General features: G+C 28.8%; 116 protein-coding genes, 1 tRNA gene, 1 pseudogene and 1 riboswitch (2 of these 119 cut by a window edge). Of the genes and pseudogenes, 111 read left to right on the forward strand and 7 right to left on the reverse strand.

What is annotated here, in order from left to right; genetic code table 11:
* From IC218_RS00250 to IC218_RS00345, 21 genes and pseudogenes are all read left to right on the forward strand, one after another.
* Nucleotides 1-64, forward strand: the final stretch of a protein-coding gene (locus IC218_RS00250) for a PTS sugar transporter subunit IIB (protein WP_227434042.1). Its footprint begins 212 nt before the window's first position; 64 of the gene's 276 nt are visible here — the last part of the coding sequence; its start codon lies off the left edge, out of view; it ends in the stop codon at nt 62-64.
* Between the two features lie 248 nt (nt 65-312).
* Complete coding sequence (locus tag IC218_RS00255) at nt 313-2,013, forward strand: ABC transporter ATP-binding protein (RefSeq protein ID WP_227434043.1); 1,701 nt, start codon at nt 313-315, stop codon at nt 2,011-2,013.
* Between the two features lie 336 nt (nt 2,014-2,349).
* Nucleotides 2,350-3,537 carry a hypothetical protein gene (locus tag IC218_RS00260; protein WP_227434044.1) on the forward strand — a complete coding sequence of 396 codons (1,188 nt, stop codon included), beginning with the start codon at nt 2,350-2,352 and terminating at the stop codon, nt 3,535-3,537.
* 63 nt (nt 3,538-3,600) lie between these two features.
* Nucleotides 3,601-4,764, forward strand: a complete 1,164-nt coding sequence (locus tag IC218_RS00265) for a M20 family metallopeptidase (protein WP_227434045.1) — start codon at nt 3,601-3,603, stop codon at nt 4,762-4,764.
* A gap of 162 nt (nt 4,765-4,926) precedes the next feature.
* The gene (gene zupT, locus IC218_RS00270) at nt 4,927-5,718 is read left to right on the forward strand and encodes a zinc transporter ZupT (protein ID WP_413926670.1); all 792 of its coding nucleotides are present in this window, start codon (nt 4,927-4,929) and stop codon (nt 5,716-5,718) included.
* A gap of 101 nt (nt 5,719-5,819) precedes the next feature.
* On the forward strand, nt 5,820-6,374 hold the full coding sequence (locus IC218_RS00275; protein ID WP_227823623.1) for a DUF2812 domain-containing protein: 555 nt from the start codon (nt 5,820-5,822) through the stop codon (nt 6,372-6,374).
* 416 nt (nt 6,375-6,790) lie between these two features.
* A complete protein-coding gene (locus IC218_RS00280; protein ID WP_413927317.1) occupies nt 6,791-7,225 on the forward strand; it encodes a hypothetical protein in 435 nt (144 codons plus the stop codon).
* Nucleotides 7,226-7,237: 12 nt separating this feature from the next.
* Nucleotides 7,238-7,372, forward strand: a pseudogene (locus IC218_RS22120) (zinc ribbon domain-containing protein); the annotation flags it as partial.
* 183 nt (nt 7,373-7,555) lie between these two features.
* Nucleotides 7,556-8,269: a LytR/AlgR family response regulator transcription factor gene (locus IC218_RS00285; RefSeq protein WP_227434048.1), complete on the forward strand. Its 714-nt coding sequence runs from the start codon at nt 7,556-7,558 to the stop codon at nt 8,267-8,269.
* The gene (locus IC218_RS00290) at nt 8,263-9,645 is read left to right on the forward strand and encodes a sensor histidine kinase (protein WP_227823624.1); all 1,383 of its coding nucleotides are present in this window, start codon (nt 8,263-8,265) and stop codon (nt 9,643-9,645) included. The genes IC218_RS00285 and IC218_RS00290 overlap by 7 nt, the downstream gene beginning before the upstream one ends.
* A gap of 254 nt (nt 9,646-9,899) precedes the next feature.
* The gene (locus IC218_RS00295) at nt 9,900-10,583 is read left to right on the forward strand and encodes a hypothetical protein (RefSeq protein ID WP_227434050.1); all 684 of its coding nucleotides are present in this window, start codon (nt 9,900-9,902) and stop codon (nt 10,581-10,583) included.
* A 189-nt stretch (nt 10,584-10,772) separates the two neighbouring features.
* Nucleotides 10,773-13,145: a glycyl radical protein gene (locus tag IC218_RS00300; protein WP_227823625.1), complete on the forward strand. Its 2,373-nt coding sequence runs from the start codon at nt 10,773-10,775 to the stop codon at nt 13,143-13,145.
* Nucleotides 13,146-13,159: 14 nt separating this feature from the next.
* Complete coding sequence (locus IC218_RS00305; RefSeq protein ID WP_227434052.1) at nt 13,160-14,062, forward strand: glycyl-radical enzyme activating protein; 903 nt, start codon at nt 13,160-13,162, stop codon at nt 14,060-14,062.
* A gap of 20 nt (nt 14,063-14,082) precedes the next feature.
* Nucleotides 14,083-14,634, forward strand: a complete 552-nt coding sequence (locus IC218_RS00310; RefSeq protein WP_227434053.1) for a helix-turn-helix domain-containing protein — start codon at nt 14,083-14,085, stop codon at nt 14,632-14,634.
* Between the two features lie 163 nt (nt 14,635-14,797).
* The gene (locus tag IC218_RS00315) at nt 14,798-15,670 is read left to right on the forward strand and encodes a metallophosphoesterase (RefSeq protein WP_227434054.1); all 873 of its coding nucleotides are present in this window, start codon (nt 14,798-14,800) and stop codon (nt 15,668-15,670) included.
* A 163-nt stretch (nt 15,671-15,833) separates the two neighbouring features.
* Nucleotides 15,834-16,814 carry an SPASM domain-containing protein gene (locus IC218_RS00320; RefSeq protein WP_227482177.1) on the forward strand — a complete coding sequence of 327 codons (981 nt, stop codon included), beginning with the start codon at nt 15,834-15,836 and terminating at the stop codon, nt 16,812-16,814.
* Between the two features lie 505 nt (nt 16,815-17,319).
* Nucleotides 17,320-17,541 (forward strand): hypothetical protein, encoded by a 222-nt coding sequence (locus IC218_RS00325; RefSeq protein ID WP_227434056.1) that lies wholly within the window; start codon nt 17,320-17,322, stop codon nt 17,539-17,541.
* A gap of 504 nt (nt 17,542-18,045) precedes the next feature.
* Nucleotides 18,046-18,915 (forward strand): nitroreductase family protein, encoded by an 870-nt coding sequence (locus tag IC218_RS00330; protein ID WP_227434057.1) that lies wholly within the window; start codon nt 18,046-18,048, stop codon nt 18,913-18,915.
* A gap of 340 nt (nt 18,916-19,255) precedes the next feature.
* Entirely contained in the window at nt 19,256-20,128 is an 873-nt protein-coding gene (locus IC218_RS00335) for an AraC family transcriptional regulator (protein WP_227823626.1), read from the forward strand.
* 150 nt (nt 20,129-20,278) lie between these two features.
* Complete coding sequence (locus IC218_RS00340; protein WP_227434059.1) at nt 20,279-20,476, forward strand: helix-turn-helix transcriptional regulator; 198 nt, start codon at nt 20,279-20,281, stop codon at nt 20,474-20,476.
* Between the two features lie 2 nt (nt 20,477-20,478).
* Complete coding sequence (locus IC218_RS00345; RefSeq protein ID WP_227434060.1) at nt 20,479-20,922, forward strand: hypothetical protein; 444 nt, start codon at nt 20,479-20,481, stop codon at nt 20,920-20,922.
* Nucleotides 20,923-21,122: 200 nt separating this feature from the next.
* Here IC218_RS00345 and IC218_RS00350 read toward each other — a convergent pair.
* Nucleotides 21,123-21,205, reverse strand: a tRNA-Leu gene (locus IC218_RS00350).
* A gap of 339 nt (nt 21,206-21,544) precedes the next feature.
* Between IC218_RS00350 and polA the strand changes: the two genes are divergently transcribed.
* The 26 genes from polA to IC218_RS00480 all read left to right on the forward strand — a co-directional run bounded on the left by polA (nt 21,545) and on the right by IC218_RS00480 (nt 47,146).
* The gene (gene polA, locus IC218_RS00355) at nt 21,545-24,193 is read left to right on the forward strand and encodes a DNA polymerase I (RefSeq protein WP_227434061.1); all 2,649 of its coding nucleotides are present in this window, start codon (nt 21,545-21,547) and stop codon (nt 24,191-24,193) included.
* A gap of 8 nt (nt 24,194-24,201) precedes the next feature.
* The gene (gene coaE, locus IC218_RS00360; RefSeq protein WP_227434062.1) at nt 24,202-24,804 is read left to right on the forward strand and encodes a dephospho-CoA kinase; all 603 of its coding nucleotides are present in this window, start codon (nt 24,202-24,204) and stop codon (nt 24,802-24,804) included.
* A complete protein-coding gene (locus IC218_RS00365) occupies nt 24,797-25,351 on the forward strand; it encodes a lytic transglycosylase domain-containing protein (protein ID WP_227434063.1) in 555 nt (184 codons plus the stop codon). The genes coaE and IC218_RS00365 overlap by 8 nt, the downstream gene beginning before the upstream one ends.
* A complete protein-coding gene (locus tag IC218_RS00370) occupies nt 25,351-27,069 on the forward strand; it encodes an ABC transporter substrate-binding protein (RefSeq protein ID WP_227434064.1) in 1,719 nt (572 codons plus the stop codon). The genes IC218_RS00365 and IC218_RS00370 overlap by 1 nt, the downstream gene beginning before the upstream one ends.
* A 78-nt stretch (nt 27,070-27,147) precedes the next feature.
* Nucleotides 27,148-27,360 carry a heavy-metal-associated domain-containing protein gene (locus IC218_RS00375; protein ID WP_227434065.1) on the forward strand — a complete coding sequence of 71 codons (213 nt, stop codon included), beginning with the start codon at nt 27,148-27,150 and terminating at the stop codon, nt 27,358-27,360.
* Between the two features lie 200 nt (nt 27,361-27,560).
* The gene (locus IC218_RS00380) at nt 27,561-28,160 is read left to right on the forward strand and encodes a hypothetical protein (RefSeq protein ID WP_227434066.1); all 600 of its coding nucleotides are present in this window, start codon (nt 27,561-27,563) and stop codon (nt 28,158-28,160) included.
* A gap of 232 nt (nt 28,161-28,392) precedes the next feature.
* Complete coding sequence (locus IC218_RS00385) at nt 28,393-28,764, forward strand: VOC family protein (protein WP_227434067.1); 372 nt, start codon at nt 28,393-28,395, stop codon at nt 28,762-28,764.
* Nucleotides 28,765-28,895: 131 nt separating this feature from the next.
* Nucleotides 28,896-30,176 (forward strand): C40 family peptidase, encoded by a 1,281-nt coding sequence (locus IC218_RS00390; protein WP_227482182.1) that lies wholly within the window; start codon nt 28,896-28,898, stop codon nt 30,174-30,176.
* A 109-nt stretch (nt 30,177-30,285) separates the two neighbouring features.
* Nucleotides 30,286-31,230 carry a hypothetical protein gene (locus tag IC218_RS00395; protein ID WP_227434069.1) on the forward strand — a complete coding sequence of 315 codons (945 nt, stop codon included), beginning with the start codon at nt 30,286-30,288 and terminating at the stop codon, nt 31,228-31,230.
* Between the two features lie 215 nt (nt 31,231-31,445).
* Nucleotides 31,446-32,783 (forward strand): electron transport complex subunit RsxC, encoded by a 1,338-nt coding sequence (rsxC, locus tag IC218_RS00400; protein WP_227434070.1) that lies wholly within the window; start codon nt 31,446-31,448, stop codon nt 32,781-32,783.
* 22 nt (nt 32,784-32,805) lie between these two features.
* A complete protein-coding gene (locus tag IC218_RS00405; protein ID WP_227434071.1) occupies nt 32,806-33,783 on the forward strand; it encodes an RnfABCDGE type electron transport complex subunit D in 978 nt (325 codons plus the stop codon).
* Complete coding sequence (locus IC218_RS00410) at nt 33,783-34,352, forward strand: RnfABCDGE type electron transport complex subunit G (RefSeq protein ID WP_227434072.1); 570 nt, start codon at nt 33,783-33,785, stop codon at nt 34,350-34,352. Before IC218_RS00405 ends, IC218_RS00410 begins: the two co-directional genes overlap by 1 nt.
* A gap of 12 nt (nt 34,353-34,364) precedes the next feature.
* Nucleotides 34,365-34,958, forward strand: a complete 594-nt coding sequence (gene rsxE / locus IC218_RS00415) for an electron transport complex subunit RsxE (RefSeq protein WP_227434073.1) — start codon at nt 34,365-34,367, stop codon at nt 34,956-34,958.
* Between the two features lie 14 nt (nt 34,959-34,972).
* Complete coding sequence (gene rsxA / locus IC218_RS00420; protein ID WP_054269663.1) at nt 34,973-35,548, forward strand: electron transport complex subunit RsxA; 576 nt, start codon at nt 34,973-34,975, stop codon at nt 35,546-35,548.
* Between the two features lie 15 nt (nt 35,549-35,563).
* A complete protein-coding gene (locus IC218_RS00425) occupies nt 35,564-36,535 on the forward strand; it encodes an RnfABCDGE type electron transport complex subunit B (protein WP_227434326.1) in 972 nt (323 codons plus the stop codon).
* A gap of 219 nt (nt 36,536-36,754) precedes the next feature.
* Complete coding sequence (locus tag IC218_RS00430) at nt 36,755-37,339, forward strand: Maf family protein (RefSeq protein WP_227434074.1); 585 nt, start codon at nt 36,755-36,757, stop codon at nt 37,337-37,339.
* A 44-nt stretch (nt 37,340-37,383) separates the two neighbouring features.
* Nucleotides 37,384-38,043 (forward strand): RadC family protein, encoded by a 660-nt coding sequence (gene radC / locus IC218_RS00435; RefSeq protein WP_227434327.1) that lies wholly within the window; start codon nt 37,384-37,386, stop codon nt 38,041-38,043.
* A 70-nt stretch (nt 38,044-38,113) separates the two neighbouring features.
* A complete protein-coding gene (locus IC218_RS00440) occupies nt 38,114-39,175 on the forward strand; it encodes a rod shape-determining protein (RefSeq protein ID WP_269469188.1) in 1,062 nt (353 codons plus the stop codon).
* Between the two features lie 9 nt (nt 39,176-39,184).
* Complete coding sequence (gene mreC / locus IC218_RS00445; protein WP_227434075.1) at nt 39,185-40,078, forward strand: rod shape-determining protein MreC; 894 nt, start codon at nt 39,185-39,187, stop codon at nt 40,076-40,078.
* A 15-nt stretch (nt 40,079-40,093) separates the two neighbouring features.
* A complete protein-coding gene (gene mreD, locus IC218_RS00450) occupies nt 40,094-40,582 on the forward strand; it encodes a rod shape-determining protein MreD (RefSeq protein ID WP_227434076.1) in 489 nt (162 codons plus the stop codon).
* Nucleotides 40,583-40,593: 11 nt separating this feature from the next.
* Nucleotides 40,594-43,572, forward strand: a complete 2,979-nt coding sequence (locus IC218_RS00455; protein WP_227434077.1) for a penicillin-binding transpeptidase domain-containing protein — start codon at nt 40,594-40,596, stop codon at nt 43,570-43,572.
* Between the two features lie 98 nt (nt 43,573-43,670).
* Complete coding sequence (minC, locus tag IC218_RS00460; protein WP_227434078.1) at nt 43,671-44,354, forward strand: septum site-determining protein MinC; 684 nt, start codon at nt 43,671-43,673, stop codon at nt 44,352-44,354.
* 23 nt (nt 44,355-44,377) lie between these two features.
* Nucleotides 44,378-45,175, forward strand: coding sequence for a septum site-determining protein MinD (gene minD, locus IC218_RS00465; protein ID WP_227434079.1), 798 nt, complete (start codon nt 44,378-44,380; stop codon nt 45,173-45,175).
* A 17-nt stretch (nt 45,176-45,192) separates the two neighbouring features.
* A complete protein-coding gene (gene minE, locus IC218_RS00470) occupies nt 45,193-45,477 on the forward strand; it encodes a cell division topological specificity factor MinE (RefSeq protein ID WP_054273171.1) in 285 nt (94 codons plus the stop codon).
* Between the two features lie 84 nt (nt 45,478-45,561).
* Nucleotides 45,562-46,692: a rod shape-determining protein RodA gene (rodA, locus tag IC218_RS00475; protein ID WP_227434080.1), complete on the forward strand. Its 1,131-nt coding sequence runs from the start codon at nt 45,562-45,564 to the stop codon at nt 46,690-46,692.
* A 40-nt stretch (nt 46,693-46,732) separates the two neighbouring features.
* On the forward strand, nt 46,733-47,146 hold the full coding sequence (locus IC218_RS00480) for a methylglyoxal synthase (protein WP_227434081.1): 414 nt from the start codon (nt 46,733-46,735) through the stop codon (nt 47,144-47,146).
* Nucleotides 47,147-47,291: 145 nt separating this feature from the next.
* Here IC218_RS00480 and IC218_RS00485 read toward each other — a convergent pair whose 3' ends face one another.
* On the reverse strand, nt 47,292-48,485 hold the full coding sequence (locus IC218_RS00485) for an FprA family A-type flavoprotein (RefSeq protein ID WP_227434082.1): 1,194 nt from the start codon (nt 48,483-48,485) through the stop codon (nt 47,292-47,294).
* Between the two features lie 307 nt (nt 48,486-48,792).
* Between IC218_RS00485 and IC218_RS00490 the strand changes: the two genes are divergently transcribed.
* The 9 genes from IC218_RS00490 (at nt 48,793) to IC218_RS00530 (ending at nt 57,118) form a co-directional block, all read left to right on the forward strand.
* Nucleotides 48,793-50,637, forward strand: coding sequence for a TIGR03960 family B12-binding radical SAM protein (locus IC218_RS00490; RefSeq protein ID WP_227482186.1), 1,845 nt, complete (start codon nt 48,793-48,795; stop codon nt 50,635-50,637).
* 1 nt (nt 50,638) lies between these two features.
* Nucleotides 50,639-51,337: a TIGR03936 family radical SAM-associated protein gene (locus IC218_RS00495; protein WP_227823627.1), complete on the forward strand. Its 699-nt coding sequence runs from the start codon at nt 50,639-50,641 to the stop codon at nt 51,335-51,337.
* Between the two features lie 19 nt (nt 51,338-51,356).
* Nucleotides 51,357-52,778, forward strand: coding sequence for an Rne/Rng family ribonuclease (locus IC218_RS00500; protein WP_227482188.1), 1,422 nt, complete (start codon nt 51,357-51,359; stop codon nt 52,776-52,778).
* Between the two features lie 100 nt (nt 52,779-52,878).
* Nucleotides 52,879-53,190: a 50S ribosomal protein L21 gene (gene rplU, locus IC218_RS00505; protein WP_003419082.1), complete on the forward strand. Its 312-nt coding sequence runs from the start codon at nt 52,879-52,881 to the stop codon at nt 53,188-53,190.
* Between the two features lie 14 nt (nt 53,191-53,204).
* Nucleotides 53,205-53,522: a ribosomal-processing cysteine protease Prp gene (locus tag IC218_RS00510; RefSeq protein ID WP_227434086.1), complete on the forward strand. Its 318-nt coding sequence runs from the start codon at nt 53,205-53,207 to the stop codon at nt 53,520-53,522.
* 13 nt (nt 53,523-53,535) lie between these two features.
* Nucleotides 53,536-53,826: a 50S ribosomal protein L27 gene (rpmA, locus tag IC218_RS00515; RefSeq protein WP_003419086.1), complete on the forward strand. Its 291-nt coding sequence runs from the start codon at nt 53,536-53,538 to the stop codon at nt 53,824-53,826.
* A 110-nt stretch (nt 53,827-53,936) separates the two neighbouring features.
* A complete protein-coding gene (obgE, locus tag IC218_RS00520; RefSeq protein ID WP_227434087.1) occupies nt 53,937-55,214 on the forward strand; it encodes a GTPase ObgE in 1,278 nt (425 codons plus the stop codon).
* Nucleotides 55,215-55,243: 29 nt separating this feature from the next.
* Nucleotides 55,244-55,612, forward strand: a complete 369-nt coding sequence (locus IC218_RS00525; RefSeq protein WP_227434088.1) for a YhbY family RNA-binding protein — start codon at nt 55,244-55,246, stop codon at nt 55,610-55,612.
* A 93-nt stretch (nt 55,613-55,705) separates the two neighbouring features.
* A riboswitch (SAM riboswitch) is annotated at nt 55,706-55,812 on the forward strand.
* Between the two features lie 103 nt (nt 55,813-55,915).
* On the forward strand, nt 55,916-57,118 hold the full coding sequence (locus IC218_RS00530; RefSeq protein WP_227434089.1) for a homoserine dehydrogenase: 1,203 nt from the start codon (nt 55,916-55,918) through the stop codon (nt 57,116-57,118).
* Between the two features lie 131 nt (nt 57,119-57,249).
* Here IC218_RS00530 and IC218_RS00535 read toward each other — a convergent pair whose 3' ends face one another.
* Both IC218_RS00535 and IC218_RS00540 read right to left on the reverse strand, forming a co-directional pair.
* Nucleotides 57,250-57,816 (reverse strand): tyrosine-type recombinase/integrase, encoded by a 567-nt coding sequence (locus IC218_RS00535; protein WP_227434090.1) that lies wholly within the window; start codon nt 57,814-57,816, stop codon nt 57,250-57,252.
* Between the two features lie 268 nt (nt 57,817-58,084).
* Nucleotides 58,085-59,344 carry a sporulation integral membrane protein YlbJ gene (locus IC218_RS00540; protein ID WP_227434091.1) on the reverse strand — a complete coding sequence of 420 codons (1,260 nt, stop codon included), beginning with the start codon at nt 59,342-59,344 and terminating at the stop codon, nt 58,085-58,087.
* A 124-nt stretch (nt 59,345-59,468) separates the two neighbouring features.
* Here IC218_RS00540 and IC218_RS00545 point away from each other — a divergent pair, with 124 nt between their 5' ends.
* The 5 genes from IC218_RS00545 (at nt 59,469) to IC218_RS00565 (ending at nt 65,015) form a co-directional block, all read left to right on the forward strand.
* On the forward strand, nt 59,469-60,182 hold the full coding sequence (locus IC218_RS00545) for a FadR/GntR family transcriptional regulator (protein WP_227482189.1): 714 nt from the start codon (nt 59,469-59,471) through the stop codon (nt 60,180-60,182).
* 117 nt (nt 60,183-60,299) lie between these two features.
* Nucleotides 60,300-61,574, forward strand: a complete 1,275-nt coding sequence (gene larA / locus IC218_RS00550; protein WP_227482190.1) for a nickel-dependent lactate racemase — start codon at nt 60,300-60,302, stop codon at nt 61,572-61,574.
* A gap of 16 nt (nt 61,575-61,590) precedes the next feature.
* Entirely contained in the window at nt 61,591-62,379 is a 789-nt protein-coding gene (locus IC218_RS00555; RefSeq protein WP_227434094.1) for an electron transfer flavoprotein subunit beta/FixA family protein, read from the forward strand.
* A 13-nt stretch (nt 62,380-62,392) separates the two neighbouring features.
* A complete protein-coding gene (locus IC218_RS00560) occupies nt 62,393-63,613 on the forward strand; it encodes an FAD-binding protein (RefSeq protein WP_227434095.1) in 1,221 nt (406 codons plus the stop codon).
* A gap of 10 nt (nt 63,614-63,623) precedes the next feature.
* Nucleotides 63,624-65,015, forward strand: a complete 1,392-nt coding sequence (locus IC218_RS00565) for an FAD-binding oxidoreductase (RefSeq protein WP_227482191.1) — start codon at nt 63,624-63,626, stop codon at nt 65,013-65,015.
* Between the two features lie 304 nt (nt 65,016-65,319).
* Here IC218_RS00565 and IC218_RS00570 read toward each other — a convergent pair whose 3' ends face one another.
* Nucleotides 65,320-66,600: a nucleotidyltransferase gene (locus IC218_RS00570; RefSeq protein WP_227482192.1), complete on the reverse strand. Its 1,281-nt coding sequence runs from the start codon at nt 66,598-66,600 to the stop codon at nt 65,320-65,322.
* A gap of 454 nt (nt 66,601-67,054) precedes the next feature.
* Between IC218_RS00570 and IC218_RS00575 the strand changes: the two genes are divergently transcribed.
* The 37 genes from IC218_RS00575 (at nt 67,055) to IC218_RS00755 (ending at nt 101,802) form a co-directional block, all read left to right on the forward strand.
* Nucleotides 67,055-68,251: an acetate/propionate family kinase gene (locus tag IC218_RS00575; RefSeq protein ID WP_227434098.1), complete on the forward strand. Its 1,197-nt coding sequence runs from the start codon at nt 67,055-67,057 to the stop codon at nt 68,249-68,251.
* Nucleotides 68,252-68,343: 92 nt separating this feature from the next.
* Nucleotides 68,344-68,868, forward strand: coding sequence for a YceD family protein (locus IC218_RS00580; protein WP_227482193.1), 525 nt, complete (start codon nt 68,344-68,346; stop codon nt 68,866-68,868).
* Between the two features lie 24 nt (nt 68,869-68,892).
* Nucleotides 68,893-69,069, forward strand: a complete 177-nt coding sequence (gene rpmF, locus IC218_RS00585; RefSeq protein ID WP_003419113.1) for a 50S ribosomal protein L32 — start codon at nt 68,893-68,895, stop codon at nt 69,067-69,069.
* A 201-nt stretch (nt 69,070-69,270) separates the two neighbouring features.
* Nucleotides 69,271-69,828 carry a transcription factor FapR gene (fapR, locus tag IC218_RS00590; protein ID WP_227434100.1) on the forward strand — a complete coding sequence of 186 codons (558 nt, stop codon included), beginning with the start codon at nt 69,271-69,273 and terminating at the stop codon, nt 69,826-69,828.
* Between the two features lie 10 nt (nt 69,829-69,838).
* Complete coding sequence (gene plsX, locus IC218_RS00595) at nt 69,839-70,861, forward strand: phosphate acyltransferase PlsX (RefSeq protein ID WP_227482194.1); 1,023 nt, start codon at nt 69,839-69,841, stop codon at nt 70,859-70,861.
* A 25-nt stretch (nt 70,862-70,886) separates the two neighbouring features.
* Nucleotides 70,887-71,873, forward strand: a complete 987-nt coding sequence (locus tag IC218_RS00600; protein WP_227434102.1) for a beta-ketoacyl-ACP synthase III — start codon at nt 70,887-70,889, stop codon at nt 71,871-71,873.
* 106 nt (nt 71,874-71,979) lie between these two features.
* Nucleotides 71,980-72,909, forward strand: coding sequence for an enoyl-[acyl-carrier-protein] reductase FabK (fabK, locus tag IC218_RS00605; protein ID WP_227434103.1), 930 nt, complete (start codon nt 71,980-71,982; stop codon nt 72,907-72,909).
* Between the two features lie 15 nt (nt 72,910-72,924).
* Complete coding sequence (fabD, locus tag IC218_RS00610) at nt 72,925-73,875, forward strand: ACP S-malonyltransferase (protein ID WP_227482195.1); 951 nt, start codon at nt 72,925-72,927, stop codon at nt 73,873-73,875.
* Nucleotides 73,875-74,624 (forward strand): 3-oxoacyl-[acyl-carrier-protein] reductase, encoded by a 750-nt coding sequence (gene fabG, locus IC218_RS00615; RefSeq protein ID WP_227434105.1) that lies wholly within the window; start codon nt 73,875-73,877, stop codon nt 74,622-74,624. Before fabD ends, fabG begins: the two co-directional genes overlap by 1 nt.
* Nucleotides 74,625-74,700: 76 nt before the next feature.
* Nucleotides 74,701-74,925, forward strand: a complete 225-nt coding sequence (acpP, locus tag IC218_RS00620) for an acyl carrier protein (protein ID WP_227434106.1) — start codon at nt 74,701-74,703, stop codon at nt 74,923-74,925.
* A gap of 28 nt (nt 74,926-74,953) precedes the next feature.
* Nucleotides 74,954-76,192, forward strand: coding sequence for a beta-ketoacyl-ACP synthase II (gene fabF, locus IC218_RS00625; protein WP_227434107.1), 1,239 nt, complete (start codon nt 74,954-74,956; stop codon nt 76,190-76,192).
* A gap of 243 nt (nt 76,193-76,435) precedes the next feature.
* Nucleotides 76,436-78,154 (forward strand): tetratricopeptide repeat-containing diguanylate cyclase, encoded by a 1,719-nt coding sequence (locus IC218_RS00630; RefSeq protein ID WP_227823628.1) that lies wholly within the window; start codon nt 76,436-76,438, stop codon nt 78,152-78,154.
* 30 nt (nt 78,155-78,184) lie between these two features.
* The gene (locus IC218_RS00635) at nt 78,185-80,185 is read left to right on the forward strand and encodes a sigma 54-interacting transcriptional regulator (RefSeq protein ID WP_227434109.1); all 2,001 of its coding nucleotides are present in this window, start codon (nt 78,185-78,187) and stop codon (nt 80,183-80,185) included.
* Between the two features lie 359 nt (nt 80,186-80,544).
* Nucleotides 80,545-80,790 (forward strand): TIGR03905 family TSCPD domain-containing protein, encoded by a 246-nt coding sequence (locus IC218_RS00640; RefSeq protein WP_227434110.1) that lies wholly within the window; start codon nt 80,545-80,547, stop codon nt 80,788-80,790.
* A gap of 35 nt (nt 80,791-80,825) precedes the next feature.
* A complete protein-coding gene (locus tag IC218_RS00645; RefSeq protein ID WP_227434111.1) occupies nt 80,826-81,551 on the forward strand; it encodes a gamma-glutamyl-gamma-aminobutyrate hydrolase family protein in 726 nt (241 codons plus the stop codon).
* Between the two features lie 21 nt (nt 81,552-81,572).
* The gene (locus tag IC218_RS00650; protein ID WP_227434112.1) at nt 81,573-82,886 is read left to right on the forward strand and encodes an APC family permease; all 1,314 of its coding nucleotides are present in this window, start codon (nt 81,573-81,575) and stop codon (nt 82,884-82,886) included.
* 207 nt (nt 82,887-83,093) lie between these two features.
* Nucleotides 83,094-83,633: a GNAT family N-acetyltransferase gene (locus IC218_RS00655; RefSeq protein ID WP_227434113.1), complete on the forward strand. Its 540-nt coding sequence runs from the start codon at nt 83,094-83,096 to the stop codon at nt 83,631-83,633.
* A gap of 89 nt (nt 83,634-83,722) precedes the next feature.
* Nucleotides 83,723-85,708, forward strand: coding sequence for a fructose-1,6-bisphosphatase (locus IC218_RS00660; RefSeq protein WP_227482198.1), 1,986 nt, complete (start codon nt 83,723-83,725; stop codon nt 85,706-85,708).
* Between the two features lie 199 nt (nt 85,709-85,907).
* Nucleotides 85,908-86,876: a stage III sporulation protein AA gene (gene spoIIIAA / locus IC218_RS00665; RefSeq protein WP_227823629.1), complete on the forward strand. Its 969-nt coding sequence runs from the start codon at nt 85,908-85,910 to the stop codon at nt 86,874-86,876.
* Nucleotides 86,866-87,387 (forward strand): stage III sporulation protein AB, encoded by a 522-nt coding sequence (locus IC218_RS00670; RefSeq protein WP_227823630.1) that lies wholly within the window; start codon nt 86,866-86,868, stop codon nt 87,385-87,387. Before spoIIIAA ends, IC218_RS00670 begins: the two co-directional genes overlap by 11 nt.
* 16 nt (nt 87,388-87,403) lie before the next feature.
* Nucleotides 87,404-87,601 (forward strand): stage III sporulation protein AC, encoded by a 198-nt coding sequence (gene spoIIIAC / locus IC218_RS00675; RefSeq protein WP_009888937.1) that lies wholly within the window; start codon nt 87,404-87,406, stop codon nt 87,599-87,601.
* A 24-nt stretch (nt 87,602-87,625) separates the two neighbouring features.
* The gene (gene spoIIIAD / locus IC218_RS00680) at nt 87,626-88,003 is read left to right on the forward strand and encodes a stage III sporulation protein AD (RefSeq protein WP_227434329.1); all 378 of its coding nucleotides are present in this window, start codon (nt 87,626-87,628) and stop codon (nt 88,001-88,003) included.
* Nucleotides 88,004-88,103: 100 nt separating this feature from the next.
* Nucleotides 88,104-89,309, forward strand: coding sequence for a stage III sporulation protein AE (gene spoIIIAE, locus IC218_RS00685; protein ID WP_227434117.1), 1,206 nt, complete (start codon nt 88,104-88,106; stop codon nt 89,307-89,309).
* A gap of 59 nt (nt 89,310-89,368) precedes the next feature.
* Complete coding sequence (locus IC218_RS00690) at nt 89,369-89,980, forward strand: stage III sporulation protein AF (RefSeq protein WP_227434118.1); 612 nt, start codon at nt 89,369-89,371, stop codon at nt 89,978-89,980.
* A gap of 11 nt (nt 89,981-89,991) precedes the next feature.
* Nucleotides 89,992-90,546 (forward strand): stage III sporulation protein AG, encoded by a 555-nt coding sequence (locus IC218_RS00695; protein WP_227434119.1) that lies wholly within the window; start codon nt 89,992-89,994, stop codon nt 90,544-90,546.
* A gap of 26 nt (nt 90,547-90,572) precedes the next feature.
* Nucleotides 90,573-91,262 (forward strand): SpoIIIAH-like family protein, encoded by a 690-nt coding sequence (locus IC218_RS00700; protein ID WP_227434120.1) that lies wholly within the window; start codon nt 90,573-90,575, stop codon nt 91,260-91,262.
* 109 nt (nt 91,263-91,371) lie between these two features.
* The gene (locus IC218_RS00705) at nt 91,372-91,734 is read left to right on the forward strand and encodes an Asp23/Gls24 family envelope stress response protein (protein ID WP_227434121.1); all 363 of its coding nucleotides are present in this window, start codon (nt 91,372-91,374) and stop codon (nt 91,732-91,734) included.
* 84 nt (nt 91,735-91,818) lie between these two features.
* Nucleotides 91,819-92,325, forward strand: coding sequence for a transcription antitermination factor NusB (gene nusB, locus IC218_RS00710; RefSeq protein WP_227823631.1), 507 nt, complete (start codon nt 91,819-91,821; stop codon nt 92,323-92,325).
* Nucleotides 92,309-93,421, forward strand: coding sequence for an O-sialoglycoprotein endopeptidase (locus tag IC218_RS00715; RefSeq protein WP_227482202.1), 1,113 nt, complete (start codon nt 92,309-92,311; stop codon nt 93,419-93,421). Before nusB ends, IC218_RS00715 begins: the two co-directional genes overlap by 17 nt.
* Entirely contained in the window at nt 93,418-94,623 is a 1,206-nt protein-coding gene (gene xseA / locus IC218_RS00720; protein ID WP_227482203.1) for an exodeoxyribonuclease VII large subunit, read from the forward strand. Before IC218_RS00715 ends, xseA begins: the two co-directional genes overlap by 4 nt.
* A 1-nt stretch (nt 94,624) precedes the next feature.
* The gene (gene xseB / locus IC218_RS00725) at nt 94,625-94,840 is read left to right on the forward strand and encodes an exodeoxyribonuclease VII small subunit (protein ID WP_227434125.1); all 216 of its coding nucleotides are present in this window, start codon (nt 94,625-94,627) and stop codon (nt 94,838-94,840) included.
* Nucleotides 94,841-94,842: 2 nt separating this feature from the next.
* Complete coding sequence (locus tag IC218_RS00730; RefSeq protein WP_227434126.1) at nt 94,843-95,730, forward strand: polyprenyl synthetase family protein; 888 nt, start codon at nt 94,843-94,845, stop codon at nt 95,728-95,730.
* A 29-nt stretch (nt 95,731-95,759) separates the two neighbouring features.
* A complete protein-coding gene (locus IC218_RS00735) occupies nt 95,760-96,197 on the forward strand; it encodes a divergent PAP2 family protein (protein ID WP_227434127.1) in 438 nt (145 codons plus the stop codon).
* Between the two features lie 34 nt (nt 96,198-96,231).
* On the forward strand, nt 96,232-98,091 hold the full coding sequence (gene dxs, locus IC218_RS00740; RefSeq protein ID WP_227823632.1) for a 1-deoxy-D-xylulose-5-phosphate synthase: 1,860 nt from the start codon (nt 96,232-96,234) through the stop codon (nt 98,089-98,091).
* A gap of 119 nt (nt 98,092-98,210) precedes the next feature.
* Entirely contained in the window at nt 98,211-99,023 is an 813-nt protein-coding gene (locus IC218_RS00745; RefSeq protein ID WP_227434129.1) for a TlyA family RNA methyltransferase, read from the forward strand.
* 19 nt (nt 99,024-99,042) lie between these two features.
* Nucleotides 99,043-100,722, forward strand: coding sequence for a DNA repair protein RecN (gene recN, locus IC218_RS00750; protein ID WP_227823633.1), 1,680 nt, complete (start codon nt 99,043-99,045; stop codon nt 100,720-100,722).
* Between the two features lie 213 nt (nt 100,723-100,935).
* The gene (locus tag IC218_RS00755) at nt 100,936-101,802 is read left to right on the forward strand and encodes a hypothetical protein (RefSeq protein WP_227823634.1); all 867 of its coding nucleotides are present in this window, start codon (nt 100,936-100,938) and stop codon (nt 101,800-101,802) included.
* Between the two features lie 79 nt (nt 101,803-101,881).
* On the opposite strand, the gene IC218_RS00760 is transcribed toward IC218_RS00755, so the two are convergent.
* Both IC218_RS00760 and IC218_RS00765 read right to left on the reverse strand, forming a co-directional pair.
* Nucleotides 101,882-102,361 carry a GNAT family N-acetyltransferase gene (locus IC218_RS00760; RefSeq protein WP_227434132.1) on the reverse strand — a complete coding sequence of 160 codons (480 nt, stop codon included), beginning with the start codon at nt 102,359-102,361 and terminating at the stop codon, nt 101,882-101,884.
* A gap of 72 nt (nt 102,362-102,433) precedes the next feature.
* Entirely contained in the window at nt 102,434-102,874 is a 441-nt protein-coding gene (locus IC218_RS00765) for a GNAT family N-acetyltransferase (RefSeq protein WP_227434133.1), read from the reverse strand.
* 160 nt (nt 102,875-103,034) lie between these two features.
* Here IC218_RS00765 and IC218_RS00770 point away from each other — a divergent pair, with 160 nt between their 5' ends.
* From IC218_RS00770 to IC218_RS00830, 13 genes are all read left to right on the forward strand, one after another.
* The gene (locus IC218_RS00770) at nt 103,035-104,096 is read left to right on the forward strand and encodes a SpoIVB peptidase S55 domain-containing protein (RefSeq protein ID WP_227482207.1); all 1,062 of its coding nucleotides are present in this window, start codon (nt 103,035-103,037) and stop codon (nt 104,094-104,096) included.
* Between the two features lie 141 nt (nt 104,097-104,237).
* Entirely contained in the window at nt 104,238-105,062 is an 825-nt protein-coding gene (gene spo0A / locus IC218_RS00775; protein WP_003424711.1) for a sporulation transcription factor Spo0A, read from the forward strand.
* A 408-nt stretch (nt 105,063-105,470) separates the two neighbouring features.
* Complete coding sequence (steA, locus tag IC218_RS00780) at nt 105,471-106,592, forward strand: putative cytokinetic ring protein SteA (protein ID WP_227434135.1); 1,122 nt, start codon at nt 105,471-105,473, stop codon at nt 106,590-106,592.
* A gap of 17 nt (nt 106,593-106,609) precedes the next feature.
* Nucleotides 106,610-107,485 carry a copper transporter gene (locus IC218_RS00785; RefSeq protein ID WP_227434136.1) on the forward strand — a complete coding sequence of 292 codons (876 nt, stop codon included), beginning with the start codon at nt 106,610-106,612 and terminating at the stop codon, nt 107,483-107,485.
* Between the two features lie 23 nt (nt 107,486-107,508).
* Entirely contained in the window at nt 107,509-108,201 is a 693-nt protein-coding gene (locus IC218_RS00790) for a glycosyltransferase family 2 protein (RefSeq protein ID WP_227434137.1), read from the forward strand.
* A gap of 7 nt (nt 108,202-108,208) precedes the next feature.
* On the forward strand, nt 108,209-109,033 hold the full coding sequence (locus tag IC218_RS00795) for a glycosyl transferase (protein WP_227434138.1): 825 nt from the start codon (nt 108,209-108,211) through the stop codon (nt 109,031-109,033).
* A 4-nt stretch (nt 109,034-109,037) separates the two neighbouring features.
* Nucleotides 109,038-110,105, forward strand: a complete 1,068-nt coding sequence (locus IC218_RS00800) for a DUF3866 family protein (RefSeq protein WP_227434139.1) — start codon at nt 109,038-109,040, stop codon at nt 110,103-110,105.
* 1 nt (nt 110,106) lies between these two features.
* On the forward strand, nt 110,107-110,643 hold the full coding sequence (locus tag IC218_RS00805; RefSeq protein ID WP_227434140.1) for an NUDIX hydrolase: 537 nt from the start codon (nt 110,107-110,109) through the stop codon (nt 110,641-110,643).
* A 68-nt stretch (nt 110,644-110,711) separates the two neighbouring features.
* Nucleotides 110,712-111,317 carry a stage II sporulation protein M gene (locus IC218_RS00810; RefSeq protein WP_227434141.1) on the forward strand — a complete coding sequence of 202 codons (606 nt, stop codon included), beginning with the start codon at nt 110,712-110,714 and terminating at the stop codon, nt 111,315-111,317.
* Nucleotides 111,318-111,328: 11 nt separating this feature from the next.
* Nucleotides 111,329-112,243 (forward strand): tyrosine-type recombinase/integrase, encoded by a 915-nt coding sequence (locus IC218_RS00815; RefSeq protein ID WP_227434142.1) that lies wholly within the window; start codon nt 111,329-111,331, stop codon nt 112,241-112,243.
* 41 nt (nt 112,244-112,284) lie between these two features.
* Nucleotides 112,285-113,457, forward strand: a complete 1,173-nt coding sequence (locus tag IC218_RS00820; RefSeq protein ID WP_227434143.1) for a phosphopentomutase — start codon at nt 112,285-112,287, stop codon at nt 113,455-113,457.
* A gap of 68 nt (nt 113,458-113,525) precedes the next feature.
* Complete coding sequence (locus tag IC218_RS00825) at nt 113,526-114,338, forward strand: purine-nucleoside phosphorylase (protein WP_227434144.1); 813 nt, start codon at nt 113,526-113,528, stop codon at nt 114,336-114,338.
* A 178-nt stretch (nt 114,339-114,516) separates the two neighbouring features.
* Nucleotides 114,517-115,343: the 5' portion of a pyrimidine-nucleoside phosphorylase gene (locus IC218_RS00830; RefSeq protein ID WP_227482210.1), read on the forward strand. Its footprint extends 499 nt past the window's final position; only the first 827 of its 1,326 coding nucleotides appear in the window; its start codon is at nt 114,517-114,519; the stop codon falls past the right edge of the window.

Genomic DNA, 115,343 nt, shown 5'->3' on the forward strand with positions numbered 1-115,343 from the left:
AGCATACATAACAGGTATAAATACTGCTGCATTAGATAAGAAAATATTGGATGCTTTAAAATAAGTTTTTGAGTTTACAGTTATAAAAAATATTTAGTACTAAATATAGAGTTGTATCTTGTAAAATTTTATTTACATAGATATGGCTCTTTTTAGGTGTATTTTAAATATATGATTATATAAAATAAGTATTCAATTTTATGAAACATATTCTTTTGAATTGCAATTTTATAAAAGATTTAAAATTAGTGTTATGTTATACTAATTTAAGGGTATTTTTTAGACGTATTGATAAAGGAGGATTTAAAACTTATGATAAAACAATTTGTCAAATATTATAAACCATATAAGAAAATCTTTACATTAGACCTTATAGCTGCGTTCTTATTTTCTTTATGTGATTTAGTTTATCCTATGATAACTAGAAATATAATGGATGACATTGTTCCAAATAAAAATTTAAGAATGCTAGTAGTTTTTGCAGTTGTACTTATACTTATATTTATAGCAAAAGCAGGGCTTAATTATTTTATGCAATATTGGGGACATGTCATTGGTGTAGATATGCAAGCTGATATGAGAAATGAGGTATTTACACACTTACAGAGGCTTCCAAATACTTATTTTGATAATAATAAATCTGGTGTAACTATGTCTAGAATAGTAAATGACTTAATGGATATAACAGAACTTGCACATCATGGTCCTGAAGATTTATTCATTTCTATAGTAATGTTAGTTGGTTCATTCTTTATACTTATAGATATAAATATTCCTCTTACTCTTATAATTTTTGCTATATTGCCATTTATAATTTGGTTTGCTATAACAAAAAAAGATAAGATGAATATAGCCTTTATGAAAAGTAGAGTTACTATAGGTGATGTAAATGCAACTTTAGAAAATAGCATAGCTGGAATGAAAGTAACTAAGTCTTTTTGTACTGAAAAAGAAGAATTAAATAAGTTTGTAAGAAGTAATAAATTATTTAGGAGAGCACGACAAGATTCTTATAAAGTAATGGCAGAATATTATTCTGGTATGAATTTATATATGGATATTTTGGAGTGGGTAGTTGTTATAGCTGGTGGATACTTTACTTATCTTGGGAAAATTACTTTAGGTGATTTTGCTGCATATATATTATATGTAAAGATGTTTATACAACCTATGAAGAAATTGATAAATTTTACAGAACAATATCAAAATGGTATGACAGGTTTTAAAAGATTCATAGAGATAATGGAACAGGACCATCAAAAAGAAGCTAAAAACCCTGTTGAACTTGAACATGTAAAAGGTAACATCGAGATAGAAAATATATCTTTTACATATGAAGATGATACCCAAGTATTAGATAATCTAAGTTTATCTATAGAAGCTGGTAAAACTATAGCTTTAGTAGGTCCTTCTGGTGGAGGAAAGACTACATTGTGTAATTTATTGCCAAGATTTTATGAGTTTGATAAAGGTGATATAAAAATTGATGGAAAAAGTATCAGGGATGTAAGTTTAAAATCTTTGAGAAAAAATATAGGTATAGTTCAACAAGATGTATTTTTATTTACAGGAACTATAAGAGATAATATTCTTTGTGGAAATCCTAGTGCTACAGATGAAGAGATGATTGAGGCTGCAAAAAAAGCTAGAATACACGATTTCGTAGAAACTTTGCCAGATGGATATGATACTTATATAGGAGAAAGAGGAGTAAAATTATCTGGGGGACAAAAACAAAGAATTTCAATCTCAAGAATCTTTTTAAAGAATCCTCCAATAATAATATTGGATGAAGCTACTTCCGCTTTAGATAATGTAACAGAAAGAGAAATTCAAGAGTCCTTAGAAGAGTTAAGTAAAGATAGAACAAATTTAGTTGTTGCACATAGGTTGACTACTATAAAAAATGCTGATGAAATCATAGTACTGACAGATAAAGGAATTGAAGAAAGAGGTACTCATGAAGAGTTAGTAAATAAAAATGGAGTATATAGTAGATTACACAATAACTAACATATACATTAAATTTATAAACATAGAATATATTAAGATTCATAAAGCAAATTCATTTTATATTAATGAGATGTTTTATGAAAAATGTATTCTATGTTTTATTTTTTGCAAATTATACTTAATTCTATTTATAAAAGTAGTGTTAAATAGCCAAATTACAGGATAACGTTTTTACAAAAAGAATAATTTAGAAAACTAACTTTAATTTATAGAATTTATAGAATTTTATGAAAAAAATCGAATTTTGACTTGAAATGTTTTTTAAAAGTAGTAAAATAATGGATAACTATACATACATTGTATACAAATATATTTATTTATGAGGGGGGATTTTGTATGGAGGCAATAACAGCTTTTTGTCTAGTTTTAGTATCACTGACGATAGGAGATGTAGTTTCAGCAAAAACTAAAGCTTTTGTTCCATCAGTTTTTGTATCAGCAATTATATTTATAGTAGGATTTTGGACTTTTTTCCCAGAAAATATCGTGGATTTAGCAGCTTTAGGGACACCATTAGCACAATTAGGCATGCTTTTATTAATAACTCATATGGGAACTATGATGAGTATTAAAGAGCTAGCAGGTCAATGGAAAACAATTGTAATAGCGTTAGCAGGAATAGTAGGAATATGTGTAGGAGCTTTGGCATTAGGAACTCTAGTGTTTGGATGGGATACAGCTGTAATCGCTACACCTCCTCTTACAGGAGGATTAGTTGCATCTATAATGATGGCAGATGCGGCTACAGCAAAAGGTCTTGCGAGTTTGGCAGTTTTAGCGATTTTAATGTATGTGGCACAAGGATTTGCAGGTTATCCTATCACAGCATTGATGCTTAAAAAAGAAGGAAAAAGACTTTTATCAGATTTTAGAAGTGGAAAAGTAACTGTAACTAAAGCTGAAGAAGAAACTGAAAAAGTACCTGAACAAAAGAGTAAGTTTAAGATAATTCCAGATTTACCTGAAAAGTACGACACAACATATATGATAATACTTAGATTAGGACTTGTAGCATGGTTAGCAGTACAATTTACAAATCTTACAAATGAAGTTGTATCAAGATATGTTATCTGTTTAATATTTGGTGTAATAGCATCAGAACTTGGAATAGTTGACAGAAAGCCACTTAATAAATCTGGTTCATTTGGATGGTTAATGACATCATTGATGGCTTTTATATTTGCAGGATTAGCAAAAGCTACACCAGCAATGCTTGCTGAAATGGCTGTTCCTCTTGTAGGAATTATAATATTTGGTGTAATAGGTATGGGAATATTCTCTATTATAGTAGGTAAATTTTTGGGTGAAAGTAAGGAAATGGCGTTTTCAGTTTCACTTACAGCACTTTATGGTTTCCCACCAAATTATATATTAACTGAAGAAGCAGTAAAGGCTCTAGCTGAAACTCCAGAAGAAAAAGAATTTCTGATGGATAAAATGCTTCCAAAGATGCTTGTTGGTGGATTTACTACAGTAACAATAGCTTCTGTAGTAATAGCAGGTATTTTTGTAAATCTTATATAAACTTTAATTAATAAATAAGGCATTTAAAAAATAAGAAGAATATGTTACACTTGGAGGTCTGGAATGAATATTAAAGAAATAACAAATGGATATAAAGATTATGTAATCAAACTTAGAAGGGAATTTCATGAAAATCCTGAAAAAAGTATGGAAGAATTTAGAACATCAAAGAGAATTAAAGAAGAGCTTGATAAAATAGGAGTACCATATGTATCATCTGGAGGGACAGGTGTAGTCGCAACTATAAAAGGAAATAATCCAGGAAAAACTGTAGCACTTAGAGGAGATATGGATGCACTTCAAGTTGTTGAGTGTACGGAAGTAGAATACAAATCAAAAAATGAGGGGCTTATGCATGCTTGTGCACATGATGGTCACACATCAATGCTTTTAGGAGCAGCTAAGGTTTTGAATGATATTAAAGATGATATTAATGGAACTGTGAAATTATTTTTTCAACCAGGAGAAGAAGTAGGTAAAGGTGCAAGAGCTATGATTAAAGATGGCGCTATGGAAGGTGTAGATGGTGTATTTGGAATTCATCTTTGGAGTGATGTAGAGTGTGGGACTGTGTCAGTTGAAGAAGGTCCAAGAATGGCTTCTGCTGATTTCTTCAAAATTACTGTAAAAGGTAAGGGTGGTCATGGTTCACTTCCTCATCAAGGTGTTGATGCGGTACTTGCAAGTTCTGCATTAGTTATGAACTTACAATCCATGGTTAGTAGAGAAGTCAGTCCTTTAGAGCCGCTAGTTGTAAGTGTTGGAATTTTAAATTCTGGAACAAGATTTAATGTAATAGCAAGTGAAGCTGTTCTAGAAGGTACAATAAGATTATTTAATCCAGAACTTAGAAAACAGATTCCTACGATTTTAGAACGTATAGCAAAATCTACAGCAGAAGCATATAGAGCAGAGGCTGAGTTAGAGTATGGATATTTAACACCAGCTGTTATAAATGACAGGGAATGTTCAAAGATAGCTACAGAAGCAGTAATTAAGCTATTTGGAAAAGAAAGTATAGCACTATTTGAAAAAGTAACAGGAGCAGAGGATTTTGCTGAGTTTATGAATATTGCACCTGGTGCATTGGCATTTGTAGGGGCTAGAAATGAAGCTAAAGGAGCTTGTTATCCTCATCATCATGGGTGTTTTAATATAGATGAGGATGCTTTAGAGATTGGAACTGCCTTATATGTTCAATATGCAGTAGACTTTTTAAATAAATAAATTTAATATACTATAAAGAAAAAGCAGAGATTAAGTTTATACTCTGCTTTTTTATTGTCTATAATTACTATAAATATTGACTATAAAAAAAAGATATGATACTATAAAAGAAAATGATAATCAATATCAATTAATAAGAAGGTGATTTAATTGAGTAATATAATGTTTGCGTTTTTAATAACTTTGTTTGCAGGTTTGTCTACTGGAATAGGAAGTTGTATAGCGTTTTTTGCTAAAAAGACCAATACTAAATTTCTTTCTGTAAGTTTAGGATTTTCTGCTGGTGTTATGATTTATGTATCTATGATAGAAATATTTCCTAAGGCACAAGAAGCTTTAACAAAGTCTATGGGAGAAAAATTAGGAAGCTGGTCAACTGTAATAGCTTTTTTTGCAGGAATGGCTATCATTGCAATTATTGATAAGTTAATTCCTCAAGAAGAAAATCCTCATGAGATAAAGAAAATGGAAAATTTGGATGAAAAAAATATACAAAAAAATAAATCTCTCTTAAGAACTGGGATATTTACAGCAATGGCTATAGCAATTCATAATTTTCCAGAAGGGTTAGCTACATTTATATCGGCGCTTGATGATGCTACAATAGCGATACCAATAGCTATAGCAATAGCTATACACAATATACCAGAAGGAATATCTGTATCTGTACCAGTGTATTACGCTACAGGAGATAAAAAGAAAGCTTTCTATTATTCTTTTTTATCTGGAATGTCAGAACCTTTAGGGGCCATTATTGGGTATGTACTTCTTAGAAATTTTCTAAATGACACTACACTTGGAATTGTGTTTGCTCTTGTGGGAGGTATTATGGTATTTATATCACTTGATGAACTATTACCATCAGCTAGAGAATATGGTGAGCATCATCTATCAATTTACGGATTAATTGCAGGAATGGTTGTTATGGCTATTAGTTTATTGCTATTTAAATAGATTTTTAGATATCCAATTGTAACCTAAAATTAATATCAAAATGATATAATTATTAAGACAGATTATCATATGTCAAAAATATCATTTTGGAGGTGAATTTTATGGAAAAGAAAATGAAGTTTAAATTTGATTGGTATAGTTCACCTGATAGGATAGAAGAATGGTTAGAAGATATGGAAGAACAAGGATATAACTTATATAAGATAAGTAAATTTGGAGGAATATTTTATTTTTATAAAGGAACTCCAAGAAAAATAAAATATGCCATTGATTATTATTATGATGCTGAGGAAGATTATTTTAATAAACATAAGTATAGAGGGTGGAATCTTATATTTAGAAGCATTGGTAGTTTTATAGGTACATCTTCATGGTATGTATGGAGTAAAACATATGAAGATGTACCTCCTAAATTGTATAGTGATTTGGATAAAAAAGATAAAGTAAAATCAATTTTATTCATGAATGTATTTTTATTTACTATTTTAGTAGTTATTTTTATATATTTATTGTTCACTGAAATAAGAAATTTATTTAATGGTTATGGAGTAGATATTTGTACTATCGCATTGCAAATTATGTTATTAATTTTGTATTTGGTACAATTATATAGAAGAATAATGTATTACTTAAGGATTAAAAAATTAACTAAATAAAGATGGAGAGTGTCTCAAAATGACTTTGAGACACTTTTTTTATCAATAAATGTTATTCTTTATATATATTCGTATCAGTTATAACCTTTTAGATTTTATTTAAATCTTGAGTATTGATAAGAATAATTTAAAAATGTTATTCTAAGGTATCGGATATTTAAAATCACATTTAAATATATCAATTAAAAAAATTCAATAGTGTGTAATAAGAAAGTGTATAAGGCGTTGTAATTAGAAAATAAAAATATATTTAAATATAATCAAATATAGTATAATACAATCACAGAAAAGTGTGATTGTATGAGTAAACACTATAAACATTTATACAAGGGTTTCAACTTCTAATTAAAAAGATGATTTAAAAATCAGGTTGAATTTCTCAGACAATAATGCTAGTGCTAAAGGAATGATAATAGATGATTAGTTGTCGCATATATGGATTAAGAAAATACAAGAAAAAGATTAGAGATAATGAGGAAGTTGAAAAGAAGTTAAAAAGAGAACAGATAAAACTTTCAAGGAAATATGAAAGTTTAAAAATAAGAAATAAAATAGAAGAAGGGAGAGCTACTAGTCAAAATATTCAAAAACAAGTAGTCAAAGTACAAAAACTTCATCAAAGATTAGCTAATATAAGAACTGATTATATAAATAAAACTATAAGCGAGATAGCGAAAAACAAGCCATCTTATATAGTAATTGAAGATTTAGTAGTTTCTAACTTGATGAAAAATAAGCATTTATCAAAAGCTATTGTGAGTCAAAAACTCTATGGATTTAGAACCAAACTAACATCTAAATGTAAGGATAATTGCATAGAACTTAGAGTTACAGATAGATTTTATCCATAATCAAAGACTTGTAGTAAGTGTGGAGAGATTAAAAGAAACTTAAAACTCAAAGATAGAGTTTACAAATGTGAATGTGGATTATCTATAGATAGGGATTTAAATGCAAGTATTAATCTTAAAAATACTAAAAAATATAAGCTAGCTTAAAATCAAATTGATTCGCACACACGTGGTTCAAGAGTGCTTATATATGTACGGAGAGCTAACTTCGGAATTTAAGCCTTTGGAGAACTATACAAAATCGTAGTCGCTTAGGTAAGGCGAGGTTCAGTGAAGAAGGAAAAATCTCTATATGGATATATTTGACCATATTTTGAGTAGCAGGAACTTATGATTAGGATAGCAATTTGTGAAGATGAAAAAGAAACACAATGTTTAATAGAAGAATATCTTTATAATATATTAAAAATTATTAATGTAGAATATGAAATACAAAAATATAGTTCTGGAGAAGATTTACTCAAAGTGAGTTTAAAAGATATAGATATACTTCTTCTTGATATACTAATGGAGCAAATGAATGGAATGGATACTGCAAGAAAGATTAGAGAAGTAGATAATAAAATGGAGATAATATTTATAACCTCTTTAATAGATTATGTGCAAGAAGGATATGAAGTAAGAGCTTATAGATATTTGTTAAAACCCATAGAATTAGAAGAATTAAAAAAACATATATTAACTTGTATTAAAGATATTGAAACAAATAAAAGTAATTACATTGTAATAAAGAACAAGTCTAATACATACAAGATTTATTTAAATGAAATAAAATATATAGAAATTCAAAAAAAAGATATGTTAATACACACAATAAATAAGGGTTTTGGAGTAAAGTATAGTCTAGGAAAAATAGAAAAAGATTTAAAACTAGATAAATTTGTAAGATGTCATAAAAGCTTTATAGTTAATCTAAGTTATGTAGAAAATATAAAGCCCAATATTGCTATTTTAGAAAGTGGAGAAGAAGTACCTATTAGTAGATATAGATATAAAGAGGTTAAGGAAAAATTTTTGAAATTTCTTGGTGATACAATATGTTAAATTTTATGTCTGATTTATTATTAATTGTATCTATATGTGTACGATTTATTATTCTGAAAAGGATATTAATTTATAAAGAAGATAATAAAAAAGACAAACAAATAGTATTTTATACTTTATTGGGATTAATTTATATTATAGTTAAAATAACTAGATTATTTAATATAGAAGAAAATTATATTAATAATATGTACTATTTGATTGATGTTGTAGTATTTATTGTATGGGCGATATATTATAATTATTTTTACAACATAGGATATATTAAATTTATAATTTTCTTTTTCCTATTTAATATTTATTATGATTGTTTTAAAGATGTTGTAGATAGAATTTTATTTTTTGTAGTTACAGGTAATTTTGTTTCATCTAAAGAGTGGCTTTTGGCATCTGATTCTGATAATATAAAGGTTTACATATACAGTAATCTACTTATTATATTTGTATATATGATACTTAGTTTTCTGTATAATCGATTTAAATTGCTTAGCCAAGATAAAAGGAATTATGTATATTTGTTATTTGCTCTAATGGCTAACACCATGAATATAATTGGAGTCTATATATCAAGAATATTAGAACGGTTTAGATGGTTACATTCAGAACCATATTATTTTGAGAATTTTGTAAATCCAAAGATAATAGGAGCTAGCACCATTGTTCTTATATTATTGTTTAGGCAAATAATAAAAGATAATAAATTAAAATCTCAGAATGAATTAATAAAAAATAAGTTAGATATGCAATATGCTCATTATTTAAGTATTCAAGAATCTCATATGAGGGTTAAGAAGCTTTATCATGACATAAACAATCATATTTGCTGTATAGATAATCTTAAAAATGATGGCAAAGAAATTAATGAATATATAAATAATTTAAAAGATGAAATTAGAGAGTTCAAATCTATTTATAATACAGGAAACATGATATTAGACATTATAATCAATGAGAAGAGTGAAATATCTGTCAAAAAGGGAATTAAATTTATTTGTGACATAAACTTTTCAAAAGTTGATTTTATAAAACCCATAGATGTGTCAAGCATATTTGCCAATATTTTAGATAATGCAATAGAAGCATGTGAGAAAATATCAGATGAAAATATTGATAGATATATTAGAATTAAAGGAACTATAACAAAATCATTTTTTGTACTTAAATGTGAGAATAGTAAAGCAAATAATGTTATTTCTAATAAAAATATACTGTTAACAGATAAGATGGATAAATTTGTACATGGAATAGGAATTCAAAGTATTAAATCGTCTTTACAAGAGTATAATGGAGAATTATTATTTGAAAATCAGAAAGACAAATTTATACTAAATATATGCATACCATTGAATCAAGATGCTGACAGTTGGGTCGATTAAGTTACTAGTTGGGGCATCTATATTGATACTTAAAAATAAGGATGTTATCTTTTTAATAATAAAAGATAACATCCTTATTTTTAAGCATAAAGAAATTTATAATTTTACTAATCTTAATTATAAGAATTAGTTACAAAGAAAGGTGATATAGATTGAAAAACTAACCATAAAAATAATAAAAATACAAGATATTGTAATACAGGATGTAATTAATAAAAACTTGAAAAGTAGAAATACAATGGAGGAAAATATATATGAAGGCGAAAAAATATATTTTAGCTATGATAGTAATTTTAAGTATAAGTTCAAGCTTAATGGTAGGATGCACAACAACTGTATCCAATGAAGATTTAAATAACTCAGAGCAAGCTAGTGAAAATTCATCAAACAACTCAATTGAAGCTAAAAAAAATGACTCTATTAAATTATTTGAGGATTACTCAAAAAAAGCTAGTACTGTAGAAGGATTGGAAGAAGTTAAAAAAGATTTATCTCAAAAATTTTCAAAGGCTATAACGGATAGTGGTTATAAGGTAGTTAATTCAAATTCAGATGGAAGTTTTGTAGTTTCTATAAATGGATTTGAAAAGCCACCTGAAAAAGATATTAGAAGTTTATTTTACTCTATGTCTGAAGATAACAAAAAAGGAAAATCAGTAGTAGATATTCTCTGTGCTAAAGAATATCCTGAGAATAAAAAGTTAGCTGAAAGTGATAAATATATTAAATTTATGTACAACATATTTAAGTCATTAACTAATACTGATTTAACTGAGAAAGATTTTTCAAATAAAGTTATAAAAATATTTAATGAAGGTGTAGGCTCTGTAGAACTTCCCTATATGAATGATATACATGTTGAAGTTAACAAAGTTAAAAAATCTACTAAAGTACTAAAATTGAGTTTAGAATATGAATTTGATATTTCAAGTCATTAATGTAATAAATAAATTATGACAGGTTAGAAATAAATTATAAAATAAAATTCATATTTATCTTTAGTAATGTTTTTTATTCAAAAATATATTATTTGTGGTTGCCATTTTATGTTAAAGGACAGTATAATATAATTAAAGTATGTTATAACATACAAAAGTTAATATATATTATCCAAAGGGGGATTTTAAATGAGTCAAACTGATAGAATAGAAGCATTTAGACAAGAATACGTTAATTCTAAACCTATGATATGTTGTGAAAGGGCTAGAATTTTTACAGAATCACATAAAAAGACTGAGGGAGAAGCCATATGTATAAGAAGAGCGAAAGCCTTTTTAGATGCATGCAAAGAACTTCCTATAAAAATATTTGAGAATGAATTAATTGTAGGTACAGCTGGTAAATTTAGAAGAACAGGTATATTAACACCAGAATTTTCTTGGCAATGGGTAGATAAGGAAATGGATACTTTTGATGAAAGAACTCAAGACCCATATGTCATATCAAAAGAGCAAATAGAATTTATAAGAAAAGAGATATTTCCATATTGGAAGGGTAAATCTTTGGAAGAAGTTTTTTTAGCAAGAATTCCAGAAGATACAGCTAAGATATTGGTAGATACAGGAATAATAGATAATGATTCTAAGTGGAGACAGGCAGTAGGGGAAGTAACTCCAGATTATCAAGATATACTATTTGTAAAAGGATATAAGGGGATAAAGAAAGAAGCAGATAAGAAGATAAAAGAATTAGATATATCAATTTCAGAAAATATTGAAAAAATAGATTTCTATAAGTCTATTTCTATTGTTGCAGATGGTATCATGACATTGGCAAATAGATATTCAAAACTTGCAAAAGAAATGAGTGAATCAGAGAAAGATTCAAAAAGAAAGTTAGAACTTATAAAAATATCAGAAGTATGTGAGAATGTACCAGCAAATCCTCCAACTAGTTTTTATGAAGCGATACAATTTGTATGGTTTGTGCAATTAGGTGGTGTTTTATCTGAAAATCCATTAGCATTGAACTTAGGTAGATTTGACCAATATATGTATCCATATTATGAAAAAGATACTAAAAATGGAAATATAACTAAATCAGAGGCTCAAGAGTTGATAGAGGCTCTATGGATTAAGCTATCAGAGTGGGTATGGACAATATCAGCAAATACAGCAAATTATTTTGCAGGATACAACCAATTTCAAAACCTTACTGTTGGTGGCAAAAAGAGAAATGGAACTGATGGAACGAATGATATTTCATATATGTGTTTAAAGGCAACAGAAAGTGTAAAAACTCATCAACCAGGTTTAAGTGTTAGAATAAGTCAGGGAGCACCAGATGATTTTGTTATGGCAGTTGCGAAATTAGTAAAACAAGGTACTGGTTTTCCTGCTATACACAGTGATAGTGCAGGGGCACAAATGTTACTTCAAGATGGATATGATGCAGAAGATGCAAGAGATTGGAGCAATTGTGGTTGTGTAGTTCCTCACTTTAGAAAGACAGGTCAATGGACTTCAGCAGTAAATATTAATTTTGCAGCAGCACTAGAATATGCTATGAATGAAGGGAAGAGTAGATTAACTGGAGAAAAAATGGGGTTAGATGTAAAAAATATCAATGAATTTGCATCTTTTGAAGAAGTTAAAGAAGAGTTTTTAAAGCAACTAGCATATCTTATCAAGAATTCTGTTATAGGAACTACTGTTGCTCAACAAATTCATAAAGAAATAGTACCAAGACCATTTTTATCTACCTGTGTAGATGGTTGTTTGGATAAAGGTATTGATTTAAGTAAAGGTGGGGCAAAATACAATATAGGACCTGTTTTAACAGGCATAGGTCTAGGTGTAGTTTCAAACTCATTGGCAGCTATAAAAAAATTAGTATTTGAAGATAAGGTGACTACATTAGAAGAGTTAACAAAAGCATTAAATAATGACTGGGAAGGCTATGAAGAATTAAGAAAACTTGCCTTAGATGTTCCTAAATATGGAAATGACAATGATTATGTAGATTCATTGGCTATTGAAGTTTCTGATTTTTATTACAGTGAAACTAGAAAATATAAGGATATTTTTGGTTCTAAATTTAATAGTGCATTTATGGGTATATCAAACTATGTTCCAACTGGAAAAATAGTAGGTGCAACTCCATGTGGAAGAAAAGCTACAAAACCTTTGACAGAAGGAGTTTCTCCATTTGTTGGAACTGATACAACAAGTCCATTGGCAGCTATGAAATCTGCATCAAAAATAAATCATGATGTTCACACTGGAGGAACACTTCTAAATTTGAGATTTAATCAAGATTTGGTTGAAACAGAAAGAGGGCTTAGAAATCTAACTTCTATGGTAAAATCATATTTTGCACTAGGTGGATTCCACGTACAATTTAATACAATATCAAATGATGTCTTATTAAAAGCTCAAGAAAATCCAGAAGAATATAAAGATTTATTAGTTAGAGTTGCTGGATATAGTACTCAATTTGTTAATTTATCAAGAGAGATGCAAGATGCTATAATAGCCAGAAACTCACACAGTAAATTTTAATTATGAGGTAGATTATGAGTAAAAAAGGTAAAGTTGTAAAGGTACAACATTTTTCAGTAAATGATGGTGATGGAATAAGGACTACTATATTTTTAGAAGGATGCAAATTAAAATGTAAGTGGTGTTCTAATCCAGATTCATGGAGCAATATAGTAAAGCTAGGAGTCATGAAGGATAAGTGTATATCTTGTAATAGGTGTACAGATGTTTGTCCTCAAAATATAAGTTCATTATTTGACAGAAGTCAAATAAATGATAAGTGTGATTTGTGTGGAAAATGTGTTAAAACATGTCTTAATGATGCTATCTGTATAATGACTGAAGAAATGACTGTTGAAGAGATTGTAAAGGAAGTTGAAAAAGATTTTATATTTTTCTTTGAGTCTAACGGAGGAGTAACTTTTTCTGGAGGAGAACCCACACTTCAAATTGAATTTTTAAGAGAATTAGTTGATGCTTTTTATAATAAAGGTATAAACATAGCAATTGAGACTTGTGGATATTTTGAGTGGGATAAAGTGAAGGATGTCTTTGAAAAAATAGACCATATATTTGTAGATATAAAATCTATGGATGATAATGTTCACAGAGCATATACAGGAGTAAGTAACGAGATAATATTAGAAAATATATGTAGACTTTCAAAATTAAACAAATCTATGGTTATAAGAGTACCAATTATTTCTGGAGTGAATGATAGTGAAGAAAATATAAGAAACACTGCATTATTTGTAAAGCAAAATGTTTTAGGTGGAAAGATGGAATTACTTCCATATCATAAATTTGGACTTGATAAATATAAAGCATTAGGGCTTGAAGATTATATGTATGAATTTGATGAAATTTGCAATAGCCATATGTTAAAATTAAAAGAGATAGTAGAGCTTACAGGAGTAAAAATCATAGAATACAAATAGGCTATCAGGAGGATTTTAACATGGATAATAAATTTCCTAATGTAGGAGAAAACTTAAGGTTATTAAGACAAGATATGGGTATAAGTTTAGATAAAGCTTCAAAGATGACAGGAGTTAGTAAAGCAATGCTGGGGCAGATTGAAAGAGGTGAATCTAGCCCCACTGTATCTACCTTATGGAAAATTTCATCTGGATTCAAAATAAACTTTACGACACTGTTAAATGAAAATACAAACACTTATGAGGTTATAAAAAAAGAGGATGTAGAACCTATTATTGAACAACAAGGCAATATGAAGTTGTATCCTATATATCCTTTTAGCCCTCAAAGGAGGTTTGAACTTTTTATAATTGAGCTTGAAGCAAATTGTACTCATGTTTCATCTACACATAGTCATGTTCTGGAAGAGTATGTACTTGTAATAGAAGGTAAACTTGAACTTAATGTAGATGGAAAAACTTATATTTTAGAGTCTGGACATTCAATTAGATTTGATGGAACACTAGAACATTTATATAAAAATTTAAATAACGGAAGAACTGTATTTCATAATATAGAAGTTTATAGATAATTTTATAGTTATCTATTTTGGGAATAAATATTTATTACCAAAATGGATAACTTATTTTTATAATGTCGAAAAGATTTGTATGCATGTACTAACATTATTGTTTTAAAATAAACATAAAAGCATTATAATAATATTAATAAAATATAATAAAAAGGAAGAATATATGATTATGAAAGTTATATTGACAGTATTAGTATTAGCAATCTTATATATTCTGTATAAGTATGAGACTCAACATATAGAAACAACAGAATATACCATATTTAATGAAAAAATTCCAAAAGAATTTAATGATTTTAAAATAGTTCAAGTAAGTGATTTACATAATAAGGTATTTGATAAAAATAATAATAAAACATTGATAGATAAAATTGAATCCTTAAATCCAGATGTTATATTTATAACAGGAGACTTAGTTGATGGAGAAAATAAAAATTTTCAAATTGCATTAGATTTAATTGATAATTTAGTAAAAAAATATGAAGTGTACCATATAATTGGAAATCATGAACAAAAATCTTTAATAAAAAAATACAAACATCTATATAGGGATTATTTTAAGGAATTGTATTCAAAAAAAATAATAAATATGGAAAATGAATCTGTAAGAATATATAAAGGAGATAGTTATATTAATCTATATGGTTTAATCATACCATTGGAATGCTATCCATATTTTTTTGCTAATAATAAAAAGTTAGAATTGCGTGACAGTTTTGTACAAGATAAGTTAGGTAAAATAAACGAAAATGAGTATAATATACTTTTAGCTCATACACCATTTTTCTTTGAAAAATATGTAAAATGGGGAGCTGATTTAGTTCTGGCTGGTCATGTTCATGGTGGTATAATAAGAATACCTTTTATTGGAGGTGTACTATCTCCAAATAGAGAGTTTTTTCCTAAGTATGATTGGGGAAAATATGAAAAAGGTAGTAGCACTATGGTTTTAAATAAAGGTTTAGGAGGTTCAAAAGTTCTCATTAGACTTAATTGTAAACCAGAAGTAGTAAGAATTACATTAAAGTCTAATTAATAAGGTTTTTTGTGTATATAAACATCAATGACATATATATAAAATTGGTGTAAAACCCTATTAAATAGATACAATTATTAATTTTTAATAATTATTTAATTAATGTAAATAAATTGTTATTTTTAGCATGTAATATTTAAAATATAGGGGGTAGTTAAAAATCATGGGTGATATAATTAGATTTTATGAATCTGTAAAAAACAAATATCCGAAATTAAAAGATGGAACTAGAGTTCATATGTGGCCAAAAGAAAATATCATAATTGGACCTATTTATGATGAGGCAAATGGATATGAAAAAAGTATAGGAAGTGTGGATAGTTTAAGTTGGAAGCAAGTTGTTGTACTAGCAGAATGTGATGGGAAAAATACTACTAAAGATATATTAGATATATTATCCAACAGATATAGAAATATCCCTGACATGAGAGATAAGGTTATGGAATTTTTTATGTTTTATGATAATGAATATTTAACCTTTGAAGATGAGGAACAAACATTATCAAGTGTTTTTGAGATAACAGGAAATAAAGTATATCTTACACCTTTATACTTTACAATAGAGATAGATGGTAATGACAATAGGGTTCAATATTTTTCTGAAGTTATAAGTTTATTAAAGTGTATGTATGAAAAAGGGTGTAGGTTTATAGAAGTTATTGGTGAAGGTATTCTAAAAAACAAAGATATGAAAGAAGTATTTCAATATATGTTAGACCATTTTGATTTAATTATAGTAACTAAAGATAGTTTTACTATTGAAAGAAGTTTGATAAGAGAATTAGATGATTATCGTCATAAAGTAATATGGAATGTATATTCAGAGAATGATAACATACATGTTAAATTAAAAGAAGATATAAAAATAACTAGTTTGATAAAAAGAGGGCATACAGTAGTAAGGGGAGCTAGAGGAAGAGCAATAAAAATAGAAGATATGAGGTTTAAAGATATAAGAGAAAGATTTTCAAAATATGGTGCAGAATGGAGCCATGTATATATTTCTTCTGATGGCAGTGTAAAATCTTATTCCATTCAAAAAGAAAAAAGAGTCTATTTAGGCAATATATTTGACAATTCAGTTGAAGAAATTTTATTAGAAATGCAAAATAAGATTGATAATCAAGAGATTGTATATCAATAATTATCAAAATTAAGTTTTAGGAATAATTTATGATTGATTGTTTAGTTTTGTGTTAATAATCGTTAATGAGGTGATGTAACTTGTTAAGATTATTGAACAAATTTTTTTATGATGTTTTACTTAAATGTTGGATTTTTATGATGTTATGGATTTTTAGAGAACTTTTTACAGATACAAAATTAGTCAAAAAATTTAAACTTCATAAAATATTTATGTAAAAATCATATAAAATTCATATAACAGATGTATTATATAGAGTATAGAAAGACTAGCTTAAAAACCATAATATAATACCCTATTGTAATGATAACCCTCCCTCACATCCTCAAATAGAGTTATCATTACAAGAATTAATCCATAAATTTAAAATTTATGGTTTTTTTTTATTTAATTTGTTTTATTATCTAGGAATATGATTTATTATAGAATATATAATAAGTAATATAAAATACATTTGATTAAGTTTTTGACATGTTTTTAACTATACTAATAAGGAGGAGTATTTATGAATGTAAATAATCGCAAGTGCCCAGAGTGTGGTGAACATAGTAAAAAATTTGAAGTAATAGAAGAGTGTGAGGAGTGTGTGACATTTGAATGTTACACTTGTGGAACTATATCTATATTAAAGTATTGCGACAACTGTAAAGAATTTGTATTTGTAAATATTCCAAATAATGTAGAGACCTATGAGTATTGTTGCAGTAAATGTAATAATAAGATTTAATATAATTAAAATATATAATTTCATATGTTGTTTATACAAATATCATATAAAATTCATATATGTAATGTATTATAGAAATATAGAAAGAACTAGCTTAAAACATAATATAATTACCCTAAATTTATAATGGCAACTCTCCCTCACATCCTCAAATATAGTTGTCATTATAAAATACTTTGGCTGTTTCAAAAATGTAAAATCATTTTAGAAGCAGTCTATTTTTTTATAAAAAATAAAGAAGGCAACGGGAAGCCTTCTTTCGTGTAAAAAAAGTTTAATTTTTTGTTAAGATTTGTTTGTTTATTTTATATTATCTTTATAATATGTTTTTATTTGAAGGTTGGCAATGGATTTTGCACAACTGGTCATTATGAATGTAAAAGTGGAATATTATTAATAAATAATAATTACAAAATTGTAATTATTATTTATTAAGCAAATGCGTAAAATATCACATTAATGGGTATATAATTAATAATATACTAGTTTGGGGAGGATAAAATTATGAATTATAAAACAATCATATTAAATAGAAAGTCTGTTAGAGAATATAAAAAGACAGATATTAAAAAAGAGTATCTTAGTGAGATTAAGAAATACTCAGAATCTTGTAAGAAACTAGTTCCAGAGATAGACGTTGATATAAGAGTAATGAATAGAAGTGAAGTTTTTGACAATTTAGATAAAATAGCAGGATATAAAGGAAACATGATAGATGCTCCAAGTTATATTATAATATTATCTGAAGTAAAAGATAATTACATCGAAAATTCAGGATACATAGGAGAAAATATAATTTTTAAGGTAACAGACCTTGGAATAGGTTCTTGTTGGGTTACTTTTGAGGATAGTAAAAAGGTATTAGATAAACTTGGAATTGACTCAGACAAAGAGGTAACAGGAATTATTGCCATTGGATATGGAGAAAATGCAAGCAATACTAAAGTACTAAATGCTACAAAGACTGGTGATAATTATTCAAAATCTGATATGCAAGTTGTTTCAGACAATAGTTCTTCTCGTTTAGGTGTAGAAGAAGTAGTTTATATGGATGAGTGGGGAAATAATGCAAATACAAATATATTAGAAGAGAGAGCGCTTCTTGATGCATTCCATTATGCAAGATTAGCTCCATCTACATTAAATAGACAACCATGGAGATTTATAGTTGATGGAGGAGTTGTAGTTTTAGCAGTTAGAAAAGATGGTCATACTAATTTGTATGAAGAAAAAATAGATGTTGGTATAGTTATGCTTTATTTTGCAACAATAATAAGTGCAACTATGTTTGAGTTAAAATGGAATTTAGGCACTCCAGACAAAGATTATAAAATACCAGAAGACTATAAAATAGTTGGATATTGTAATATATAAAACAGTTTAATATTTAATTTAGTTTTACTTAAATTAATTTCTATAAAGAGTTCAATGCATTATATGGAATAATGTCATTGAACTCTTTTGTTGTATAGTTGTATAATCTAATTTCAGCATTATTAGTTGATAAATTTTATGTAAAAGAGGATTATTAATGTAAATTATTGGACTTGATATAAAGCCAATATAAAATTGATAGCTAAATGAGTAAATGTTATACTTTAAACTGAATCTGTATCTATTGTTGAAATAGTATTTTAAATCTTACAATTTTGTGCATAGATTGAGAGGTATATTATTTTATTAAACTGTATAATTTGCTTGGAGGGAATGTTAAATGGAATGGATAAATAAATTAAATCAAGCTATTACTTATATTGAAGACAATCTTGAAAGTGGAGTGGATTATGCAGAAGCAGCAAAAATTGCATGTTGTTCAACCTTCCATTTTCAAAGAATGTTCTCATATATTGCAGAAGTACCTTTGTCTGAATATATTAGACGTAGACGTATGACTAAGGCAGCATTTGAACTACAAAATAGTAATATTAAAATTTTAGAGCTGTCTGAGAAATATGGTTATGATTCACCCACATCTTTTAATAGGGCTTTTCAAAACATACATAGTATTTCTCCGTCTGCTGCTAGAGCAAAAGGTGTTGTTTTAAAAGCATATCCTAGGATAACCTTAACTATTTATGTAAAGGGAAATGTAGAAATGCAATATCGTATTGTGGAAAAAAAGGGATTTCGTATTGTTGGAGTAAAAGAGCATATGAATATGATTGTAGAGGAATGTTTTGATAAGGTTCCAAAGTTATGGGCTAAATCTATACAAAGTGGAATGATTGAAAAACTTTTGGAATTAATAAATCATGAACCTCATGGATTACTTGGAGTAAGCACATGTATGAATGGAAAGGACTTAGACTATTATATTGCTGCACCAACAGATAGACATACTTTAGAAAATACTTATGAATATTTTATACCATCGGGTACATGGGCAGTATTTGAATGTGTTTCTCCCATGCCAAATGCTATTGCTATACAGGAATTGCAAAAAAGAATTATTACTGAATGGTTACCAAGTTCTGGGTATGAGTATGCTAGTTTACCAGATATGGAACTTTATCCTAAAGGTGATATTAATGCTCCTGATTATACAGTAGAAGTTTGGATTCCAATTAAGAAACAAATTCAAAACTAGAGAAATAAGATGAAATTTTGAAATAGCAGACTAAAAATAGTCTGTTATTTTTTGTGAAATATGGAAAGTAAGCTTTATATAAAACATATCTGGGTGTATAATTATGGAAAGCAAGCTTTACATAAAATGAAATGATTTAAGGAGAAAAATGTGAAAAATAGATTAGAAGAAATAAGAAAAAAGAAAGGGATAAAGCAGGAAGAGCTTGCCATTGCCTTACAAGTCTCAAGACAAACGATTGGTTCATTAGAAAATGGCAGATATAATCCATCAATTATTTTAGCATTTAAAATAGCAAGATATTTTGATATGAGTATTGAAGAAATATTTATTTATGAGGAGGAGTAAAAATGAAAAAGAATAGATTATATATGGGTATTGTTTATCTTGTTTTTGGAGTTTTATTTATTTTATTGGCTACATTAACAGAATTTTCATTTGAAGCTTTTATATGGGGGCTTGCTGGAGCATCTTTAGGACCTGGAATATGTATGATATGTCAATATATATATTGGAGTAAGCCTGAAAAGGCTAAAGAGTATGAAAAAAAGCTAGAAAATCAAAAAATAGAGATGAATGATGAGAGAAGAATTATGTTACGCGATAAATCTGGACGTATTACTAACCAAATTATGTCTTATGTTTTAGTGATTATTATATTTATTGTATCTGCATTGAGTGTATTTTCAATAATGATAATAAGTAAATGGGTTTTAATTGGGCTTGGATTACTTCTTTTATTTCAATTTATTTGTATGGTAGTTGTATATAATAAGTTGGATAAAAAGTTATAGTGAAAAACTTAAAATCACAATAAAAATATTAAGATTTTAAGTTTTATATTCTTAAGAGAATTTTAGATGTTATCTTTAATATACAATTATATAAATTTATAAAAAGCCACAGTTGAAAGTAAAAGAAAAAGTGTTAGTGAATATTTAGGGAATGTGACAATAAAAAACTCTTTAGTTTAAACTAAAGAGTTTTAATTTATTGGTGCCGCTGATGGGACTCGAACCCATATGGTTTCCCGTACGATTTTGAGTCGTATGCGTCTGCCAGTTCCGCCACAGCGGCTTATATTTTAAATCCGAACTACTAGTATATCCTACCAGATTTTCCAAGAATATGCAAGAGGAATATTGAATACAAAGCACTCATCAAACTGTCAAAATATCATAAATACTAGCTTTTCCTCATGAAAACTTATGAATCAACACAGTTGATTTTGAGTTAATTGCATCTACCAATTCCACCACTCGGTCATGTCATGTTTATTATTATAGCAAAAAAATATATTGTTTGCAACATATTTAATTTTAATATACTATTATTATTATGGGAATATTAAATAATAGCATATTGGTATATAATATATATGTTACAAAAATAGAGAATCTTTAGGAGTGATATAATTTGGAAAAAAAATTAATTATAATAGATGGAAATTCAATAATAAATAGAGCATTTTACGCTTTGCCAGAAATGAATAATAAAGAAGGCTTAAAAACTAATGCTATATATGGCTTTACGACAATGTTGTTTAAAATAATAGATATATATAAACCAACACATATAAGTGTAGCTTTTGATAGAAAAGCACCTACATTTAGACACTTAGAGTATAAAGATTATAAAGCAGGAAGAAAGGGAATGCCAGATGAATTAGCAGAGCAATTACAGCCACTAAAAGACCTTTTAGATAAATTTAAAATAAATAGATTAGAAATAGATGGTTATGAAGCAGATGATATTATAGGAACTGTTTCTAAAAAAGCAGAGGATAATGGATATAAAGTATACATAGTAACTGGAGACAAAGATGCCATTCAACTTGCTTCAGATAAGACGACTACTCTTATAACAAAAAAAGGTGTAGGAGAAGTTGAAGAATATGACTTTAACTCTGTAATTGAAAAATATGAAATGACTCCAACTCAGTTTATTGACTTAAAAGGACTTATGGGAGATAAATCAGACAACATACCAGGAGTACCTGGAATAGGGGAAAAAACAGGAATAAAACTTATAAAAGAGTTTTCTAGTATAGAGAATTTAATAGAAAATACAGATAAACTTAAAGGAAGCGTAAAAAAGAAGATAGAAGAAAATAAAGAAATAGCTATTCAAAGCAAAAGACTTGCAACAATTATAAGGGATGTACCAATTGAAGTAAATTTGGATAGTATGATTTTTGGCGATTATGATAAAGATGAACTTTTAGATAAGTTTAGATATTTTGGATTTACAAGCCTTTTATCAAGATTAGTTGACTTGGTTGACTCAGATGATAATGAACAAGTAGAAGAAAAAATAGAAATATTAAAATTAAAAGATATAGATAAATTTATAGATGAAGTAAATAAAAAAGGACAAGTTATTTTAAAAACTGTTAGAGGACAAGGTAATATACTTGAAAAAAATATAATATATATCTTTATAAGTGTAGATGGAGAAAAAATATATTATATAGATTCAGATGAAGTAACAAAATTAGATGGTATACTTTCAAATAAAGAAATAAAGAAGTTTGGATATAATTTAAAGGATGATTATATATCTTTAAAGCCATATAATATAAACTTGGAAAATATAAATTTTGATATAACAATAGCGGAGTATTTAATAGATTCTACCTCATCTACATCATATGACTGTAGTGCTATAGCTATGAAATACTTATCAAAAAAAGTTAAATCAAAAGAAGAATTACTAGGTAAAGGTGTTAAATCTAAGAACTACGAAGATTTAGAATTTGAAGATTTGGCAGAGTATATGGGGCAAATAATCTGCACAGTTAAAGAAACAATTCCTATGATGGAAAGAAGTTTAATCGATATGAGTATGGATGGTCTTTTTTACCATGTAGAGATGCCCTTGGTGGAAGTTTTAGGACATATGGAGTATGAAGGTATAAAAGTAGATAAGAGTATACTAGATGACCTAAGTATTGAGTTTAAAGAAATAATTTCTACACTAGAAAAGGAAATTTATGAATTATCAGGAGAGCCATTTAATATAAATTCACCAAAACAGTTAGGTGTTATATTGTTTGAAAAATTAGAACTTCCAATAATCAAAAAAACCAAGACTGGATACTCAACTAATGCGGATGTCTTAGAAAAATTAAGGGATAAACATCCAATAATAGACAAAATAACTGAGTATAGACAAATAGTAAAGCTGAATTCTACTTATGTTGAAGGTCTTCTAAACATAATAAATCCAGAAAGTAATAGAATTCATTCATCATTTAATCAAACTATAACAACTACTGGAAGGATTTCATCTACAGAACCAAATCTTCAAAATATACCTATAAAAATGGAAATGGGTAGAAAAATAAGAAAGGTGTTTATTGCAGATGAAAATTGTAAGCTAGTTGATGCCGATTACTCACAAGTAGAACTTAGAGTTCTTGCACATATGAGTCAAGATGAAAATATGATAGAAGCATTTAAACATAATGAAGATATTCATACTAAAACAGCTTCACAAGTTTTCAATGTTTCTATGGAAGATGTAACTAGTGAATTAAGAGGTGCAGCTAAGGCAGTAAACTTTGGTATTATATATGGTAAAAGTGATTTTGGATTGGCTGATGATTTAAATATACCTGTGCCAAAAGCAAAAGAGTATATAGAAAGTTATTTTGCTAAGTATCATAAGATAAAAGAGTTTATGGACACTACAGTAGAAAAGGCCAGTGAAGATGGTTATGCTGTGACTATCTTAAACAGAAGGAGATATATACCAGAAATAAAATCTAGCAATTTTATGGAGAGAAATAGAGGAAAGAGATTTGCAATGAATGCACCAATACAAGGAAGTGCAGCAGATATAATAAAGATTGCTATGATAAATGTTCACAAAAAGTTAGAAGAAAATGATTTGAAATCAAAGCTTATACTACAAGTTCATGATGAATTGATAGTTGAAGCAATTGACGATGAAATAGATATAGTTAAAAAGATTGTAAAAGATGAAATGGAAAATGCTGTAAATATGGATGTTCACTTAGATGTAGATTTAAATGTTGGTAGTTCTTGGTATGAGACAAAGTAGGTGATTTTATGTTGATATTAGGACTTACAGGAGGAATAGGCTGTGGAAAAAGCAGCCTATCGAATATATTTAGAAAATTTAACATTACTATAGTGGATGCAGATATTATATCTAGACAAATCTTTGAGGATGAGTTGTTATTAGAAAAAGTATTTAAACATTTTGGTCGAAATATAAAAAAGGATGATGGAACTTTAGATAGAAAAGCTCTTGGGAAAATAGTTTTTAATGATGAAGAAAAACTTAATGAGTTAAATAATCTGACACATCCAATAATAAGAGAAAAAATAATAAGTGATATAGAAGAAGCTAGAAAAAAAGACGAAAAGATAGTAATATTAGATGCAGCAATATTAGTAGAAAGTGGATTTTTGGAAATAGTAGATAAGCTATTAGTGGTTACTTGTAAACAAGAAGTACAAATTAGCCGAATACAAAAGAGAGATAATTGTAGTAAACAAGAAGCACTTAGCAGAATAAATTCACAAATGAGTCAGGAAGAAAAATCCAAATATGGTGATTATATAATAGATAATTCGGGAACAATAACTGAATTAGAGAATAAAGTATACAAATTTATTGAATACATGAAGGAGAATTGGCGTGAATAATAAGAAAGTATTGGTTCTATCTATTTTTATAATCTTATTTGGGGCACTATTAATGGAAAGCAAAATAATACATAAGTTTTTGTATCCTAAAAAATACTCAGAGTATGTAGAAAAATATTCTAAAGAATTTAATTTAGATGAAAATATAGTTTACAGTGTCATAAAAGCAGAAAGTAAGTTTAATAGCTCTGCTGTTTCAAAAAAAGAGGCCAAAGGGTTAATGCAAATATTAGACATAACTAGAGATTGGGGAGCGGAAGAACTGAATCTAGAAAATATTGATATTTTTGATCCAGAAACCAACATAAGAATTGGTTGTTGGTATTTAAATAAATTATATAAAGAATTTGGTTCATTGGATTTAGTAATAGCTGCATATAATGGTGGCTCAGGTAATGTAAAGAAATGGTTAGAAAATAATGAATATAGTAAAGATGGAAAGAATCTACATGATATACCCTTTGAACAAACTTCAAAGTATGTAGAAAAAGTAAAAAATAATTATAAAAATTATAATAAGATATATGGCGAGAAGGGGAAAAACTAATGAAGAAAATAAAAGTCTTAACAGTAATTTTAGCTATAACTCTTATGATAGTTGGTTGTAGTAATACTAAAACAAAAGAAAGTAGCAGTGAATCAGGTATTAAAAGTCAGAGCTCTATAGATGCCAAGTATATAAACTTAACGATGGTGACTCCTAAGACTATAAACCCTATAACAAATACTGATAAGTCTGTTGGCTACATAATGAACTTAATCTATGATGGCTTGTTTACAATAGATGAAAACTATAATGTAACTCCTCAATTAGTGAAGGAGTACAATATAGCTCAAGATGGAATGAGTATAGATATAAAATTAAACGATGCAAAATGGCATGATGGAAAAGAAGTTACTTCAAATGATGTAAATTATACAATTGGTTTAATTCAAAAAAGTGCAGAAAGTCCATATAATGAATTTACAAAAAATATAGCTTCTGTAAATATTAAATCAGATAAAGATTTTACAATAAAATTTAAAGCTAAGTATGCTTTTTCTATTGATAGTTTAATATTTCCAATAGTATCTCAAAATCATTTAGATTCAAAAGATGTAAATGACAAAAATAATAATATGATAGGAAATGGGAAATATAAAATAGAATCATATACAGAAAGAGAAGGAATGATTTTATCTGTGAATAAGGATTACTATGAAGAAGTTCCTAAAGCTATGAAAAATGTAAAAGTAGGAATGGTTCCTAACGAAGATGCTAGAACATCTATGGTTATGGCTCTTGATAGTGATATAACAAATGTTACGCTGAATGATTTGAGCAAATTTCAAGAAAAAGAGTTTAATATAACAAAATATCAAGGTAGAGATTATGAATGTGTATTATTTAATTACAATAATTCTTTTTTTAAGGATGTCAATTTTAGAAAAGCAATTGCACATTCTATAAATAAAAGTAGAATTATTAGTGAAGGTTATATGGATGATGCAACTCCTGTTAATTTTCCACTTAACTCAAAATCAAAATATTATAGCAGTGATGTGAAAGATTTAGAGTACAATAAAGATAAAGCGATTGAGTATCTTAATAAAGTAGAATATGCAAATATAAATGCAGTGAATCCAAAAAATGATAAGGTAGATAAAAAACAAAAAAAATCAACTAAAAAAAATACAAAGAAACTTACTGCAGAAGAACAAAAAAAGGCTGAACAAGAAGAAGCTGAGAGAGTAAAAAAAGAAGCTGAAGATAAAAAAAATAAAGAAAAAGAGGAAGTAAAGAAAAGACTTTCTGAAATGAATTTAAAAATAATAGTAAATAAAGATAATAGTGAGAGGTTAAAAACATCACATATAATAAGTGAAAACCTAAAAGCTATAGGAATAAACAATACAATAAATCAGTTATCAGACAAAGAAATGGAAAGTGCCCTTAATTCTAAAAATTACGATTTGGCATTGGTAGGATGGAAATTATCTATTGTACCAGATGTAAGTAGTATAATAGCAAGCAGCGGATATACTGATGATAAGTTAAATGGATACATGTCTGCACTGACAAGTTCTGCATCTGAAATTGAAACAAAGAAAGCTTATAAAGATGTACAAAAATATGTTGAGGATAATGCAACATTTATAAGTTTAGCTATTAGAAACAACTATATTGTAAGCAATAGTAGACTAAAAGGAAAGATTACTCCAAATGAATTTGATGTATATGAGGGAATCTCTAACTTAGATATAAGCTCAAATGAATCGAAATAAATTAAATGACTAATTTATATTTAAAAAATTTAAACTGTGTGATAAAATACCCTTATAGGGTATAAGGAGGTAATTGATATGAAAAAGAAACTATTAGTAGAAGGTATGAGTTGTGGACACTGTGTAAATCACCTTAAAACTGCATTAACAGAAGATATAGATGGTGTTGAAGTTTTAGATGTAGATTTGGAAAATAAATGTGCATCTGTAGATATGAAAGATGATGTATCAGTTGATAAGTTAAAAGAAGTAATAGCAGAGTTAGGTTTTGAATTAAAAGGAATTGAATAAAAAATAATAAAATAAAAAAAGACCTCTATTGGGGGAGTAATAGAGGTCTAAAAATGGGGGAGATTGAGTATGTTTGATTTTACATTACTATTATCTCCCCTTTTAAATTAATATATACATAAAAAGTAAAAAATTTCGAGAAAGATTCACATTTCGTAAACTTTTTGAATATACTATAAATAGCTAAGGGAGGGAGTATCATGGAGTCTAGAGGATATAAAGAAGATTTAAAAAAAATGATACTTGATATGGCCCACAAAGAACTTGAGAGTTATGTATCACAAAAAGGAGCAAAAAAATACTTTGAAGGTAATTTGGATAAAGTTATTAATAATAATATAAAAAAATTCAATCAAAGTATTGGTCTTAATAGAGTATATTTAAAAATGTTAAAAAAGTGTGCATATCAAGAAAGTGTAACTTCGATATCAAGAACTATCAAAAAAGAAACATTATTTAAATCAAAAAAAGAGCTATTTGCTTTTTCAGAGTACTTAAAGCTTAATGTTAATAAGCGACTTTCATATAATCAGATTTTAAGAAAAATATCAAGGTATATATACTATAATAGAAATTCATATGCTCAAAAATATGTTACTTTCAAAAGAGGAGATGAAGAATATCTTTTAGAACCTGAGAAAATAAAAGATGAACTGATATCAAGCTATAGGTCAAAAACTAGGGAAGATATGAAATCAATAGCAAAACTTTTAGATATAGAAATAGAGGATGATTATAGTGCTGAAGATATTAGAAAAAAAGTAATAAACTATATTATAAAAGAAAAAATTAAAAATTAAATATAAAAATTAAAAAAATAAGTTCTATTATTTTACACAATCAAGATAACTTGAGTACAATTTTTTCATGTGTTTAATAGAACTTATTCTTTTTTTGACATATTCTTTTAAATAATTTAATGCTACTTAAGTATTACGTAGTATTATTCAAATTTTTAACTTAATTTGATTTAAATAAAGTTATAATAATGATATAATATAAAAAAAGTAAAAATTGGAGAGTGATTTCAAAATGAAGTTTAGTTTTTGCCATAACAATTTTAATGTTACTAACTTAGAAAAAAGTTTGAATTTTTATGATAAAGCATTAGGTCTAAAAGAAGTAAAGCGTAAAGAAGCAGAAGATGGAAGTTTTATACTAGTTTATTTAGGAGATGGGATTACTAGCCATACATTAGAGTTAACTTGGCTTAGAGATTGGGATAGACCATATAATTTAGGGGATAATGAGTTCCATTTGGCTTTAGAAGTTGAAGAGTTTGATGAGGCAAAAAAACTTCATAAAGACTTAGATTGTATATGTTTTGAAAATGAAAGTATGGGAATTTATTTCATAGCGGACCCCGATAATTATTGGATTGAAATACTTCCTAAGAATCATTAATTTTAATAATATAATTATAATTTCTTTACAATTAATAATAGAATAAGTTATCATTAAAATATAGTTGTTAAAAATGGATAATAGTGGTACAAATTTATGATTATAAAAATATGTTGGGGGGAGTGATAGTAGTGAAGAAAGCTATAACGGCTTTAGGGATTGGAGCAGTAGCAGTATCTGTTAGTTCCATACATGCAAGTGCTCTTGAAAAGGGAGTTGTGACAGCTAGTGCTTTAAATATAAGAAGCGGGCCAAGTGCTGATTGTGACAAAGTAGCAAAGTTATATAAGGGAAAAACTGTAGAAATTTTAGAAAAATCTAATGGTTGGTATAAAGTAAGAGTGTCAAGTTCTGTTGTTGGCTGGGGAAGTTCAAAATACATATCAACGAGTGGTTCATCTGGAAGTACTTCGAATCAAAATAATTCAACATCAAGTGGAACATCTATTAGTGGGAATGGAAAAGTAAATGTCAGTTCTAGATTAAATATAAGAAGTGGTGCAGGTACAAACTACTCATTAGTTGGTAAAGCAAATAATGGAGATGTAGTAAAGTTATTAGAACAAAGTAATGGATGGTATAAAATAAAGCTATCAAATGGAGTTACTGGATGGGCTAGTAGTCAGTATATCTCAAAAACATCAGAAGATGTTGGAACAAATGATTCTAATTCAAGTAATACTACTAATAATAACAACACTGATAAAAATCAATCTAGTGAAGTATCACTTGAAGGCAAGAAGGGAAAAGTAACATCTACTGTAAGTTTAAATGTAAGAAGTGGTCCTGGGACAAGCTATTCTGTAATCGGAAAATTAAATGGTGGAGATGTTGTTGAGTTAAAAGCTAAAAGTAATGGATGGTATAAAGTAAAATTATCAAATGGGACAACTGGATGGGTAAGTTCTAGTTATATTTCTGAGACTACTGAAGGATTAAAAGAAAACTCTAATTCATCATCTAATAATAATTCCCAATCTAATAGTAATTCAAATTCATCATCTATTGGAAATTCAGATAAATCGACTGTAAATGGTTCAAAAGTAGTAGATTTTGCATATACACTTATTGGAATACCATATCAATGGGGAGCATCTGGTCCAGATAAGTTTGATTGTTCTGGATTTACACAGTATGTTTTTAAACACTCAGTTGGACTTTCTATACCAAGAGTTTCTAGAGAGCAAGCTCAATTTGGAAGTGCAGTTTCTATGGGTAACTATGCACCAGGAGATTTAGTTTACTTTGATACTGACGGAGATGGAGCAACGAACCATGTAGGTATATATGTAGGCAATAGTAAGTTTATACATTGTAGTGGAACTCAAACTAATCCTAATAAGGTTAAAGTAGACAATTTGACTACTTCATATTGGTCTAAAGCATTGCTTGGAGCAAGAAGATTTGCTTAGTAGATATAATTTTTATTAAAAAATTAAAATAAATAAGTTTTCTATTCATAAATTGAGACTCTTAAAAATATACTTTATTAATAATATAATTTTGGGAGGGGACAAACTAATGAATAGAAGAAAGACGATATACAGAGGATTTAATAATAATAGACATAAGATAGATGTGCGTAAGTATATAATAACTATTGCTTGTTTATGTTTGATTGGCTATTATTCTTATACAAAAATAAAAGATAGCAAGATGTTAGAGTATATATCAGCTAAAATACCATTTCTAAATAGTTCATCAGATATAACTTATAAAGATATATCTGATGAACTAAATGCCATAAAAAATGGAAAAAAATCTAAATCACAAACCAATTCAAATAATAATCAAAATAATAATTCAGAAAAAGCAGTAAATAATACCAAGGAACCAGAAGAAGTAAAATTAGCTACTATTGAAGGATGGGATATATATACTATCCAAGTTGCTGCAATAGATAATGATGACGATTTGAAAAAAATACAAACATCATTAGTTAGTAGTGATATACCTTTTTCAGTTATGGAGAAGGATGGAGTAAAAAAAATACAAACATACTCTTCTTTTGATGAAAATGAAGTTAGAAAACATATGAGTTCTATAAGAAAAGTATTTCCAGATGCGTTTTTATCTCATTTAGATGCACCTATGCTATCTTTAGAATATACAAGTAATTATGCTTATATAGATAGTATATCCAAAGAATTAAATAAATTAATAACAAACTTTAAAGAAGAATCAAGTTTTTGGTCGAATGATGAAAATAATGTAGATATGGAAAAATATAATACTATTTTGACAAATAGAAAGGCAATATCACAAAATATATCAAAAGAAGCTGAAAAGATTGATTATTCTGAAATGAGTTTATTTAAAGATAATTTGATTGACTATGTAAAGAACATAAACGAAAAAATTGATACTGCCTCAAAAGCAGCAAATGAAGAAAAATATAGTGTAAGTAAAAGTCTACTTTTATCATCTATGCAAGAGTATTCTTTGTTCATAAATTCCATAAAATAAAATACAGAAAATTTAGACTTTAGAAAGCTATAGGAAAAGGATTGTTTAATAAGACAATCCTTTTCCTCGTTTTAACTTAATAAAGAGGCGTTGATTTATAAAATAAATTATAAAAATAGGGATATTTTTTTAACAATTGTTAAGATTTTTTAATATATATAGTATACTTATAGAAGGCAGAAAAAATGTTTTTTTATAGATAAGGGGGTAAAACAATGAAACTCTTAACTTTTAAGGGAGGGATACATCCTCCATATAGAAAAGAGTACTCTAACACAAAGGCACTTGAAAAAGCTCAAGCTCCAAAGATAGTTTACATTCCTCTTCAACAACATATAGGGGCACCAGCTAAACCTATTGTTGAAGTTGGTGATGAAGTAAAGTTTGGGCAAAAAATAGGTGAACAGCAAGGTTTCGTTTCATGTAACGTTCATTCTTCAGTATCAGGTAAAGTTATTGCTATTGAACAACATGAAGTACCAGGTGGTTCAGCTCAATGTGTAGTTATCGAAAATGACTTTAAGGAAGAATTACATGAAAGTGTTCAACCAAAAGGTCAGTTAGAGGATTTGAGCAAAGAAGATATAGTAGGTATCATAAAAGAGGCAGGAATAGTAGGTATGGGTGGAGCTACATTCCCTAACCATGTAAAAGTATCTCCTCCACCAGACAGTAAAGCAGAAGTAGTTATATTAAATGGGGCAGAATGTGAACCATATTTAACTGCAGACCACAGATTAATGGTGGAAAATCCAGAAGATGTTGTATTTGGTTTAAGAGCATTAATGAAAGTATTAGATGTTAAAAAAGGATTTATAGGAATTGAAACAAATAAACCAGATGCTATAGAAGCCATTCAAAATGTAGCTAAAGATTATAGTGAAATCGAAGTTGTTGGCCTTCAAGTGAAATATCCACAAGGAGCAGAAAAACAACTTATTTATGCGTGTACAGGTAAGGAAGTTCCATCAGGCGGATTGCCAATAGCAGCAGGTGCAGTTGTTGACAACGTTGCCACAGCAGCTCAAATAGCTAAATCTATTAAAACAGGTATGCCTTTGGTAGAAAGAATTACTACAATAACAGGTAGCTGTATCAAAGAACCTAAAAACCTAATAACAAAAGTTGGGACATTAGTCTCAGAAATAATAGACCAATGTGGTGGTTTTAAAGAAGATAAAAAAGTTGGTAAAGTGATAATGGGTGGACCTATGATGGGGATAGCTCAATATACTACTGAAATAGCAACTAATAAAGGTTCTTCAGGGATTTTATGTTTAGATGAAGAAGAATCACGTACACCAGATGTTCAAAATTGTTTAAGATGTGGAAGATGTACAGATGTATGTCCATCATTCTTACAACCACTTTTCATAAGTGCATATTCTTTGAAGGAAGATTATGACACAGCTGAATATCATAGAGCTATGGATTGTATAGAATGTGGGTCTTGTTCATTTATTTGTCCAGCAAGAAGACCATTACTTCAATCTATAAGATCAGCAAAAAGAGAAATAGGAGCAAAGAGAAGAAAGCAAGCTGCTCAGAAATAAAGAAAGTTAAGGGGGAAAAACGATGGAAAATAAGTTGATAGTATCATCTTCTCCTCATGTGAGAAGTAATGAAGATACTTCATATATAATGAAACAAGTTATTATAGCACTCCTTCCAGCAGCAGTAGCAGGAGTATACTTCTTTAGACTTAATGCATTGAGTGCTATGTTTTTTTGTATACTTGGTACAGTAGGTACTGAATTTTTATATCAAAAACTTATGAAGCATAAAAGTACTATAGGAGATTTTTCAGCTGTTGTAACAGGATTATTATTAGCATTTAACGTACCAGCATCACTTCCTTGGTGGATGTGTCTAGTAGGAGGAATATTTGCAATATTAGTAGTTAAAATGGTATTTGGTGGAATTGGATGTAACTTTGTCAATCCAGCACTTGCTGCAAGAGCATTTTTATTAGCATCATTCCCAGTAGCAATGACTGCTTGGACTCAACCAGGTGTTAACTGGATAGGTAAAAATTTAGATGCAGTTACTACTGCAACACCATTAAGCTTTTTGAAAAATGGAGCAGCAGGATTAGCAGACCTTTCTAGCAATGGAATTAGTCTCGCTGATATGATGATTGGTAATATTGGTGGATGTATAGGTGAGACATCAGCAATATTATTATTATTAGGTGGAGTATACCTAATGTATAAAGGCATAATAAATTATGTTATCCCAGTATTTTACATAGCAACTGTATTTATATTAACATTCCTTTTAGGTGGATTTAATATAAATTTTGCAATATATCAACTGTTTGCTGGAGGACTTATGTTAGGTGGTTTCTTCATGCTTACGGATTATACAACTTCGCCTATGACTAAAAAAGGTCAAATCATATACGCTGTATTAGCAGGTCTTATAACAACTGTTATAAGAATGTATGGTGGATATCCAGAAGGTGTATCTTACTCAATACTACTAGTAAACTGTCTTGCACCACTTATAGATAAGTTTGTTAGAAACAGAGTGTTTGGGGAGGTGGCTAAATAATGAATAGTATGGTAAGACTAGGTGGAACTTTACTTGCTATAAGTGCAATAGCCTCATTAGCACTTGGAGCTACAAATCAAGTTACAGCTCCAGTAATAGAACAAAGAAATATACAAGCAAACAATGAACTTAGAAAAGCAGTACTTCCAGAAGCAAAAGAATTTAAAGAAATGAAGGAAAGTACTTATAAAGACCTTGGAGATGGTCTTATAGCTGAAGTATATGAAGGGCTAGATGGTTCTGAGGTAGTAGGATATACTTTAAAAGCTAAACCAAGTGGCTATGGTGGAGAAATTGAAGTTATGGTAGGTATATCAGCTGATGGCCAAGTTACAGGTGTTGATATTGGTAATATGTCAGAGACAGCAGGACTTGGAGCAAAAGCTAAAGATGATGCATTTAAAGGTCAATACAAAGGAAAAACTGCTGAACCTCTTGAAGTAGCAAAAGGAAGCACAACAGCAGAAAATCAAATATTAGCAATATCAGGTGCAACTATTACATCTACAGCAGTTACTACAGGAGTAAATGCTGCAATAGATGTCTTCAATAGTGCTCTTAATAAATAAGGAGGGTTAATTATGAATTTAGCTAAAGTATTTAAAAATGGGCTAATAGATGAGAACCCAACATTTGTGCAAGTTATAGGTATGTGTCCAACACTAGCCGTTACAACTTCAGCAATAAATGGAATCGGTATGGGTCTTTCAACAGCAGCAGTTTTAATATGTGCAAATTTAGTTATATCATTACTAAGAAAAATCACACCAGATAAGATAAGAATACCTATATTTGTAGTCATTATAGCTACATTTGTTACAATAGTAGGAATGGTTTTAAAAGCATATGTTCCTGCTCTTGATAAGGCTCTTGGTATATATATACCATTAATAGTTGTTAACTGTTTAATACTAGCTCGTGCAGAAAGTTTTGCTTTTAAAACTGGTCCACTAGCTTCAATTGTTGATGGTGTAGGTCAAGGTCTTGGATTTACTGTTGCTCTTACAGTAATAGGTGCAGTAAGAGAATTACTTGGAAATGGTAGTTTATTTGGAATGACACTATTTGGAGCATCTTTCCAACCAGTATTAATATTTATATTACCACCAGGTGCATTCTTAACATTAGGATTCTTATTTGCAGGATTTAATAAATTAAGAAGTAAAAAAGCGTAGTGGAGGTGTAATAAATGAATTTAATACTTTTATTTTTAAGTATCGTTCTTGTTAATAACGTTATAACATCTCAGTTCTTGGGTATATGTCCTTTCTTAGGAGTTTCTAAGAAAGTTGATACAGCAGTAGGGATGGGAGTTGCAGTTACATTCGTTCTAACTCTAGCTTCAATTATAACTTATTTTATACAAATTTTATTAGTAAAGACTGGAACTGAATTTTTACAAACAATAGCTTTTATATTGGTTATAGCTTCTATAGTTCAGTTCGTTGAAATGGTAATTCAAAAGATGAGTCCATCTTTATATCAAGCATTAGGAGTTTATCTACCTCTTATAACTACAAACTGTGCAGTTCTTGGTATAGCTCTAGTTAATGTTCAAAAAAGTTATAATTTAGTAGAAACAATAATAAACGGATTTGGAGCAGGAGCTGGATTTACTTTAGCAATAGTAATATTCGCAGGTATAAGAGAAAGACTAGAATTAGCTGATATACCAGAAGCGTTTAAAGGTTTCCCTATAACACTTATATCAGCAAGTTTAATGTCAATAGCTTTCTTAGGATTTACAGGACTTATAAAGCTATAAAAAAGAGGGGTGAAAATAGTGATACTTACAGCTGTATTAGTTTTAGGAGTTATGGGCTTAATCTTCGGGATAGTATTAGATTTTGCATCTAAAAAGTTTGCTGTAGAAGTAGACGAAAGAGTGGAAGCTATACTAGGAGTACTTCCAGGTGCTAACTGTGGTGGTTGTGGATTCCCAGGATGTGGAGGTCTTGCAAGTGCGATAGTTGAAGGAAAAGCACCAGTTAATGGTTGCCCTGTAGGTGGAGCAGATGTTGGTGCAAAAGTTGGAGAAATAATGGGCGTAAGTGCTGAAGCAGGTGAAAAACAAGTAGCAAAAGTTATTTGCAAAGGAACTTGCTCAAGTGCAAAAGATAAATATGAGTATGAAGGAATATCTGATTGTAGAGCAGCAAATGTTTTAAATTCAGGAGCTAAAATGTGTAAGTTTGGATGTTTAGGTCTTGGAACATGTAAGACTGTTTGTAAATTTGATGCTATTTCTATAGTTGATGGAGTAGCAGTAATAGATGAAGAAAAATGTGTTAACTGTGGAAAATGTAAAGAAGCATGCCCTAAGGGTATAATAATTACAAAACCAGAAAGCCAATCAATAGTTGTAGAATGTAATAGCAAAGAATTTGGTAAAGCTGTTAAAGAAAAATGTACTGCTGGATGTATTGGTTGTGGAATGTGTGTAAAAGCTTGTAAATTTGATGCAATAATATTTGAAAACAAAATAGCTAAAATAGACCCTAGTAAGTGTGTAGGTTGTATGCAATGTGTAGAAAAATGCCCTACAAAAGTAATATCAGGTGATATAGCTAAAAGAAAGAAAGTTACTATTGACCAAGAACTTTGTGTGGGATGTACAGTGTGCAAAAAACAATGTAAGTTTGATGCAATAGAAGGTGAATTAAAAGAAAAACATAAGGTAGATGCAGACAAATGTGTAGGATGCCATTTATGTATGGAAAAATGTCCAAAGAAAGCTATTAAAATTTTGTAATATGGACAAAATAAAGATATGGAATAATTTCCATATCTCTAATGAGTACATAAAACAGAGGTATGGAATAATTTCCATACCTCTATTTTATGTATATTTATTTTATTGGTAATAAATATAACAATAGTGTAACAAAAAAGGTTCGACATTTCTGTTGAATTTTTTACAATATAGTGATAGACTAAATAGGTACAAATTACGTACAAATGAGGTGAATAAATGAATATAATCTTGGCATCAGCCTCTCCAAGAAGGAAAGAAATTCTAGAGAATACAAATGTAAGATTTGATATAATTAAAAGTGAAATTGATGAGATTATATTGGAAGGTGAAGCACCAAAACATTTAGTTATGAGATTAGCTTTTGAAAAAAGTATGTTTGTAGCATCTAAACATAAGAAAGATGTTGTTATTGGAGCTGATACTGTTGTTGTTTTAGATAATGCTATTTTAGGAAAGCCTAAAGATGAGTCTTGTGCAAGAGACATGCTAAGTAGACTATCTGGAAGAGAGCATCAAGTCATAACAGGTATTAGCTTAATAAACTTGTGCAAAGATAAAAAAATAATTGACTATGTAATCAGCAATGTAAAATTTAAAACGTTATCAGAAAAAGATATTGAGGATTATCTGAAAACTAAAGAGTCATTTGACAAAGCAGGAGCTTATGGAATACAAGGATATGGAGCTTTGCTAGTTGAAGAGATTAGAGGCGATTATTTTAATATAGTTGGACTTCCAATTTCAAAGTTAGGTGACTTGTTAAAGGAACATTTTAATATAAATCTTTTTTATGGAGTGTGATTTATCTGAAAAAGTCATTTAATTCAACCATTAAGGTAAAAGAAATGGCACTAGAGGAAAGACCCAGAGAAAAGATGCTTGCTGAAGGAGTAGAAAGCTTATCAAATGCTGAATTGTTGGCTATACTTTTAAGAACTGGTAACAAACATAAAAATGCAATCGAGTTAGCCAACTATATAATAAATAAAGATATTCAGGGTATTAGACATTTAGAGGAAATGACAATAGAGGAGCTGTGTAATATAGATGGAATTGGATTGTCAAAATCAGCCCAAATTAAAGCAGCTTTAGAACTAGGCTTTAGAGTAGCTAGTTTTAAACCTATGAAGTATAAAATAAAAAATCCTTGGGATATACATAAATATTATATGAATAGTCTGAGGTATTTGAAAAAAGAGGTTTTTAAGGCAGTTCTTTTAAATACAAAAAATGAGATAATATCTGATGTAGATATATCTGTAGGGACTTTAAACTCATCATTAGTCCATCCTAGAGAAGTTTTTAAAGAAGCTATAAAGAGAAGTGCAAGTAAAATAATAGTGATGCATAATCACCCCTCAGGAAGTGTAGAACCATCAAAGGAAGATAAAAATATTACATCAAGACTTATTAAATGTGGAGAAATAATTGGGATTGAAATAATTGACCATATAATAATTGGAGATGGATTATACTTTAGCTTTAAAGAAAATATGATAATTTGACTTTATATGTGATAAAATAGTAGGAGAATGTTTTAAACATGATTCTTAATTAGTAGGAAGGAGTAAAATCATGGCTAAGGAAAAAAAGAAAGAAAAAAGAGGTTTTTTTAGTTTTAACAAGATGACAAAGGATATGGGAATAGATTTAGGGACTGCAAATACATTAGTTTACATAAAAGGACAAGGTATTGTTGTTAGAGAACCCTCAGTTGTTGCAATAAGAGATGACAGTAAAGAAGTTTTAGCAGTAGGTGAAGAAGCTAAAAAAATGATAGGTAGAACACCAGGAAATATAGTAGCTATAAGACCAATGAAAGATGGAGTAATAGCTGACTTTGATATAACTCAATCAATGATTAGTTACTTTATACAAAAAGCAGCTGATAAAAAAGGTGTTGTAAGTCCAAGAATAGCTATATGTGTTCCTTTTGGAGTTACAGAAGTTGAAAAGAGAGCTATAGAAGAGGCTGCAAGACAAGCTGGTGCTAAAGATGCATTTCTTATAGAGGAACCAATGGCAGCGGCTATAGGAGCTGGATTAAAGGTTGAAGAGCCAGAAGGTAATATGGTAGTTGATATCGGTGGAGGTACTTCAGAAATAGCTGTAATATCTCTAGGAGGAATTGTTACTGCTAAATCTATAAGAATTGGTGGAGACGAATTTGACGAGTCTATAGTTGCCTATGTAAAAAAAGAATATAATCTTATGATAGGTGAAAGAACTGCTGAAAATGTTAAAATTAGCATAGGTTCTACATTTAAAGATGATGAAGAAATAAATATGCAAATAAGAGGTAGAGATTTAATATCAGGGTTACCTAAAACAATAGAAATATGTTCTACAGAAGTTAGAGAAGCATTAAAAGAGCCTGTGAGTTCAATAGTAGATGCTATAAAATCTACATTAGAAAAGACTCCACCAGAATTAGCATCAGACATAATGGAAAACGGAATAATGCTAACAGGAGGAGGAGCTTTACTTAGAGGTCTTGATAAACTTATTACACAAGAAACAGGAATGTCTGTTCAAATAGCAGAAGCTCCTCTTGATTGTGTTGCACTTGGAACAGGAAAATCTGTTGAAGACCAAGAAATTTTTGAAAAAGTATTAATGATGAATGCTAAAAATTAGAAGTTGGTGATGGCCTTGAGATTTGACAAGAATAAAAATGAGAAAAAAAGGATTAATGTTAAAGTGATAGCAACGGGCGTAGTTGCTATCACTTTAATTGGAATTGTGGGTATATCAATTGGTAAGTTTTCAAGTGGAAGCCCAGTAAACTTAGGTGTAGCATCAGATGCTATTACAAGTGTAGGAAAAGGAATAAATGATGGATTTTCATTTATAAAAAATGGTTTTAAAGATATCTTAAATTATAGAGATAACTCTGAAAAGGTAAAAAAATTAGAATCAGAAAATGAAAAGCTTAAAAAAGATGTTATAGCTTTAAATACCAAATTAGACAAGACAGAATCATTAGAAGAATTAAAGAAGACACTTAGCTTTGTAGAAGAAAAATATAAAGCAACAAGTATTTCTACAAGTGTTGTAGGTAAAAATGATGGAAACTGGTATGAGAGTTTTATAATAGGTGCGGGAAAAAATTCAGGTGTAAAAAAAGAAAGTATAGTTATGAATGGCAGTGGTCTAGTTGGTATAGTTTATGAAGTTTCCAACGATTATAGTAAGGCAATTTCACTATTAGATTCTAAATCATCTGTAAGTTTTAAATTAGCAAAAAATGCTAGTGCTAAAGGAGCAATTACTCAAAATACTACTTTAGACAATAAGGATAGTTATAATAGTAAAGGTTATTTACAAGGTTATATGTTTGACTCATCATATAATGTAATTCAAGGAGATATAATAACAACATCTGGTCTTGGATTTTTCCCAGAAGGCATACCAATTGGTGAGGTTGAAAAGGTAATTGATGATAAAGATAAATCACTAAAATATGTAGTTGTAAAACCTTATGTTGATTTTAAGAATATAGATGACGTTGTAGTCATAGAACCAAGAAATATAGGATAAAGGGGATAAAAAACAATGAAAAAAGTTTTACTTTGTCTATTGGGTATTGTGGTTATGACTATAGAAAATAGTATAACAAATTATATAAATATTTTTGGAATAAGCTTTAACTTAGTTCTTATATATGTAACTATAATTTCTCTTTATTTGGATGAATTAGAAGGTGGGATTATAGCAGCCATAATAGGGCTTATTAAGGACATAACCATTGGTGGAATTCTTGGTGTAAATGCATTAGTTTTGTTTGTTATTGCATATGCGATTGGACACATGAGGGATCAACTATATAAAGGTAGCTATATTATTACTTTCGTTTTGGTTTTAATAGGAAGTTTAATTGATTCAATTGTCAATATAGGTACATCTAGTATAATCTATCAAAGCTATAGCATATCAACACTTTTAGTAAAGGGTCTACTAGTAGCACCAATAGTAAATAGTTTAATTGGTTTAATAATATATCGCTTGTCTAAAAGAGCAGTTTTAAAACTTAAAGAAGATTAGTTGGTGATTTCATGGAAGAAAATAAACAAGTTGATAGATTTAAAATAATGAAAATAGTCATAAGCGTGATATTTTTAGCTATTTTAGTAAAAATAGTCTACATGACTACATTTAAATATGAATACTACAATGAGTTAGCTGAAAATAAAACATATAAAAAATTGGCAATAGAGGCTCCAAGAGGAGAAATAAAAGATAGATATGGAAGATTGCTAGCAGGAAATAAAAATTTATTTACTGTTCAAGTTTCAGGTAACGATATTAATAAAAAAGATGCTAATAAGCGTTCAAGAGCAAATGAAATATCATTGAAGCTTATAAATTTACTTGAGAAAAATGGTGAAGAATATGTAGATGAATTTCCTATATATGTAGAAAATGGAAAGTACTATTATACATATGACAGAGAGATTAGAGAATATAAATCAGAAAATGGAATACCAAGTGATTATAATGCTAAAGAGAGTTTTTATTACTTGGTAGATAAACTTATATCAGCAGGAATCTTGTCTCAAGAAGATAAAAGGTTAGATGCAACAAAATTACAAGCAAAACTAAATGAAAATGGATACTATCCTCCTATTTTAGTTAGTAAATGGATGTTTACAGCAGAGAGAGATAAGAGAGATTGGTTGGCCAGTTATAAAATAAAAGAGACTAATTTGAGTGCTGAAAAAGCGTTTGAAAAAGTAAGAAATAGCGATGCATTTAAGATTGATAAAAGTTTAAGTAATGAAGATGCAAGAAAAATAATGGTTGTAAGAGATTTAATAAAATCAAAAGGATATTCTCAATATAATCCAGTAACAATTGCAAAAGATGTAGGAGAAACTACCATTGCACAGATTGAGGAAAGTGCTATGGACCTTGTTGGTGTTTCAGTAGCAGTTGAACCAGTGAGATATTATCCTAATGGAACTTTAGCTTCACATATGTTAGGATATGTAGGAAAAATGCCATCAACTCAAATAGAATCATATCTACAAAAAGGATATAAAACAGGAGATATGGTAGGTCTTGCAGGAGTAGAAAAAAGTAATGAAAGCAAGCTAAGAGGAACTGATGGTTATAAAATGGTTAAAGTTGATGCATTGGGTAGAATCAGTAAAGAAATTGAATCAAAAAAACCTAAATCAGGAGATACTGTATACCTTACATTAGATAAAGATTTACAAGAAGTTTCAGATAATGCATTAAAACAGATAATAGAAGTTGCTTCAAAAGGAGGTACTTTTAAAAGTAAGTTTGGGGATAAGCCAATTAGTGCATATGCAGGAAAGGCACAATCAGCAGCTCTTATAGCTATTGATGTTAAAAATGGAGAGGTTTTAGCTTCATCAAGTTATCCTGACTATGACCCAAATAAATTTGCAAAGGGTATTTCTACAGAAGACTATAAAGCACTACAACCAAAGAATCCAAATGACTTACTAGCAGGAAGTCCACTATTAAACTTAGTTACACAAGGGGAATTCCAGCCAGGTTCTTCATTTAAGATGGTAACCTCAATGGCAGCTTTAGAAAATGGTCTAAATCCAAATTTCACTATAAATGACCCTGGAGTTATTATGCTAGGGAAAAAATCATTTGGGGATTATGTGTGGAACCATGGTAGAGGAAATCATGGTATGACAAATTTATATAAAGCTATACAAGAGTCTTGTAACATATATATGGCAACTATTGGTACAGGTAAGACATGGCCAGATGGAAAAAGTATTGGTATAGATATGAATGCAAATAAGATACTTGAGTATGCAAAACTATTTGGATTAGATGAAAATACTGGGCTTGAAGACGAAGTAGAAGAAAGAGCAGGTAAGGTGCCTAGTACAGAGGATAAATTAAAATCAACACAAGCATTGTTAAAATCAGCTTTAGATAGAGAAATGGCCAATGACTTTGTTGATATAACTAGAGATAAAAATCCTAAAGAATACGAAAAAAGAATCGATGAAATTGTAAGTTGGGCAGCTGAAAAGAAAACTCCTGGTAGAGTAGAAACGATGAATAGATTGAAAAAATTGGATGTTAAAGAAAATAGAGTGGAAGATGTAGCGGATATGGCGGTATTTAGTTACTTTAACTTTGCAAAATGGAGTACTGCTGATACATTCAACTTAGCTATAGGGCAAGGTGAAAATGCCTATACACCAGCTCAAATATCAAGATACGTAGCTGCTATAGCAAATGGAGGTAATTTAGTAGAATTATCTGTAGTTGATAGAGCTGTTTCAAGTGATTATTCATCAGTAAAAATTAATGACCAAAAGAAAGTGGAAAAAATACCTTTCAAAAATCCAGACAATCTAAAGGAACTAACAAAAGGTATGAAATTGGTTGCTAGACAAGGTACAGCAAAAAGTGCTTTTGCTGATTTCCCAATAGATGTAGCAGCAAAGACTGGTACAGCTGAGAAAAGTGGTAAAATACCTACAGATAATGAATATGAATATTTAAAGAGTCATATGTCATCTTATAATGTTAATCTAAATGATGCAATTAAAATGGCTGATAAGATGAAGGCAGAAAAAGAAAAAGAACTTTCATTAGCTAAAGAAAAAGAAATAAAGAAAAAACTAGAAAATAAAGATTTAAAAGACGAAGAAAGAAAGAAATTAGAAGAAGAATTAGAAGATGGAGTAAAAGTTAAATTAGAGGATACTGATAAAGTGAATTCTTCATATTTAAGAAAAGCTATAAAAGAATTAAATCCAAAAATAACAGATGACCAAATAGATAAGTTTAAAGCAGATTATGGTTCTTTTACATGGACTGTTGCATTTGCACCAGCAGATGACCCAGAAATAGCTGTTGTATGTGTAATTCCTCAAGGTGATTCAAGTGTATTCTCACTTTTACCAACTAGAGAAGTTATTGGAACATATATGGGATTAGAGCCAACTAATGGCAAAAAAGACAACAAGACGGATGATGTTAATAATTCTTCTGACGAAAATATAAATTTCGAGTCACAAATCAATAGATAAGTTAAATCCATTTATAAACTTTAGCTTTATGTAGAAAAAATAAAAGGGTTTAAAGCGCATTTGAAGAATATAAATGATATATCACTCTGGAGGTTGTTATGTCTTTAAGAGAAATTTGTAGTCAAGAACTAGTAGAGTTCAAGGGTAATAAAAGAGGGATAATAGTAAATATAAAAAGAGAAGCTCCATTTGAAGAAATACAAGAAAATATAATAAACAAATTGGAAGCGTATGTTGGTTTTTTTAATGGTGCTAAAATTAGTAAAATTAACAGTGATTATTTAACTGACATGGAGATTCTAGAATTAAAAGAAGGAATTACTTCTAGATTTGATGTGGAATTTGTTGAAGATCAAAAAATTGAAGAAAATAATAATTTTCAAACAAAATATGTCAATACCCTAAGATCTGGCGAAAATATTGAATTTGAAGGTGATGTAGTCATATTAAATGATATGAGACCTGGTTCAAAGGTCATTTCAAAATCAAATACAGTTGTTATGGGAGATATAAATGCTGGCGCTAAGGTTGTAGCAGGAGGAAATGTTTTTGTAATGGGGAAAATAGAAGGTTTTGTGCATGCAGGTTCAGAGGGCAATGAGTTTGCCTATGTTGTTGCTGGAAATCTTAATCCAAAAATATTGCAAATAGCAGATAATATTGCAGAAGCTCCAGATGATGAAGAAAATTATGAAATTGAATCAGAAATTAGCCCAGAAATAGCCTTTGTGAGTAATGGAAGAATTGTAATCGAAAGCTATTTGTCAAAGTTGGACAAATAGAAAGAAAAATAGGGGGTAGTATTATGAGCGAAGTTATAGTTATAACATCCGGTAAAGGTGGAGTTGGAAAAACTACTACCGCAGCAAACTTAGGAACTGCGCTAAGCCTAGAAAATAAAAAAACTGTAGTTGTAGATGCAGATATTGGACTTAGAAATTTAGATGTAGTAATGGGTCTTGAAAATCGAATAGTTTATGACATAGTAGACGTTGTTGAAGGAACTTGTAGGCTTAAGCAAGCTCTAATAAAAGACAAAAGATTTGATAATCTATATTTATTACCAGCAGCACAAACTAGGGATAAAAACGCTGTATCAGTTGAGCAAATGGTTGACCTATGTGAAAAATTAAAAGAATCTTTCGAGTATGTAATAATAGACTGCCCAGCAGGTATTGAACAAGGATTTAAAAATGCAATAGCAGGTGCAGATAGAGCTATTGTAGTTACAAATCCAGAGATATCAGCAGTAAGAGATGCAGATAGAATAATAGGTCTATTAGAAGCAAATGAAATAAAAGAAATAAGATTAGTTATAAATAGAATTAGAAATGATATGGTTAAGCGTGGAGACATGATGGACAAACAAGATATAATAGAGATACTAGCAATAGATTTATTAGGTCTTGTTCCTGATGATGAAAGTATAATTATATCAACAAATAAAGGTGAACCAGCAATACTTGATTCAAAATCTCTTGCTGGTCAAGCATACAAAAATATCGCAAAAAGGATACTAAATGAAGAAGTTCCTCTACTTGAACTTGAAGTTGAAGATGGATTCTTTGGTAGACTAAAAAAAATGTTTAGCATGGCTAAGTAGCAAAGGAGGATACATCTGTGTTAGATTTATTTAGAGTTTTTTCTAACGAAGCTAAAACTAGTAAATCTGTTGCTAAAGAGAGGTTAAAACTAGTTTTAGTTCATGATAGAGTAGATTGTTCACCACAACTTTTAGAGATGATAAAAACAGATATTTTAAAAGTAATAGCCAACTATGCAGAAATAGAAGAAGATGGCCTTGAAATCAAAATGTCTAAATGCAGAGGTGAACATGATGACAAACCTGTATCTGCATTAGTTGCTAATATACCATTAAAGAATATTAAAGATAGATGTATGTAATTAGTGCTTAAAAGGGGGATATCCTTATTGGTATATGCCCCTTTTATTTAATTATATGTTTAAAGATAGAAAGACGGTGATTCTTTGAAAAAAATCAATATTAATTATAAGTCGACAATTAAGTTGATAAAACAGTTAGACTGGAAACTTATAGTTACAGTATTAGCTATCTTTATTTTTGGGCTTGTTATACTTAGTAGTGCAACACATGCTAATTCTACAGGTTCATATAATCAATTAGTTAAGCAAGGACTAGCTTTTGTGCTTGGAATAGGAATGATTATAGTAATACTATTTTTTGATTATAATCTTCTAGGAAGGTACTATAAGGCTCTTTATATAATAAGCCTTGTTTTATTAGCTGTAGTTTTATTACCTGGAATTGGTACTGAAAAAGGCGGTGCGAGGTCTTGGATTAACTTAGGTCCACTTGATTTGCAGACTTCTGAAATAGTAAAATTAACATTTATACTTAGTTATGCAAAGATACTTGAGACAAAGAAGGATAAATTAAATACATTAAAAGAGGTTATACCTGTTGTAGTTTATTCTCTCCCATTCATTGGATTACTACTTGCTCAACCAGACTTAGGAACAGGAATTGTATTTTGTTGTATGGTATTTGCAATGCTGTTTACAGCAGGTCTTAGTTCTAAGCTAATAAAAAGAGGAATAATAATACTCTTGGTATCAATGCCATTGATGTATTTAATGATGGCAGACCATCAAAAAGTAAGAATAGAAGCCTTCCTAAATCCAGAAGATGTAACCTTAAAAGGAAACTATCAGGTTATGCAATCTTTGATAGCAATAGGCTCTGGTGGTATGACTGGAAAAGGTCTGTATAATGGAAGTCAAAACCAAGAAGATTTCTTACCAGTACAAGATAGTGACTTTATATTTGCTGTTGTGGGTGAAGAACTTGGTGTAATAGGAATGACAGTGCTTATAATCTTATTTGCAATATTTTTATTACGGATTTTAGCAATTGCAAGAGATGCTAAGGATTTTTATGGGACCCTCATTGTAGTTGGTGTTATGGGTATGTTTGCTTACCAGATAATTCAAAATATTGCTATGACTGTTGCGTTAATTCCAGTAACAGGAGTAACATTACCTTTTGTAAGTTATGGAGGAAGTTCACTATTAACATCTTTAGCCAATCTAGGATTAGTACTAAATGTGTGTATGAGAAGAAAGAAAATAAATTTCTAAGTGTAAGAGTTCTAAACATAAATTGAGGAGATTGAGTATAATGAATATAGCATTAGTAGCACATGACCAAATGAAAAATACCATAGTAGGATTTTGTATAGGTTATGAATCAATTTTAAAAAAATATGGACTATATGCAACTGGAACTACAGGAAAAAGAATAATGGATGAAACTGAATTAAAGATTACTAGATTGGCATCTGGACCTTTAGGTGGAGACCAGCAAATAGGTTCTTTAATCGTAACACAAGAAATAGATTTAGTTATCTTTTTAAGAGACCCACTTACATCTCAACCTCATGAGACAGATATACAAGCTTTGATAAGACTTTGTGATGTGTACCATGTTCCAATAGCTACAAATCTAGCTTCTGCAGAAATATTTATAAAAGCTCTTGATAGGGGAGAACTATCATGGAGAGAAGTTAGGAAGAGCAAAAGTCAACGTGTTTAATAAAAGTAAATAATATATAAAATTAAGAGGTAGCTAAAATAGCTACCTCATTTTAATTTGTTCTATAAGATAAAAACTCTAATGTGAGTTTTTTTATATAATTTAAATGATGGAATATAGATATATGTCATTTAAATAAAAATAACTATTTAACTAATTTTGCAAATTCTGCACCAAACTCCATACATTCTTTTAATGTTTCCTCACTAGGGAAGAATTTTTTCTTAAGAGATTCTACAGGCATTTTGAATGTCATAGCTTTAAGTAAAGTTTCAGCCATAGTTATACCTTCACCACTCCAACCAAATGAACCAAATACTCCTGCTATCTTACCTTGGTTAGCCATTGGGTCTATAACAGAGAATAAATCCCACATAGGTTTAACCATTGTTTTATTTATAGTTGGAGAACCTAATAGTATTACTTTTGATACTACTAATGTATCATGCATTTCTGTTAATGTCATATTTTCTAAATCATATAATTCAGCTTTTGCACCTTCTTTATCAAGTCCCTCTTTTATCTTTTTAGCCATTTCTAAAGTATTGCTATAAGCTGATAAGTAGAATATAGAAACTTGATTTTGATTAGTTGTATTAATAGCTTCTGTAGACCACTCAACATATCTCTTTACAGCAGCCATTGGGTCTTTAGTAAGCATTGGACCATGAGAAGTTAATATAGTATCAAATTCTAAGTTTAGCCCTACAACCTTGTCTACAGCACTCAACACGTGCTTAGCAAATGGCTTAACTATGCAATCATAGTAATGTTTAGCTGATTTTAGATAATCTTCACTGTTTACTACTTCTGAATCAACACTTGCAAAATGACAACCAAATGCGTCACAAGTTAAAAGAGTCTTGTCCTCTTCAATGTAAGTAAACATTGTATCAACCCAATGTAAGAATGGAGCAGTTATAAATTTAAGATTTCTCTTACCGATATTTAAAACTTCACCATCTTTTATTACATGACAATTAAAAGGTCTATTTATTTGACCATCTAAGTATAATTTAGCAGCTTTAGTACAATAAACTTCTATATTAGGATTTAAATCTAATAAGTATTTTAAACTACCAGCATGGTCTGGCTCTGTGTGATGGACTACAACATAGTCAATTTTAGCTATATCAGTAACTTCTGATAAATTACTTAAAAATTCATCCTTAAAATTTGCTTTTACTGTATCAAATAAAACCGTTTTTTCGTCCTTTATTAAGTAAGAATTATAAGTTGTCCCAAACTCTGTTTCCATTATTATGTCGAATACTTTTAAACCTTCATCTACTACGCCAGTAAAGTAGATATCTTTTTTTACTTCGAAAACTTTACTCATTTTTAACCCTCCTAAAAATTATCATTATATAAATAACATACCCCATTTTGAGGTCAGTGAAACAAAAGATGTCATTATAAGTCATCAAAAACATAGTTTTATGTTTATAATATATCATATTTGGTAAAAAATCTGTATTTTAATAAAAATTTAATAGAAAATATTTTTAGATATACTATTTTGTGAATAATATAGATTTTAAATTCAATATTTTAGTTATATTTTTGATAGAAAATATTTTATCGTGTATAATATTACTTATAAATAAGAATAAAAATAAAGAACTTGTTTGGAGGAATTTTAATAAATGAATAAAGTAGACTTGAAAAAAATCTTAAAAAAAGTAGAAAAGCCTGCTAGATATCTTGGGAATGAAATAAATTCAATTCATAAAGATACTAGCAATAGTGAATTGATAAGATATGCACATTGTTTTCCAGACCTGTATGAAGTTGGGATGAGTCACTTAGGAAGTCATATATTATACGATGTAATAAACAAAGATGAAGATGTATTTTGTGAGAGAGTATATTCTCCTGCTGTTGACATGGAAAATATAATGAGAGAAAAAAATATACCATTATTTGCATTAGAGTCAAGAGAGCCTATAACAAACTTTGATTTTGTTACTTTTACACTTCAATATGAACTTTCATACACTAATATCTTAAATATATTAGATTTAGCCAATATACCAATATTAAAAGAAGAAAGAAAATTGGAAGACCCATTTATAATGGTTGGAGGTCCTTGTGCTTATAATTCGGAACCTTTAGCAGATTTTGTAGATATAGTAATATTAGGTGAAGGTGAAGAAGTTAACTTAGAAGTAGTAAATGAGTATAAAGAGTGGAAGAAAAATAAAACAACTAGAGGTGATTTTTTATACAGAATATCAAGTATAGAAGGAGTATACATACCAAGTTTTTATGATGTTAAATACAATGAAGATGGTACAGTTCAAAGTGTAACTCCTAATAGAGAAGGGGTTACTAAGAGTCCTACTAAGAGGATAATAAAAAATGTTGAAACTGTAGATTATCCAGAAAAATTAATAGTACCTTATATAGATACTGTTCATGATAGAATAGTGTTAGAATTGTTTAGAGGCTGTACAAGAGGATGCAGATTTTGTCAAGCTGGTATGATATACAGACCAATAAGAGAAAAGAGTGTTGAAAGACTTAAAGAGATACTTGACAAATTAGTTAAGAATACTGGATATGATGAAATATCATTATCATCACTTAGTACAAGTGACTATAGTAAGTTGTCTGAGCTTACTGATTATTTAGTAGATGAATATGCATCTAATAATATAGGAATTTCACTTCCATCGCTTAGACTAGACAATTTCTCAATGGAGATTGCTGATAAAATACAACAAGTAAGAAAATCTGGACTTACTTTTGCTCCAGAGGCAGGAACTCAGAGACTTAGAGACGTTATAAATAAAGGTGTTACAGAAGAAGACTTAGAAAATGCAACAGAAAGAGCTTTCGAAATGGGATGGAATAGTGTTAAACTATACTTTATGATTGGTTTGCCAACTGAAACTTATGATGATTTGGATGGAATAGCCAAATTAGCTTATAAAGTTATTGATATTTACAGAAAAGTAAATGGAGGTAAGCTAAAAAGAAGTTTTAGTGTTACAGTAAGTACATCTACATTTGTACCAAAACCATTTACACCGTTCCAATGGCATGGTCAAGATACAACAGAGGAAGTAGTTGATAAGCAAAGACATTTAGTCAATAAATTGAGAAATAACAACATAAAATATAACTATCATGATTCAAAGACTAGCTTGATGGAAGCTGTAGTAGCTAGAGGAGATAGAAAGATAGGAAAAGTTATATATGATGCATTTAAATTAGGTGCAAAATTTGATGGCTGGGCAGAACACTTCAGTTTAGATATATGGAAGGAAGCTATGGAAAAAAACAATCTTTCTATAGACTTCTATGCACATAGAAATAGAGGATATGAAGAGGTATTCCCTTGGGACCATATAGATGTAGGTGTAAGTAAAAAATTCTTGATTAGAGAAGATGAAAATGCTAAAAAAGAAAAAATCACTTCTGATTGCAGACATAATTGTAATGGTTGTGGAATAAATATACATGATATAGGAAGGGGGCTTTGTTAATATGAGTAAAATAATTAGAGTCAAATTTAAAAAAGAAGGTGATATGATATATATATCACATCTTGACCTTCAAAGATTATTACAAAGAGCATTTAGGAGAGCTGAAATAAATTTATCACATTCTAAAGGGTTTAACCCTCATCCTAAGATGAGTTATGGTAATGCTTTAGCATTAGGGACAGAAAGCCAAGGCGAGTATGTGGATATTGAGATAGAAGATGATTTATTGGTAGATGAGTTTTTAGATAAAGTGTCAGTTCAGCTTCCAGAGGGGATAGAATTTATTAAAGCAAAGGAAATTGATAGACAGACACCTTCTCTTTCTTCCGTAATAGATTATGGAGAGTATCTGTTTAATATAGATTTAAAAAGGCCTTTGACTAAAGAGTTTGTAAAAAGAAAAGTAATTGACTTTATGAATAATAAAGAGATAATCATAACAAAAAAGAATAAAAAAGGAAAATTGGTTGAAGTTGATATAAGACCCATGATAAGAACTTTTGATGTTTTAAATTTAGAAGATGAGCATATTACTCTTACTGCTACTATAGCTACAGGTTCAAAAACTAATTTAAATACTAATATACTTATTCCTAAAATGTTAGAGATGTTTGAACTGGATATTGACCCATTAGAAGTTGATATATTGAGAAGAGATTTATATGTATTAGAAGATGGGGAATTAGTGACTCCTATGTAAGTTCGTGAGAGGTGAAGTTGTGAAGAAGATAGTTATTGAGTCCTTAATAGGGTCTCAGAAAACAGCAGTGCTTGAAGATGGAAAGTTAGTAGAACTTTTTGTTGAAGATAACTTAAATAAAAAAACTGTATCCAATATATATCGTGGAATTGTAAAAAAAGTTATACCAGGAATAGAAGCATGTTTTGTAGATATTGGATTTAAGAAACTTGCTTATTTACAGTTAAAAAAAGAAAGTACCATAAAATCTGGGCAAGAGATTTTGGTTCAAGTAAATAAAGAAGAAATTGGTACTAAGGGTGCAAAATTAAATACTGAAATTAGTATATCTGGAAGGTATATTGTCTATATACCTTCCAACGACAGAACTACTATATCAAATAAGATTACTGATGAAAGAGAAAGATTTAGATTAAAAAAAATCACAAAAGCAGTGAATAAAGAAAACTTGGGATTAATAATAAGAACTGAAGCTCAAGGCTGTACTCATGATGAAATAAAAAAAGATATAGAAGAGTTAAAATTAAAGTATGATAATATTTTAAAAGAATATAAACTTGGTATGGGACCAAAGCTATTATATAAGTCCTTAGATTTTGCAACTAAATATGTAAAAGATAATGTAAATGATGAGATTGAGTCTATAATTATCAATAATTATGATAAATATCATGAATTAAAACCTATTTTGAAGCTTATAAATAATGATTATATTGATAAATTATACCTTGAAGAAAATAAAGATGTATTTGATTTATATAGAATAGAATCTCAAATAGAAAAATTATTAAATGAAAAAGTATGGTTAAAGAGTGGTGGTTATTTAATAATAGAAAAAACAGAAGCTCTTACTGTTATAGATGTAAATACAGGTAAGTTTGTTGGAACTGGTAAACTTGATGAGACTGTTTATAAAACAAATATTGAAGCTGCAAAGGAAATTGTGAGACAGCTTAGAATTAGAGATATAGCTGGAATAATAATAATTGATTTTATTGATATGTATAAAAAGAAATATCAAAATGAGGTATTACACATACTAGAGGAAGAGTTTAGTAAAGATAAGAGAAAAGCTGAAGTGTTAGGAATGACAAAACTTGGCTTAGTAGAAGTTGCAAGACGAAGAGAAAAAGAGTCTATTGATAAGTATTATTTAATGGCTTGCCCATGCTGTGATGGAACGAAAACTATAAAATCTATACATCATATAGTGGATAGTGTCGAAAAAGAAATTATGAGAATAAGTGAGCATACAGTTTATAAAAACGTAATAATAGAATTCAATGATTTTGTTTTTAAACAAATAAAAGAAGATTATATGGATATAATTGATAAAATTGGTGAAAAATATAATATGAAAATTTCTTTAAACGCAAACTGCGCATTAAAACACAACAAAACAAATGTTATTTTTGATAAAATAGTTGACAATAAAATGTAAATATTTTATAATTAATAATTGTAATGCCGCACAGTAAAGGTCTAAATCTTCTAATGAAGTACCTTGTACTGGCGAGTTTGAGACCGAGGAGGTGTATTTAATGTACGCTATAGTAAAGACTGGTGGAAAGCAATATAAAGTTTCTGAAGGTGATGTATTATTCGTTGAAAAGTTAGAAGCTAACGCAGGTGATGTTGTTACTTTAAACGAAGTATTAGCTTGCTCTAAAGATGGAGAATTAAAATTAGGTTCTCCAGTAGTAGAAGGAGCATCTGTTCAAGCAAAAGTTGTTGAACAAGGTAAAGCTAAGAAAGTTATAGTTTTCAAGTATAAAGCAAAAAAAGATTACAGAAGAAAACAAGGACATCGTCAATCATATACTAAGATAGTTGTAGAGAAAATCAACGCTTAATTATTGGACTAGTTATGATAAAGGTTAAATATTATTATAATGATGATTTCTTGTTGCAAGGTTTTTGTTTAAAGGGACATGCTGATTTTGCTGAAATAGGCTATGATATAGTTTGTTCTGCAGTTACGTCTAATGCTATTGCAGTTATAAACTCTTTAGACAAGTTACAAAAGATTGAATTTGAAAAGGTAGTAGGAGAAGAAGGGCATATAGAATGTATAGTTAAAGATGCATATCTAAAAGATGCACAGTTATTACTAAATCACTTTCAATTAGCGGTTGAAGAAATTAAACGGGAATACCCAAAAAATATAAAAATTTTAAAAAAGTAGGGGGTGACTCCATATGTTAAACATGAATTTACAATTATTAGCATCTAAAAAAGGGGTAGGTTCTTCTAAAAATGGTAGAGATTCTATATCTAAAAGATTAGGTGTTAAGAGATTCGATGGGCAATTAGTAACTGCTGGAAGTATAATAGTTAGACAAAGAGGAACTAAAATACATCCAGGAACTAATGTTGGAAAAGGTAGCGATGATACTTTATTTGCATTAGTTGATGGTACTGTTAAATTCGAAAGAAAAGACAAGAAGAGAAAAAAAGTTAGTATATATCCAGTAGCAATAGCTGAGTAATATACATAAAAGGAGTGTTGATGCACTCCTTTTTCTTATAATACTGATGAATTTATAATAGTATTTTTGGTAAAGCTAATTAAAAGTTTTTAATTAAGTAGGTGAAGAATTTGTTTATAGATAAAGCGAGAATATTTGTAAAAGCTGGAAATGGTGGAAATGGTTCGGTAGCATTTAGAAAAGAAAAATATGTTCCAGCTGGTGGGCCAGATGGTGGAGATGGTGGTCGTGGAGCGAGCATCATATTTGAAGTTGATTTAGGTCTTAGAACATTAATGGACTTTAAATACCAGAAAAAATATCAAGCTCAACACGGTGGCGACGGTAGCAAAGGTAAAAGGGCTGGTAAAAATGGAGAAAGCTTAATATTAAAAGTACCAGCAGGTACAGTAATAAGAGATGAAGCTACAGGTCTTGTACTAGCAGATTTAAAGAAAGAAGGAGATACAGCAGTAGTTGCAAAAGGTGGTATAGGTGGTAAAGGTAATCAACACTTTGCAAATGCAGTAAGACAAGCTCCAGCTTTTGCAAAGTCTGGTACAGATGGAGAAGAAAGATGGATAACTCTTGAACTTAAAATGATAGCAGATGTAGGTCTTTTAGGATTTCCAAATGTAGGTAAGTCAACATTTTTATCAGTTGTAACCAAAGCTAAGCCCAAAATTGCAAACTATCATTTTACAACATTGACACCAAATTTAGGTGTTGTTCAAACTAAGTTTGGAGATAGTTTTGTACTTGCTGATATACCTGGAATTATAGAGGGTGCTTCTGAAGGTATAGGATTAGGTCATGAATTCTTAAGACATGTTGAGAGAACTAAGGTATTGATACATATTGTAGATATATCTGGACTGGAAGGTAGAGACCCAATTGAGGATTTTGACAAAATAAATGATGAACTTAAATTATATAATGAGAAGCTTTCAACAAGACCTCAGGTTGTAGTTGCAAATAAATTTGATATATTGGAAGATGAAAGCCAATTTGAAAAATTTAAGGATGAATTAGAAGGTAGAGGATATACAGTATTTAAGATGTCTGCAGCAACTCGTCAAGGAATAGATGATGTAATTGCCTACGTTTCTAAAATGTTAAAAGAAGTAGAAGATGTGGAATTAGTTTCAGAAGAAGAAATGTATAGACCAGAACTTGATATTGGAACAGAAGAAGGATTGAACATAGATGTTGAAGATGGTGTATATGTAGTTACAGGTAAGGCACTTAGAAGAATAATGTATTCTGTAAATTTTGATGATATGGAATCACTTCAATATTTCCAAAAAGCTATGGAAAGTCAAGGTGTATTTGATAGGCTTAGAGAGATGGGAATTGAAGATGGGGATGTAGTTAGAATTTACGAATTGGAATTTGAATTTTACAATTAATTTTGATATAGAATTATAGAGGTGATAATATGTTAAAAGGAAAGCAAAGAGCATATTTAAGATCTTTAGCAAATACTTTAAAGCCTACTACACAAATTGGTAAGGAAGGCGTTACAGAAAGCTTTTTAGAGCAATTAGAGGATATGCTAAGAGTTAGAGAACTAGTAAAGGTTACTATACTAGAAAATGCAGGTCTTGATGCTAAAGAAACTGCTAATGCAGTATGTGAAGCTTTAAGAGCAGAGTTTGTTCAAGCTATTGGTTTTAAGTTTACTATTTACAAGAGAAATATTGATGAGCCCAAGATACTTTTTCCAGGTCATGAACAGGCAAAAGCTAAGGTAAAAAATAACAATGTTACAAAAAAAGGTAAACCAACTAAAAGAGCAGTTAGATAATTAATTAGATTATTTTAGAAGAAATAAGTTAAAAAATATAGTGACAATTGGGAAAAATTGTATTATACTATTAACAATAAATTTAAATTAGCAATCTTATCAAGAGAGGCAGAGGGACTGGCCCTATGAAGCCCGGCAACCAGTATATTTTAATATACATTGGTGCTAAATCCTGCAGCAATTACGCTGAAAGATGAGTATAAACCCGTCATATGGCTTGAGTTTATACTCAAGCTTTTTTAATTGGCATATTTATATATATAAATAAATTAATATAATCAAAAGTGATGGGGGTATGTAACAGTGAAGATAGGAATACTAGGGTATGGAACAGTAGGAAGTGGATTAATAGATTTAATAGAGAATAATACTTTAAAAAGAGAAATAGAAATAGCTGGAATTTTAGTTAAAAATAAAGAGAAGCATAAATCAAAGAGATATTTTGATAAGGTAACAACAGATATAGAAGATATATTTAACAAAGATGTTGATATATTAGTTGAAGTAATTGGAGGACTAAATCCAGCTCTTGATTATGTAACAAGAGCTCTAAATAAAAAAATACATGTAGTAACAGCAAATAAAGATTTATTAGCTGAAAGAGGTAGTGACCTTATAGAGCTGGCTAACTTAAATGATGTTAGCATTAAATTTGAAGCATCAGTAGCAGGTGGTATTCCAGTTTTAAAGCCATTAATAGAATCATTAGAAGGTAATAATATAAAAAGTATAAATGCTATTTTAAATGGAACATGCAACTTTATATTATCAAAGATGTATGATGAAAATTTACCATATGATGTAGCTTTAAAACAAGCACAAGAACTAGGATTTGCAGAAGTTAATCCAGATGCAGATGTATTAGGATATGATAGTGCTAGAAAACTATCTATATTATCTACTTTATCTTATGGGAAAATAGTGTATTGGAAAGATTTGTTATTAGAAGGAATAACTTCAATAGATGAAAAGGATATAGAATATGCTAAGAAATTAAATTGTAAGATAAAATTAGTTGCTAGAAGTAAATATGAATTGGGAGAAGTAAGTGGATTTGTTAGACCTGCATTGGTGGATAATGATAATATGCTGTCTAAAATAGATAATGAGTTTAATGTAGTAATTATAGTGGGAGATTCTGTAGGAGAACTTTCTTTTGTAGGTAAGGGTGCTGGAAGAGGTGCAACAGGAAGTGCTGTTTATGCTGATATCATAGATATAATAGATAATAGGAGTTCAAATATAAAGTCTTTTTCAAAAGGTAAATTGGATTTGAGTGGGCTTATAGAAGATGAATGTAGTGCAGTAGTTAGATTTAGTGAATATAATAAAGATGGAATTTTAAAATGTTTAGATAAATATGTAGATAGCTATAATATTATAGATGAAGAAGAATTTGCTATTTTTATAAATGCAAAATCAGAACATGAAATTGATAGGTTCTTAGAAGATGTAAAGAGAAATGAATATAGTAAGTCAGTTAAAAAACTATTAAAAGTAGATTAAAATATCTATGTAATGACTGTAAAAATTTAAAGGTGAAGAAAAACAAAAAGTTTATTTTGTTTTTCTTCACCTTTTTAACAGCTGGTGACTTAATAAGATAATAGAAAAATAGATAGATTATAACATTTTACTTATTCAATAAAAAAATTTTCACTCGCCTCGTTAATAGCTTGCTGAGTTACCCTTATATATCGCTGTGTAGTGGCTACAGAGCTATGGTTTAAGAGTTCCTTAACTAATTCTAAGTTATTGTTACTCTTTTCAAATTGAGTAGTAGCATAGAGCTTTCTAAAGCTATGTGTGCTTATGTTATACAAATTTAAGTATTTACAAATTATTCTCAATTGTTTCTGGATAGCTTTTGTCTTTATATTTACTAAGTAGTCATCTGATTTAAGATTATACTTTCTTGCATGTTCATTTATAGATTCAATTATATTTTTGTTAACAGGTCTATACTGTAGTTTACCTGTCTTTTTTTCATTTATTTCCAACATATTACCTTTAAAATTACCTATTTTTAATCTTAAAATATCTGATATTCTTAGACCTAAATTAGCTTCTAACATTAGTGCTAATGCAACCTTAGGATTCTTTCTAAATCTTTTTTCAACGCCATTTTCACTATAAATAAAGCCCGTATGTAGTAGTTCCATTATCTTTTTATATTCGTCTATTTCTATAGGTCTTGTTGCCATTTTCAACCACTCCTCTTAGTTTGATTTGATAAGTTTAGGTCGGTATTTATTATATAATATAAATGAAATATTATATATTGGAAAAATATACCAATTACTTTATATAAGTGTGCTATATGTGATTAAGGAGAATTTTTGAAAAATATTGTTATAAAAAATTATCAAAATTGTGATGAAATAACTATGCTGATAAAGTAATTAAAAAGGTTATTAAGATTATGACAAATATAATTAGAAAATGGAAGCATTTAGTTAATTTTTATACATTTTATTTTTTTCGAAATAAGTTTTTTATAAAAAAAGTATTTTTATATCTAATTAATTTTCCACTTGTAGATAAATTTCTCATGTGTTTTTTAGCAACAAATAAAGCTGAAATTAAGTAGATTATTATTACAATTTGAAGAATAGTGTCATAATAGCTAAGATAATAGAACCAAATTAAGTTATTATATATAACATTATATGTATCAGCAAAGCTAGAAACTAATACAGTAGAGTTTGCAATAGGATAAAGTATAAAAATAAATAAACCTGCTAAAAGTCCATGTGCAAACTTACTTAATATGTATAATTTTAAGTCTATATCTGTTTTTGATAAAAATGTACAACATTGAGCTAGTATGGACAATCCGCTAAATCCTATCAGAAAACTAGCCAAAGATGCTCTTAGGATTTCTGGGGCACTTGTTATACTAGATACCTTATTACAACCAATTGTGATTTCAAATAGACCGCTTACAAATGCTTGACAGAGTTCTTTATTGACACCTAAAAGTGAAAGTGGTAAATATATAACTGATGCTATTAAAGAGATTACATTAAATAGTGATAGTATTTTAAATACTACCGAAAAAACAATTACAAATCCACCAACTGTAAGTAATGTATTTACTCCATTAAAGACAGCATTTCCAAATAGAACAAAAAAACCATTACCACTAGAACTTCTAATATTAATTATGTTTTTTATGTTTGTTTTTAAATCTAATTTTGTCTTTGGAAGATTTTCATTTCCATAATTTCTGAAAAAAAGACCAACTAATATAGTTCCCAAGTAATGGCATAAAATCATCAAGTAACCTAAATTTGAATTTTGAAACATACCTGTACCAACTGAGCCTATTATAAATAAAGGTCCTGATGTAGAACAAAAAGATACCAGTCTTTGGGCTTCATGTTTAGAAATCTGTTTATTGCTTCTAAATTCAGAAGCTAGACTTGCTCCCACTGGATAACCAGATACTGCTGATATTGCAAAAGCTAAAGCACTTTTTCCTGATACATTAAACACAAGTCTAGTTATGGGATTAATAATAAACCCTATAATATCTACTATTTTTAAATCGACAATTAGGTTTGCACCAATTATAAAAGGGAGTAGCGATGGGACTAGAACATTAGACCATATGGAAAAACCCTCTCTTGCAGATTTTATAGCTTCATTTGGGTATAAGATAATGCCTAAAACTAGAACCCCAACTATGATAGCTGGAGCGAAAAAACCAATAATTTTATTTTTTTTCATAATATCACCTGTAAATTTGAGTTATAAGATATTATATTAAAAGTAACAAAAATATATGAATGTAATGGCTTAAGATATATAATAGATATATATTATAACAACGACTACTACATGGGAGGAAAAAATGTTTAATAGTATAGCTAGTAAAAAAGTTTATGAACAAGTAATTGAGCAAATTCAATATAAAATATTAAATGGAGAGTTAAAAAAGGGTGATAAACTACTATCTGAAAGAGAATTGTCTGAACAAATGAATGTAAGTAGAACCTCTATTAGAGAAGCTATCAGGGTTTTAGAAACTATGGGTGTGATAGAAAGCAGACAAGGTGAGGGTAATTTTATATGCACAAATATAGAAAAAACTTTAATAGAACCTTTATCTATGATTTTTAAACTGAATAATGGTACACTTGAAGACATACTAGAGCTTAGAATAATTTTAGAAATTGAGATTGCAAAACTTGCTTCAAAGAGAATAACTTCTTCTGAATCTATAGAATTAAAAAGTATAATAGATGAAATGAGAATAGAAACCAATAAAAAAGATAATAATCAAATTTTGGTTTTATTAGATCAAAAATTTCACAGCAAATTGGCTACAATAAGTAAAAATTATTTAATTCAAAGTCTTTTTATAACAGCCTCAAAATTGTTTGATGGATTTATAGAGGATGCAAGAGAGAAGATAATTGCAGAACCTTTAAATGAAACTATCTTGCTTAAGCAACATGAAGCTATATATAAGGCAGTTATAGAAAACAATACTGAACTTGCACATGAAAAAGCGAAAGAGCATATGAGATTTATAAGTAAAAACTACAGAAAAAATGAAAATTAAAAGTTTGTTATAAAATAAATTATTCTTGCAAATAGAAGATAATGGTACTATTATATAAATGTAAAACTGGTATGACCACATACCAATTTTATAGTTTATTATAATGGGAGATTAAAGATGGTAAAGTTAAAAGTACCTTATTCAAAGCAAGGAATGATTTTAGAAATACCTAACAAACGTTTTCTTGGTGTCTTGGAATCAAAATCGGATAATTATGTAGAACATAAGACACAAGAAGAAATAGTTGAAGAATCTATGAATAATCCAATAGGCTCTTTATCATTGGAAGAGTTAGTTAAAGGAAAAAAGAATGTAGTCATAATTACAAGTGACCATACAAGACCTGTTCCAAGTAAAGTAACTATGCCAATTCTTTTAAGAAGAATTAGGAAAGCTAATCCTAAAATTGATGTGAAGATTATAGTAGCAACTGGTTTTCATAGGCCAAGTACAAGAGAAGAATTAGTTTATAAGATGGGAGAAGAAATTGTAGATAATGAAGAAATAATCATGCATATATCTACTGATGATGAAGCTATGTGCAAGGTGGGTGTATTACCTTCAGGTGGGGATTTATATATAAATAAACTTGCATATGATGCAGAACTTTTAATCGCAGAAGGTTTTATAGAACCACACTTTTTTGCAGGTTTCTCAGGAGGAAGAAAAAGTGTACTTCCAGGAATAGCCTCTGCAAAGACTATAATGTATAACCATTGTAGTGATTTTATAGATAGTGACAATTCGAGAACTGGAAAATTAAAAAATAATCCTATTCATGAAGATATGGTATATGCAGCTAAGGTTGCCAAACTAGCATTTATATTGAATGTTGTAATAGATAAAGAGAAAAAAGTAATAGCATCATTTGCTGGTGATGTCGAAAAAGCACATACCCGAGGTTGTGAATTTGTAACAGAACTCTCAAAAGTAAATTCCATAAAGTCAGATATTGTAGTGAGTACAAATGGTGGATACCCATTAGACCAAAATATTTATCAAGCAGTTAAGGGGATGACAGCAGCAGAGGCTACCTGTAAAGAAGGTGGAGTAATAATAATGATTGCAGCATGTAATGATGGTCATGGAGGTCAATCCTTTTATGAAAATGTAGCAAATGCAGATTCTCCAAAACAACTTTTAGAAAAAATTAGAAGTGTTGACAGATGTGATACAATTCCAGACCAATGGGAATTTCAAATATTAGCAAGAATACTATCTAAGTATACTGTAATAATGGTAACAGATAAGTGTAGTCCTGAAATGATAAAGAAAATGCATATGAAACATGCATTTAATTTTAAGGATGCTTTAGAGATGGCTACTAATATAGTCGGTGAAGATAGTAAAGTTACAGTTATACCTGATGGAGTATCAGTGATAGTTAAATAAAAAAGGGGTGTAGTTTATGGAAATTTTGACATGTATTAAACAAGTACCTGGAACAACCACAGTAGAGGTTGATGAATCCACAGGTGTATTGAAAAGAGATGGAGTAGATTCAAAAATGAATCCTTATGATTTATATGCTTTAGAAACAGCACTTAGAATAAAAAACGACATAAAAGCTAATTTAAAAGTACTTACTATGGGTCCTCCGCAAGCAAAGAAGGTAATAGAAGAGAGTTTTATGATGGGGGCAGATGAAGGAGCTTTAATAAGCGATAGAAGATTTGGAGGGGCAGATGTCTTGGCAACTTCTTACACTATATCGCAAGGTATTAAAAAAATGGGTAGAGTAGACTTAATAATTTGTGGAAAACAAACTACTGATGGTGATACAGCGCAGGTTGGACCTGAAGTAGCCGAGTTTTTAGATATACCTCATGTAACTAATGTTACAAAATTAATTGAAATCAAAGAGAAAAGCATAGTTGTTGAAATAGATATGCCAAATGATTTACAAGTATGTGAAATTGAGTATCCTTGTTTGATAACAGTAGAAAAAGATATTTTTCAACCAAGATTGCCTTCATTTAAGTTAAAGTTAGAAACTAAAGAAAGAAAAATACCTGTGTACAGTTTAGATGATTTTGAAGATAAGGACGAAGATAATTATGGATTAAATGGTTCCCCTACTCAAGTTGTAAGAATATTTCCTCCTAAGCCAAATACAGATAAAAATATTATGAGAGGAAATCCAGAAGAGTTAAGTTCTGTGCTTATAAATAAATTAGAGGAATTAAAATTAGTCTAAGGGGGAAGAAGAAATGTCAAAAATAGTTGTAAATCAAGATAAAATAACTGATTTAAAAAGAGTACTAGAAATTTGTCCTTTTGGTGCTATAGAAGAAAAATCAGGTAAGGTAGAAATAAGTGCTGGCTGTAAGATGTGCAAATTGTGTGTCAAAAGTGGACCCAAAGGTGCATTTGAATTTATAGAAAGTAATAAAGCAAAAATAAATAAGGATGAATGGAAGGGAGTGGCAGTATATGTAGAACATCATAATGGAAATATACATCCTGTAACATATGAACTTATAGGAAAAGCTCGCAAAATGGCATCAAAAATAAAGCAACCTGTATATTGTGTATTTGTAGGAAAAGATATAAAAGATAAATGTAAGAATCTTATCTCCTATGGTATTGATGAAGTATTTGTATACGATGAAGATGAATTTAAAGAATTTAGGATAGAGCCATATGCAAAGGCAATAGAAAACTTTATAAATAAAATAAAACCAACAATAATGTTGGTTGGTGGAACTACATTAGGTAGGTCATTAGCTCCGAGGCTTGCTGCTAGATTTAAAACAGGGCTTACAGCAGATTGTACAATACTTGATGTGCAATCAAACACTGATTTAGACCAGATAAGACCAGCATTTGGTGGAAATATAATGGCTCACATAAATACACCCAATAATAGACCTCAATTTGCCACTGTAAGATATAAAATATTTTCAGCTCCAGAAAAGGTAGAAAATGCTACAGGAAAAATAACTTTATGTGAAATAGAAAAAAAAGAATTAAAATCTAAGATTAAAGTACTGAGTGTAAAAGAAAAAAATAAAGAAGTTGGTCTTGAAGAAGCAGAAGTAATAGTAGTTGCAAGTAGAGCAATAAAGAAACAGGAAGATATGGATATGATATATAAATTAGCTGACAAGTTAAATGCTCAAGTAGCAGGAACAAGACCGATTATAGAAGCAGGTTGGATAGATGCTAAAAAACAAATAGGTCTTAGTGGTAGAACTGTAAAGCCTAAATTAATAATAACTTGTGGTGTATCTGGAGCTGTTCAATTTGTTGCAGGAATGCAAGGAGCTGATTATATAGTAGCTATAAATAAAGATGATAAGGCACCTATACTTGATGTAGCACACTTAGCTTTAATAGGAGATATTTATGATATTATTCCTAAATTGATAAAAAAAATAGAAAATAAAAAAAATGATAAGCAAATATATGTGGCATCAGCAGCTGAATAGGGGGATAGAGATGTATAAATCAATTGATAAAAAAGATATAGATTTTTTAATAGATATTTGTGGAGATGAAAATGTAGTAGTTGGAAGTGATATAAATGAAGATTTTTCACATGATGAACTTGGAGGAATAGAAAAATATCCTGAGGTTTTAGTAAATGTGATTGAAACCGAGCAAGTATCTAAAATAATGAAATATGCATATGAAAACAATATACCAGTTACGCCAAGAGGACAAGGAACTGGTCTTGTAGGAGCTGCTGTTGCCATAAATGGTGGAATAATGATTAATCTATGTAAAATGAATAAAATACTTGAGGTTGATTATGAAAATCTAACATTGACAGTAGAACCAGGAGTTTTGCTTATGACAATAGGTCAATATGTTCAAGAGAGAGACTTATTTTATCCACCTGACCCAGGTGAGAAGAGTGCTACAATAGCAGGTAATATAAATACTAATGCAGGTGGAATGAGAGCAGTAAAATATGGTGTTACAAGAGATTATATTAGAGGTCTTGAAGTAGTATTACCAAATGGAGAAGTTATAAATATAGGGGGAAAAGTAGTTAAAAATAGTTCTGGATATAGTATAAAAGATTTATTAATAGGTTCAGAAGGAACTTTAGGAATAGTTACAAAAGCGATATTAAAATTGCTTCCTTTACCAAAGAAAAGTGTAAGTTTACTTATACCTTTTCCTAATTTATCAATGGCAATAGAGACTGTTCCTAAAATAATAAAATCGAAATCAATACCAACAGCCATAGAATTTATGGAGAGAGATGTAATATTGGCTGCGGAAGAATTTTTAGGTAAAAAGTTTCCAGATAATACATCAGATGCTTATCTTCTACTTACGTTTGATGGAAATAGTATTGAAGAAATTGAAAAAGAATATGAAAAAGTTGCTAATCTGTGTTTAGAAAATGGAGCATTAGATGTATTTATATCAGATACGCAAGAAAGAAATGATTCTATATGGTCAGCCAGAGGCGCTTTCTTAGAAGCTATAAAGGCATCTACAACAGAAATGGATGAATGTGATGTCGTTGTACCAAGAGACAAGGTAGCAGAGTTTATAAGATATACTCATGAGCTTCAAGATGAGTTAAAAATAAGAATAAAAAGTTTTGGTCATGCAGGTGATGGAAATCTACACATATATATATTAAAAGATAGTATGGATGAACATACTTGGAAAGTAAGATTAAAAGAAGCTTTTGACTGTATGTATAAAAAATCTAGAGAACTTAATGGTCAAGTCTCAGGTGAACATGGTATAGGATATGCAAAAAAAGAGTATTTACATGAATCAAAATCAGATGCCTATATGATGTTAATTAAAAATATAAAAATAGCTTTTGACCCTAAAAATATTTTAAATCCAGGAAAAATATATTAAATATATAAATGTTATTTTTAAACATAAAAGTTATAAAAAACAGGTTTAAATTTAATAACTTAAATTTACTTTTTAATGTTAATAGTATTTGTAAATATTAATATTATTTATAAAGATTTTAGGATGGCAATGTTTATTTAACTTTAGAAATATGAAATATTATTTAAGTTAAGTTGGTGTTACCATCCTAAAAATATGAATACACATGTGAAGCGTATTTTATTTATAAAAAATATTTGTAATTATAAATACATCTTATTAATTTAATGAGGTTATTTAAAATTTATAAGGTTATTTAAAAAACTTATTTTACATATATTGGACGAGTGTAAAAGTCCATAGGACCTTTTACTAAACCTTGATTATTTCTATAATATACTGAGTTGTATATATTTGTAGATTTTATATCATAACTTATAAGTGTTTCAAAAATAGCATCATCTAATGAAAATGATATATTTGAAAATTTATTTATTATGTCTATGTTAGATTTATTTTTTATCTCTTTTAGAACTTCTCTACCTTTGTCATTAAAAGCAAGTATTCTTATATAAGGAACAATATCTATATCTTTTACAAGGTGAATATCGCTTTTTTTTATGCCTAACAATATATTATTTAAAGTTCTCTTGATTTTAGTTAAAGTATATCTCTTAGATTTAATTGATAATTGTAATTCGTATAAAGAATTAGATGTAAAAATATCTTTGTAAATTTTATTTTCTATACCTTCATTTACTTCAAAATAATCCTTTAAATTGGATATGTCCCTAAGTATGATTGTCTTTAAAGTATCAAAAAATAATTCATCAAACATAGGAAAAAATTTGTTATCTATTTTTTCGTTTAATATACTATAAGTTTTTTCTGGAATAACTTTTTTTAATTGAGAGATATTACAATTTTCCTTAAGTGAAGTTCTTATAGCAGTAGCAGAGCAAATACTATTATTAATTTCTTTAGAGTTGTACTCTGACTGAACTCTGGAAATAGTAAATGGCTTTATATTGCTGTTTAAATTGATAAGATTTTTTATATATTCTATACCAAGTATATTATTTGATGAATTTAATATTTTTAATAATTGTTCTTTTGTAGTTTTTTGAGATAAGTCGTTGTTTTCATATTGGTGTATATAATCAAAAAGTGAATTAGCTCTAGCCACTGGAAATAACATACCATCATCTAAATATTTTTTTAAAAGTAATTTAAATTCTTTTGGCTCATTTGCTAAAATCTCTGCAATACTATAAAGAATATCTGTGTTTCCCTCTTCACTACCAAAACATACAGAACTTATGCAGTTTAGAGAATTTAAAATTGTTATGGCACCATGAGAAAAAATTTCGGCACTTTGGCAAGCAAACATAGTTGGTAATTCTATAACTAAGTCTACACCATTTTCGACAGCAATTTTTGCTCTAGTATATTTATCAAATAAAGCGGGCTCACCTCTTTGAAGAAAGTTTCCACTCATGATTGCCACTGTATGTGTTGCATTTGTTTTTTCTATAGATTTAGATAAATGATAGATATGTCCATTATGAAATGGGTTATATTCAACTATTAATCCAAGTATATTCATAAAATGCTCCTTTTTCCTTTGTTTATTTTATCTATATTGTAATTTATTATAATATGTATAAAATTTAAATTTTTAATTACCTAGCTAAAAAACATAAAAAAATTTGTTAAAATGTAGAAATACTACATAACAAGAAATCAGTTAAGTGTTATTAAAATAACTTTATTAAGCCTTTATATTATATTATTATAGCAAATGGGAAAGAATAATCTACATTAAGTTAATTTGTTAATAAATTGTTATTAAAACACACAATTTGCTGTAGTAGAAATATGATATAATATAAAAAAAAGTATATACTTTTATATTAAAAGGTGATATATTATTTATGAAAATCGTTTAATGTATACAATAATATATCTATGACAAAATAATAAAATATAAGTTTTTAGACATTTATTATGAATCAAAATTGATTACATATCATTTATAAAAATCTAAGGAGGAAATAATAATGAAAATATTAGTATTAAACTGTGGGAGTTCTTCATTAAAATATCAATTAATAGATATGAGTAATGAAGAAGTTTTATGTATAGGATTAGTTGAAAGAATAGGAATCGAAGGTTCTATACTTAAACATGAAAAAGCAGGAAGAGATGATAAATACATTGTTGAACAACCAATGAAAGACCATAAAGATGCAATAGCATTAGTATTAGAAGCTGTTGCTCATCCAGAATTTGGTGCAGTTAAAGAAATGAAAGAAATAGATGCAGTAGGGCATAGAGTTGTTCATGCTGGAGAAAAATTTGCAACTTCAGTAGTAATAACTCCAGAAGTAGAAGAAGCTTTAAAAGAATGTATAGATTTAGCTCCACTTCATAATCCAGCAAACATAATGGGAATTGATGCTTGTAAAGCTATACTTCCAGGTGTACCAATGGTAGGAGTATTTGATACTGCTTTCCATCAAACAATGCCTAAATCTTCATACTTATATGGTTTACCTCATGAATTATATACTAAATATGGAGTAAGAAGATATGGGTTCCATGGAACTTCTCATAACTATGTATCTCAAAAAGCAGCAGAGATGTTAGGAAAAGATATAAAAGACTTAAAAATAGTAACTTGTCACTTAGGAAATGGTGCTTCTATAGCTGCTGTTGATGGTGGAAGATGTATAGATACATCTATGGGATTCACTCCATTAGAAGGATTAATAATGGGAACTAGATGTGGAGATATAGACCCTGCTATACTACCTTTCTTAATGAGAAAAGAAGGTTTAGATGCTGATGGATTAGATAAATTAATGAACAAGGAATCTGGAGTATATGGAATGACTGGAATTTCTAGTGATTTCAGAGATATAGAAGATGCAGCTAAAAATGGAGATGAAAGAGCTCAAGCAACATTAGAAGCTTATGTTAAAAAAGTACAAAAGTATATAGGTGCTTATGCTGCTGAAATGAATGGATTAGATGTTGTAGTATTTACTGCTGGTGTAGGTGAAAATGGAAAGGCTATAAGAGCAGACATAGCTTCTAATATGGAGTTCTTAGGAATGAAACTAGATAAGGAAGCTAATGATGTTAGAGGAAAAGAAACAGTAATATCTACTGATGACTCTAAAGTAAAAATGCTTTTAATACCAACTAACGAAGAATTAATGATAGCTAGAGATACATTAAGATTAGTAAAATAATTTAATTAAACTTATGCCTATCAAGTAAAAATACTTGACAAACAAATGCTAGATTTGTATAATAAATTTGGTGATATGTTGAGGTGAACTTAATGAAAGTTAGCATAGAAAAAATAAATAGAAAAGAAACTGACAAAATAGACTTGAATTTTTGTGAAAAAATTGATACTATTAGTTATTGTGATGAGATTTACAAATTAGTATCACCTGTAAATTTAAAAGGTAAAGTATCAAAGACTAATAAAGGTTTGTATCTAGATATAGATGTTAATTTTACAATTGTTGACAATTGTTCAAGATGTCTTAAAGAAGTAGAAATACCATTAGAGTATTCTATACAAGGTTTTTTAGTAAAAGAAGAAGATTATGATGAAGATGAATTTGAGGAATTTGATCCTTTTATATTCGATGGTGAAGAAATCGACCTTATTGATATAATAGAACAGACATTAGATTTTAATGTGCCTCATAAAGTTCTTTGTAGTGAAAACTGTAAAGGTCTTTGTCAAGGATGCGGAGCAAACTTAAATGAAGGAGAATGTTCTTGCAGTGAAATTACAAACGATGAGGAATACATAGATCCTCGTTTTGCTAAATTAAAAGATTTATTTAATTAAATTTTGACTAAGGAGGTGGCGTAAATGGCAGTACCAAAGCGTAAAACGTCTAAATCAAACACAAAAATGAGAAGAGCAGCTAACTCAAAGATGGAAGCAACAGGATTTGTAAGTTGCCCACAATGTCATGAGCCAAAATTACCACATAGAGTGTGTCCAGACTGTGGATATTATAAAGGTAAAGAAGTTGTATCTAAGTAATAGCTTCTAAAAAACATGTAGAGTGTACTCTACATGTTTTTTTTGTACATATAAAAAAGATGATTTACTAGAGAAATAAATGGATTTTATGCATATTAAAAATTAGAAAAATAATAATATAAGTATTGAAAATTTTTGTGTGTTACTATATACTACTATTAGTAGCTGGTACTAATTACAGCTATAAAATTTGGAGGGAACATGAAAAAGAAGAGTAAAGCCCAAAGACAACAAGAGCTTATAGATATGCTAAAGACTGATCCTTTTTATACTGATGAAGAATTATCAAGTTTGTTTAATGTTAGTATACAGACAATAAGATTAGATAGAATGAGTCTAAACATACCAGAGCTAAGAGAAAGAGTCAAATCAATAGCAGAAACTCAGAGTTCAAAAGTAAAGACTTTAGGAGTAAAGGAAATTACAGGCGAAATCATTGATTTATCTGTAGGGCAATTAGGTATATCTATGTTAGAAGTTACAGAGGACATGATTTACTCTAAAACTAATACTTTGAAAGATACGTATATATTTTCTCTAGCAGATTCATTAGCAATGGCTATAATAGATGCACCTAAAGTTATTATGAGAGTTGCAAATGTAAAATGTTTTAAGTTGATAGAACAACAAGACAGACTTATAGCAAAAGCAGAAGTGTATAGAAATATAGACAAAAAGCATTATGTAAAAGTTGTTATCAACAATAAAGCCCAAGAGCAAATATTTAGAGGGAAGTTTATCTTTGAAGAGTTAGATTAGGAGGAAAATCATGAAAATAGTAATAGATGGAATGGGTGGAGATAATGCACCAAAATCTAATGTAGAAGGCGCAGTAAATGCTATAAAAGAATATCAAGTAGATTTAATAATCACAGGAGATAAAGATTTATTAGAAAAGGAATTTTCAAATTATGAATTTGATAAAAATAAACTAGAAATAGTTCATACTACTGAGATTATAGAAAATGAAGATAAACCAGTTAAGGCTATAAGAAGCAAAAAAGATTCATCTATGGTAGTAGCATTAAACCTCGTAAAAGAAGGTAAGGCAGATGCTATAATATCAGCTGGAAACACAGGAGCTTTACTTGCTGGTGGATTATTTGTAGTCGGTAGAATAAAAGGAATTGATAGACCTTGCTTATGCTCAGCAATACCAAATGTAAAGCGAGGAATGACACTTATAGCAGACTGTGGTGCGAATGCAGATTGTAAATCTAAGAATCTAGTTGAATTTGCAGCTATGAGTAATATTTACTCAAGAAAAGTGTTGGGACTTGAAAATCCTAAAGTGGCACTAGCAAATGTTGGACTAGAAGAAGGTAAAGGCAATGATTTAGTTAAAAAATCATATGAGGAAATTAAAAAATTAGATTTAAATTTTATAGGGAATGTAGAAGCTAGAGAGGTTATAAATGCATATACAGATATAATTATTTGTGATGGATTTACAGGTAATATATTACTTAAATCTGCTGAAGGGGTAGCCCTTTCAGTTATGAGTCTTATAAAGGAAACTTTTATGGCTAGTACAAAAAGCAAAATAGGAGCATTACTTATAAAAGATGATTTAAAAAAATTAAAGAGTTTTATAGATTATTCTGAGTATGGTGGAGCTCCACTTCTAGGATTAAATGGAGGAGTTATAAAGGCTCATGGTAGCTCTGATGCTAAAGCTATAAAAAATGCTATAAATCAAGGTATAAAATTTACAAAAGGAAAAGTTGTTGAGGATATCAATCAATTTATAAGTAAATATAATGAAGAAAATAAAAATAACGAAGATGAATAAACTCGTTTTGGAGGTTTAATATATAATGAATACAAAGGCTGGAATATTAGGTGTGGGAAGTTATCTACCTGAGAAATCATATGATAATTTTCACTTCGAAAAAATAATGGATACATCAGATGAGTGGATAAGCACTAGAACTGGTATTAAGGAAAGAAGATTTGTAGAAGATAATGAAGCAACTTCTGACCTAGCATCTAAGGCTGCTTTAAAAGCTATAGAGTGTGCAAAGTTAAATGTAGAGGACATAGAGTTGATTATTTTGGCAACAATTACTCCTGATATGTCTTTGCCTTCAACTGCATGTATAGTACAAGAAGCAATAGGAGCAGTGAATGCTACTGCATTTGATATATCAGCAGCTTGTTCTGGATTTGTATATGGAGTAACTATTGCAAAGCAATTTGTGGAAACTGGTTGTTATAAAAATGTACTTGTAATAGGAGCAGAAACTTGCTCAAAGTTTCTAAACTACAATGATAGGTCAACAGCAGTATTATTTGGAGATGGTGCTGGAGCAGCTGTTATTGGACCTGTAAGTGAAGGCGGAATCCTATCTACACATATGGGTTCTGATGGTAGGGGAAAAGATTGTTTAAAGATACCTGCTGGAGGTTCAAGACTTAGAGCAAGTAAAGATACTGTAGAAGCTAATCTACATACAATAGAGATGGCAGGTAGCGATGTATTTAAGTTTGCAGTTAGAAAGATGGCAGAAACATCTTTAACAGCTCTTGAAAAAGCAAATTTAAATACAACTGATATAGACTATCTAATACCACATCAAGCTAATATAAGAATAATACAAGCTTCTTCTAAGAGATTAGGGCTTGATATGAATAAGGTTTATGTAAATATAAATAAGTATGGAAATATGTCTGCTGCATCTATACCTGTTGCGCTAGATGAAGCATATAAAGAAGGAAAAATCAAAAAAGGTGATAATGTAGTTTTAGTTGGCTTTGGTGGAGGTTTAACTTGGGGAGCTTCAGTTGTTAAGTGGACTTTATAGTACAAAACATCTAAAATTCTTTAATTAACAAAATTAGCTTTATCTAAAAATTAAAGTTAATTTACAATAAAAAGTTTACTTTTGATTTTAAGTGAAGGAGAATGATATGAATAAAATTTGCAAACTGTTAAATATAAAATACCCAGTTATCCAAGGGGGAATGGCATGGGTAGCTACTGCATCATTAGCAAGTGCTGTATCTAATGCAGGTGGACTTGGAATAATAGCAGCAGGAAATGCACCAAAAGAAGCTATAAAGGAAGAAATTGTTAAATGTAAAGAATTAACAGATAAACCTTTTGGTGTAAATGTAATGCTTATGTCACCATTTGTAGATGATATAATAGATTTAATTATAGAAGAGAAGGTTCAAGTTATTACTACTGGCGCTGGAAATCCTGCAAAGTATATGGACAGATTAAAAGAAGCTGGAACAAAAGTTATACCTGTAGTACCAACAATAGCTTTAGCGCAAAGAATGGAAAAGTTAGGAGCTACAGCAGTAATAGCTGAAGGGACAGAAGGTGGAGGACACATAGGAGAGCTTACTACTATGGTTTTAGTTCCACAAGTTGCTGATGCTGTTAATATACCTGTAATAGCAGCAGGAGGTATTGTAGATGGTAGAGGTATTGTTGCTTCATTTGCACTGGGTGCGAATGCAGTTCAAGTAGGAACTAGATTTATTTGTAGTGAAGAGTGTTCTGTACATTTAAACTACAAAGAATTAGTGTTAAAAGCAAAAGATAGAGATGCAATTGTTACAGGAAGAAGCACAGGTCATCCAGTAAGAACATTAAAAAATAAATTATCAAAAGAATTCTTAAAGATGGAACAAAATGGAGCTACTCCTGAAGAATTAGACCAAAAAGGTACAGGTGCTTTAAGATTTGCAACAGTAGATGGAGATATAGAAAAAGGTTCATTTATGGCAGGTCAAAGTGCTGCTATGGTAAAAAAAATAACACCTTGTAAAGAAATTATAGAAACTATGGTAAATCAAGCAAAAGAGATTATGCCAGGCATAGAACTGTAAATCAGGAGGAGCATGATGGGAAAAGTTGCACTAGTATTTCCTGGTCAAGGAGCCCAGTATGTAGGGATGGCTAAGGATTTATATGAAAATAACGAGGTTGCCAAAAATGTGATAGACGAGGCTTGTAGTGCCTTAAATATAGATTTAAAAAAGCTTATGTTTGAGGGTAGTGAAGAAGAACTTTCTAAAACTGAAAATACTCAACCAGCTATGGTTACACATAGTGTAGCTGTACTAAAAGCGATACAATCAAAAATAGATTTAAAATATGATGCATGTTTAGGTTTATCTTTAGGAGAATATAGTGCATTAGTTGCAGCAGATGCAATTGATTTTAAAGATGCTGTATGCCTAGTTAAAAAAAGAGGTAAATTTATGCAGGAAACAGTCCCAACAGGGGTTGGAGCTATGGCAGCGATTTTAGGTTTAGATAGAGAAATATTAGGAAGTGTTGTAAAAGACATACAAGGAGGGATTGTAGAAGTAGCAAATTACAATTCTCCTGGTCAGGTAGTTATATCTGGTGAAAATGAAAAGATAGAAGAAGCAATGGTAAAATGTAAAGAGGCAGGAGCAAAAAGAGCTGTTAAATTAAATGTAAGTGGGCCTTTCCACTCATCAATGTTAAGAGAAGCTGGAGTAAAACTAGCTAGTGAATTAGACAAAGTTAATATGACTAAGCCTAAAGTTGATGTAGTAGCAAATGTAAATGCAGATTACTATGAAAATGAAGGTAAAGACTTGCTTATAAAACAAGTAAGTTCTTCTGTACTTTGGGAAGATTCTATAGAAAGATTATTAAATGATGGGTATGATACTTTTATAGAAATGGGACCAGGAAAAACTTTAAAAGCATTTATTAAGAAGATAGCCTCTAATAAAAAAGCAAGTGTGAATATTTACAATATAGATGGTATAGATTCTTTAAATGAATTTGTACAAGATTATGGAAATGGAGAGATATAATGATAAATCTTACAGGACAAGTAGCAATTGTTACTGGTGGCTCTAGAGGTATAGGGAGAGAAATAGCAAAGAAACTAGCATCTCTTGGAGCTGATATAGTAATCAATTATACTTCTAAAGAGGATGAAGCCCTAAAAACTAAAAGTGAAATAGAAGGTATGGGTGTAAAATGTACTTCTATAAAATGTGATGTATCTAAATCTGATGAAGTAAATCAAATGATGGACTCTATTATAAAAGAGTTTGGAAAAATTGATATATTAGTTAATAATGCAGGTATAACTAAAGATGCATTACTTATGAGAATGAAAGAAGAAGATTTTGATAGAGTTATAGATATAAATTTAAAAGGTGTATTTAATTGTACAAAAGCAGTTATTAAACCTATGATGAAAAAGAAATATGGTAGAATAATAAATATGACTTCAGTAGTTGGAATCATGGGAAATGCAGGTCAAACTAATTACTGTGCATCAAAAGCTGGCGTGATTGGATTTACAAAATCTTCTGCAAGAGAATTAGCATCAAGAAATATAAATATAAATGCAGTGGCACCAGGATTTATAGAAACAGATATGACTAAAGTACTAAGTGATGAGGTAAAAGAATCAACACTATCAAATATACCAAAAAAATCTTATGGTAAACCAGAAGATGTAGCCAATGCTGTAGCATTTTTAGTTAGTGATATGTCAAGTTATATAACAGGACAAGTGTTAAATGTAGATGGTGGAATGGTAATGCAATAATAAAAAATAATACTTTAAAAAGTAGAGAAATCTATTTAAAATAAAAATTAAAATAAAAAATCTTAGGAGGAACACAATGTTTAATAAAGTTGTAGAAATAATAATAGAACAATTAGGAGTAGAAGATAAAGAAATAACTATGGAAACATCATTAATGAAAGATTTAGAAGCAGATTCATTAGATGCAGTAGAAATAATAATGGCACTTGAAGATGAATTTGGTATAGAAATACCAGATACAGAAGCAGAAAACTTCAAATCTATAGGGGACATAGTTAACTATATAGAAGCTAACAAATAGTCGAGCTTTAAAAAAGTGGAGGTATCAGATGAATAAAAGAGTAGTAATAACGGGACTTGGATGTGTTACACCATTGGGAACAGGAAAAGAAGAGTTCTGGAACAATATAAAATCTGGAGTATCTGGTATAGATAAAATAACTAATTTTGATGCTAGCACATATCAAACTCAAATAGCAGGAGAAGTTAAGAATTTTCATCCAGAGGAATATATAAGCAAAAAAGAATTAAAGAGATTAGATAAATTTGCTCAATTTGCAATAGTTTCTGCAAAATTAGCAGTTGAAGATGCAAATCTTGATTTAGATAAAGTTGATAGAGAACGTGTTGGAGTTATAATAGGCTCTGGTATAGGTGGGGTTGAAGCAATAGAAACTCAACATAAAATTCTTTTAGAAAAAGGAAACAAAAGAGTAAGTTCACTATTTGTACCTATGATGATAGGAAACATGGCAGCAGGTCAAGTTTCAATATTTTTAGGAGCAAAAGGACCTAATACTAATGTATGTACAGCTTGTGCATCAGGAACTCATTCAATAGGTGATGCCTTTAAGGTTATACAAAGAGGAGATGCAGATATTATGGTAGCAGGAGGCTCTGAAGCTGCTGTAACAGGACTTGCATTTGCTGGATTCTGTAATATGAAGGCTATGTCAACTAGAAATGATGACCCTAAAACTGCATCACGCCCATTTGACAAGGACAGAGATGGATTTGTAATGGGAGAAGGAGCAGGTATTGTTATATTAGAAGACTTAGAACATGCTTTAGCAAGGGGTGCAAAAATATATGCAGAAGTAGTAGGATATGGTTTAACTGCTGATGCATATCATATGACAACTCCAGCTGAAAATGGAGAAGGAGCAGCTAGGTCTATGAATATGGCTTTAAAAGATGGAAATGTTCCACTAGAAGAAGTAGATTATATAAATGCTCATGGAACTTCAACTTATTATAATGACCTATATGAAACTATGGCTATAAAAACTGTATTTGGAGAAAATGCATATAATTTATGTGTATCATCGACAAAATCTATGACTGGTCATTTATTAGGAGCATCAGGTGCAATAGAAGCAGTTGTTTGTGCAATGAGTATAGAAGATAATTTTGTACCTCCAACTATAAATATACAAGAAGTTGGCGAAGATTTAGATTTAGATTATGTTCCAAATAAAGGTAAAGAAAAAGATATTAGATATGCACTATCAAATTCTTTAGGTTTTGGTGGGCATAATGCTACAATTGTACTAAAAAAATATGTATAAATAAATGACAAATATTAAAAATAACATTAAAAAACAAGCACTTGTTTTTGACCTTATAAATTTATATTAACTAAATTAAAAGTCCCCTAAATTAGAATAAATGTCTAATTTAGGGGACTTTTTTATTAAATTTTAATTCTAGCACATGTTGTAAATCATTTTGATATATTGTATCATAAATTATTGAGAGGTTATATATATGCAATTTTTCATTCTACAATATACAGAAGGAGGGCTAAAATTTTGAATTTTAGACTACCAAAGAAAAGTTTACCCAAAAAGATAATTTTTATAGCTATAATACTTATTAGTATTATTTTGTTTATAGGGTATGATCAAAATGGACTTAAAGAAAGAGAAATTATAAATAAAGGAAAATATATATCTGAAAGTCTTGTGTCAGATAAGAAGTATGATGAAGCAAAAAAAATGGTCAAAACTTCTTTTGAATCTATCCCAGAAAAAAAATACAATAAAGTATATAATGAAGTTTGGGATATGTTAAAGACTATTTCATATGTCCCAGATGGAACGAAGATAATTATTGATTCGTTAGAAAAGATGAGAACATCAGATGTAAAATTATCTGATGAATGTAGATTTAGTATAGAGAAAAGACTAGCATCAGTGTACATAATGGATAATAATTATTCTAGCGCAGTAGATTTAACTGTAAAGTCTATAAAATTAGCTGAGAAATTAGGGGATAATTATGAAAAAGCAAGACTAGATGTTGATTTGGCGAGCATACTTTTAAAGGTAGGTGGATATGAAACAGGAGAAAAATTAATAAAGGATTCTTTTAAGATAGATGTTGATGAAGATGAAAAAAATGGAATGGTTAGATTATATGCTCTTATAAATTTAGCAGAAATATATGTAGAGTTGGGAGAATATGATAAAGCCATTGAAACATGTAGCAATGTAAAAGACTATAAAAAGTTTGTAAACATAGATGATTACAATGATTTTGAAATAATGGCTTCTATAATGCAGGCAAATGCACATGTAGGAAAAAATGAGATATCAAAGGCAATGACTCTTTTAGAAAGAGCTGATTATCTTATAAAATATGATAAATCAATTCATATATTAGATAAAGGTATGTATTACTATATGGCAATGGGAAATTTGGAATATAAAAGTAAAAACTATGATTCTGCAATAGATAACTATAAAAAAAGCCTAGAGATATCTACTAAAAGAAAGTTAACTCAAGAGAAAATAAAAACCTTAAATGAAATATTGAATATATATGAGAAACAAGGGAATGTAAACTCTGTAAATAAGTACCAGAAGATATTAATAAATGAATATAAAGAGAGCAAAAGTATAAGAGATTCGGAAATTAGTTTTTATATAATTGATAAGGTATCACGTGAAAGTGAGTTTTTTGAAAAAAGTAAAAAAGAAATTAAGTCTTATAAAATATTATTTAGTGTAATTTTAATTATTACATTAGGTTCTACTTTTTTATATAATAGATTGAAGTACTTTAAAGCACAAAATTTACATGATGGACTTACAAATGTTTATAATAGGAAAAGTTTTGATATTATGTATAATAAGTACAGAGAAAAAGATGATAACTTTGCACTTGTAATGATAGATATAGATAATTTTAAACTTATAAATGATAATTATGGACATAAATTTGGAGACGTTGTCATAAAGGGCATAGTAAATACTATTTGTGTTATGCTTGAGCAAGAAGATAAAGTATTTAGATATGGTGGAGAAGAGTTTTCTATATTGATAAGAGATAAATCTGGTGAAGAAGTGTTTGATATAATTGACAATATAAGAAATGCAATTGAAAATAAAAAATGGGGTGAAGATGTGACTGTGACTATAAGTGCAGGTATAGCCCATGTCTCTGATAGCAAAAACATATTAGAAGAAGCTGATAAAAATCTATATAAAGCAAAACAGCTTGGAAGAAATAAAGTAGTGTACAAATAATTGTATATTATATAGATATGAGGTATAAATATGAAGCAGTCAATAGCTATAGTAACAGATAAGATAACTAAACTATCATCTTTCTTGGAAGAAAATATACGATTAGTTTTAGAAAATTATCTTGATATAAATCATTATTATTTAGAAAATTTAAAAGATGATGATAAAATACAAGGTGATTTTGTTTTAGTAATGAATGATGACAGATTAAATAGCATGAGAAAGCATTTAGTACAAGATAGTAAAATTATAGTTGTGAGAAGAACTCTTAAAGAAAAAGAAATATATGGATTGTTTTCAATACCATATGGAACAGAAGTATTAGTTGTAAATGACACAAAAGAAACTACTTTAGAAACAATAAGTCTGTTTTATAAGATAGGAGTAAAAAATTTAAAGCTTACTCCATATATTGAAGGACAAACCTATGAAAATATAGATATAGCCATAACACCTGGAGTAACCCAAAAAGTACCAAATTATATAAATAAGGTAATTGATTTAGGAAATAGATACATTGATATATCTACTTTTATAGAGATAATAAATGGGCTTAAAATTGATGTGAAGGAAATAAGAAAAAATCTGATGGTATATTCTGAACGTCTAATAAGCTTAGATAATGGTGTCAAAGACAATTATAGACAATTATTTCTAAAAATAGAAGAACAAGATGTTATATTAAATTTGTCAAAGGATGGAATAATATTTACTTCAATAGATGGTGTTGTAAATACATTTAATAAAGAAGTATTAAAAATTTTAGGTATAGACAGAAATATACGAGGAAAAAACATAAAAGATATTATCTCTAAAGATTTGGATATTTTACTTGAAGATAAAGAAATTGCTGATGAAGTTGTATTTACAAATAAGAAATATATAAATGTAAATAAAAAAAATATATTTTCTATGGGTAATAAAGCTGGTATATACTACAATTTACAAGAAATAACCTATATAAAAAAATTAGAACAAAATCTTACCAATAAATTAAGAGAGCAAGGTCAAATAGCAAAGTACACATTCAAAGATATAAAAACTAAGAATAAGAGGATGACAAAGTGTATAGAGTTAGCTAAAAAAATATCTAAATCAGACCTTTCTGTTTTAATAATAGGAGAGAGTGGAACTGGTAAAGAATTATTATCCCAATCAATTCACAATAACTCTAATAGAAGTAATCAGCCTTTTATAGCAGTTAATTGCGCTGCAGTTCCAGATAGCTTATTAGAAAGTCAGTTATTTGGCTATGAAAAAGGCTCTTTTACAGGAGCATTAAGAGAAGGGAAAAAAGGTCTATTTGAACTTGCAAACAATGGAACTATATTTTTAGATGAGATTGGAGATATGCCTCCATTATTACAGACAAAATTACTTAGAGTACTTCAAGAAAAACAAGTTATGCCTATAGGCTCCCACAATGTTATAAATATAGATGTTAGAATTATAGCTGCGACAAATAAAAATTTACCTAAAATGATTAGAGAAGGTAAATTTAGAGAAGATTTGTATTATAGATTGAATGTACTACCAATAGACATACCATCATTGAGGGAGAGAAAAGAAGATATAATAACTCTCATGAATTTCTTTTTGGAAAAGGATATAAAAATTTCTCCTGAAGTTGAGGTTATTTTAGAAAAATACAATTGGCCAGGAAATATAAGAGAGTTGCAAAATGTTGCTTCTTATGTAAGTTTAATGTGTGAAAGTATGGTTTTTAAAGATGACCTTCCACCTTATATAAAGACAGAATATATTAGTAGCTTTGATGATGGGGTTAGTTATACCAAAAAAGAATTTGAGTATATACTTAGAATACTATATGAAAGAAAAGATTTAACTTCTGGAGTTGGAAGAGGTTTTATAATAGAAAAACTTACAGAGGAGGGTATTGAAATATCTGAAAGTAAAGTAAGAAAAGTATTGTCTTATTTGAGTGAGTGTGGATACATATCATCTAAATCTGGAAGATGTGGAAGTCAAATAACACAAGAAGGTATAAAGTTTTACAATAATATGAATTAGGCATATTAAAGTAAAAGATTCTAAATAGAAATATCTTAGAACTTGGAAAGATATATATAAAAGTTAAACCATCTTATGCTCAAATTAACATTTAATACTATATATTAAAAGCATATAAAAATAAATTAAATATAAATAGGTTTAGACAATAGGTTTAGATAGGTAATAGGTTATAAGTAAATAACCCATTACCTATTTTTATTTGCAAAAAAATTTGTATTTATATCTAAAAATAAAAAAATATTTGATGGAAGCATTGTGAATACTTGATAAATAATAAATAAACGTAAAGTATAAATTTTGGCATATATATTGCTAACTATATAGATAAGACAACAAAATAATTGGGAGGTTTAATTATGAAATACAAAACAACAGGGACTTGTGCTACAGAAATTGAATTTGAGGTAAAAGATGACAAAGTTACAAATGTAAATTTTGTTGGTGGATGTGATGGAAATTTAAAAGGATTAAAAGTATTGGTTGAAGGTATGAATATAGAAAATGTAATTCAAAAACTAAAAGGAATAGAGTGTAAAACAAAACCAACATCTTGTCCAGACCAACTTTCTCTGGCATTAGAGAATTATATAAATAAAAAATAAGTACATAAAACAATCAACTAGTTAGGAGTTTAATTATGAAACCAATAATAGGTATTTTAGGAAATCTGATAATAATGGAAAATGGAATGTTTCCTGGGCTTGAAAGATCCTATGTAAATAATGATTATATAAACGCAGTATTAAAGGGAGGAGGTAGCCCAGTTATTATTCCAGTAAATACAGATAGAGAAGTTATAAAGAGACAGATTGAGATGGTTGATGGAGTTTTAATATCTGGAGGATGGGATGTTAATCCTCAATTATATGGTGAAGAAACAAGAGAAGAAACAACGTTTATATATCCCGAAGTAGATGAATTTGATTTAATTGCTATAAGTATAGCTTTAGAACTTAAAAAGCCAATACTAGGTATATGCAGAGGGCTACAAATATTAAATGTAAGCCTAGGTGGAACTTTATATCAAGATAATAGTCTTGTTAAAGGAAGTTACATAAAACATACACAATCTTCTAAAAGACATGTAGCTACTCATAAGGTAGATGTTCAAGACGGGAGTATTTTAGAAGGTATTTTAGGAAAACAATTACTTACAAATAGTTATCATCATCAAAGTATTAAACAACTTGGTGAAGGATTAAAAGCCATAGCATACTCAAAAGATGGTATAATAGAAGCTATTGAAAAAGAGGATGAAAATTTTGTAGTAGGAATACAGTGGCATCCAGAAATGATGGTAGATTATTGTAATAAAATGGAAAAGTTATTTAAATATTTCGTAAATATTTGTTCAACTTTATAATATACCTTGGGGGGATTAAACATGAACGAAAAAAATAAAATGGGATTAATAAGTATTATACTTTTAGGTATTAATGCGGTTGTAGGAGCAGGAGTTTTCCTATTACCAGGAAACGCAATGAAGGCATTTGGTGTTGCGAGTATATTTGTATATATGTTTGATATGCTATTAGTTTTATCTATGGCGTTTTGTTTTGCTGAAGTGGCAGGTAAATTTAATAAAAATGGTGCTGCATATGTGTACACCAAAGAAGCATTTGGAGATTTTTTTGGATTTGAAGTAGGTCTTATGAAATGGGTAATAGGATGTATTTCTTGGGGAGCGTTAATAGTAGGTTTTCCTACATCTTTATCAGCAGTATGGGCTCCTGCAGGTGACCCACATATACAAAAAATTATAATAGTAGCTATGATAGTTGGACTTACAATTATAAATTTATTAGGAGTATCTTTATCAAAAATTGTACAAAATGTTATAACAGTAGGTAAGCTAATTCCATTAGTATTATTTATAGTAATAGGTGTATTTTTTATAAAAGGAGCTAATTTTACTAATTCAACAATGGTACCACCAGGAGCAGGAGTTACAGAATTTGGAGCAGCAGCACTTTTAATGTTTTATTCATTTACAGGGTTTGAATCTATAGCAGTAGCAGCAGAAGATATGGAGAATCCTCAAAAAAATATACCTATAGCAATTATAAGTGTAATAGTAATTGCATCAATAATATATATATTAAATCAAGTTGTGTGTGTTGGTATTTTAGGAGATAAATTATCCAGTACAGCTACTCCTGTTGCAGATGCGGCGAGAATATGTTTTGGAAATATGGGTGCAGGATTAGTTACTTTTGGGACATTAGTTTCTGTTGGTGGAATTTGTATGTGTGGTGCTTTTGTAAATCCAAGAAGCTGCGTAGCTTTAGCTGATGACAAAATGTTACCAAGAATGTTTGCAAGAAAAGATAAAAATGGTACACCATATGTAGCGATAATAGCAACTATGATAATTACTATACCAATAGCTTTGTCTGGAAGTTTTGCTGAATTAGCAGCAATAAGTGCAGTTGCTAGATTTATACAATATATACCTACTTCTCTATCAGTGTTAGTATTTAGAAAGAAAAGACCAGAATTAGTAGGGACTTTTAGAACTCCATTTGGAGCAGTAATTCCTTTAATTGCAGTGTGTGTTGGTACATGGTTATTATTCCAGGCGTCTATGCACCAATTAGTTATGGGATTAGGAGCATTAGCAGTTGGAGTACCACTATACTTTATAATGAAGTCTTATAACAGAAAAGTTTATGGAGAAGATTTAAAGAAAGTTGTTTAAATTATATTGTAAATACTATTTAACTAGCAGAGGAATATTATCAAAAAATTGAATATAAATAAATATATATAAGGTTATATTAAAATATTATTAAATTTTTATTTTAGTATAACCTTATATTGTTATTAATACATGAAAAATATTGTAATACATGTAAAATAATAGTATTATGTTTATTAGATAAAAAACTTGTTAGGAGGTAAATTTATGTCAGAAATAACTTTAAAGAATGGTATAGAAGTATCTATTAGAGAAGGCGTAAAAGAAGATGCCCAAGCTATTATAGATTTTTATAATGAAGTAGGTGGGGAAACTCATTTTCTTTCATTTGGGAAAGATGAATATAAAATATCTTTAGAAGACCAAGAAAATTCTATAGAGTCAGCAAAAGCATCTGATAACTCAATAAAATTAATTGCATTTATAGATAGAGAGATAGCTGGTATTGCTACAATTGATTCCAATCAAAAAGCAAAAGGAAAGCATGTTGGAGTTTTAGGAATTGTTGTTAAAGAAAAATACTGGGGAGCTGGATTAGGTAAAAGACTTATGTTAGACCTTATAGAATGGTGTAAATCAAATGGAATAACTAAGAAAATAACTCTTGTTACTAATGAAGAAAATCATAATGCTATAGAATTATACAAAAGAGTCGGATTTGAAGTAGAAAGTATATTAAAGAAAGAATGTTATTACAATGGTGTTTATACTGATTTGATAGGGATGTCACTTTTATTAGGAATATAATTAGTGTACATTTTATCTCGAAAAAATCATATTAAGTATGGTATAATTAAAAAAAGAATATACCTTAATATAATTTTGGAGGACGAATTATGAAAAATCTGTGTAAAATATCAGATGAATATTTAAATAGTAAACTTAAATATTTAAAGTTATTATCAAAACAATATCCAAGCATATCGAAAGCAAGTACAGAAATAATAAATTTAGAGGCTATATTAAATCTTCCAAAGGGAACTGAACATTTTATAACAGATGTACATGGCGAATATGAGCCATTTGTACATGTTTTAAAAAATGGTTCTGGTGTAATAAAGAGAAAAATAGAAGAATTATTTTCAAATACAATAAGAGATAGTGAAAAAAAGATGCTAGCAACTCTTGTATACTATCCTGAACAAAAACTAGACTTAATAATTAAACAAGAGGAAAATATAGATGATTTTTATAGAATAAATATCTATAGGCTTATAGAACTTTGTAAGTATGCTTCCAGCAAATACACTAGGTCAAAAGTTAGAAAACTTTTACCAGAAAATTTTAAATACATAATAGAAGAACTTTTACATGAGCATATTAAAAGTGAACATAAAGAAGAATACTATAAAAGTATAGTTGAGACAATAGTTGATATAGGTATAGCTAAAGAGTTTATAATTGCAATTTCCACGGTTATACAAAAGTTAGTTGTTGACAGACTACATGTAATAGGTGATATTTATGATAGAGGTCCAAGACCAGATATAATTGTAGATAAGCTTATTGAACATCATTGTGTAGATATTCAATGGGGAAATCATGACATACTATGGATGGGTGCAGCATCAGGTGAAAAAACTTGTATAGCAAATGCACTTAGAATTTCGGCTAGATATGCAAACCTAGATATCGTAGAAGATATATATGGGATAAATCTATTACCTTTAGCTACTTTTGCAATAGAAATGTATAAAGATGACCCATGTAAAGAATTTATTCCTAAGATTAATGACCAAAGTGTGACAACAACAGAAAAGTCTTTGATGGCAAAAATGCACAAGGCAATAAGTATAATTCAATTTAAACTTGAAGGTGAAGTGATAAAGAGAAGACCTGAGTTTGAAATGGAGCATAGGCTTTTGCTTAACATGATAAATTATGAAGAAGGAACAATTACTTTAAAAGGAAAAACATATAAACTAAAAGATACTTATTTGCCTACAATAGACAAAAAAGACCCATATAAATTGAGTATTGAAGAAAAAAATGTTATTGAAAAATTAGTGTCTTCATTTAGAGGTAGCGAAAAATTACAAAAGCATGTTTCATTTTTATTTTCTAAAGGAAGTATATATTTAAAGGCAAACTCAAATTTATTAATTCATGGATGTGTCCCATTGAATGAAGATGGAAGCTTTATGTCTATGAATATAATGGGAAAAGAGTATAAAGGTAAAATCCTTATGGATAAGATGGAATCTCTAGCAAGAGAAGGTTTTTTCTTTAAAGATAAAGCAGAAGAAAAATTATATGGTATGGATATTATGTGGTATTTGTGGACTGGAAAATGTTCATCATTATTTGGAAAAGACGATATGACTACATTTGAAAGATATTTTATAGCAGAAAAAGAGACTCATAAAGAAAATAAGAATCCATATTTTAAGCTTAGAGAAAGTGACGTTGCTTGTGAAAGAATATTTGAAGAATTTGATTTAGAACTTGATGAATCGCATATAATAAATGGGCATGTTCCTGTAGAAAGTAAAAATGGAGAGAGTCCAATAAAAGCTAATGGAAAAATTCTTGTTATAGATGGTGGTTTTTCTAGAGCCTATCAAAAAACTACTGGTATAGCTGGATACACTTTGATATATAATTCTAGAACTTTACAACTAGTATCACATGAACCATTTAATTCTGCTGAAGAGGCTATTGCAAATGAAAGCGATATCTTATCGACAACTGTTGTAGTAGAGCATAAGGCAAAGAGAAAAATGGTGAGAGATACTGATGAGGGTGTAAAAATACAAGAAGAAATAGAAGACTTAAAATTGCTTTTAATGGCCTATAAAAAAGGGCTAATAAAAGAAATGTAGATAATAAAAAACTAAGATAACTCTATACTTGAGAGTGGTCTTAGTTTTTATTTTTATAATAATTTACTTATTAAGTGAATCCTAAACAATAGGGTTCATTTTTTTATAGATAAATATTATTAAAAAAATTATATAGGTTTTGGTAATATTCCTTGTCCTTTATAAATAGAATTATATAAACAAAGGAGGAGGACAAGAAATGAATAAACTTTCAGATGAAATAATAAACTCTCTTTCTACAAACATAAGAGAGAAGGTAGAAAAAATCTCAGACAATAATCTAAACATAGAAGAAATTAGATTACGTTCACAAAAACCATTGATACTAAATGCAAACTCTAAAGATTATTTTTATAATCAAAAAACTATGGAACTTGATTTAAATCAGCACAATTCATATATAGTGACAAGGGAAGATATAGAGCAAACTTTTCAAATAATATGTAAATACTCAATACATTCATTTATGGATGATATAAAAAAAGGGTTTATAACTTTGAGAGGAGGCCATAGAGTAGGGTTAGTTGGAAAAGTAATAGTAGAAGATGGACAAGTCAAAAATATAAAACACATATCATCTTTAAATATAAGAGTATCAAGAGAAGTCATAGGATGTTCAAATAAGATTTTAAGTCATATCATAAAAGGTAAAAATCAAATTAATAATACTTTGATAATATCGCCACCTCAATGTGGAAAGACAACTTTAATTAGAGATATAGTAAGAAATTTAAGTAATGGTAATGAAGAATATGGATTTAAAGGATTGAAGGTAGCACTAGTAGATGAACGTAATGAGATAGCAGGAGCTTACTTAGGTGCTCCACAGATGGATGTTGGAATAAGGACTGATATAATAGAAACTTGCCCAAAAGATTTGGGTATTACAATGCTTTTAAGGTCAATGTCGCCAAATGTTATTGTGACAGATGAAATTGGAAGTGAGAAAGAAATAAAGGCATTATATACAGCATTAAATGGAGGTATTGGATTAATAACTACTGTACATGGAGATTCAATGGAAGATATACAAAATAGAAAAGAGTTAAACAGACTCTTAGACAAAGAATTGTTTAAAAAAGTTATAATTCTTTCTGCTAAGAAAGGTGCAGGGACAATTGAAAAAATTTATGATTTAGAAGAAAAGAGATGGTACTTTGCAAATTAAGATAATTATTATAGCACTCTTAATAGGAAGTAGTTATTTGATAGGTGAACATATATACAAAACCTATACACGAAGACACAAACAACTAAATGATTTAATAAGAGTTTTAGAAATATTAAGGATGGATTTATCTTTTGGGCTTTATACATTAGAAGAAATTTTTAGAAGGATAGGATGCAATAAAGACTTTTGTTTTTGGAGTTTTTTCTATCAAATTTCAGAAGAACTTCACAATGAACAAAGCAAAACTTTAGAAAAAATAATATCAGAGAATACTGAAATTTTAGTTAAAGAAACTTATCTTGGAAGTAAAGAAATTGAGGAATTAAAAAATCTAATTCTTACATTGGGAAAAAGTGATGTAGAGTCCCAACAAAGAATGATAGATTTATCTATAGAAAATCTGAAAAAACAAACCTATGAAACAAAAGAAGACATAAGTAAAAAAGGGTTGCTATATAAAAAATTAGTAACCTTTATAGGCATAGGTATATGTATTATATTGATTTAATATGGGGAGGTTTATTATGGAGATATCATTGATATTAAAGGTTGCAGGTGTAGGTATTCTAATATCAGTATTAAATATGATATTGGAAAAAACAGACAGAAAAGATTGGGCAGGGCTTACTACTTTGGCAGGTGTAATAATCGTGTTGGGGATGGTAATAACAGAAATAAGTGATTTATTCAATACTGTAAGAACAATGTTTCAACTTTACTAAAGAGGAGGGCGTAATTTGGAAATAATGCAATTAATAGGAATTGCAATCATTTCAACTACACTCTGTTTAGTAATAAAAAAAGATAGACCAGAAATAGCAAATTTCATAGCAATAATAACTGGAGTAACAATATTATTATCAGTTATGTTTAAGCTAAATTTTATAATAGATAGTATACAAGATTTAGCTAATAAAGCTAATATTCCAACTATGTATATATCTTTAATAATAAAATTAATAGGAATAGCATATTTAATGGAATTTGCAATACAACTTTGTAAAGATTGTGGGGAAGGAAACATTGCTTCAAAACTAGAGTTTGGAGGAAAAATAATAGTTATGTCAATGTCTTTCCCTATACTTTTATCCATTGTAGAAATGGTGGTGAATATAATTCCATAGTTATTTATATTAAGGTAGATAGCTATAGATATATTAGTTGTTATTTAAAGGATATTTTGTTGTATTGAGGTTTATAGAGTGAAGAGAGGCATGGTTGCTTATGAAAAAAAGATTTTTACCAATGATTATGGGATTTGTATTGACTTTCTTTTTTGTAAATATCTTTGCCATTATAATATTTGCTAATGAGGTTCCAAGTAGCGAAGATAAAGAATATGGTGAAGCTAAGAGTAGCATAGATAAATATATTGATGGTCAGTTAGACAAGTTAGATATAAATGAAATTCAAGATTATATAAATAAAGAAATAGTTATTAATGATGTTAATTTAAAATCGTTTGTAAAAGACCTAATTAGTGGAGAAAAAAATATTTTAGATTTATTTAATAAAGATGGACTTAAGATATTGATGTTTGATGAGTTTAAAGCAAGTTTAAAGGTAGTAGCAGTAATTTTAGTATTAGCTTTATTGTCATCTATTTTAAAAAGTTTAGAGAATTCTTTTTCATCAGGTGCAGTTAGTCAAATAGCAACGTATATAATATTTATTACAATGGTATCGCTCACTTTAATTGGATTTAAAGATGTACTACAAATTTGTTATGATGCAATAGACCATACTGTAGGTCTTATGCAAGTTATAATGCCAATACTAATAACATTTTTACTTTTAATTGGATTTCCAATAACATCTACTACTTTGAATCCTATTTTTATAGGAGGAGTGACATTTATAAATGTATTTTTCAAGAAATTTTTATTTGTATCAGTAACTGTTGCATTTGGAATTCTAATAATAAACAATTTATCAAAAAACATAAGGCTAAAAAGATTTTTTTCTTTTGTCAAACAAATAAATTATGTTTCTATTGGGGCTATGTTTACTGTATATTTAGGACTTGTATCTATACAAGGCTTATATGTAACTAGTTTTGATAAATTCAGTGTAAAAACTGCGAAGTTTGCTATAGGTAACTTTATACCAGTTGTTGGTGGATTTGTATCAGATTCTGTGGATATTTTACTATCTTCATCTCAACTTATAAAAAATATATTTGGTGGAATAGGGCTTATCTTACTCATTGGGATTTGTTTGCTTCCAGTGATAAAAATTTTATCCGTCATAGTGGTATATAAATTGGCAGCAATAATTGTAGAGCCTGTTGGAGAAGATGGAATATCAAATTTTTTAAATGAAGTTGCAAATCTAATGATAATAATGTTAGCATCAGTAATTGCTATAACAATAATGTTCTTTGTGACTGTAGCTATTTTGACCTCGATAAGTGTTGTAAGTCAAGGATAATGTATAGATTAATAAAGAGTAATTACTTTTAATCTAAATATTTTAGAGAGGAGGATGCTATGTTAGAGGGCATAAAGGCATGGATAGTTAGTATTTTAATAGGAGCATTTATAGTAAATATAGTTGATATGATTTTACCTAGTTCCAAGATAAAGCCGTATGTGAACTTGGTGTTAAATTTTATATTCGTATTTATTGTAATAACTCCAGTGGTAGGATTTTTTTCAAAAGACATGAGCTTAGAAGATAGAATTTTAAAATCTATGGGAAATTACAATAAGGAATATGTAGATAGTACAAATGCTTTAGCAGAAGAGACTGGAAATACTAGCTTATCTAAGGGCTATGAAGATGGTTTGAAAGAAGTGCTTAAGCTAAAGCTTGATGAATATGGTTATGATTTAGAAGATATAGAGCTTAATGGTGCAAATATAAATAATATAAAAATAAAAGAAAAAAATAATATGTCAAAGAGCAATAGTGATGAAGAAAATGAAAATAATAGTACTAAAGGAGATGAAGATAGCATAAACTCTAATGACAAAGAAAATTCTAAACAAGTTTTTAAAAAAGGTACAGAGTATGGACTGAATCTAAATGAAGACAAACTAAAAAATGACCTAATAAAAGTGCTTGATGTTTCTATAGAAACTATACAAATTGATAAATAGGAGTTGGAAGAATGTTTAAAAACTTAAACGACAAAGATAAGAGAAAGGTATATTCACTAATAACTATAGCTGGAATATGTGTGGTATCATTAGTACTATTATCTTGTTTTCCAAGTAGCAAAACTGATGAAAAAGTTGGAAAAACAGATGCTGACAAAAAGACTGAAAAACAAGTTGCTAAGGAACATGAAAAAGACGATTTAGAATCAAAATTAACAACAATACTATCTAAAATTGATGGAGCAGGAGATGTTGATGTAATGATTACATTTGAATCAAGTGAAGAAATACAACCTGCTTTTAACTCAAACCAAACAACAGAAACAACAGAGGAGAAAGATGCACAAGGTGGAGAAAGAACAGTTACAACTTCAAGTGAAAATAAAACAATGATAACTTCAAATTCAAGTGACCCTGTAGTTATAAAAACTACAGAGCCAAAGATAAAAGGAGTGATAGTAGTAGCAAGTGGAGCTAGTAATCCAAATGTCAAAGAAACACTTTATAGTGCAGTTCAAACATCATTACAAGTAGCAGGTCATCAAGTAGAAATATATTCTAAATAAATACATATAACCGGGGGGATAAATGAATGAAGTTTAATTATAAGGGAAGAGGATTTGTAATAATAACTTTAACTGCAATGTTAGTAATAGTAGGAACAGTAAATTATCAACTTAGTAAGAAATCTTTACTAGAAACATCAAAAGAATTTAAAGCATATGAAGAAGCTCAATTACAGAAGAATACTACTGATGATAGTGATAGTAGCAATAAAGAAGACTCAGATGCTACAGATAAACAAAATAGCAAAGAGAGTGCTGACATTGATATAGTTGATAGTAAGGCTAGTAAGGTTAAGGAAAAAGTAACTGAAACAAGTAAAGAAATAAAAGCTCAATTATCATCTGAAAAGAATATGAAAAAAGCATCTTATATTTTAGATATGAAAATGAATAGAGAAAAACAAAGAAATGAATTAGTTCAGGATTTAAATGAAATGATAAATAATCCATCTACAACAGAGGAATCTAGAAAAGAAGCTTCTAATATGAAATTAAATATAGTTAAAACTCAAGAAAAGGAGCTTCAAATAGAAAATCTTTTGAGTACAAAGGGATATGAAGAAGCATTAGTTTATATAAGTGATAGCAAAGTCAATGTTGTTGTAAATGAAGCTAAATTAGATAAAAAAGATGCAGCAAAAATATTTGATTTGGTTGCAGAACAGGCTAATGTAAAGTATGAAAATATTAAACTTACAAATAATAATACTAAGTAAAATATAAACCTCAGAATTAACTGAGGTTATTTTCTTGCAAAGTAGAGTTGTATTTGGTATTATTATACTTATAAAAATAGTTCCTTAAAATCAGGAGGTAAGTTTTAATATGGAAGATAATAAATTTGGACAAGTAAAAATATCTAATGATGTAATAGCTACAATAGCTGGTTTAGCAGCATTAGAAGTTGAGGGCATAGAAACTACAGCAACATTAACAGATAAGTTGTTAAAAAATAATGGAGTAAAGATACAAATAGAAGAAGAGGATGTTAATTTAGACGTAATGGTTATGATAAAATATGGCATGTCAATACCAGATACAGCTTTTAAAGTTCAAGAAAATGTAAAAAATACTGTTGAGACAATGACAGGACTGAAGGTTTCTCAAGTAAATATACACATTCAAGGAATCAGCTTTAAGAAAGATAAAGTTGATAAAGAAGAAGTAAAAGCAACTAAGAAAAATTAATATTAGCCCTCTGAAAAGTCAGAGGGTTTTTTGTTGGCATTTGATTTTATATAGATAATTAAACTTAAAGGAGAATTTTAATTGATGAAAAAAGATAGGGCACAAAAAAGTACAACAAGGGAATATATAATGAAACTTATATACCAAATAAATATTAATAAAGAGGAGTTTGAAGGTTTAGACGATAAAGTGGATTCTTTCTTAAAAGATAATTCAGAACATATTATAAATAGATATGAAGAACTTACACTTAAGTACTCAAATAATGCAAAATTAAAATTAGAAGATACTAAACTTGAAGATATAGTAGATAGAGAATATATAAATACAGTATGTAAAGCACTAAGAGAGAATCATGATGAGATAGATGAATTAATAAATAAGCATGCTAAAAATTGGACAGTAGATAGAATGCCAAAGGTAGATGTGTCTATACTTAGATTATCCGTGTGTGAAATAGTTTATTTAGACACTCCTAATAAAGTATCAATAAATGAAGCTGTGGAACTTGCAAAGATATATTGTGATGATAAATCTCCTAAATTTATAAATGGAATATTAGGAAGTGTTGTTGATGAAATTGAACAATAATATAATAATTGGAATTGATACTAGCTGCTATACTACTTCTATAGCAGCTATCTCTTTAGATAAAAAAGTTATTTTTAATGAAAAAATAATGCTAGAAGTAAAGGAAAATTCAAAAGGATTGAGACAAAGTGAAGCTGTGTTTCAACACATAAATAATTTAGGATTACTTAGTGATAGGATAAAATCATTTGGGGACAAATTTGTCATAGAGGGAGTTTGTTCATCTATTAAGCCTAGACCAGTTGAAAATTCATACATGCCTGTATTTAATGTTGGGTACAATTTTGGAAAGTTATTATCAAGTATACATGGATGTAAATTTTATGAAACGACTCATCAGGAAAATCATATTGAGGCTAGTTTATTAAATAGTAAATTAAAAAATAATAACAAATTTATTTCTGTTCATATGTCAGGTGGCACTACAGAGATACTTTTAATAACTAAGCATGATAATAATTATGATGCAAATAACAAAGATTTAGATGTAATAACTAAAATAAGCAATAAAAAAAACTTAGATGCAATAGCTAAAATAAATACTAAAAAAGATGATAAAAGTAAGTTATACAATAATTTTGGATATAATATAGATATAATTGGAGGAAGTAAAGATATTAGCTTTGGGCAACTTATAGATAGAATAGGTGTCAAGCTAGGATATAAATTTCCTTCAGGAAAATATCTAGATGAAAATGCTTTAAATTGTAATCTTAAAATAGAAAGTGGTCTAAAAACTTCTGTAAGAGAGGGATATATGAATTTATCTGGATTAGAAAATCAGGTGAATAAAATTATAGATAACAATATAGATAATATTAGTAAAAATAAAAAAGAATATATATCTAAATTAGTACTGGATTCAGTAGTTAGAAACATGTTTAAATCTTTAATATATTTATGTGAAGCTTATAATGTAGAAGAAGTAGTTTTTGCAGGTGGAGTTTCTGCAAGTAAGTATATCCTCAAAGAATTAAGTTTAAAACTAAGTAAAAATTGTATAAAAGCTCATTTTACAGAGCCACAATATTCAACTGATAATGCTGTTGGGTGTGCTATAATAGGATTGAATAACTTTTTAGGAGAAAAAATATGAAACTAAGAGCTTTAGATATAAGTGAAGCAAATTCATATATTAAAAGAATTTTAATAAATGACCCAATACTTTCTAATCTTAAAGTTAAGGGAGAAATTTCTAATTTTAAAATACATAGCAGTGGAAATGTTTATTTATCGTTAAAGGATGAAACTTCAAAGCTAAACTGTGTAATTTTTAAAAGTAATTTTAATCGTAATCTAAAATTAGACAATGGAGTAAAGGTTGTAGCTAGTGGATATATATCAGTTTATGAAAGAGATGGTGCATATCAATTATATATTAATGAAATTGAAATAGAGGGAATTGGGAATTTACACATAGAATTTAACAAATTAAAAGAAAAACTTAATAAAGAAGGTTTGTTTGATTCCAAATACAAAATACCTATCCCTAGAATGCCAAATTCAATTGGAGTTATAACATCTCCAACAGGAGCTGTTATAAGAGATATAATAAATGTAATAAAAAGAAGATATCCAAAGGTCAATATAAAGCTTTATCCAGTAACTGTTCAAGGAGATAGGTCAGCAGAAGAAATATGTGAAGCAATTAGATTTTTTAATCATATGAAGAATGTGGATACAATTATAGTTGGTAGAGGTGGGGGTTCAATAGAAGAACTTTGGTCTTTTAATGATGAAATGGTAGCAAGAGAAGTTTTTAACTCTCAAATTCCAATAATATCAGCAGTTGGTCATGAAACTGATTTTACTATTTGTGATTTTGTGTCTGATATGAGAGCACCAACACCATCAGCAGCAGCTGAGATTGCAACTCCATCATTAGATGACATAAAATATAAACTTGGGAATATAAAAAGCAGACTTAACAAGTCTCTTATAAACCAAGTTGAATTAGACCAATACAAGTTAGAATCAGTGTTTAATAAAATAAATAACTATTTAGATTCTTACACAATAAAAGATAAAGTTATACAATTGGATAAAATATATGATAAAATAATTTTTGGAATAGAAAATAATTTAAAATTAGAAGATGAAAAATTAATAAAGGTTGGAGCATTACTTCATAACCTAAGTCCATTAGCCACTATGGACAGAGGTTATAGTATAGTTCAAAAAAACGGAAAAGTAATAAATAGTATAAAAAGATTGAAAACTGAAGACAACATAGATATAGTATTAAAAGATGGAAATTTAGAATGTATAATAGATAAAATTGAAAATAAAGAGGTATAATATGAACTTAACCTATGAAGAAGCTTACAAAAGATTGGAGAGCATTTTAAATGAGTTAGAATCTAAAAATGCTAGCTTAGATGAATCTTTAAGCTTATATGAAGAAGGAATTAGTCTTTATAAACATTGTAATAAGCTTTTGGATGATGCAAAATTAAAAATAAGTAAATTTAATCAATTAGGAATAGAAGAGGATTTTAGAATAGAGGAGGAATAAAAGTGGAATTTAAACAACATTTAAAAGAAAAAGCAAGTTTTATAGAAGATATACTTAAAGAATATATGCCAAAAGAAGAAGGTTATCAAAAAACTGTTATTGAGGCTATGAACTACAGCTTGAGCGCTGGAGGTAAGAGATTAAGACCAATACTTACACTAGAAGCCTGTAAGGTAGTTGGAGGAAATGAAGAAGAAGCTATACCTTTTGCTATTGCAATTGAAATGATACATACATACTCACTTATACATGATGACTTACCAGCTCTTGACAATGATGATTTAAGAAGAGGAAGACCAACAAACCATAAAGTATATGGAGAAGCAATGGGAATTTTAGCAGGAGATGCTTTACTGAACTATGCTTTTGAAGTTATGCTTGCAGGTTCAATAAATAAAGAAAATCCAGAAAAATATCTAAAAGCTATAAATGAAATTGCTAAAGGTGCTGGAATATATGGAATGATAGGTGGGCAAGTGGTAGATGTAGAAAGTGAAAATAAACAAATTGAAAAAGAAAAATTAGATTATATACATATGAATAAAACTGCTGCAATGATGGTTGGATGTATGAGAGCAGGAGCAACTATAGGTGGAGCAAATTCAGAACAAATGGAAGAAATAACTAAATATGCAAAAAATATCGGATTATCATTCCAGATAGTAGATGATATACTAGATATAGTGGGAGATGAAATAAAATTAGGGAAAAAAGTTGGCAGTGATATAGAGAATCATAAATCAACATATCCATCTCTTTTAGGATTAGATAAATCTAAAGAAATTGCACATAATTTAATAGATGAGGCAAAGAAGAGTATAGAAAAATTATCTGACAATGTAGATTTTTTAAAGGGATTGGCTGAATATATAATAGATAGAGAATATTAAAATATACAGCTAAAATCGAGGAGGGAAAAATGAACTTTTTTTCGGAGATTTTTAACAATGGGGCTTTGGGAATAAGTCTTATTGCTTGTTTCTTAGCACAATTTATAAAGATATTTACTGGGAAGGGAAAGAGAATTGAGTTTTCAAGAATACTCATTTCAGGAGGTATGCCTAGTTCTCATAGTTCTTTTGTTACAAGTTTAGCTACAGTGGTAGGCATTGAAAAAGGGTTTAATTCTACTGATTTTGCTATAATTACTGTGCTTGCACTGATTATAATGTATGATGCAGCAGGTGTTAGACGTGCTGTTGGGAAACAAGCTACTATATTGAATCAGATGGTAGCAGACCTTCAACATGGAAAGCATATAGAGCAGAAGAAATTAAAAGAATTAATAGGTCACACACCACTAGAGGTTTGGTTTGGAGCTTTACTTGGTATAGTAACAGCTTTAATATTGATGTAAATTTAAAATTTACAAAATAAAAGGTGAGGATAATATGTATAAATATTTAGATAAAGTAAATTCTCCAAAAGATATAAAAAATATGAGCATAGAAGAAATGGATTTACTTGCAAAGGATATAAGAAAGTTTTTAGTAAAATCTGTTTCCAAGACAGGAGGACACTTAGCTTCTAACTTAGGTGTAGTTGAGTTAACATTAGCACTTCATAAAGTGTTTGACAGCCCTAAAGATAAATTTGTATGGGATGTAGGACATCAGTCTTATGTTCACAAAATGGTTACTGGAAGAAAAGATTGTTTTGTATCTTTAAGACAATTCAACGGACTAAGTGGTTTTCCAAAGGAGAGTGAAAGTCCTCATGATATTTTCGACACAGGACATAGCAGTACATCTATTTCTGTGGCAACAGGTATTGCCTGTGCTAGAGATATAAAAAAAGAAAGCTATAGTGTTATATCTATAATTGGAGATGGTTCTATAACTGGAGGTATGGCACTTGAAGCTTTAAATCAATTGGGATATATAAATACTAATATGATAGTAATTCTTAATGATAATGAGATGTCTATAGATAAAAATGTTGGCGGAATGTCTAAATATCTATCAAGTATTATAAGAAATTCAACAGTTGTTAAAATGACAGATGAAGTTGATAAGATTTTAAATGTTACATCAACAGGTGAAATTTTATCTAAGACTGCACATAGATTTAAGGACAAATTAATATATAGTTTTTCTCCTCAAGATTGTTCATTTTTTGATTCATTAGGTATAAAATATTATGGTCCTATAGATGGTCATAATACTAAAGAATTAATAGAAACACTTAGAAAAGCTAAACATAAAAAAGGACCTGTGCTTTTACATGTTATTACAAAAAAAGGAAAAGGATATAAATTTGCAGAGGAACAACCTGATAAATATCATGGAGTATCAAAGTTTGATATAAAGACAGGTGTAACATCTTCTAAAGTTAAGTCTATGTCGGTTAGTGTTGGTGAAAAATTGGTTGAGATGGCTAGCAAAAACGAAGAAATAGTAGCTATAACAGCTGCAATGCCATCTGGAACAGGATTAAACTTATTTGAAAGTGCTTACCCAAAAAGATATTATGATGTTGGTATAGCTGAACAACATGCAACAGGGTTTGCGGCAGGTCTTGCAAAAAATGGTATGAAGCCTTATTTTGCTGTATATTCATCATTTTTACAAAGAGCATATGACCAAGTTATTCATGATGTATGTATAACAAAAAAACCAGTTACTTTTCTTATAGATAGAGCTGGTCTAGTTGGAAATGATGGTGAAACTCATCATGGTATGTTTGATTTAAGTTACTTAAATTCTATTCCAAATATTGTAGTGATGGCTCCAAAAGATACAAGAGAAATGGAACTTATGATGGATTTATCATTAAAATTGGATTCTCCATTGGCAATTAGATATCCAAGAGGAAATAGTTATTACCTAAATAAAGGAGAATACAAAGAAATTAAGTTAGGAAAATATGAGATATTAGATGATGGACAAGATACAGTCATACTTTCTATTGGGAATATGGTGAAACATGCTCTAGAAGCTAAAGAAATATTGTTAGAAGAAGGTATAAATCCAACAATAGTTAATGCTAGATTTTTAAAGCCTATGGATGAAGATATGTTGCATACTTTATTTAAGAATCATAAAAATGTAATTACAGTAGAAGATAATGTTATTACTGGCGGATTTGGAAGTAGAATAAGTAAATTTATTATAGATAATGGATATAAAGTAAATATACTTAATATAGCAATACCAGAAGAGTTTATAAAACATGGCAATGCAGATGAACTATATAATTTTGTAGGATTATCGCCAAAGTGCATTGCTGATAAAATAAGAGAGTTAATATAAATAATATGGATTAAATTTAATATAAAATTTAAAATTTGTCACTTAGAATAAATATCAAGTGTGTTACTTCAAGCTACTTTAGTCAATATTAAAGTAGCTTTTAACAGAAAGGTAATTTTATGAAGAAAAGAATAGATTTATTGTTAGTAGAGCAAGGGCATTTTGAAAGTAGAGAAAGAGCTAAAAAAGCAATAATGGCTGGATTAGTTTTTGTTGATAATCAAAGATGTGATAAGGCAGGTACAGAAGTAAAAGAGGATTGTGCTATAGAAGTAAAAGGAAACCCAATACCATATGTTAGTAGGGGTGGATTAAAGCTTGAAAAAGCAATGAAGAACTTCGACTTAACTATTGATGGAAAAGTATGTATGGATATAGGAGCATCTACGGGTGGTTTTACAGACTGTATGCTAAAAAATGGAGCTATAAAAGTATTTTCCATAGATGTTGGTTATGGTCAGCTTGCGTGGAAATTGAGACAAGATGATAGAGTTGTGTGTATGGAAAGAACAAACATAAGGAATGTAACAATAGAAGATACAAAGCAATTTGCAGATTTTGCATCAATTGATGTATCTTTTATATCATTGAAACTAGTACTTCCAAAAGCAAAAGAATTAGTTATTAATAATGGAGAAATTGTAGCCTTGATAAAACCTCAATTTGAAGCAGGAAGAGAAAAGGTAGGTAAAAAAGGTGTAGTTAGAGAAAAATCTACACATATAGAAGTTATAAAAATGATTTCTGATTTTTCAGTACAAAATGGATTTGAAATTTTAGGATTAGATTTTTCTCCAATTAAGGGTCCAGAAGGAAATATAGAATATCTAATTCATTTAAAGAATGGAAATGAAGGATATGAATTTGATAGTGATATGTATGACAAAAAAATAGTGGAAGTCGTTGAGGCTTCTCATAATTTAGATAAATAGAATAAAAGGGGGCTTAGACTTGATCCTCGAATTATATATGAAAAATTGTGCCTTAGTTGAAGAACTAAGGCTGGGTATTGATAAAAACTTAAATATACTTACGGGAGAAACTGGTTCAGGAAAATCTATAATAATAGATGCGCTTGGACTTTGTCTAGGTGAGAAATATGACAGGTCTTTTCTAAGAAAAGGTACAGATAAGGGACTTGTTGAAGCTATATTTTTCTCAGATAACGTGTATCTAAAAAAGATATTAGATGAAAATGATATAAGTATAGAAGATGATAATTTATTGGTTATAACTAGATTGATATATTCAGATGGGAAAAGTACTGCTAGAGTAAATGGAAGGACTGTTAAAGTATCTTTTCTAAAGGAAATTGCATCTACACTTATAGATATACATGGTCAACATCAAAATCAAGCTTTATTCAATAAGGATACACACTTAAAATTTCTAGACTTATTTGGAGAAAATGAACTAGATAAGTTTAAAGATGATTATAGAAAAATTTATTACAAATACAGCGAAGTAAAGAGAGCTTTGAACTCTTTAACAGAAAATAAAGATGATATGCAGATTCAACGAGAAATAGATTTATTAAGGTTTCAAATAAATGAAATTGAGGCTGCAAATTTAAATAAAAATGAATATGAAGATTTATTAAAACAAAGAGATGTCTATAGAAATAGTGAAAAGATATATAATAATTTAAACTTAAGTTACAGTAAATTACATAATGGTGAATATAATGTTATTGACTTGATAGGTATTGCATCTAAAGAGCTTAATGATATATCTAAATATGACAGTGTTTTAAGTGAATATAGTGAAACTATAGAAAGAATAATGTATGAACTACAAGATATATCTAGTGATATAAGAAATTACAAAGATAATATAGATTTTGAACCTTATGAATTAGAACAGATTGAACTTAGAATTGATGAGATTAATAACTTAAGAAGAAAATATGGAGATAGTATAGAAGCTATATTTGAATATTATGAAAAGACAAAAGATAGACTAGATGAGATATTAAATAGAGATGAAAGAGTTGAACAATTAAAAAATCAATTAATAAAAATAGAAGAAGAGCTAAAAGTAAAAGCTAGCAAACTGACTAAAGCAAGAAATAAAGTGGCAATTCAATTAGAGGAAGTACTTCTTGATGAATTAAAGAGTCTAAATATGAAAAATGTAATGTTCAAAGTCAATTTTGAAGAAAGTTCATTTACTTTAAATGGAATAGATGATATTGAATTTATGATATCTTTTAATTTAGGAGAAGATATCAAACCTATATATAAAGTTGCATCAGGTGGTGAAATGTCTAGATTTATGTTGGCATTTAAGACTATATTAGCTGATATAGATGATATAGATACTTTAGTATTTGATGAAATAGATACAGGGATAAGTGGTATAGCTGCACAAATTGCTGGTGAGAAATTGAGTGATATAGCAAAGAAAAAACAAATAATATGTATAACTCATTTACCTCAAATTGCTGCAAATGCAGATACCCATTATTGTATAGAAAAAGATACTTCAAATAATAGAACATTTACAAATGTTAAGAAATTAAATCAATCTCAAAGAAAAAATGAAATTGCAAGACTTATAGCAGGTAATAATATAACAGAAAAAACTATAGAACATGCAAGCGAAATTATTGAAATGGCTAAAAAGTATTAGTGAAAGAGCTTATTTTAAATAGATGTAGAGAATATTTAATTTAGATACTTTACATCTATTTTTTATGATGAAAATATTTTAAAATATTTAATCTGGATATAAAAAATAAATAAAAATTATAATTTAAATAAATCTTGTATAGACTTGCAACTGTAAAAATTTTAAGTTTTTGAGTATAATATTATGTATTAAAGTAGTAGTGGGGGGTATTAAATGAATAAAAAAAATACTATGTACTTAATTTTTATAATCATAGTTATTATAGCATTAGGGTATATTTTATTAACTATTAATAGTATCAAAAATAATCTTGACACTTCTAATGATAAATTAGATTATTTATCACAAGAAATTATGAATACTAAGTCAGATATTAGCAATATAATTAATGAAGAAATGTCAAAAAGTTATATAACAAAAAGTATTGATTTAAAAGTTAAAAAATTAGAAAAAGACGAATGTTTAATTGATATAGATACACAATTGAGCAAACTTGGCAAGGATGGAAAAGTAATCTTTATGTATAAAGCAGATAGTGATAAATGGAATGAGATTGAGATGACAAAGCATGGAGAATTATCATATACTTGTGAAATAAAAATAACTACAGGTAGTGAATATGATTATAAAGTAGTTACAAGTGGTACAATATCTGAAAGTTCAGATGTTCAAAAATTGACTAAGTCTGATTATATGCCTGAACCACCTGTATTTAATTATGGAATAAGGGACAATAAGGAATACTTTATTGAAATATTGGAAAACAGCAATTTATTTAATCATGAAAGTGAAAAATCAAAAAATAAAGTTTATGATGATATAAAGTTAGAAAATGTAGATATTATTGTAAATGAAGGTAAAGGTGATACTGTATATAAAGCTAAGTCTGCTAAATTATCAAATGGTAGTAAAGATGATAATATAGATAGAGAGCAAGTAAATTATGAGGCTAATTTTCCTAAAAAGGATATTAATGATATAATTTATATCAAAGCAAAGCTTACATACAATAATGGAATAGAATATATAAAAGATATAACTGAAGATATAAGTGTTGGTTTGGAAGATTTAGAGAAATAAATATATTTAAAATAATTTAATCAATAAAATAGAGTATAAATAAAACATCTATAATTTTATTTATACTCTATTTTTTTATTTATAATTTTAGCTCCATATATCTAGCCCCTTCAATTGGATTATAAGTATAAGGATTTATATCATAAAAACCAATTTTTTCGTATAAACCTTGAGCGCTTTTCATGCTTGGAAGAGTATCTAGTCTCATATATGTATATCCAATCTTTTTGGCTTCTTTTACGATTTCTTCTAATAATATTTTTCCTATTTTAAGTCCTCTAAATTTATCTCTTACATATAACCTTTTTAATTCACATACATCATCTTCAAGTTTTTTTAATGCAACACAACCTGCTAAATTTTCATCAACAAATGCTAGTATTAATGAGCCTGAAGGTTTTTTATACTTTCCTGGAAGTGTTTTTAATTCATTATTAAAGTCCTGGAAACACAAATCTATATTCAATGAATTTGAGTATTCAGTGAATAAAATCTTTACATTTTCAAGATTTTCTAAATCATTTGCTTCAACAAATTTTAAAATTACATTTTGAGTCATTTTATTTATCATTATATAAATATATTTATATAATGATTTCACCTCCTTGATAGATATATATTTTTATTAATATCAATTAGATTTTAATACCATGACCTTTTCTCCACCATAGTCAAGTTCTCCATTAAACTCAAATCCAAAGCTTTTGTAAAGTCCAATAGCCATTTTGTTGTTATCGAATATACTAAGGTATAACTCATTGCAATTATATTCATTTTTAAGATGATTTATAAGGAAATCTAAGGATGCTTTTCCATATCCTTTACCTTGATACTTTGAGTCAATCATGAATCTATCAAGCCAAACTCTGTCATCTTCTAGGCGACCGTACATAGCAAATCCTATCAGTATATTGTCATCATATATTCCAACAGGTATCCAAGCTGTTATAAACTTAGACTCAGCAATAGAAAGTGCATTGCTTTCTATATAATCTAATTGATTCTTATCTACAGACAAATTAACTAAATCATGCCAATTATTTATATCTGCAATTCTTACATTTAATTTCAAAATATTACCGCCCTTCAAACTTTTTACCACAATATAATACTACCATATTATAGGATAAAAAGCACTTAGTAAGATATACAACGAGGTTTTTAAATGAATAAATTTTTACGAAAAAGGAATTATAAATACATAATAATACAGCATAGGAGTAGATGAATATATGAACAAAATAAATAAGAATTTCAAAAATATTTGGATAATATTAGGAGCTGTATCGATTTTTATGATGGTTATAATTTTTCAAAATAAAAATTGTAATACAAATAAGGAGACCCCAATAGAAACTTTTACAATTAAGAATCATGATAAAAAATATGTATATCCACTTGGAAATATAATTGGAGTGAAAGCAAATACAGATGGTGTATTGGTTTTAGGATATGAGGAAGAGGATGTAGATTATATTGGAGGCATACAGATTGGCGACAATATAGTAAAAATAGATAATAAAAAAATAAAAGATAGTCAGGATGTATCAAAGATTTTAAATGAAGCTAAAAAAAGTAAAGTAGAAGTGACTTTTGAAAGAAAAAATAAATATAAAACAGAGACAATAGAAACTAAAAAAGAAAATGGTAATTATAAACTTGGATTATGGGTGAGAGATAAGATATCTGGAATTGGAACTATGACTTTTTATGACCCTAATATGGAAAAATTTAAAGCAATTGGTCATGCTATAAAAGATTCGGACACTAATGAACTATTAAAGATTAAGCAAGGGTATATATATAAACCAGAAAAACTAAAAATATTAAAAGCTAGTAATGAAAAAGTAGGCAGAATAAAAGGTGATTTTAATGATAGTAATCTGATGGGAAATTTTTCGAATAACTCAAAATTAGGTATAAGTGGTAATATTACAGAAAAACAAAATAAAGAATTTAATTTAGCAAATAAAGAATTACAATTAATCGAAGTTGGAAGACCTCAAGATGTAAAAATAGGGGATGCAATAATTCTTTTTGAAGACAAAAACAAAAATATAACAAGCTATGATATAAAAATAGAAAGTATAGTATATGATAAAGGAAATTATAGAGATATGGTAATAAAAGTTGTAGATGATAAGTTATTGGAATACACAGGGGGGATTGTACAAGGGATGAGTGGGGCTCCAATAATACAAAATAATAAAATTATTGGTGCAATAACTCATGTTTTTAGAGATAATCCGAAAAAAGGATATGGTATTTTTATAGATGAAATGATAAAATTGTAGGTGAGGCATTAAAAAAATTTATTATTTTATCACTTATCTAGGAGGAATATAATTTTGAAGTGTCGAATATGCTTTAGAGTAGATAATTAGGAACAATTTGTGTAAAAAGTTTAGTTTTCTGTAATAAGAAGATGTTTTTTAATGGGGGGATTTTTAGTGGAAAAAATCAAAATAGTTTTAGCAGACGACAATAAGGATTTTTGTCAGGTATTAAAAGAGTATTTGTCTAATGAGGATGATATCGATATATTAGGCATAGCTAAAGATGGGATTGAAGCATTAGATTTAGTAAAAAAGACACAACCAGATTTATTAATATTAGACGTAATAATGCCACATCTGGATGGATTAGGTGTAATTGAAAAATTAAATACTATGGATATACCTAAAATGCCAAAAATAATAGTACTATCAGCAGTAGGTCAAGATAAGATAACTCAAAGCGCAATAAATCTAGGAGCAGATTACTACATAGTAAAGCCGTTTGATTTTGTTGTGTTTATAAACAGAATTAGAGAACTAGTTTCTAATAGAGTTACTCAAGTAGAGCCAAAGCCTAGACCAGTTCAAGAAACTCAAATGACAAGAAGTGATTTCGTTAAAAATGTAGGTAATATAGAAACAGAAATCACAAATATAATACACGAAATAGGAGTACCAGCTCATATAAAAGGGTATTTATATCTAAGAGAAGCTATAAAAATGGTCATTGATAATGTTGAACTTTTAGGTGCAGTAACAAAAGAGTTATATCCAAGTATAGCTAAAAAATTCAATACAACACCAAGTAGAGTTGAGAGAGCAATAAGACATGCCATAGAAGTTGCATGGAGTAGAGGCAAAGTTGACACAATAAATCAATTATTTGGATATACGGTACACAATACTAAAGGAAAACCAACTAATTCAGAATTTATAGCAATGATTGCTGATAAATTAAGATTAGAACATAGTATGGTTAAATAAATAGACAGAAAAAGTAAGACCTTTTAATGAAGGTATTGGCAATAAATATGCATTACAAACAGCAAAACGGTATAACCAATAGGGTTATACCGTTTTGCTGTTTTAATATATAATAAAAGCTTTATTTTTTCTTTATTATTTATTTAATATAATTTTATTATAATATGGCCATATTATGTACCTTTGTCAGTTGTAGATTAATGTTGATTTGTTTTTTAATATAAAAATATACTTTAACAAGTCGAAACATTAATTTTTAAAGTATATTACAAAAAGTATTAAATAAAAAAATCATAAAATATAGTGTTATAATGATTAAAGATGTAAGACCAACTTAAAACATTTATTTTATTCTTAAGTAATGCTATAATATAATGTGATTTTAATAATGATAGTGGAGGTTTAAAAATGAGAGTCGAGGCCCCTATAAAAGTAGATCGAAAAACTAAAAAGCTTGCTAAAAGAGTTGAAAGTGGGGAAATAGCAGTTATAAATCATATAGACATAGATGAAGTTGCTGCAAACTCTTTGGTAGAAGCCAAAATAAAACTTGTCATAAATGCGGCTCCTTCTATAAGTGGTAGATATCCTAATAAAGGTCCAGGAATATTGACTGAGAATAATATCTTAATAATTGATAATATTGGAGAAGAATTATTTGAAGAATTAAAAGAAGGACAGACTATAGAAGTTATAGATGGAAAGATATATAGAGAAGGAGAATTTTTAGGTGCAGGTGAAGTTTTAGATAAGTATGAAGTTTCATATCAAATAAAGGCTGCTTATGAAAACTTAGCCGTAGAATTAGATAGATTTATAGACAATACTATAGATTATGCTAAAAAAGAAAAAGGATTTATACTTGGTGAAGTAGAAATTCCAAAAGTACAAACTAATTATGCAAATAAGCATGTATTAATAGTTGTAAGAGGTCAGGACTATAAAGAGGATTTAAGTACAATGCTTTCATACATAGAAGAGGTAAAACCTGTTCTAGTTGGTGTTGATGGAGGCGCAGATGCTTTAATTGAGTTTGGATATACTCCAGATGTAATTGTGGGAGATATGGATAGTGTAAGCGATGAAGCTTTAAAAAAAGCTAGTGAAATAGTAGTACATGCTTATACAGATGGTAGAGCACCAGGTCTTAAGAGAGTTCAAGAACTAGGTTTGGATGCAGTTGTATTTCCTGCACCAGGAACTAGTGAAGATATAGCTATGCTTATTGCGTATGAGTATAAAGCAGAGTTAATAGTAGCAGTGGGTACACATTCAAATATGATTGATTTCCTTGAAAAAGGAAGAAAGGGAATGGCAAGTACTTTTTTAGTTAGACTAAAGATAGGTTCTAAGCTTATAGATGCTAAAGGAGTTAACTTGTTATATAGAAGTAAGCTAAAGATAAAGTACATATGGGCGTTAATAGCAACAGCATTATTTCCTGTGTTGGTAGTTGCATCATTGTCACCAGGAGTTCAACAATTTATACAGTTAATGCAATTGAAATTTAAGGTATTATTACAGATGTAAATTTTAGGAGGATAAATATGCATATTAATATGAAATATTATATAGTCACTATTGGGGCTATATTTATAGCTTTGGGTATAGGCATGTTAGTAGGATTTAATTTAAATAATAATCAACAATTAAGCGAGCAGCAAGCAAATATAATAAATGACTTGGATGATAAATTTAATATTTTAAAAGAAAAAAATGATAAACTTGATGTAGATTTAGCAAAGGTAAATAAAGATTATGAAGAAGCAATTAATTTTATAAATAAAAATGTGGACAAGGTTTTAATTGGTTCATTAAGTGGAAAAAGTATAGGAATAATATCAGCTAATGAAAATGATGATTATACAAAAAATATAGAAGATATAATAAACAAATCTAATGGTAGTGTTGCATTTAACATAGTGTTAAAAGAAAATATAACAAATCCAGAAAAATTAAAAGAAATCTCAAGTAAATTAGGTACAGAAATTAAAAATACAAATGATGCAGTTAATTATATAATTGATACCTTGAAAAAGGAAGATGCAAGTGACATTTTGACATATCTTCAAGAACTAGATGTAATAAAATTTAACTCTATTGGTGACACATATCTAAAATATGAATCTGTTGTAATAGCTGGTGGAAATGATGCAAAAGATAATACAAAACAATTTGACAAAATAGAAAAATTTGTAGTTTCAAAAATAAAATCAGAAAATAAATATTTAGTAGAAGTTCAAAATACAGGAGTTAAAACTTCTTATGTAGAATTATATTCTAAAAATAAAGTTGCAACTATAGATAATATTGATGAAGGTGTAGGAAGTGTATCTCTAGCTATGCTTTTACAACAAGGTAATATAGTTGGTAATTTTGGTAGATTAGATACTGCAACTTCATTGTTGCCATCTATAAAATAGAAATAATTTTAAGGAGAGAAAAAATGGATTCTTATATAAGTATAATAATACCAGCTTATAATGAAGAAAGTAGAATAAACTATACATTAGAAAGTATAGTTGGAATTAAAGAAATAAATGAAATAGTAGTTGTAGATGATGGTTCAACAGATAATACTGCTAAGGTTGTATCTGAATTAAAGAATGAAAAAATTAAATTTTTTAAGTTAGATAAAAACAGAGGTAAAGGATATGCTTTAAACTATGGGCTTAAAGTATCAATGAAAAGCGCAAATATTATAGGATTTTTGGATGGAGATCTAGGTAGTTCGGCTAAAGAAATTGAAAAATTAATTGTACCAATATTAAATGGTGAAGCTGATGTTACTATAGCAAAGTTTCCTCCTGCAAAGAAAAAAGGAGGTCTGGGATTTGTAAAAGGTTTAGCTAAAAATTCTGTTTTTGAGATGACAGGAGTTGAACTAGATGCAACTCTGTCAGGTCAAAGAATATTTAAAAGAGAAGTTTTAGAAAAATTTGATGAAATACCTTTTGGATATGGTGTTGAAGTTGGAATGACGATTGATATACTAAAGTATGGTTTTAAAATTAAAGAAGTATTAGTAAACATGACTCATAATGAAACTGGCAGAAATTTAAAAGGATTTATTCATAGAGGCAAGCAGTATTATCATATAAAAAAGGTTTTAGGACAAAAAAAGAAAGAATGGAGGTAGTATCTTAGTGAAAGATTATATACTTTATACCATTTTATTATTAACAGGATTATTTGGAACCTATGCTGCAATACCACTATTTAAAAATTTATTGATAAATGGAAATATACTTAGACCAAACTACAAAAAAGATATGATACCAGTAAGTATGGGAATTGTATTTTTACCTATGCTTGTGATTAATGGAATAATACTTGCATTTTTTACTACAGAATATAGAGATTTAGCATATATATTTATGTTTATGTTTGGTATGATATCCATGTTTTTTGCAGGAATACTAGACGATATTATTGGAAATAGAAATGTAAGTGGTCTAAAAGGTCACTTTAAAAGTTTATTTAAAGGAAGTCTTACAACTGGAGGCTTTAAGGCCTTGTTTGGTGGATTTGTAGGACTTATAGTTTCTGTGTCTATATCAAAAGACATAATAGATATAATAGTAAATACATTAATAATAGCTCTATCAACCAATTTAATGAATCTTTTAGATTTAAGACCAGGAAGAGCAATAAAAGCATATTTATTTATAATGGTGATTGTATTTTTAACATTGACAGGATTTGTTCAAGTTCTTCCACTGCTTATAGTTCCAAATGTACTTGCATACTTTAATTATGATTTAAAGGCAAGAGCAATGATGGGAGATACTGGTTCAAATGTTCTTGGAATGTCTATTGGAATTCTAATTTCTTTTGGATATCCATTTAATATCAGACTGGGGTGGTTAATATTTGTAGTTATTATGCATATATTTACCGAAAAATACTCATTGACTAAAATAATAGAAAAAAATAAATTATTAAATTTTATAGATAAGTTGGGAAGGTAGCATTATGATAAGCAAAAGAGTGGGGATTGTTGAGTCAATTGTAAGTCAAACTGAAACGTTGGATGATATAAGAGTAAATATAAATGGAGAAATACAAAGAGCATACAATTATCCAAAACTGTCTGGAGTAGTAGATATAGGGGATGAAGTAGTTTTAAATACAACAGCAGTAGAACTAAGTCTAGGAACTGGTGGATACCATTTTGTAATAACTAATTTAAACAATTTGGAATCTAGTTTAATTGAAGGTGGTCATATAATGAAACTTAGATATACACCACTTCAAATAAAGGTAGACGCTGTTGAGGAACAAGAAAGCATTTATCATGATAAATTTGATGATTTTACAGAGTTAGAAGGCCTTCCTGTTGTAGTAGGAACTCTTCATAGTATGTTAACTCCATTTGTAGCTTCATTTAAAAGAAATAACCCTAATAAGAAACTAGTATATATAATGACTGATGGAGCATCTCTTCCAATTTATTTAAGTAAAAATGTAGATACTTTAAAAGAAAAAAAATTAATAGATAGTACAATAACTATAGGAAATGCATTTGGGGGAGACTATGAGTGTATAAATATATACACTGCATTGATTACAGCAAAAGAAATATTAAAAGCCGATGTAGTATTTGTAAGTATGGGACCAGGAATTGCTGGTACAGGTACTAAATATGGATTTACAGGAATTGAACAAGGTCCAATTCTTGATGCTGTAATAAAGCTTGGAGGACAAGCAATAGCAATTCCAAGAATTAGTTTTGCTGACAAACGAGAAAGGCATCAAGGTATTTCACATCACAGTATGACTGTATTTGAAGAAATTGTAAATGTAAATATAGATATACCAATAACTATATATGATGATGAAAAATTAAAATTTATAAAAGAACAAGTTAAAACTAGTGGTTTAGATAAAAAGCATAATATAATTTATATAGATAATAATAAAACGAAAGAGGATTTAGACTATTTTAATCTAAAAGTAAAAAGTATGGGAAGAAATTATGAGCAAGATGAGGCATTTTTCAAAGCTGCAAGTACAGCAGCATATTACTTAATGGAGGTTTAAGATGGTATTAGAAGAAAAAACTATTAGTAGTGATAGAGTTTATACAGGTAAGGTAATTACTTTAAAGGTCGATACTGTTGAAATTCCAGGACAAGGATATCAAAAGAGGGAATTAGTAGAAGTTGGTGGTGCAGTAGGAATAGTTGCAATTACAGATGATAATAAAGTTGTATTAGTGAAGCAATTTAGAAAACCTATAGAAAAACCAATTTTTGAAATTCCAGCTGGTAAGCTAGAAAAAAATGAAAGTCCTAAAGAATGTGCGGAGAGGGAGCTAAAAGAAGAAACTGGTTATAGTGCAAAAAATATTAAGCTAATACATAAATTTTTCACTTCAGCAGGTTTTTCTAATGAGATAATGTTTGTATATTTGGCAACAGGTCTTACTCCAGGAGAAAATAATCTAGATGCAGATGAATTTTTAGATGTTTACGAAGTTGAACTTGAAGAAGCCTATAATATGGTATTAAAAAATGATGTTGAAGATGCAAAAACTTCTATTGGATTATTATTAGTAAAAGATATGTTTAAAAATTAATATTTATAAAAATGAATAACCCCTTGTCCTACAGCATATTATTTTATAAAGGACAAGGGGGAATAAAATTGAGAAAAACATATAGAAAAAATGATTTTAGAGAATTAAATAGACAAATAATTATTATAGGATTGTTGTTTATGATGTCTATTGTTATTGGGTCCTATATAAATAAAATATTACCAGGTTCTAATGATAATATATTAAACAATATAAATCCTGCTGTAGAGTATTATAATCTGAATATAAATGTAAAAGATACCGTTCTACAAAATTTAAAGTCAGATACAATCTTTATGGGCTCGATAGCTCTATTAAGTCTATTTGTAGTAACAATTCCAGCAGTATTAGTAATTTTTGTATTAAAGGGAATGTCAATTGGATATACAATAAATAGTTTTATATTGGCATTAAAATTTAAGAGTGCAAAAATGATTTTGATAATATTATTTAAAAATTTGATTATTATTCCATGTGCAATCATATTAACATTAATTAGTTTAAGCTATTTTAAAGAGATGGTTTATGAATTTAAAAAGAAAAATAGAAGAAATATGCAGTTTTTAATTAAGAGGTACATACTAAATATTATAATTATAATAGCACTATCATTGGGGTTGCAATTAATATTAAATACTGTAAGTATTGGTATTATTAAGTTCCTAGTTAAATAAAGGAGTTTATAATGGATATTATAGAGGGATATATAGATTACATAAAAGATAAAAAAAAATTATCAGAGAACACAGTGGCATCATACTTTATGGATATAAAAAAATATATGGAATATATAAATCAAAAAAGCATTAAACTAGTAGATATAGTAGAAAATGATATTATAAGTTATTTAATAAAGTTGGAAAAAGATAATGTATCAATAGCTACAATAGCAAGGATGATATCATCTATAAAATCTTTTCATGATTATTTATTTTTAAATCATGTATGTACAAATAATCCTGCAAAGGATATAAAAAAACCTAAGGTAAAAAAAGAAAATATAAATATACTTACAGAAGAAGAAATTGAAAGATTATTAAATTTTCCTAAGTTAACAACACCTAAATTAATTAGGGACAAGGCTATTTTTGAAGTATTATATGGTACAGGTATAAAAGTATCAGAGCTAGTAGATATGAATGTAGACGATGTTGACTTGGATATTGACTATATATATTGTAGTTCATGCTGTAAAAGCCAAAGAGTGATACCTCTTTGTGATATTACAAAACTTTATTTAGAGAAATATTTAAAAGAAGCAAGACCTAAAATAGCTGTAGAAGGTGAAAAGTCATTATTTGTAAGTTCATTAGGACAAAGATTCACACGACAAGGTCTTTGGAAAGTTATAAAAAAATATTCTAATTTAGCTAATATAGATAAAAACATAAATCCTACAATGCTTAGACATTCATTTGCTATTCATCTTTTGAATGAAGGTGCTAACATTGCTGTTGTAAGTAAAATCTTAGGAAATGTTAATTTGTCTAGTTTACAAGTATATTTAAACCACATAGATAAAAACGTGAGAAGAGAAATAAAAGAAAAACATCCTAGAAATGATATTGATATAGAGTTACAAAAAGTAGAAGCTAAATAGACTATATAGCAAATTTTATAATTTAAAAGGAGCATATTTATATGAGCAGAGTAATTTGGATTGTAATTGATAGTGTTGGAATAGGAGCATTGCCTGATGCTGAAAATTTTGGAGACAGTAAGGATGTAAGTACTCTTGGAAATATATTTAAAGAATATCCAGAAATACAAATTCCTAATATGAGAAAATTAGGTATAGGAAATATAGATGGTGTAGATTTTTTTGAAGATGAAAAAGAGCCAATAGGATGCTTTGGAAAATGTAAGGAAATGTCTCAAGGAAAAGATACTACTACTGGTCACTGGGAAATGACTGGGATAATAGTTGATAAACCTTTTAAAACATTTGAACATGGATTTTCAAAAGAAATTATAGAAGAGTTTGAGAAAAAAACTGGAAGAAAAGTAGTAGGAAATAAGCCAGCTTCAGGGACTGTGATAATTGATGAATATGGAGAACATCAAATAAAAACTGGAGATGTAATAGTATATACTTCAGCTGATAGTGTATTTCAAATAGCAGCTAATGAAGAGGTGATTCCACTAGAAGAGTTGTATAGTATGTGTAAAATAGCTAGAGAAATAATGATGGGTGATAATGCAGTGGCTAGAGTAATTGCCAGACCATTTATAGGTAAAAAAACAGGTGAATTTGTTAGAACTTCAAATAGAAGAGATTATTCACTGGACCCATTTGAACCAACTGTACTTGATAATATAAAAGAATCAGGTCTTGAAGTATTAGCTGTTGGAAAAATAGAAGATATTTTTAATGGTAAAGGAATTACAGAAGCTATTCATACTAAAAGTAATATGGATGGAGTAGATGAAACTTTAAAATATATGAAACAAGATAATAAAGGCTTGATATATTCAAACCTTGTTGATTTTGATTCAAAATATGGTCATAGAAGAGACCCAGAAGGATATAAGAAAGCACTTGAAGAGTTTGATAATAGGCTTCCTGAGATAATGAGCAATATGAGGGAAGATGATATTCTTATAATTAATGCAGACCATGGAAATGACCCAACATATAAAGGTACAGACCATACAAGAGAATATATTCCAGTAATGATTTATGGTAGTAAGATTAAAAAAGGATTTAATTTAGGAATAAAAGATACTTTTGCTGATATTGGAGCAACTGTTGCAGATATATTGGATGTAAAACTGCCTAAACATGGAACGAGTTTTAAAAAAGATTTATTTTAAATATTAAATAGAAGATAAATATATAAGCTAATAAAAATTATCTTAATAGAATGAATGGAGGGATTGGAATGTTTGAAAAGATAGAACAAAGTAGTAAATTTATAAATTCTAAAATTAATATAAAGCCTAAAGTTGGTCTAATATTAGGTTCTGGGCTTGGTGATTTAGCAAATGATATAGAAGATTCTGTCATAATTAAATATAGCGAAATTCCAAATTTCCCTGTTTCAACAGTAGAAGGACATGCTGGGCAACTTGTTATTGGAAAGCTTGCAGGAAAAGAAGTAATTGCTATGCAAGGAAGATTTCATTACTATGAAGGTTATTCTCAAAAAGAAGCCACTTTTCCAGTTAGAGTTATGAAAGCTCTTGGAGTCGAAATTATTGTAGTAACTAATGCTGCTGGTGGTGTAAATAAGCAATTTAAACCAGGGGATTTGATGATTATAAGAGACCATATAAATTTTAGTGGTAGTAATCCATTAGTAGGAAAAAATGATGATAGACTTGGAGATAGATTTCCAGATATGTCAGATGCATATTCATGTAAATATATAGATATAGTTAAAGAGTGTGCTAAAGAATACAATATAGATGTAAAAGAAGGTGTATATATGTTCTTTAGTGGACCCAATTATGAAACACCAGCAGAAGTAAGAATGGCTCAAATATTGGGTGCTGATGCAGTTGGAATGTCAACAGTTCCAGAAGTTATAGTAGCAGCACATTCTAATATTGATGTTATTGGTATATCTTGTATAACTAATATGGCTGCTGGTATCTTAAATCAACCATTAAGTCATGAAGAAGTTATACAAACTACTCAAAAAGTCAAATCAGAGTTTTTGAACTTAGTTAAGAGTACAGTTAAGAATTTATAGAGGATTTAAGTAAATTTATTATAAAATAGATAATGTACAATTTGAAAATAATTAATAAGGAGCTGTCTTGATATAGAAAAGTATTTCTAATAAGAGACAGTTTTTTATAATATTATAATATATAAATATGTTTATAAATTTATTTACATTATTACAGGTTAGAATGGAGATTTCAAGTATGAGAATGTATGATATTATAAAAAAAAAGAGAGATAATTTAGAACTTAGCAAAGAAGAGATAAATTACTTTATAGAAAACTATTCTAAAGGAGATATACCTGACTATCAAGCTTCTGCACTATTAATGTCTATTTATTTAAATAAGATGAATAGACAAGAGACTGTATATCTTACAGAGGCAATGATGCACTCTGGTGATATGATAGAGCTTTCAGATATCGAGGGTATAAAAGTAGATAAACACAGTACAGGTGGTGTCGGAGATAAGACTACAATAGCTCTTATACCTTTAGTTGCTTCATGTGGAGCACCAGTTGCAAAAATGTCTGGAAGAGGTCTCGGGCATACTGGAGGAACTATTGATAAATTGGAAGCTATACCAGGTTTTTCTACAGAAATGGATATAAATAAATTTATTGATTCTGTAAACAAGCATAAAATAGCAGTTTGTGGTCAAAGTGCAAAGGTAGCAATTGCAGATAAAAAAATCTATGCTCTTAGGGATGTTACAGCAACTGTAGACAATATATCATTGATAGCATCTAGTGTAATGTCTAAAAAGCTAGCTTCCGGAGCTGATGCAATCGTATTAGATGTGAAAACTGGAAATGGGGCATTTATGAAGACTTTAGAGGAGTCTTTTGAATTGGCAAAAGCTATGGTTGATATAGGTGTTGGTATGAATAAAGATACCATAGGAATTGTGACAGATATGGATGAACCTCTAGGCTTTGCTGTTGGGAACTCTTTAGAGGTTATAGAAGCAATTGAAACCTTAAAAGGAAATGGACCAAAAGATCTTGTTGAATTATGTGAAGTTTTAGG

The sequence above is a fragment of the Clostridioides sp. ES-S-0005-03 genome, from assembly GCF_020658455.1.
In the GTDB taxonomy this organism is placed as follows: Bacteria; Bacillota; Clostridia; order Peptostreptococcales; family Peptostreptococcaceae; genus Clostridioides.

Bases quoted from the DNA above. Each gene is read 5' to 3' on its own strand.
- fabD (WP_227482195.1), top strand. From the start codon at position 72,925: ATGGGAAAAGTTGCACTAGTATTTCCTGGTCAAGGAGCCCAGTATGTA.
- mreD (WP_227434076.1), top strand. From the start codon at position 40,094: ATGAAAAAAGTTTTACTTTGTCTATTGGGTATTGTGGTTATGACTATA.
- rsxC (WP_227434070.1), top strand. From the start codon at position 31,446: ATGAAACTCTTAACTTTTAAGGGAGGGATACATCCTCCATATAGAAAA.
- IC218_RS00690 (WP_227434118.1), top strand. From the start codon at position 89,369: ATGTTAGAGGGCATAAAGGCATGGATAGTTAGTATTTTAATAGGAGCA.
- IC218_RS00455 (WP_227434077.1), top strand. From the start codon at position 40,594: ATGGAAGAAAATAAACAAGTTGATAGATTTAAAATAATGAAAATAGTC.
- IC218_RS00600 (WP_227434102.1), top strand. From the start codon at position 70,887: ATGAATACAAAGGCTGGAATATTAGGTGTGGGAAGTTATCTACCTGAG.
- IC218_RS00345 (WP_227434060.1), top strand. From the start codon at position 20,479: ATGAAAAAGAATAGATTATATATGGGTATTGTTTATCTTGTTTTTGGA.
- xseA (WP_227482203.1), top strand. From the start codon at position 93,418: ATGAAACTAAGAGCTTTAGATATAAGTGAAGCAAATTCATATATTAAA.
- IC218_RS00545 (WP_227482189.1), top strand. From the start codon at position 59,469: ATGTTTAATAGTATAGCTAGTAAAAAAGTTTATGAACAAGTAATTGAG.
- xseB (WP_227434125.1), top strand. From the start codon at position 94,625: ATGAACTTAACCTATGAAGAAGCTTACAAAAGATTGGAGAGCATTTTA.
- zupT (WP_413926670.1), top strand. From the start codon at position 4,927: ATGTTTGCGTTTTTAATAACTTTGTTTGCAGGTTTGTCTACTGGAATA.
- radC (WP_227434327.1), top strand. From the start codon at position 37,384: ATGGCACTAGAGGAAAGACCCAGAGAAAAGATGCTTGCTGAAGGAGTA.
- fapR (WP_227434100.1), top strand. From the start codon at position 69,271: ATGAAAAAGAAGAGTAAAGCCCAAAGACAACAAGAGCTTATAGATATG.
- IC218_RS00305 (WP_227434052.1), top strand. From the start codon at position 13,160: ATGAGTAAAAAAGGTAAAGTTGTAAAGGTACAACATTTTTCAGTAAAT.
- IC218_RS00580 (WP_227482193.1), top strand. From the start codon at position 68,344: ATGAAAGTTAGCATAGAAAAAATAAATAGAAAAGAAACTGACAAAATA.
- IC218_RS00430 (WP_227434074.1), top strand. From the start codon at position 36,755: ATGAATATAATCTTGGCATCAGCCTCTCCAAGAAGGAAAGAAATTCTA.
- IC218_RS00320 (WP_227482177.1), top strand. From the start codon at position 15,834: ATGGGTGATATAATTAGATTTTATGAATCTGTAAAAAACAAATATCCG.
- IC218_RS00395 (WP_227434069.1), top strand. From the start codon at position 30,286: ATGAATAGAAGAAAGACGATATACAGAGGATTTAATAATAATAGACAT.
- IC218_RS00715 (WP_227482202.1), top strand. From the start codon at position 92,309: ATGAAATTGAACAATAATATAATAATTGGAATTGATACTAGCTGCTAT.
- IC218_RS00635 (WP_227434109.1), top strand. From the start codon at position 78,185: ATGAAGCAGTCAATAGCTATAGTAACAGATAAGATAACTAAACTATCA.
- IC218_RS00785 (WP_227434136.1), top strand. From the start codon at position 106,610: ATGCATATTAATATGAAATATTATATAGTCACTATTGGGGCTATATTT.
- IC218_RS00255 (WP_227434043.1), top strand. From the start codon at position 313: ATGATAAAACAATTTGTCAAATATTATAAACCATATAAGAAAATCTTT.
- IC218_RS00540 (WP_227434091.1), bottom strand. From the start codon at position 59,344: ATGAAAAAAAATAAAATTATTGGTTTTTTCGCTCCAGCTATCATAGTT.
- IC218_RS00295 (WP_227434050.1), top strand. From the start codon at position 9,900: ATGAAGGCGAAAAAATATATTTTAGCTATGATAGTAATTTTAAGTATA.
- IC218_RS00315 (WP_227434054.1), top strand. From the start codon at position 14,798: ATGATTATGAAAGTTATATTGACAGTATTAGTATTAGCAATCTTATAT.
- IC218_RS00770 (WP_227482207.1), top strand. From the start codon at position 103,035: ATGAACAAAATAAATAAGAATTTCAAAAATATTTGGATAATATTAGGA.
- minC (WP_227434078.1), top strand. From the start codon at position 43,671: ATGTCTTTAAGAGAAATTTGTAGTCAAGAACTAGTAGAGTTCAAGGGT.
- IC218_RS00310 (WP_227434053.1), top strand. From the start codon at position 14,083: ATGGATAATAAATTTCCTAATGTAGGAGAAAACTTAAGGTTATTAAGA.
- mreC (WP_227434075.1), top strand. From the start codon at position 39,185: ATGGCCTTGAGATTTGACAAGAATAAAAATGAGAAAAAAAGGATTAAT.
- IC218_RS00565 (WP_227482191.1), top strand. From the start codon at position 63,624: ATGTATAAATCAATTGATAAAAAAGATATAGATTTTTTAATAGATATT.
- IC218_RS00655 (WP_227434113.1), top strand. From the start codon at position 83,094: ATGTCAGAAATAACTTTAAAGAATGGTATAGAAGTATCTATTAGAGAA.
- IC218_RS00790 (WP_227434137.1), top strand. From the start codon at position 107,509: ATGGATTCTTATATAAGTATAATAATACCAGCTTATAATGAAGAAAGT.
- minD (WP_227434079.1), top strand. From the start codon at position 44,378: ATGAGCGAAGTTATAGTTATAACATCCGGTAAAGGTGGAGTTGGAAAA.
- IC218_RS00440 (WP_269469188.1), top strand. From the start codon at position 38,114: ATGGCTAAGGAAAAAAAGAAAGAAAAAAGAGGTTTTTTTAGTTTTAAC.
- fabG (WP_227434105.1), top strand. From the start codon at position 73,875: ATGATAAATCTTACAGGACAAGTAGCAATTGTTACTGGTGGCTCTAGA.
- IC218_RS00650 (WP_227434112.1), top strand. From the start codon at position 81,573: ATGAACGAAAAAAATAAAATGGGATTAATAAGTATTATACTTTTAGGT.
- IC218_RS00265 (WP_227434045.1), top strand. From the start codon at position 3,601: ATGAATATTAAAGAAATAACAAATGGATATAAAGATTATGTAATCAAA.
- rsxA (WP_054269663.1), top strand. From the start codon at position 34,973: ATGAATTTAATACTTTTATTTTTAAGTATCGTTCTTGTTAATAACGTT.
- spoIIIAE (WP_227434117.1), top strand. From the start codon at position 88,104: ATGAAAAAAAGATTTTTACCAATGATTATGGGATTTGTATTGACTTTC.
- IC218_RS00575 (WP_227434098.1), top strand. From the start codon at position 67,055: ATGAAAATATTAGTATTAAACTGTGGGAGTTCTTCATTAAAATATCAA.
- IC218_RS00285 (WP_227434048.1), top strand. From the start codon at position 7,556: ATGATTAGGATAGCAATTTGTGAAGATGAAAAAGAAACACAATGTTTA.
- IC218_RS00275 (WP_227823623.1), top strand. From the start codon at position 5,820: ATGGAAAAGAAAATGAAGTTTAAATTTGATTGGTATAGTTCACCTGAT.
- IC218_RS00695 (WP_227434119.1), top strand. From the start codon at position 89,992: ATGTTTAAAAACTTAAACGACAAAGATAAGAGAAAGGTATATTCACTA.
- IC218_RS00820 (WP_227434143.1), top strand. From the start codon at position 112,285: ATGAGCAGAGTAATTTGGATTGTAATTGATAGTGTTGGAATAGGAGCA.
- plsX (WP_227482194.1), top strand. From the start codon at position 69,839: ATGAAAATAGTAATAGATGGAATGGGTGGAGATAATGCACCAAAATCT.
- IC218_RS00385 (WP_227434067.1), top strand. From the start codon at position 28,393: ATGAAGTTTAGTTTTTGCCATAACAATTTTAATGTTACTAACTTAGAA.
- IC218_RS00815 (WP_227434142.1), top strand. From the start codon at position 111,329: ATGGATATTATAGAGGGATATATAGATTACATAAAAGATAAAAAAAAA.
- IC218_RS00260 (WP_227434044.1), top strand. From the start codon at position 2,350: ATGGAGGCAATAACAGCTTTTTGTCTAGTTTTAGTATCACTGACGATA.
- IC218_RS00290 (WP_227823624.1), top strand. From the start codon at position 8,263: ATGTTAAATTTTATGTCTGATTTATTATTAATTGTATCTATATGTGTA.
- rpmA (WP_003419086.1), top strand. From the start codon at position 53,536: ATGTTAAACATGAATTTACAATTATTAGCATCTAAAAAAGGGGTAGGT.
- IC218_RS00645 (WP_227434111.1), top strand. From the start codon at position 80,826: ATGAAACCAATAATAGGTATTTTAGGAAATCTGATAATAATGGAAAAT.
- IC218_RS00805 (WP_227434140.1), top strand. From the start codon at position 110,107: ATGGTATTAGAAGAAAAAACTATTAGTAGTGATAGAGTTTATACAGGT.
- steA (WP_227434135.1), top strand. From the start codon at position 105,471: ATGAGAGTCGAGGCCCCTATAAAAGTAGATCGAAAAACTAAAAAGCTT.
- IC218_RS00330 (WP_227434057.1), top strand. From the start codon at position 18,046: ATGAATTATAAAACAATCATATTAAATAGAAAGTCTGTTAGAGAATAT.
- IC218_RS00525 (WP_227434088.1), top strand. From the start codon at position 55,244: ATGTTAAAAGGAAAGCAAAGAGCATATTTAAGATCTTTAGCAAATACT.
- IC218_RS00280 (WP_413927317.1), top strand. From the start codon at position 6,791: ATGATTAGTTGTCGCATATATGGATTAAGAAAATACAAGAAAAAGATT.
- IC218_RS00660 (WP_227482198.1), top strand. From the start codon at position 83,723: ATGAAAAATCTGTGTAAAATATCAGATGAATATTTAAATAGTAAACTT.
- IC218_RS00560 (WP_227434095.1), top strand. From the start codon at position 62,393: ATGTCAAAAATAGTTGTAAATCAAGATAAAATAACTGATTTAAAAAGA.
- spoIIIAC (WP_009888937.1), top strand. From the start codon at position 87,404: ATGGAGATATCATTGATATTAAAGGTTGCAGGTGTAGGTATTCTAATA.
- IC218_RS00480 (WP_227434081.1), top strand. From the start codon at position 46,733: ATGAATATAGCATTAGTAGCACATGACCAAATGAAAAATACCATAGTA.
- IC218_RS00495 (WP_227823627.1), top strand. From the start codon at position 50,639: ATGAGTAAAATAATTAGAGTCAAATTTAAAAAAGAAGGTGATATGATA.
- IC218_RS00825 (WP_227434144.1), top strand. From the start codon at position 113,526: ATGTTTGAAAAGATAGAACAAAGTAGTAAATTTATAAATTCTAAAATT.
- IC218_RS00405 (WP_227434071.1), top strand. From the start codon at position 32,806: ATGGAAAATAAGTTGATAGTATCATCTTCTCCTCATGTGAGAAGTAAT.
- IC218_RS00700 (WP_227434120.1), top strand. From the start codon at position 90,573: ATGAAGTTTAATTATAAGGGAAGAGGATTTGTAATAATAACTTTAACT.
- IC218_RS00335 (WP_227823626.1), top strand. From the start codon at position 19,256: ATGGAATGGATAAATAAATTAAATCAAGCTATTACTTATATTGAAGAC.
- IC218_RS00735 (WP_227434127.1), top strand. From the start codon at position 95,760: ATGAACTTTTTTTCGGAGATTTTTAACAATGGGGCTTTGGGAATAAGT.
- larA (WP_227482190.1), top strand. From the start codon at position 60,300: ATGGTAAAGTTAAAAGTACCTTATTCAAAGCAAGGAATGATTTTAGAA.
- IC218_RS00800 (WP_227434139.1), top strand. From the start codon at position 109,038: ATGATAAGCAAAAGAGTGGGGATTGTTGAGTCAATTGTAAGTCAAACT.
- IC218_RS00300 (WP_227823625.1), top strand. From the start codon at position 10,773: ATGAGTCAAACTGATAGAATAGAAGCATTTAGACAAGAATACGTTAAT.
- IC218_RS00410 (WP_227434072.1), top strand. From the start codon at position 33,783: ATGAATAGTATGGTAAGACTAGGTGGAACTTTACTTGCTATAAGTGCA.
- spoIIIAA (WP_227823629.1), top strand. From the start codon at position 85,908: ATGAATAAACTTTCAGATGAAATAATAAACTCTCTTTCTACAAACATA.
- IC218_RS00380 (WP_227434066.1), top strand. From the start codon at position 27,561: ATGGAGTCTAGAGGATATAAAGAAGATTTAAAAAAAATGATACTTGAT.
- IC218_RS00490 (WP_227482186.1), top strand. From the start codon at position 48,793: ATGAATAAAGTAGACTTGAAAAAAATCTTAAAAAAAGTAGAAAAGCCT.
- fabK (WP_227434103.1), top strand. From the start codon at position 71,980: ATGAATAAAATTTGCAAACTGTTAAATATAAAATACCCAGTTATCCAA.
- IC218_RS00510 (WP_227434086.1), top strand. From the start codon at position 53,205: ATGATAAAGGTTAAATATTATTATAATGATGATTTCTTGTTGCAAGGT.
- IC218_RS00325 (WP_227434056.1), top strand. From the start codon at position 17,320: ATGAATGTAAATAATCGCAAGTGCCCAGAGTGTGGTGAACATAGTAAA.
- IC218_RS00640 (WP_227434110.1), top strand. From the start codon at position 80,545: ATGAAATACAAAACAACAGGGACTTGTGCTACAGAAATTGAATTTGAG.
- spo0A (WP_003424711.1), top strand. From the start codon at position 104,238: ATGGGGGGATTTTTAGTGGAAAAAATCAAAATAGTTTTAGCAGACGAC.
- IC218_RS00760 (WP_227434132.1), bottom strand. From the start codon at position 102,361: ATGACTCAAAATGTAATTTTAAAATTTGTTGAAGCAAATGATTTAGAA.
- dxs (WP_227823632.1), top strand. From the start codon at position 96,232: ATGTATAAATATTTAGATAAAGTAAATTCTCCAAAAGATATAAAAAAT.
- IC218_RS00555 (WP_227434094.1), top strand. From the start codon at position 61,591: ATGGAAATTTTGACATGTATTAAACAAGTACCTGGAACAACCACAGTA.
- IC218_RS00570 (WP_227482192.1), bottom strand. From the start codon at position 66,600: ATGAATATACTTGGATTAATAGTTGAATATAACCCATTTCATAATGGA.
- coaE (WP_227434062.1), top strand. From the start codon at position 24,202: ATGTTGATATTAGGACTTACAGGAGGAATAGGCTGTGGAAAAAGCAGC.
- nusB (WP_227823631.1), top strand. From the start codon at position 91,819: ATGAAAAAAGATAGGGCACAAAAAAGTACAACAAGGGAATATATAATG.
- IC218_RS00535 (WP_227434090.1), bottom strand. From the start codon at position 57,816: ATGGCAACAAGACCTATAGAAATAGACGAATATAAAAAGATAATGGAA.
- rpmF (WP_003419113.1), top strand. From the start codon at position 68,893: ATGGCAGTACCAAAGCGTAAAACGTCTAAATCAAACACAAAAATGAGA.
- fabF (WP_227434107.1), top strand. From the start codon at position 74,954: ATGAATAAAAGAGTAGTAATAACGGGACTTGGATGTGTTACACCATTG.
- IC218_RS00375 (WP_227434065.1), top strand. From the start codon at position 27,148: ATGAAAAAGAAACTATTAGTAGAAGGTATGAGTTGTGGACACTGTGTA.
- acpP (WP_227434106.1), top strand. From the start codon at position 74,701: ATGTTTAATAAAGTTGTAGAAATAATAATAGAACAATTAGGAGTAGAA.
- IC218_RS00485 (WP_227434082.1), bottom strand. From the start codon at position 48,485: ATGAGTAAAGTTTTCGAAGTAAAAAAAGATATCTACTTTACTGGCGTA.
- IC218_RS00705 (WP_227434121.1), top strand. From the start codon at position 91,372: ATGGAAGATAATAAATTTGGACAAGTAAAAATATCTAATGATGTAATA.
- rsxE (WP_227434073.1), top strand. From the start codon at position 34,365: ATGAATTTAGCTAAAGTATTTAAAAATGGGCTAATAGATGAGAACCCA.
- IC218_RS00755 (WP_227823634.1), top strand. From the start codon at position 100,936: ATGAATAAAAAAAATACTATGTACTTAATTTTTATAATCATAGTTATT.
- IC218_RS00370 (WP_227434064.1), top strand. From the start codon at position 25,351: ATGAAGAAAATAAAAGTCTTAACAGTAATTTTAGCTATAACTCTTATG.
- rplU (WP_003419082.1), top strand. From the start codon at position 52,879: ATGTACGCTATAGTAAAGACTGGTGGAAAGCAATATAAAGTTTCTGAA.
- IC218_RS00745 (WP_227434129.1), top strand. From the start codon at position 98,211: ATGAAGAAAAGAATAGATTTATTGTTAGTAGAGCAAGGGCATTTTGAA.
- spoIIIAD (WP_227434329.1), top strand. From the start codon at position 87,626: ATGCAATTAATAGGAATTGCAATCATTTCAACTACACTCTGTTTAGTA.